The sequence below is a fragment of the Empedobacter sp. UBA2044 genome, from assembly GCF_002333005.1.
Lineage (GTDB): Bacteria > Bacteroidota > Bacteroidia > Flavobacteriales > Weeksellaceae > Empedobacter > Empedobacter falsenii_B.
Window position 1 is genome coordinate 1 of sequence record NZ_DDBA01000034.1, and the last position, 82,569, is coordinate 82,569.

Annotated in this window: 73 protein-coding genes, 1 pseudogene and 2 riboswitches; of the genes and pseudogenes, 44 read left to right on the top strand and 30 right to left on the bottom strand. The window is 30.5% G+C overall.

Annotated elements, in window-relative coordinates:
* Positions 1–106, bottom strand: a 106-nt coding sequence (locus B4E59_RS14655) for a DUF1294 domain-containing protein (RefSeq protein ID WP_414646271.1), incomplete at its 3' end; no start/stop codon positions are given.
* A gap of 268 nt (positions 107–374) precedes the next feature.
* On the opposite strand from B4E59_RS14655, the gene B4E59_RS05650 reads away from it, so the two are divergent.
* From B4E59_RS05650 to B4E59_RS05680, 7 genes are all read left to right on the top strand, one after another.
* Positions 375–1,094 (top strand): 3-ketoacyl-ACP reductase, encoded by a 720-nt coding sequence (locus tag B4E59_RS05650; RefSeq protein WP_221856283.1) that lies wholly within the window; start codon positions 375–377, stop codon positions 1,092–1,094.
* A gap of 120 nt (positions 1,095–1,214) precedes the next feature.
* Positions 1,215–1,847, top strand: coding sequence for a hypothetical protein (locus tag B4E59_RS05655; protein ID WP_219034337.1), 633 nt, complete (start codon positions 1,215–1,217; stop codon positions 1,845–1,847).
* A 9-nt stretch (positions 1,848–1,856) separates the two neighbouring features.
* Entirely contained in the window at positions 1,857–2,156 is a 300-nt protein-coding gene (locus B4E59_RS05660) for a winged helix-turn-helix domain-containing protein (RefSeq protein ID WP_038331250.1), read from the top strand.
* A gap of 65 nt (positions 2,157–2,221) precedes the next feature.
* On the top strand, positions 2,222–3,625 hold the full coding sequence (gene creD, locus B4E59_RS05665) for a cell envelope integrity protein CreD (protein ID WP_286495193.1): 1,404 nt from the start codon (positions 2,222–2,224) through the stop codon (positions 3,623–3,625).
* On the top strand, positions 3,607–4,206 hold the full coding sequence (locus B4E59_RS05670; RefSeq protein ID WP_219034339.1) for a hypothetical protein: 600 nt from the start codon (positions 3,607–3,609) through the stop codon (positions 4,204–4,206). The genes creD and B4E59_RS05670 overlap by 19 nt, the downstream gene beginning before the upstream one ends.
* 325 nt (positions 4,207–4,531) lie before the next feature.
* Complete coding sequence (gene brnQ / locus B4E59_RS05675) at positions 4,532–5,821, top strand: branched-chain amino acid transport system II carrier protein (RefSeq protein ID WP_291051914.1); 1,290 nt, start codon at positions 4,532–4,534, stop codon at positions 5,819–5,821.
* 274 nt (positions 5,822–6,095) lie between these two features.
* The gene (locus B4E59_RS05680; protein WP_038331257.1) at positions 6,096–6,434 is read left to right on the top strand and encodes a cysteine-rich CWC family protein; all 339 of its coding nucleotides are present in this window, start codon (positions 6,096–6,098) and stop codon (positions 6,432–6,434) included.
* 292 nt (positions 6,435–6,726) lie between these two features.
* On the opposite strand, the gene B4E59_RS05685 is transcribed toward B4E59_RS05680, so the two are convergent.
* Positions 6,727–7,497, bottom strand: a complete 771-nt coding sequence (locus B4E59_RS05685; RefSeq protein WP_286495190.1) for a hypothetical protein — start codon at positions 7,495–7,497, stop codon at positions 6,727–6,729.
* A gap of 180 nt (positions 7,498–7,677) precedes the next feature.
* Between B4E59_RS05685 and B4E59_RS05690 the strand changes: the two genes are divergently transcribed.
* Complete coding sequence (locus B4E59_RS05690; RefSeq protein WP_291051917.1) at positions 7,678–8,799, top strand: redoxin family protein; 1,122 nt, start codon at positions 7,678–7,680, stop codon at positions 8,797–8,799.
* A gap of 1 nt (position 8,800) precedes the next feature.
* Here the strand turns inward: B4E59_RS05690 and ybaK are convergent, their stop codons facing one another.
* Positions 8,801–9,292 carry a Cys-tRNA(Pro) deacylase gene (ybaK, locus tag B4E59_RS05695; RefSeq protein ID WP_125349287.1) on the bottom strand — a complete coding sequence of 164 codons (492 nt, stop codon included), beginning with the start codon at positions 9,290–9,292 and terminating at the stop codon, positions 8,801–8,803.
* 301 nt (positions 9,293–9,593) lie between these two features.
* Between ybaK and tyrS the strand changes: the two genes are divergently transcribed.
* Entirely contained in the window at positions 9,594–10,796 is a 1,203-nt protein-coding gene (gene tyrS, locus B4E59_RS05700) for a tyrosine--tRNA ligase (protein WP_125349288.1), read from the top strand.
* Positions 10,797–10,850: 54 nt separating this feature from the next.
* Here tyrS and B4E59_RS05705 read toward each other — a convergent pair whose 3' ends face one another.
* Positions 10,851–12,563, bottom strand: a complete 1,713-nt coding sequence (locus B4E59_RS05705) for a transcriptional regulator (protein ID WP_286495188.1) — start codon at positions 12,561–12,563, stop codon at positions 10,851–10,853.
* A 363-nt stretch (positions 12,564–12,926) separates the two neighbouring features.
* On the opposite strand from B4E59_RS05705, the gene B4E59_RS05710 reads away from it, so the two are divergent.
* From B4E59_RS05710 to rpoN, 11 genes are all read left to right on the top strand, one after another.
* Complete coding sequence (locus tag B4E59_RS05710) at positions 12,927–13,916, top strand: LLM class flavin-dependent oxidoreductase (RefSeq protein ID WP_115001001.1); 990 nt, start codon at positions 12,927–12,929, stop codon at positions 13,914–13,916.
* Positions 13,917–14,414, top strand: a complete 498-nt coding sequence (locus tag B4E59_RS05715) for a hypothetical protein (RefSeq protein ID WP_115001000.1) — start codon at positions 13,917–13,919, stop codon at positions 14,412–14,414.
* Positions 14,415–14,453: 39 nt separating this feature from the next.
* Positions 14,454–15,425, top strand: coding sequence for a polyprenyl synthetase family protein (locus tag B4E59_RS05720; protein WP_115000998.1), 972 nt, complete (start codon positions 14,454–14,456; stop codon positions 15,423–15,425).
* A 3-nt stretch (positions 15,426–15,428) separates the two neighbouring features.
* A complete protein-coding gene (locus B4E59_RS05725; protein ID WP_221855401.1) occupies positions 15,429–16,418 on the top strand; it encodes a GSCFA domain-containing protein in 990 nt (329 codons plus the stop codon).
* Complete coding sequence (locus tag B4E59_RS05730) at positions 16,408–17,175, top strand: TatD family hydrolase (protein ID WP_221855403.1); 768 nt, start codon at positions 16,408–16,410, stop codon at positions 17,173–17,175. The genes B4E59_RS05725 and B4E59_RS05730 overlap by 11 nt, the downstream gene beginning before the upstream one ends.
* A 50-nt stretch (positions 17,176–17,225) precedes the next feature.
* The gene (pyrH, locus tag B4E59_RS05735) at positions 17,226–17,936 is read left to right on the top strand and encodes a UMP kinase (protein WP_115000992.1); all 711 of its coding nucleotides are present in this window, start codon (positions 17,226–17,228) and stop codon (positions 17,934–17,936) included.
* Between the two features lie 8 nt (positions 17,937–17,944).
* Entirely contained in the window at positions 17,945–18,499 is a 555-nt protein-coding gene (gene frr, locus B4E59_RS05740; protein ID WP_115000990.1) for a ribosome recycling factor, read from the top strand.
* 76 nt (positions 18,500–18,575) lie between these two features.
* Positions 18,576–20,987: a DUF5686 family protein gene (locus B4E59_RS05745; protein ID WP_219034348.1), complete on the top strand. Its 2,412-nt coding sequence runs from the start codon at positions 18,576–18,578 to the stop codon at positions 20,985–20,987.
* A gap of 58 nt (positions 20,988–21,045) precedes the next feature.
* Positions 21,046–21,483: a hypothetical protein gene (locus tag B4E59_RS05750; protein ID WP_280051165.1), complete on the top strand. Its 438-nt coding sequence runs from the start codon at positions 21,046–21,048 to the stop codon at positions 21,481–21,483.
* A gap of 163 nt (positions 21,484–21,646) precedes the next feature.
* Complete coding sequence (gene asnS / locus B4E59_RS05755) at positions 21,647–23,095, top strand: asparagine--tRNA ligase (RefSeq protein WP_125349294.1); 1,449 nt, start codon at positions 21,647–21,649, stop codon at positions 23,093–23,095.
* Positions 23,096–23,176: 81 nt separating this feature from the next.
* Entirely contained in the window at positions 23,177–24,649 is a 1,473-nt protein-coding gene (rpoN, locus tag B4E59_RS05760; RefSeq protein WP_291051921.1) for an RNA polymerase factor sigma-54, read from the top strand.
* 37 nt (positions 24,650–24,686) lie between these two features.
* Here rpoN and B4E59_RS05765 read toward each other — a convergent pair whose 3' ends face one another.
* On the bottom strand, positions 24,687–25,241 hold the full coding sequence (locus tag B4E59_RS05765) for a DUF4303 domain-containing protein (protein WP_291051924.1): 555 nt from the start codon (positions 25,239–25,241) through the stop codon (positions 24,687–24,689).
* Between the two features lie 165 nt (positions 25,242–25,406).
* Here B4E59_RS05765 and B4E59_RS05770 point away from each other — a divergent pair, with 165 nt between their 5' ends.
* On the top strand, positions 25,407–27,791 hold the full coding sequence (locus B4E59_RS05770) for an outer membrane beta-barrel family protein (protein WP_291051927.1): 2,385 nt from the start codon (positions 25,407–25,409) through the stop codon (positions 27,789–27,791).
* Between the two features lie 70 nt (positions 27,792–27,861).
* Here B4E59_RS05770 and B4E59_RS05775 read toward each other — a convergent pair whose 3' ends face one another.
* The 6 genes from B4E59_RS05775 to B4E59_RS05800 all read right to left on the bottom strand — a co-directional run bounded on the left by B4E59_RS05775 (position 27,862) and on the right by B4E59_RS05800 (position 32,719).
* Positions 27,862–29,145 (bottom strand): MFS transporter, encoded by a 1,284-nt coding sequence (locus tag B4E59_RS05775; RefSeq protein ID WP_280061172.1) that lies wholly within the window; start codon positions 29,143–29,145, stop codon positions 27,862–27,864.
* A gap of 81 nt (positions 29,146–29,226) precedes the next feature.
* The gene (locus tag B4E59_RS05780) at positions 29,227–30,264 is read right to left on the bottom strand and encodes a sulfite exporter TauE/SafE family protein (protein WP_286495183.1); all 1,038 of its coding nucleotides are present in this window, start codon (positions 30,262–30,264) and stop codon (positions 29,227–29,229) included.
* Positions 30,265–30,343: 79 nt separating this feature from the next.
* On the bottom strand, positions 30,344–30,829 hold the full coding sequence (locus tag B4E59_RS05785) for a GNAT family N-acetyltransferase (RefSeq protein WP_286495182.1): 486 nt from the start codon (positions 30,827–30,829) through the stop codon (positions 30,344–30,346).
* A gap of 9 nt (positions 30,830–30,838) precedes the next feature.
* The gene (locus tag B4E59_RS05790; protein WP_115000956.1) at positions 30,839–31,552 is read right to left on the bottom strand and encodes an AAA family ATPase; all 714 of its coding nucleotides are present in this window, start codon (positions 31,550–31,552) and stop codon (positions 30,839–30,841) included.
* A gap of 93 nt (positions 31,553–31,645) precedes the next feature.
* Positions 31,646–32,080 carry a carboxymuconolactone decarboxylase family protein gene (locus tag B4E59_RS05795; RefSeq protein WP_286495181.1) on the bottom strand — a complete coding sequence of 145 codons (435 nt, stop codon included), beginning with the start codon at positions 32,078–32,080 and terminating at the stop codon, positions 31,646–31,648.
* Between the two features lie 54 nt (positions 32,081–32,134).
* On the bottom strand, positions 32,135–32,719 hold the full coding sequence (locus B4E59_RS05800) for a Crp/Fnr family transcriptional regulator (protein ID WP_286495180.1): 585 nt from the start codon (positions 32,717–32,719) through the stop codon (positions 32,135–32,137).
* 197 nt (positions 32,720–32,916) lie between these two features.
* On the opposite strand from B4E59_RS05800, the gene B4E59_RS05805 reads away from it, so the two are divergent.
* Complete coding sequence (locus B4E59_RS05805) at positions 32,917–33,792, top strand: DUF808 family protein (protein ID WP_115000953.1); 876 nt, start codon at positions 32,917–32,919, stop codon at positions 33,790–33,792.
* Positions 33,793–33,855: 63 nt separating this feature from the next.
* Positions 33,856–34,476 carry an L-threonylcarbamoyladenylate synthase gene (locus tag B4E59_RS05810; protein ID WP_219034359.1) on the top strand — a complete coding sequence of 207 codons (621 nt, stop codon included), beginning with the start codon at positions 33,856–33,858 and terminating at the stop codon, positions 34,474–34,476.
* A gap of 76 nt (positions 34,477–34,552) precedes the next feature.
* Here the strand turns inward: B4E59_RS05810 and B4E59_RS05815 are convergent, their stop codons facing one another.
* From B4E59_RS05815 to B4E59_RS05840, 6 genes are all read right to left on the bottom strand, one after another.
* The gene (locus tag B4E59_RS05815) at positions 34,553–34,804 is read right to left on the bottom strand and encodes a DUF6952 family protein (protein WP_038336694.1); all 252 of its coding nucleotides are present in this window, start codon (positions 34,802–34,804) and stop codon (positions 34,553–34,555) included.
* Positions 34,785–35,102 (bottom strand): thioredoxin family protein, encoded by a 318-nt coding sequence (locus B4E59_RS05820; protein ID WP_286495177.1) that lies wholly within the window; start codon positions 35,100–35,102, stop codon positions 34,785–34,787. The genes B4E59_RS05815 and B4E59_RS05820 overlap by 20 nt, the downstream gene beginning before the upstream one ends.
* 159 nt (positions 35,103–35,261) lie before the next feature.
* Positions 35,262–35,888 carry a peroxiredoxin gene (locus tag B4E59_RS05825; RefSeq protein WP_038336698.1) on the bottom strand — a complete coding sequence of 209 codons (627 nt, stop codon included), beginning with the start codon at positions 35,886–35,888 and terminating at the stop codon, positions 35,262–35,264.
* A 417-nt stretch (positions 35,889–36,305) separates the two neighbouring features.
* Entirely contained in the window at positions 36,306–36,581 is a 276-nt protein-coding gene (locus B4E59_RS05830; RefSeq protein WP_219034361.1) for a hypothetical protein, read from the bottom strand.
* Positions 36,582–37,142: 561 nt separating this feature from the next.
* Positions 37,143–39,290 (bottom strand): endonuclease MutS2, encoded by a 2,148-nt coding sequence (locus B4E59_RS05835; RefSeq protein WP_286495176.1) that lies wholly within the window; start codon positions 39,288–39,290, stop codon positions 37,143–37,145.
* Between the two features lie 68 nt (positions 39,291–39,358).
* Complete coding sequence (locus tag B4E59_RS05840) at positions 39,359–39,742, bottom strand: DUF5004 domain-containing protein (protein ID WP_115000084.1); 384 nt, start codon at positions 39,740–39,742, stop codon at positions 39,359–39,361.
* Positions 39,743–39,787: 45 nt separating this feature from the next.
* On the opposite strand from B4E59_RS05840, the gene B4E59_RS05845 reads away from it, so the two are divergent.
* The gene (locus B4E59_RS05845; protein ID WP_219034364.1) at positions 39,788–40,465 is read left to right on the top strand and encodes a uracil-DNA glycosylase; all 678 of its coding nucleotides are present in this window, start codon (positions 39,788–39,790) and stop codon (positions 40,463–40,465) included.
* A 1-nt stretch (position 40,466) separates the two neighbouring features.
* Here the strand turns inward: B4E59_RS05845 and B4E59_RS05850 are convergent, their stop codons facing one another.
* Positions 40,467–41,369 carry a hypothetical protein gene (locus tag B4E59_RS05850; RefSeq protein ID WP_280049674.1) on the bottom strand — a complete coding sequence of 301 codons (903 nt, stop codon included), beginning with the start codon at positions 41,367–41,369 and terminating at the stop codon, positions 40,467–40,469.
* A 184-nt stretch (positions 41,370–41,553) separates the two neighbouring features.
* Here B4E59_RS05850 and B4E59_RS05855 point away from each other — a divergent pair, with 184 nt between their 5' ends.
* The 3 genes from B4E59_RS05855 to B4E59_RS05865 all read left to right on the top strand — a co-directional run bounded on the left by B4E59_RS05855 (position 41,554) and on the right by B4E59_RS05865 (position 47,561).
* Positions 41,554–45,015 (top strand): methylmalonyl-CoA mutase family protein, encoded by a 3,462-nt coding sequence (locus B4E59_RS05855; RefSeq protein ID WP_291051936.1) that lies wholly within the window; start codon positions 41,554–41,556, stop codon positions 45,013–45,015.
* Positions 45,016–45,091: 76 nt separating this feature from the next.
* Entirely contained in the window at positions 45,092–46,507 is a 1,416-nt protein-coding gene (locus B4E59_RS05860) for a DUF4932 domain-containing protein (RefSeq protein ID WP_291049241.1), read from the top strand.
* A 37-nt stretch (positions 46,508–46,544) separates the two neighbouring features.
* Entirely contained in the window at positions 46,545–47,561 is a 1,017-nt protein-coding gene (locus tag B4E59_RS05865; protein WP_125350329.1) for a PTS sugar transporter subunit IIC, read from the top strand.
* 57 nt (positions 47,562–47,618) lie between these two features.
* On the opposite strand, the pseudogene B4E59_RS05870 reads toward B4E59_RS05865, so the two are convergent.
* Positions 47,619–48,881: pseudogene (locus B4E59_RS05870) on the bottom strand (DUF3472 domain-containing protein).
* A gap of 21 nt (positions 48,882–48,902) precedes the next feature.
* Positions 48,903–51,326 (bottom strand): type IX secretion system periplasmic lipoprotein PorW/SprE, encoded by a 2,424-nt coding sequence (gene porW / locus B4E59_RS05875; protein WP_524535942.1) that lies wholly within the window; start codon positions 51,324–51,326, stop codon positions 48,903–48,905.
* Positions 51,327–51,582: 256 nt separating this feature from the next.
* Between porW and B4E59_RS05880 the strand changes: the two genes are divergently transcribed.
* From B4E59_RS05880 to B4E59_RS05905, 6 genes are all read left to right on the top strand, one after another.
* A complete protein-coding gene (locus B4E59_RS05880; RefSeq protein ID WP_125350326.1) occupies positions 51,583–53,085 on the top strand; it encodes a GH3 family acyl-acid amido synthetase in 1,503 nt (500 codons plus the stop codon).
* Positions 53,082–53,657, top strand: coding sequence for an acyl-CoA thioesterase (locus B4E59_RS05885; protein ID WP_376741545.1), 576 nt, complete (start codon positions 53,082–53,084; stop codon positions 53,655–53,657). Before B4E59_RS05880 ends, B4E59_RS05885 begins: the two co-directional genes overlap by 4 nt.
* 237 nt (positions 53,658–53,894) lie before the next feature.
* Positions 53,895–54,101: a hypothetical protein gene (locus B4E59_RS05890; RefSeq protein ID WP_125350324.1), complete on the top strand. Its 207-nt coding sequence runs from the start codon at positions 53,895–53,897 to the stop codon at positions 54,099–54,101.
* Between the two features lie 58 nt (positions 54,102–54,159).
* Positions 54,160–54,711 (top strand): hypothetical protein, encoded by a 552-nt coding sequence (locus B4E59_RS05895; protein WP_219035068.1) that lies wholly within the window; start codon positions 54,160–54,162, stop codon positions 54,709–54,711.
* A gap of 56 nt (positions 54,712–54,767) precedes the next feature.
* Complete coding sequence (locus B4E59_RS05900) at positions 54,768–55,595, top strand: 5'-nucleotidase, lipoprotein e(P4) family (protein WP_125350322.1); 828 nt, start codon at positions 54,768–54,770, stop codon at positions 55,593–55,595.
* A 297-nt stretch (positions 55,596–55,892) separates the two neighbouring features.
* Positions 55,893–57,332, top strand: coding sequence for an MFS transporter (locus B4E59_RS05905; RefSeq protein WP_125350321.1), 1,440 nt, complete (start codon positions 55,893–55,895; stop codon positions 57,330–57,332).
* A gap of 297 nt (positions 57,333–57,629) precedes the next feature.
* Here the strand turns inward: B4E59_RS05905 and B4E59_RS05910 are convergent, their stop codons facing one another.
* On the bottom strand, positions 57,630–58,904 hold the full coding sequence (locus B4E59_RS05910) for a hemolysin family protein (RefSeq protein WP_125350320.1): 1,275 nt from the start codon (positions 58,902–58,904) through the stop codon (positions 57,630–57,632).
* Between the two features lie 69 nt (positions 58,905–58,973).
* On the opposite strand from B4E59_RS05910, the gene B4E59_RS05915 reads away from it, so the two are divergent.
* On the top strand, positions 58,974–59,720 hold the full coding sequence (locus B4E59_RS05915) for a M15 family metallopeptidase (RefSeq protein ID WP_280037621.1): 747 nt from the start codon (positions 58,974–58,976) through the stop codon (positions 59,718–59,720).
* Between the two features lie 103 nt (positions 59,721–59,823).
* Positions 59,824–60,360, top strand: coding sequence for a hypothetical protein (locus tag B4E59_RS05920; protein ID WP_219035070.1), 537 nt, complete (start codon positions 59,824–59,826; stop codon positions 60,358–60,360).
* Here B4E59_RS05920 and B4E59_RS05925 read toward each other — a convergent pair whose 3' ends face one another.
* From B4E59_RS05925 to B4E59_RS05940, 4 genes are all read right to left on the bottom strand, one after another.
* Positions 60,361–60,975 carry an alpha-ketoglutarate-dependent dioxygenase AlkB family protein gene (locus B4E59_RS05925; protein WP_219035071.1) on the bottom strand — a complete coding sequence of 205 codons (615 nt, stop codon included), beginning with the start codon at positions 60,973–60,975 and terminating at the stop codon, positions 60,361–60,363.
* A 456-nt stretch (positions 60,976–61,431) separates the two neighbouring features.
* Entirely contained in the window at positions 61,432–62,388 is a 957-nt protein-coding gene (gene metF / locus B4E59_RS05930; protein ID WP_125350316.1) for a methylenetetrahydrofolate reductase [NAD(P)H], read from the bottom strand.
* 274 nt (positions 62,389–62,662) lie between these two features.
* Positions 62,663–65,326: a methionine synthase gene (gene metH, locus B4E59_RS05935; RefSeq protein ID WP_286496172.1), complete on the bottom strand. Its 2,664-nt coding sequence runs from the start codon at positions 65,324–65,326 to the stop codon at positions 62,663–62,665.
* Positions 65,314–66,312: a homocysteine S-methyltransferase family protein gene (locus tag B4E59_RS05940; protein ID WP_219035074.1), complete on the bottom strand. Its 999-nt coding sequence runs from the start codon at positions 66,310–66,312 to the stop codon at positions 65,314–65,316. The genes metH and B4E59_RS05940 overlap by 13 nt, the downstream gene beginning before the upstream one ends.
* Before the next feature lie 43 nt (positions 66,313–66,355).
* A riboswitch (SAM riboswitch) is annotated at positions 66,356–66,454 on the bottom strand.
* A gap of 445 nt (positions 66,455–66,899) precedes the next feature.
* A riboswitch (SAM riboswitch) is annotated at positions 66,900–66,998 on the top strand.
* Between the two features lie 124 nt (positions 66,999–67,122).
* On the opposite strand from B4E59_RS05940, the gene B4E59_RS05945 reads away from it, so the two are divergent.
* A complete protein-coding gene (locus B4E59_RS05945; RefSeq protein ID WP_221856801.1) occupies positions 67,123–68,304 on the top strand; it encodes a homoserine dehydrogenase in 1,182 nt (393 codons plus the stop codon).
* A 56-nt stretch (positions 68,305–68,360) separates the two neighbouring features.
* Here the strand turns inward: B4E59_RS05945 and B4E59_RS05950 are convergent, their stop codons facing one another.
* Together B4E59_RS05950 and B4E59_RS05955 are read right to left on the bottom strand one after the other, a co-directional pair.
* On the bottom strand, positions 68,361–68,807 hold the full coding sequence (locus B4E59_RS05950; protein WP_125350313.1) for a thioredoxin fold domain-containing protein: 447 nt from the start codon (positions 68,805–68,807) through the stop codon (positions 68,361–68,363).
* Complete coding sequence (locus B4E59_RS05955; protein WP_219035242.1) at positions 68,807–70,861, bottom strand: TonB-dependent receptor plug domain-containing protein; 2,055 nt, start codon at positions 70,859–70,861, stop codon at positions 68,807–68,809. Before B4E59_RS05955 ends, B4E59_RS05950 begins: the two co-directional genes overlap by 1 nt.
* 106 nt (positions 70,862–70,967) lie before the next feature.
* Here B4E59_RS05955 and B4E59_RS05960 point away from each other — a divergent pair, with 106 nt between their 5' ends.
* On the top strand, positions 70,968–71,624 hold the full coding sequence (locus B4E59_RS05960; protein ID WP_286496173.1) for a metal-dependent transcriptional regulator: 657 nt from the start codon (positions 70,968–70,970) through the stop codon (positions 71,622–71,624).
* A 74-nt stretch (positions 71,625–71,698) separates the two neighbouring features.
* Here B4E59_RS05960 and B4E59_RS05965 read toward each other — a convergent pair whose 3' ends face one another.
* A complete protein-coding gene (locus B4E59_RS05965; protein WP_038334454.1) occupies positions 71,699–72,064 on the bottom strand; it encodes a DUF1573 domain-containing protein in 366 nt (121 codons plus the stop codon).
* Positions 72,065–72,183: 119 nt separating this feature from the next.
* Here B4E59_RS05965 and B4E59_RS05970 point away from each other — a divergent pair, with 119 nt between their 5' ends.
* The 4 genes from B4E59_RS05970 to B4E59_RS05985 all read left to right on the top strand — a co-directional run bounded on the left by B4E59_RS05970 (position 72,184) and on the right by B4E59_RS05985 (position 77,078).
* Positions 72,184–72,819: a hypothetical protein gene (locus B4E59_RS05970; RefSeq protein WP_286496174.1), complete on the top strand. Its 636-nt coding sequence runs from the start codon at positions 72,184–72,186 to the stop codon at positions 72,817–72,819.
* A gap of 78 nt (positions 72,820–72,897) precedes the next feature.
* Positions 72,898–75,519 (top strand): valine--tRNA ligase, encoded by a 2,622-nt coding sequence (locus B4E59_RS05975; protein WP_291051942.1) that lies wholly within the window; start codon positions 72,898–72,900, stop codon positions 75,517–75,519.
* A 105-nt stretch (positions 75,520–75,624) separates the two neighbouring features.
* Positions 75,625–76,356 (top strand): alpha/beta hydrolase, encoded by a 732-nt coding sequence (locus B4E59_RS05980; RefSeq protein ID WP_286496176.1) that lies wholly within the window; start codon positions 75,625–75,627, stop codon positions 76,354–76,356.
* Between the two features lie 83 nt (positions 76,357–76,439).
* Positions 76,440–77,078 carry a LysE family transporter gene (locus B4E59_RS05985; RefSeq protein WP_291051944.1) on the top strand — a complete coding sequence of 213 codons (639 nt, stop codon included), beginning with the start codon at positions 76,440–76,442 and terminating at the stop codon, positions 77,076–77,078.
* 4 nt (positions 77,079–77,082) lie between these two features.
* On the opposite strand, the gene B4E59_RS05990 is transcribed toward B4E59_RS05985, so the two are convergent.
* Positions 77,083–77,517, bottom strand: coding sequence for a tellurite resistance TerB family protein (locus tag B4E59_RS05990; protein WP_286496178.1), 435 nt, complete (start codon positions 77,515–77,517; stop codon positions 77,083–77,085).
* A 370-nt stretch (positions 77,518–77,887) separates the two neighbouring features.
* Here B4E59_RS05990 and B4E59_RS05995 point away from each other — a divergent pair, with 370 nt between their 5' ends.
* The 3 genes from B4E59_RS05995 (at position 77,888) to B4E59_RS06005 (ending at position 81,774) form a co-directional block, all read left to right on the top strand.
* Positions 77,888–78,295 (top strand): RrF2 family transcriptional regulator, encoded by a 408-nt coding sequence (locus B4E59_RS05995; RefSeq protein WP_219035236.1) that lies wholly within the window; start codon positions 77,888–77,890, stop codon positions 78,293–78,295.
* 111 nt (positions 78,296–78,406) lie between these two features.
* Positions 78,407–79,714: a tRNA lysidine(34) synthetase TilS gene (tilS, locus tag B4E59_RS06000; protein WP_291051948.1), complete on the top strand. Its 1,308-nt coding sequence runs from the start codon at positions 78,407–78,409 to the stop codon at positions 79,712–79,714.
* Positions 79,708–81,774, top strand: a complete 2,067-nt coding sequence (locus B4E59_RS06005) for a protein-disulfide reductase DsbD family protein (protein ID WP_291051952.1) — start codon at positions 79,708–79,710, stop codon at positions 81,772–81,774. The genes tilS and B4E59_RS06005 overlap by 7 nt, the downstream gene beginning before the upstream one ends.
* 71 nt (positions 81,775–81,845) lie before the next feature.
* Here B4E59_RS06005 and B4E59_RS06010 read toward each other — a convergent pair whose 3' ends face one another.
* Positions 81,846–82,493: a T9SS type A sorting domain-containing protein gene (locus tag B4E59_RS06010; RefSeq protein ID WP_219035233.1), complete on the bottom strand. Its 648-nt coding sequence runs from the start codon at positions 82,491–82,493 to the stop codon at positions 81,846–81,848.
* Positions 82,494–82,569 lie beyond the last annotated feature (76 nt).

The following is an 82,569-nucleotide window of genomic DNA, read 5'->3' on the forward strand; positions in this document are numbered from 1 at the left end:
TTTCAGGACGGGACACTATTTTAAAAATAAAAGACTTTTTTCTTATTTTATGACGATAAATCTGCATTGACATAAGAGAACCAATTGTTCCACCAATCAAAGTCACAAAACAAAGTGCTAATTCAGATACACGTCTTTTACCAATAATTGAGTTTTTTTATCTATTTTAAATAAAAAAAAAGAGAGGACGTTGATAAGGAGTAGAGTAAAAAATAAATATTTATCCATTCAGTGTGTGATTAAGTAGTAAAAATACTTATAATTAGGTAGATAAAAAATATTTTTCCTAGAAATCTATGTTGTTTATCTTTGTACTTCAAAATCATAAAAAATCTTCAAAAAATAAATTGTAAAATTCTAATTATAAAATAATTATGCAAGATTTAAAAGGGAAAAATGCTTTAGTCACAGGAGGTAGTAGAGGTTTAGGAAAAGCTGTTGCTTTGGCATTGGCTAAAGAAGGTGTTAATGTAGCTGTGACAGGACGAAATACAAAGACATTAGAAGAAACTGTAGAAGAGATCAAAAGTTTTGGAGTAAAAGCGGATTATTCGATTTTTAATGTAGCTGAAAAAGTTGAAGTGAAAATGCAACTTGAACGATTAATTGAGAGTTTTGGAGCGTTTGATATTTTGATTAATAATGCCGGTATTGCGGCTTTCGGAAGTTTTTTGGAAATGCCAGAAAATGATTGGGAAGAGATTGTGCGTACCAATTTATTTGGACCATATTATGTTTCTAAAGCTGTAATTCCTTCGATGGTAGAGTTAGGAAGTGGTGATATTATCAATGTATCTTCAACTGCAGGATTAAAAGGAAACGCAGTAACTTCTGCTTATTCAGCTTCAAAAGCGGGATTGATAGGTTTATCAGAATCATTAATGTTCGAATTAAGAAAGAAAAACATTCGTGTTACGACTTTAACTCCAAGTACAATTGCATCTGAGATGTCAAAAGATGTGTTGAAAATCACAGACGGAAATCCAGAAAAAGTGCTTCAGCCTGAAGATTTTGCTCAATTAATTGTCGATTTATTAAAATTAGATAAACGCGCAATGTTGGCATCAGCTTCTTTGTGGTCTACAAATCCTTAAAAATTGATTAATTAATCATATTTATAAAATCCAATTTCATTTAGAAATTGGATTTTTTTTGAAAAAATATTTTGCAGAATCATTTTTTATATTAACTTTGAATTGCAAAGTACTTTTAATATGAGCACAAATAATCCTGTAGAAAGTTTAAACGAAATCAAATCAATGATGCAACGCACATCAAAATTCACAAGTATTAGTGGATGGAGTGGTGTTTGGGTTGGAGTAGTGGGAATGATTTCTGCTTTTATCGCTTATGTTTTGATTCTACAAGATGCACTTCAAGTAAATTATAGAGGAACATTGACACCTATTTTAATGAATAATTTAGAAATTAAATTATTCATTTTAGGAATTGTAACTTTAATGGTTGCATGTATTGGAGGTTTCTTTTTTATGACCAGAAAATCGACAAAAGATGACGTTAAATTTATAAATCCAGTTACAAAACGAATATTGCGTAAATTTCTTTTTGTTTTAATCGTTGGAGGAATAGTAAGTTTGATTTTTATCAATAATTTTAGTTTTGCTTATGTAGCTCCAGCAACGCTTTTGTTTTACGGCTTAGCTTTGTATACGGTAGAACGTGACACAATTGTAGAAATAAAATATTTGGCAATGTGCGAAATATTTTTAGGGTTATTGGCTTTCTATTTTATTTTCAATGGTTTATTGTTTTGGTTTATCGGTTTCGGGCTTTTACATCTAATTTTTGGGATTTGGATGGTACGAAAATATGATTACAAAGCTTAAATTTGCAACATGGATTTTAATCTTAATAAATTAAACAAAGTCTTTGATAATCGTATTCGTGTGGGAATTATGAGTGCTTTGGTCATGAATGAAGAAATTTCTTTTAAGGATTTGAAAGACTTTTTAGATTTGACTGATGGTAACTTGGCTTCGCACTTAAAAAACCTAGAAGAAAACGATTATATTACTGTACACAAAGGATTTATAGGTCGAAAAACGAATACAACTTATTCGATAACAGCACTTGGAAAACAAGCTTTTCAGGAGCATTTGAACTATCTTGAAAAATTAATAAAGAATATAAAATAATTTTTTTTGCATTTAAACTTTGAAAAACAAAGTACTTTTTAAAATAAATAATAAAATTCAAACTTATGGAAAACAATGATTTAAAAAATGAATATCAACCTGAAAATCAATCAGTTTATTCACAAAACAAAACAATGATAAAAGGATTTTTGGTATGTCTTTTAGTTTTAGGACTTTTAATTCCGATTCCGTTCATATTAAATTTAATTGAAGAACGACAAGGAAACAAGGAAAAAGTAATTACCGAAATTTCAGATAAATGGAGTGGGAAACAGACGATTTATGGTCCTTTTATCGAGGTTACTTACATGGAAAATGTAAATGATGGACAAGGAAAAGTTGTGAAGCAACAAGTGAAAAAGTATATTTCTGCTAATGATTTAAATATAAATGGAACGATTGATACGCAGTTAAAAAGTCGTAGTATTTATGAAGCAGTAGTTTACAATTCGAAACTGAATATCAATTCGAAATTTAAGAATTATAGCGATATGCTTAATGAAGTGGAAGTAAGTGCAGAAAATGTAGTTTCGACTAAAATTGTTTTTGGAATCTCTGATTCTAAAGGATATGAGAACAAAGTAATTGTACAATCTAACAACAAAAATTATCCATTGAATATGGATAATATAACTTCTACAATTACTATTCAACCAGAAGTTAGAGTAGAAAATGGAGAATATTTGGAACAAGTGAGTACCACTAAAAAAGTGATGCCTGTGCAAATGATGTCTCAAAAAATAGATCCTTCTACATTCGATTTTAATCAAGTTTCAATCAATTTGGTGATGAAAGGTTCTCAAATGTTGAATATCATTCCATCTGCGATTAATACAAAAGTTGATTTGGCTACAAATTGGAAAGATTTGAAATATGATGGAAATTTTTTACCTAATTCTGATCCCGAAACGAAGAATGGAAAAACAAATGTAAAATGGTCTATTTATCAACAAAATCCTTTGCAAGGACAGATTTGGCAAGACGCTTCTAACTTTTCTGATTATAGTTTTGGCGTTAATTTCTTGCAGATGAACGATCATTATGACAAAACATATCGTTCGACAAAATATGCGATTCTGTTCATTGGATTAACATTTGTAGCATTTTTCTTTATCGAAAGCCGAAATAATTTCAACATTCACTTGGTACAATATGCGTTAGTTGGATTTGCAATCTGTGTCAATTTTGTGTTATTGTTATCGTTGTCAGAATATTTAGGATTTGATATTGCTTACTTTATTTCATCTGGTGCAACTATTTTATTGATTACATTTTTTGTCAATTCTTTCCTAAAATCATTTGGTTTCACATTCAAAATTACATTAATGTTAATTTTATTATACACATTTATTTACAGTGTTTTACAACTCAAAGAACACGCGTTATTAGTAGGAAGTATAGGATTATTTATCATTGTTGCAATCCTAATGTACTATTCAAAAAACATCGAATGGAACAAAACAAAATAACATTTGCACACTTATTTTTTGGGATTTTTGTCATCGGTCTTGTACTGATGGCAATTTCCTTTACGGATATTGTGATTAAAAATAATGATACAATTTTCAGCTTTTCTATTCTTATTTTAGAGCTTGTGATTTGCTTATTTGCAATGTCATTTTATTTGAAAATTGATAAGATTTCGGAGTTGTTTTTAGGAAAAATTTTCTCTAATTCTGGACAAATATTTGTTTGGACCAACATTACATGGCTTTGTATTCCAGTAGCTTTTGTTTTGGATGTAACAATTATTCGAGGATTTCATGATTTAAGTTTTTATTTGCCGCTTTTAGGTTATTTATTGTTTCTTTTAATTATAGTCGATTTTTTTGCAGCAATATTCTACACTAATTTTGATGATGAAGAAACGATAGGTTTTAATTATCTTAATTATTTTTCGATTTTTTTAGCGGTAGTTTTAATACTATTTTTTAGTTTGATTATAATACTTTTCGCTGTTTTTGAGTATCCTTCAATATCAATCTGTTTTATGATGTTTAATATTTACCTCATAAATATTATTACAAAAATTTTAAAATTAAAAGCTTAAAAATTTTTGTTATGAATGTTTACTTTGAAACTATGAAGATAGATATTCAATATTTTCAGCCAAAAGGAGAAGGTTATACACCAACGAATCGAATTATCACTTTAGATAAAATTTCAAATCAATTAAGATTTGATGATATCGATGATTAAAACATTCATAATATATAAAGTTTAAAATCTGATAAATATAAAAATTATTATTCAAATCTGTCAAATTTATAAATTAGCTGTGTGATTATCGAATAATTCTACTAAGTTTAAGGCTTGAAAATGCAATTGTAGTAATTTGCGAACCGTTTTTTAAAACAGATAGAATTATTAAATATATGAAAAGTAAAAAGTTAACCAATGTATTAACACTTGGATTTGCGTTGTTTGCGATGTTTTTTGGTGCAGGAAACCTTCTTTTACCTCCTTTGATAGGATTAGAAGTGGGTTCAAATTATTTCGTCGCGATGATAGCATTTGGGTTAACTGGTATTTTATTGCCATTTACTGGTATTTTATCTGTTGTTTTTTCGGGTGATAATTTTAATGATTTAGGGCATCGTGTGAACAAACATTTGGCGGCTATTTTAGGTACAATTATTATGATTTGTATCGGACCGTTAATTGCGATTCCTCGTACTGCCGCAACAACATTCGAAGTGGGATTAAAACCATTTTTTCCAACATTGGATCCGATGTGGGGATCGTTACTATTTTTTGCAGTAACACTTATTTTAGCGATTCGTCCCTCAAAAGTGGTAGACGTTATTGGAAATTATTTAACACCAGTATTATTGATTTTATTGACCTTATTAATAGTCATTGGAATTATATACCCAACCGCTGATTTCTTACCTTCAGACTTAACGATGATGCAATCTTTTTCGAAAGGTTTTATAGAAGGTTATCAAACATTAGACGTTTTGGCTTCTGTTATTTTTGCTGGAATTATTATTTCAGCAGCACGAGATAAAGGGTATACTGATACAAAAAGTAAATCTCAAATTGTAATTATATCAGGTTTATTGTCTACAACTTGTTTGTTATTTGTATATGGTGGATTGATTTATTTAGGTGCTACTTCTGGAATTACAAATCCAGAAATTTCTCGTGCAGAATTATTAATAGAAATCTCTCGAAATACATTAGGACAGTATGGGTTAATTGCAATTGCGTTATGTATGGCGTTTGCTTGTCTTACCACTTCAATCGCATTAACATCTGCGGTAGGTACATTTTTTGGACGTTTAACAAATGGAAAAGTAAGTTACACTGCTTTAGTGATTTTATGTACAGTAATATCGTTTGGTTTATCAATAAAAGGTGTAGACGAAATTATTAATTTTGCATATCCACCTTTGGCTTTCGTATATCCAATTACAATCACGTTAGTTATTTATATAGTGTTGTTTGGAAAAACAATTAAAAGCAAAACTCCTTATATTTTTGCATTAATAGCGTCTACAATCATCGCAATTTTAGGATTATTGAAATTATTAGGAAAGTTAGATGAATCGACTATAGAAAATCTGAATAAAATTCCATTTTTCGAATACGATTTAGGTTGGATTGCACCTTCGATTATCGGTTTTGTAATTGGTTTATTAGGTGATAGATTAAGAAAATAAAAAATCCTCGGAAAATTATTCCGAGGATTTTAACCAATCAAAACTACTATAAAAACACTAATTGAATAATGATAATGTCTATCTTTTATTCTTTTACAAATTTCTTAAAGTTTTGACTTTAAATCTATTATTCTTAAATGATTTCTTTTATGTCTAGATAGAATTAATTTATAACTATTTATTTATGATGGTTATAGAGAATTTCAATCACATGATTTAAGATAAGTTTATGAATTTTTCGTATTTTGAAAAATCAAAAAAATAATCCAAAAAAATGATCGAAAATTGTTCGCGTTGTAACGAAACAATGGAGTGTAAGGTAGATGATATTTCGAATTGTGCTTGTACTACAATTGTTATAAAAGATGAAATAAAAGAGTTTTTGAAGAAAACGCATTACAAATGTTTGTGTAATTCTTGTATAGAAAAACTGAATTATTTTGTAGAATTAGATCAAGAATATCCACATCCAACAATGCCTTCGGAGTTTGTTCCTCATATACATTATTATATCGAAAATGGGTATTGGGTTTTTACAGAATTTTTCCATTATCAGAAAGGAAAATGTTGCCAAAATGGTTGCAGACATTGTGCTTATGGTTATAAGAAATAAAAAATGGTTCAACTTACATTGAACCACTAACCAACCTAAAAATACTATAAAAAAACTCTATTTGATTAAGGATATTCTTCTTCAGAAAATCAACTTCATTATCCTTAACAACTATGAATAAATTATTTATGGTACAAAGGTAGGTAGATTTCTTAATTTGATAAATAAATTTATATTTATTTTTTTTATACTCAAATAGATAGAATTTATATTAATGTTAAGAAAATATTAAATTTACCTATTTATGAATATTTGCTAAAAAATCAATACTACATTTCCGAATGTTGTAATTCTAAGAAAAATATTGCATTATTTTTTTTGAAATTTTTTCAGCAGTTGTTTTATCTTCAGTTTCTTCCAAAGTTGTTACATAATCCTCTAAGAAACTTTTGATTTCTTGTTGATTAGAACCTTCAAAATTAGCTAAATAATCTTCGAAATCGATATTTCCTAAAACACGATCAAAGTAAGTTTTGGCTTCATCATATTTTTTCATGCTCACTAACAAAGGCGCAATGCTATGACTAATATAAAACTCGTTTACAGCAGCTTGTTCAGCATTTTCTTCTTTTTTGAAATGTGCAGAATTTAAGTAACTATTATAAGCTTCCACAGCTTTTTCATTTTCACCTAAAACCTCATAACAACGTGCTTTGAAGAATTTAATTTCGTAAAATTCGTCTTCATTCAGTTTATTGAAAAATGTAATACTTTCTTTGGGATTTGAATAAAATTTTCGGTATCCAATAATAAAATCTTCTACAAATTCTGTATCTGTTTGTTCAATAGCGAAATTCAATAAGTTTTGAGATTGTTCTTCTGTTAATTGTCCAATAAAAGCTTCCCAATAATTCACCAAAGTATTGAAATCATACGCCAAATCTTCCACAAAAATTTGTGCAGCAATTCGTAGAAATTTATCACCCAATTGATCGATTATTTCATGGTCTTCATCAGAAAAATCAGTTGAATTATACAATAGATTTTCGATAATTTCTGACGCCTTATCTTCTGAATAATCATTATTTAATTGTTTCAAAGCATTGCTAACATTGAATTCCATTTGTGTAAATTTTAAATTAAAAATCAACACAAAGGTAACTGATTTACTGCAAAAAAAACTTGATAATTTCAAAAGTTAATCGTCAATTCTAATGAGAATTTAATGAATAGTTTTTTTGAGAAAGTAGAATTTTAGTTATCTTGTGGTAGTTTTTATTAGTTTATTTAAAATAAACGTTTTATGTTACGAATCTATTCGATAGTACTAATTATATGTGGTTTTTGTTTTACAAAAGCTCAAAATTTGAATGTTGGCGCTCAGTTTCCGATTAATAAAATTGAAAATATCAATCAATCTTCAAACTTTAAAATTATTGTATTTACGCCAAGTTTATACAAAACGAATCCGTATGCGAGCATGATGACAACTTCGCTGAATTATTATTTTGTGAAGAATTTGGCATTTTCGTCTCAAAATCCACCAAAAATTGATGTGATTTATATTGTAAATGAAGATAATAAATGGAGTAAAGAACCGCAGCAAACGTTTGCTTTTAATGAAACGACTAATCAAAATAAGTTGGATGGAACGAAGGTAATTTATGATGAAGTTGGAAAAATTTACAATGCAATAGGGTTGAAACCTTTTAAGCAAAATTCAATTTCGAGTATAATTCCAACGTCAAATTCTAACAATGTTTTAGTAGAAAGTTCGATTCTTTTTCTAGTGGATCAAAACAATAAAATTTTGATGCGAGATAATGATTATCGTGCGCAAGGCGAACATCTGAAACCTTTGGAAAGATTGATTAAAAGAACGTCTAAAATCGATAACATAGAAGTAAATATCACAGAAAATAAAACCTTGAAGGTTGGTGATAAAGCACCAGATTTTATTTTGAATGGACCGAATTATAAGACTAATTCGACAGATAAATTTTTGAATGATAAATCGACTTTTAAAGTTTTAACGTTTTATCCTGCGGCGTTTAGTGGACAAATTTTGCCTGATTTTACGTCAATTGATACGAAAGCAGCAATGACTTGTGCTGCTCAAATTCAATTAATCGATCATAATCCATTGTTACAAAATGTAAAAAATTACGCAGTTTCTAGTTCTACAGATCCGTTGTTAGAATTATGGAAATCAGCTTTGCGAACAAATAATATTACGTATTTGAATGATGAGAATTATGCAATTTCGTTGATGTATAATTCTTATAATCGTTTAGGTTACAATAATAGAGCAACTTATGTGATTGATAAAAATGGAATTATTGTGTATGCAAATCCAGATTTGACGTTTGAAGATGAAGCAAAATTTCCAACTATTTTAGAAAAAATCATTCTGAATAGTAAATAAATTATGAATCAAATTGTGTAATATCTTCAAATTTAGCCTCAATCAAATTTCTTAAATCTTCGGGGTTTAGAATAATTTGTAAACCTCTTTTTCCTGCACTAATACAAATCTGATCTTGCAAAACAGCCAGTTCTTCTATGTAAGTAGGAAATTGCTTTTTCATTCCGATAGGTGAGCAACCACCACGAATATAACCTGTAACATTCAGCAAATCTTTCAAAGGAAGCATTTCGCAGTTTTTATTACCAGAAATTTTCGCAAATTTTTTCATATCAAGATGTGTGTTTGCAGGAATTACGGCAACTAAAAATGGTTCTATATTTCCTTTCAAAACCAAAGTTTTATAAATTCCTTCCGGATTTACGTTCAATGAATTTGCAACATGCAAAGCATCAATATGTTCTTCATCAACTTCATATTCGCGCAATTCGTACGAAATATTGTGTGTGTCTAAAATTCGTACTACATTTGTTTTAGCAGTTTTATTGCTCATTCTATAATAATTTACACAAAGTTATTACGAAAAACTTTTATAAAGGTTTTTCTATAGAATTATTGTCTAAGATAATTTTTTGAACGAAAATTTCTATTCTCAAAACTATTCTTACCTTTGCATTATAAATGAAGTTTTTGCAACACATATTACGTTTACCGTTTTTTAGCACTTATTATCGTACAATATTTGCTCGGGTAGACTATGTGTATACTTCGTATTAATTTTGTACGTCAAAAATTTAATCATAATCTACAAGCCCGAGCAGTTTTGCTCGGGCTTTTTTTATTTAAAAAAAATCATGGAAAATTTAAAAAGTTTAAAGGAAAATGTAGCTATTTTTTTACCAGAAAATGGATTGGAAGAAAAATTAAAATTAGCTGAAAAAGAAAATCGACCATTACGAATCAAATTAGGTTTTGATCCTACCGCACCAGATTTACATCTTGGTCACGCCGTTGTATTGAAGAAATTGAAAGAATTTCAAGATTTGGGACATCAAATAGTTATTTTGGTTGGGAGTTTTACAGCTCAGATTGGAGATCCAACAGGAAAAAATAAAAGTCGTCAACCGCTGAATGCAGAACAAGTTCAGAACAATGCGGAAACCTACATTAATCAATTGTCAAAAATTATTGATGTGAATAAGGCTGAAATTGTGTTTAATTCAGACTGGTTAGATCATTTACCTTTTTCGGATATTATTCAGTTGTTGTCAAAAGTTACGGTTGCACAACTGATGCATCGAAATGATTTTAATAAACGCTTCACCGAAAATACGCCGATTGCAATGCATGAGTTGGTTTACCCGATTTTACAAGCATACGATTCTGTTCAGATAAGTGCTGATATCGAAATGGGAGGAACGGATCAATTATTTAATTGTACAATGGGACGACAATTGCAAGAAACCAATGGAGAAGCTGCTCAGATTGTAATGTGTATGCCACTTTTGAGAGGAACCGATGGAAAGGAAAAGATGAGTAAATCGTTGAATAATATTATTGGTTTGACGGATGAACCAAATGAAATGTTTGGGAAAACAATGTCTATTCCAGATGATTTATTAGAAGAATATATTGCGTTAGCAACGGATTTTTCTATTGAAGAAAAAATGAATTTGAATGAGCGATTAAAAACAGATAATCCAATGTTAATTAAGAAATTAGTTGCAAAAAATATTATTATTCAATACCATTCTGTAAATGAAGCTGAACAAGCAGAAGAATTTTTTAACAATCAATTTCAGAAAAGAAATGATGAAAATAGAGTTTTCGAAGTTGTTAAAATTAGTTCTTTAAACTTTGAGAATGATAATATTACATTGTTAGATGTTTGTCATCAATTAAAGAAGGATTTATCGAGAAATGCAATCAGACGTTTGATAGAAAGCGGTGCAGTACAAATTAATGGAGAGAAAAAAATGGATGCTTTTGATGATTTTGAATTAAAAACCGAAACTAAAATTAAAATAGGAAAACGAGATTTCTTCGAGTTGAAGTAATAGTGAAAAGATGATTTACTATTTAGTAAATCATCTTTTTTATCTCCTATTTTCTTAATCTTGAAAAATTTGATCAAAATTTTTATATTTCTTTTTTAAGCGTTGTTTCGCTTTTTTGACTGAATCAGCCGAAATTCCTAAGATTTGCGAAATTTCTAAATTGTTCAAGCCTAATTTTAACAAATAAATAGTTCTCAAATTAGATTCGGTTAAAGATGGAAAATTTTGAGAAAGATATTTTACAAAATCGTTTTGTTCATGAGCAAAAATATTTTTGAAATTTCCCCAACTTTCGTCTGTCATTAAATGCGAATCTAAGAGATTAACTAATTCATTATATTGTTTTTCTTTGTTTATGGTACTTGAATTGGAAATAGAATTGATTTCATTTTTTAATGTAACTATTTGTTTATTCTTTTCAGACAAATAAGTTTTATAAGATTCTAAAGTTTGAGCAGTTTTATTTAATTTATTTTCAGATTTAAGTTTTTCATTTTGAATAGATAATATTTTATTATCGTATGTAGAATTTTGTATTTTTATTTTTCGACGATAAGAAATTATTACAAATAAAATGATAATGATTAATAGAAAAGAAATAAGAAATAATGCATTTTTTAGGATGGTTGTTTTCTCTTGTTCTGCTTTTTCTGCTTCAAATTTAAAGTTGAAATTATCTTGTTGAATTTTCCAATTAATTTCATTAATCACATTTTGGCCATCAGTTTTTTGCAACTCTAACTCCAATTCATCTAGTTTTCTTCGGCTAATTAACTCCTCATTGATATTATTGTTTTTTACAGCAATTTCTAATAAGATTTTATAAATGTCATATTCAAAACTGTTCAAATAAATTTTCTGAGAAGCATATTCTTTTGCTTCATTCAAAATTATTTTAGCATCATCAATTCGATTTAATTGCAAGTACAATTTTCCCAATTGAATATTAGCGTACATTAAATTTCGAGCGTTTTTTAATTTTTTAGAAATTTCAATATCTTTTTTCAAATTATCAATCGCTAAATCGTACTGTTTGTTGAGAATATTTATAGAGGCAATATCACCTAAAGCTTTTGCATATCGAATTTCGTCCTTATTTTGAATTGCATATTCTTTTGTTAATTCGAAGTAATTATTTGCTTTATTAATATTATTTTTATTCATAAAAACATGACCAATCGCATTCAGAATTGTTCCATATTCGTGGTCTTTTTTGTTGGTATATTTTAAAGCTAACAAAAGATATTTTTCACTTTTATCAAATTCTTTTACATTCATAAAGTAGAATGCATTCTTTTTGTAAACATCACTTTTAGAAAAAATATCCTCATCTTTTGTTAAGTCGAGAAGTTTTGATGCTTCCATAAAATATGGATAAGCATTTTGATATTGGCTAAAATTATAATAGTAATACCCATATTGTGTATTCACCCAAATTTGTAATTCTGGTGAGTTAACATTTTTTGAAACTTTTAATGCAGACTCAAATAACGAATTACTTTTTTTGTTTAATTTATCGTTGGTTTGTGCATAGAGATTAGCTAAATAAACTTGATAAATTGATTTTAGACTTTTTGATAAAAAAGAAGTTGATGAGATATCTAATTTCTTGAAATTATTTTGCAATTGAATAGTATCTGTCACATTTTTATTCTGTTCGATGATTTTTTCAATAAGAATACGTTCATCATTTTTACTAATAGAACTAAATGATGATAAAAATAAAAAAGGAAAGAGTAGGAGCGTAAAAAAAATAGAAACTTTCAATATATTATTTTTTCAAATATAGACCGAAAAAATTGTAAATCTTAACAAAAAATTGAATTATTTTTATGTTTTACTTCATTTTCAAAGTATTGATATTTAGATGAATATGAAATGTCCCCCCAGTTGTCCCCCCTCTAAATTGAGTATTTATTTTTTTTATTATCTATTTTTGAATTAAGTATCTCGAAAGATTACTAATCTATCATCAAACTATTAATTAAAAATTTTAGACTCTTCAACTACTTAAACCTATTTATAAATCCAATTACAAAATTATCTCCTCCATAATGTATGTTATGGGGGAATTTTTTTTGAATTTTTTTCTTTGTAATTTAGTTTAATATTTTAATTAGAAAAGAACGGATGAGAAAAATAAACTACTCAGTGTTGGATTTGGCTTATGTAAGAGAAGGAGATACATTAAATCAAACGTTCAAAAACACGTTAGATAACGCAAAATTTGTAGACGAAATAGGGTATAGCCGTTATTGGTTATCTGAACATCATAATATGCAGAATGTAGCGAGCGCGGCAACTTCTTTATTAATAGGCTATGTAGCAAATGGAACTTCAAGAATTAAAGTTGGTTCGGGAGGAATAATGCTACCTAATCATACTGCTTTATCAGTTGCAGAACAATTTGGGACTTTGGATGCGCTTTATCCAAATCGTATCGATTTAGGTTTAGGTCGTGCGCCAGGAACTGATCAATTAACAGCTTCTATTTTGCGTAGAGGAGATAATTTTATGAATTACGATTTCGAAGCTGAAATCAAAAATCTACAAAACTATTTTAGTTTAGATAATAAAGAAAGTAAAGTGCGTGCGATTCCTGGAGAAGGAGCAAATGTGCCGATTTATATTTTGGGATCAAGTACAGATTCGGCTTTTTTGGCGGCTAAATTAGGTTTACCTTATGCATTTGCGGGGCATTTTGCGCCACAACAATTTTATAATGCGGTAGAGATTTATCGTTCTCAATTTCAACCTTCAGAATTTTTGCAAGAACCTTATACGATTGCTTGTGTCAATGTAATTGCGGCGAATACAGACGAAGAAGCGCATTATTTATCGATGTCGATGTACCAAGGATTTTTGAATATTATTACCGATAAACGCCAACCAATTGTTCCACCCGAAAAAACACAATTAGAATTGGCTTCGCCTGAGCAAAAATATATGCTAAAAGGAATGACAGCTTTGTCTTTTATTGGAAGTAAAGGTGCTTTGGCGCAGAGTTTAGATGAATTTATTTTTGAATCTAAAATTGATGAAATTATGGTTTCTACGAATGTTTTTGATCAAAAAGCAAAACGAAAATCGTATCAAATTGTAAGTGAATTATTTCGTTAAATGAAATCAAAGAAATCAATCTCAAAGTTCAAGTATTATTCAATGTTTGTTGATCAATTCAAAGATCAATTGACGATTGTTTTGATGCTAAATCTTGTTTTATTTTTTATTGCAAACCATTGGAGTTATCTTGTTCCTGAAGAATTTTTGTTTGTAAGTCACAAAGATATTTTTGGCTTATTTAGAGAACAATTTGTGCTGAATGAATTTTTTGAGGTATTGGCTTATACTTTTTTGGGCGCTTTATTTATCCATTTCGGAACATATAAAATGAATAAAATCTGGATTTTTAGGCTTAATGCGTTGCTTTTAGTAATTGTTTCCACTTATTTTTGGACAATTCCTTTGCTGCAAAGTGCTGAGATTGTTTTACAAAAAGGTCATCCTTATTTTATTGCGGCGATTATTGGTCAAATTCTTTTGTATTTGATTGTCGGAAACGAATTTTTAGGTTCAATCAAAAATAAAAGAAAACAACCCAAAATCAATCATTCTTAGTTATATTTGCCAAAACTTAATTTTTACAAAAATCAAACTATGTACTCATTTGATAAATTTCACGAATTAATTGCCGAAACAATCGATAAAAATCCATTTTCTAAAAATCCAGAAGAATTATACGAACCGATGGATTATATTTTGAATATTGGTGGTAAAAGAATTCGTCCAATTTTGACTTTATTGGGAACTGATTTGTTTGATGGTGAAGTTGAAAAAGCGTTGAAACCTTCGTTAGCGATTGAGTTTTTTCATAATTTTTCGTTGATGCACGACGATATTATGGACAATGCTTCATTAAGAAGAAGTAAACCAACAGTTCACGAAAAATTTGGATTAAATACAGCGATTCTTTCTGGTGATGCGATGTTGGTAAAAGCATATCAATATTTAGAAGATTTAGAACCAGAATTATTTAAACGTTCGACAAGATTATTTTCTAAAACTGCTTTAGAAGTTTGTGAAGGACAGCAATTGGATGTGAATTATGAAACAAAATTGAATGTTTCATACGAAGATTACATCAAAATGATTTCTCTAAAAACGAGTGTTTTACTTGGTTGTGCTTTGAAATTAGGCGCAATGATTGGAAATGCTTCGGAGGAGGATTCAGATAAATTGTACCAATATGGTTTGAATTTAGGAATCGCGTATCAATTGAAAGATGATTATTTGGATGTTTTTGGTAGCCTTGAACATTTAGGTAAAAAACACGCTGGAGATATTTTCGAGAATAAGAAAACGATTCTTTACATTTCTGCTTTAGAAGCGGCAAACGAAGAAGAAAAAGAGGAATTATTATATTGGTATAGTTCAAATACAGATAATATCGATAAGGTATATGCGGTAGAAAAATTATTCAGAAAACTGAATGTTAACCGTAAACTTTCAACGTTAATTAGAGAATATACGAATAAAGCGCACAGCTATTTGGATCAAATTGATGTTCCAGAAGAACGTAAATCTTATTTGAGAGAATTAAGCGAAGTTTTAATTGATCGACAAGGATAAAAAATGCAATTTCGAACGTCTTTTCAAATTCAATCTTCTGATTTTAAACTCAATCATCAACACAAAATATTGACGATAGGTTCTTGTTTTTCAGATGAAATTGGAAAGCGTTTGACCGATTTAAAGTTTGATGGATTAATTAATCCATTTGGAGTGATTTTTAATTCACATTCCATTCAAAATTTAATAGAAAGAAGCATTCATAAAAAATATTTTACAATAACTGATGTACATCAAAACGGAGAAGAATTTTTCTGTTTCGATGTACATTCGTCGTTTAATGCGTTGACGAAAGAAGCTGTTTTAGAGGAATTAAATTCAACAATCAATCAGGTTCATGATTACATTCATTCTTGTGATGTGTTGATGATTACATTGGGAACATCGTGGATTTATGAATGGAAAACTTCAAATCAAGTTGTCGCGAATTGTCATAAAGTTGAGGCAAAACAATTTGAAAAAAGATTATTAACAACAGAAGATAATCTAAAATCGTTGGAATTGATTGTTTCAGATTTGAAGAAAATTAATCCAACTATTCGCATCATTACAACAGTTAGTCCTGTTCGTCATACAAAAGATGGAATGATCGAAAATAATGTAAGTAAAGCTAGACTGTTGGATGCTTTATATCAATTAAGTCTTCAAAATAATCAAGTTGAATATTTCCCGTCATATGAATTAGTTTTAGATGATTTGAGAGATTATCGTTTTTTCAAAGAAGATTTGATTCATCCATCGAAACAAGCCGTTGATTATATTTGGGAAAAGTTTTCAGAAACTTATTTCGAGCAATCAACGCAAACAATTATTCAAAAAATAAATAAAGTTATTTCAGCAATTAATCATCGCCCTTTTAATGAAGGATCAGACAATTATCAACAATTTTTAGTAAAAACGATTACATTGATGAATGAATTAGAAAAAGGAAATCAACTTGATTTTTCAGTTGAAAATGAACTTTTGAAATCAAAAATAAAACATGTTAATTGATACACATACACATCTATATTCGGAGCAATTTGAGAATGATATAGATGAAGTAATTGCGCGAGCAAAGCAAAATGGAGTAGAGCGATTTTATTTGCCAGCAATTGATAAAAGTTACACGGATAGAATGTTGGCGTTAGAAGCTGCTCACCAAGATTCGATGTTTGCGATGATGGGTTTGCATCCGTGTTCGGTTCATCCAGATACAATAGAAGACGAATTGGCTCATGTGCGCGAATGGATTGATAAACGACCATTTAAAGCAATTGGCGAAATCGGAATTGATTTGTATTGGGAAAAAGAATTTTTACAAACGCAACAAGATGCATTTAAAATGCAAATTGAATGGGCAAAAGAAAAGAATTTACCAATTATCATTCATTGTCGAGATGCTTTCAATGAAGTTTTTGAAGTGTTAGAAGAAGTGAAAGATGAAAAATTATTCGGAATTTTTCATTGTTTTTCAGGAACAAAAGAAGATGCACAACGCGCAATAGATTTCAATTTGAAATTAGGAATTGGTGGAGTTGTAACCTTTAAAAATGGTAAAATAGATCAATTTTTAGGTGATTTTGATATCAAACATATCGTTCTCGAAACAGATTCACCTTATTTAGCGCCAGTTCCGTTTCGTGGAAAACGAAATGAAAGTAGTTATTTGACACATGTTTGCGATAAGTTGGTTGATATTTACCATCAAACACCAGCTGAAATTGCAGCAATTACAACAAAAAATGCGTTTGACATTTTCGAACGTTAGGATAAATCAGAATAGAAAAATTATATTTGCAAAAGAAAACCTTTGACAAGATGAAATACAAAAGAATATTACTTAAATTGAGTGGTGAAGCATTAATGGGAGATTTACAATATGGTATTGATCCAAATATGCTGAAACAATATGCGCAACAAATTAGAGAAGTTGCTGAACTTGGTTGCGAAGTGGCAATCGTAATCGGAGGTGGTAATATTTTTAGAGGTGTACAAGGTGTTGCTTCTGGTATGGATCGTGTACAAGGAGATTATATGGGAATGTTGGCAACTGTGATTAACAGTATGGCATTGCAAGGAGCTTTGGAAGATGCTGGTGTTAATACACGTTTACAAACGGCTATTCGTATGGAGCAAATCGCAGAACCATTTATCAAAAGAAGAGCTACGCGTCATCTAGAAAAAGGTCGTGTCGTAATTTTTGGTGCAGGAACAGGAAATCCATATTTTACAACAGATACAGCAGCCGTTTTGAGAGCAATTGAAACGCAAGCTGATGTTATTTTGAAAGGAACTCGTGTTGATGGAATTTATACTGCAGATCCAGAAAAAGATCCAACAGCAGAGAAATTCGAAACAATTTCTTATCAAGAAGTTTACGATAAAAACTTAAAAGTAATGGATATGACAGCTTTTACTTTGAGTGAAGAAAATAATTTACCTATTATTGTATTTGATATGAATACAGATGGTAACTTGAAAAAATTAATTTTAGGAGATAACGTAGGTACTCTAGTAACAAATAAATAAATCCCGAAATGGAAGAATTAGATATTATTTTAGAAACGGCTAAGGAGCAAATGCAGGGAACTGTAAGTCACTTAGAGGTTGCATTCGACAAATTAAGAGCAGGTAAAGCTACTCCTGCAATGTTAAGTTCAGTTCGTGTTGATTACTACGGAAGTTTATCTCCGTTAACTCAAATTGCAAATGTAAATACACCAGATGCAATGACATTGAGCATTCAACCATACGAGAGAAATTTAATTCATGAAATTGAAAAAGCAATCATCAATGCTAATTTAGGTTTTGCACCTTCTAACAATGGAGATACAATTATTATCAGTATTCCTCCAGTAACAGAAGAACGTCGTAAAGAGTTGGTGAAAATGGCCAAATCGGATATGGAAACTGCTAAAATTTCTCTTCGTAATGCACGTCAAGATGCGAACAAAGCGTTAAAAGCTGTAAAAGAAGCTTCTGAAGACATGGTGAAAGATTACGAAACACGTGTTCAAGGATTAACAGACAAGTTTTCTAAGAAATTAGAAGAAGCTTTAACGAAAAAAGAAGCTGAAATCATGAAAGTTTAATCTTTCTTGAAAAAAAAATATTTTAAGGCAGCGTTTCGCTGCTTTTTTTATTTATTTGCATAATCAATTTCAAAAGATGAAGAACTATATATTCCTGCTAAATTTCTGTATTTCAATTGCCACATTTGCTCAAATTAAAGTGAGAGTATTCGATGCTCAAGACGAATTTCGTTTAACTGGTGCTAATGTTTACAGCGATACCAAACAATTTCTTGGTCAAACAGACGAATTAGGAGAATTGGATATCAATGATTCTGTTCATTTTATTGATATAATCAAAAACGGATATTTCTCAGAAAGTATTCAGACTGATGGTAAAAAGTTGGTGGAAATTATGATGAAACCTTCTTTCATTAGTTTGGATGAGGTTAGTTTTACGACAAATGATTCTGTTGGTCGTAATTTGATTATCAAAGCAATTCGCAATCAATCCAAAAATACAATCAGAAACGGAGGAAATATTTTCCTAAAATCATACACTAAATTTTGGAGTACAGTAAATAACGATTCGATTCCGTTTATCATTCAACCTCAAAATCACAAAGATTCTGTCAATAATCAATGGAAAAAATTGTTAGACAACAGTCATTTATTTTTGGGAGAACGTGCAATGGATCATAAAGTTTCGAAGCGTTTTGGACTAAAAAATATCGTGCAATCTTCTCGTATTTCTGGAATGCGTTCGCCTTTGTACGAATATTTGGCGATGCAACCAATTGCGTTCAATTTTGATCAAGATAAAATCAATTTTTTCTTCAAAGGAATTATTAATCCAGTAAGTCGAGAAGGTCTTTCGCATTACCGTTATGGTTTCAAAGAGGATATTTTTATTGATGGGCGAAAAACGGCTGTTATTAGCTTTTTCCCTTCAATCAAAACGGATAAAAGACAAATTAAAGGAACACTTTGGATTGATGATAGAACGTATGCTTTAATCAAAATTGAAGCAGAAAATACGATTTCAAATTATGTTGCAGAATTAGAAGCAGATTGGAAATTGAATAATGGTTCTTGGATTCCAAATCAACAAAAATATCGCATGGAAGCTGGTAATTTTAAGATTACAGAGAAATTATCCGATGATGATTTTATTGATAAAAAAGAAAAAATTTGGATTAATCTTGAAACAACTTTCAAGGATATTCAAAATCCAGCACATTTCAAACGCAACGAATTTTTAGGTTACGAAGACGAAATTTCTTTTCAAAATATGAACGAAAAGAAATGGGACAATGTGATGGAAGATTACCGCGATTCGTCATTATCAAACAAAGAGCGAAATACTTATACGACAATTGATAGTATTGGCGATAAATATAAGTTAGAACGTCAAATGAAATTGATGAGAATCATCAATTCTGGTGGGAAATTATCATTAGGAAAAGTTGATTTAGATTTAACAAAAATCTTAGCGTTTAATGATTACGAAGGTTTTAGACTTGGTGCCGCGTTTAATACAAATGAAAATTGGAGCGATAAATATTCGTTGAATGCGTATTCAGCTTATGGTTTCAAAGATGAAACATTCAAGTTTGGATTTGGTGGAGATTATTATGTAAATAAGCCTTATTCGGGTCGAATTTTTGCAAAATACTCGCAAGATGTTTCGGCTTCTGGGAAAACGCCAATTTTATTACAATCGAATTATACACGTCTAATTTCTGGAGCTTTTAGTAATATTTATAATCACGAATATTTTTCGTATAAACATTATTCTTTTGGATATGAGCAAGATATTTTCAAGAATGTAACCTTCAATATTTCGGCAAATTATGAAAAACAACAAGCAGAATTTGATTATTCTTTCCTGAATAATATAGGTTGGTACGATTTGTATAATACGCAATTAGCGATCCGTTTTGCACCAAAAGACAAGTTTATCCGCACGCCTTACGGAAAAGTGACGGTGAATAGCGGGAAATCTGTTTTCTATGCAATGTTGACGAAATATTGGGATATTTTCAATTCTGATTATGATCCACTTCGTTTCAATATTTCTTATTTTGATGTGTTCGATACGCGAGTTGGTAAAACAAATTTCAATGTAAATGCGGGTTGGGTTGAAGGAAAAATGCCGTTGATGAACTTGTTCGAAGGACAAGGAAACGCAAAACGTAATGATTTTGCAAACTTTGGAGTAGGAGGTTTAACAAATTTCGAAACAATGCGTCCTGGAGAATTTTATTCGGATCGATTTGTATCCTTTCAATTGAAACATATTTTTGCTGGCGTTAAAGTCGGAAACAAAATTATTTTCCCACAATTCGTTTACCGTGGAGTTTTAGGTGATATGAAAGATAAAACAGATCATCAAAATTTAGATTTCAAAACATTGAATCATTATTACCACGAAACAGGAGTTGAAGTAAATAATTTAATTTTCAAAACATTTGGATTGGGAGCATTTTACCGTTTAGGTGCTTATTCAGAAGAAAAATTCCAAGATAATTTCTATTTAAAATTAACTGTAAATTTGAATTTTTTGTAGGTATTTAGATTTTGTCATTCTGGACTCGTTTCAGAATCGTATATATTGATTTAAATTTATGAATAAAGAGTTTGAACTTAAAAAATATAGAGATTTAGTACTTGCGACTATAGATTATTATATTGTTCATCTTGCTTTTAATAATGAAATGAAAGATGAATATATTCGTCTAAAAACTCAAACAGAGGAGTATTATTCAAAAAGAAAATTAACTATTTTAAAAAACTGGTTTAAAGATTTAACGTCTGATTTTATCGAAGATAGAGATTTTGGTTTTAATGAATATTTGATAAAGACAACCAATTATGACATTGATATTTTTGAATCATATTTTAAAAGAATCGAAAAGATAATTGAGAAAGATCAAATTAAAACTGATAGTCAATTTTACGAATTAAAAAATTATGTAGATTATTTAATTCAAAATAATAATTCTGATAAAGTTCTTATTCAAAGAATAAATGAACTTCTTTTGCGTTTTGAATCTAAGAACTAGAATAATTTCACTTCAAAAAATAAACTAAAATCAAAAATCCTTTACATTTTCATTGAAATTGTAAAGGATTTTTAGGTTGGTTGAAAAATATTCGCAAAAATTATGCCTATAATTTTTATAACTTTAAATAATAACTAAATTTGTAAGGATAAATTAAAAAATTATGCAATCGTACGGAATTAAAGCCTTATTAGAAAAAGGCAAGGATTTGTTGCTACAGGAAGTAGTTGTAAATGGATGGGTAAGATCGTTCAGAAGTAATCGTTTCATCGCGTTGAATGACGGTTCTACAATTAATAATATTCAAGTAGTAGTAGATTTCGAAAATTTTGACGAATCAATTATAAAACAAATTTCTACAGCAGCTTCTTTACAAGTAAAAGGAGAAGTGGTAGAAAGTGAAGGAGCTGGTCAAGAGATTGAAATTGTTGCGAAAGAAATCAAAATTTTAGGAACTGCGCCATCTGATGATTTAAAAGGAACAATTTTACAACCAAAACAACACAGTTTAGAGATTTTGCGTGAGCAAGCACATTTACGTTTCAGAACAAATGTTTTTGCTGCAACTATGCGTGTTCGTAACGCGTTAATGTTCGGGATTCACAAGTATTTCAACGAAAATGGATTCGTTTACATCAACACGCCAATTATTACAGGATCTGATGCTGAAGGAGCAGGAGAGATGTTTCATATCACAAACTTGGATATGGAAAACTTACCTAAAAATGAAGAAGGTAAAGTAGATTATACACAAGATTTCTTTGGTAAATCGACTAACTTAACGGTTTCTGGACAGTTAGAAGGAGAAACAGCAGCAATGGGATTAGGGAAAATTTATACATTTGGACCTACTTTCCGTGCAGAAAACTCGAATACTTCTCGTCACTTAGCTGAATTCTGGATGATTGAGCCAGAAGTTGCGTTTTTCCGTTTAGATCAAAATATGGATTTGGCAGAAGATTTTATGAAATCTGTTATCACTTATGCAATGGAAACGTGTAAAGATGATTTGAAATTCTTAGCTGAACGTTTTGACAAAGAACAAAAACAAAAACCAGAAGCAGAGCGTTCTGAATTAGGTTTAATTGAGCGTTTAGAATATGTTTTAAATAACAAATTCATTCGTTTAACTTATACAGAAGCAATAGATATCTTAAAAGATTCTAAACCAAATAAAAAAGGTAAATTCAAATATCCAATCGAAGGTTGGGGAGCAGATTTACAATCAGAACACGAACGTTATTTAGTTGAGAAACATTTCAAAACGCCAGTTATTTTATTTGATTATCCTGCAGAAATCAAAGCATTTTACATGCGTATGAATGATGATGGAAAAACAGTTCGCGCAATGGACGTTTTATTCCCTGGAATCGGAGAAATTATCGGAGGTTCTGAACGTGAAGAGCGTTTAGAAGTTTTAGACGAAAAAATGGAAAAATTCGGAATTGATAAAGAAGAATTATGGTGGTACCGTGACACAAGACGTTTCGGTTCTGTGCCACATTCAGGTTTCGGTTTAGGTTTAGAGCGTTTGGTATTATTCGTTACAGGAATGGGTAACATTCGTGACGTAATTCCTTTCCCTAGAACACCGAATAACGCTGAATTTTAATCAAAATATTTTTACGGATTTATGCTTAAAAATTGTAACTTTAAGCTAAATCCGTTTTTTATATAAGCCAAAACCCAAAATATGTTAAAGCAGGAATTAAATTTAAAATTACAACAAAAACTATCGCCACAACAAATCCAATTAATGAAGTTGGTTCAACTTCCTACGGTTGCTTTTGAACAACGCGTAAAGGAAGAGTTGGAAGAAAACCCTGCTTTGGATGATCAATCTTCTGAATATGATGAAGATTACGGAGGAGAACAGGAAGAATGGGACAATCAGAGTGATGATTTTGGCGACGAGCAAGTGATTGACACAAGTGACATCAATATTGATGATTATTTGAGCGATGATGACATCCCAAATTATAAAACGTATACGAATAATTATAGTGATGATGACGAAGATAAATCTGTTCCTTACGCGCAAGGAGAGAGCTTTATCGAGTTTTTGACATCACAATTATATACGAATCGATTAACTTCGGAACAATTTCAAATTGCTGAATTTATCTTAGGAAATATTGACGATGATGGTTATATGCGTCGTGATATTAAATCGTTGGTTGACGATTTAGCATTCTCGCAAAATATTTACACTTCGCCAGAAGAGGTCGAAAATTTGTTGATTAATTATATTCAACGAATGGATCCAGTTGGTGTAGGTGCGCGTGATTTGCAAGAATGTTTATTGATTCAATTAGAAAATAAAAATCAAACTGAAGCAGTAGAACTAGCAGAAAAATTAATTTCAGAATCGTTTGATGCATTTACGAAAAAGCATTATTCTAAATTGATGGCAAAATATGATGCGGATGATGACGAGTTGCGTGATGCAATTTCGGAGATTGAACGTTTGAATCCAAAACCAGGAAAATCATTTTCGAGTAGTAGTAAAATTGTAGAGCAAATAACGCCAGATTTTACGATTCATATCAACGATGGCGATTTAGAATTATCGTTAAATGGACGTAATGTACCAGAATTGAAAATTTCGAGTGCGTTTGCAGAAATGTTAGATACATACAAAAAAACCGAAAATAAATCGAATCAACAGAAAGAAGCTGTGATGTTTGTCAAACAAAAGTTAGATTCTGCGAGGTGGTTTATTGATGCGGTTCAGCAACGCCGTAATACGCTTTTGTACACGATGGAAGCGATTATGAAATTTCAAAAAGAATATTTCTTAACAGGAGACGAAACGAAAATCAAACCGATGATTTTGAAAGATATTTCAGACAGAATTGGAATGGACATTTCGACAGTTTCTCGTGTTGCGAATTCTAAATATGTTACAACGCCTTACGGAACATTTTTGATAAAAGATTTGTTCTCAGAATCGTTAACAAATGATGAAGGTGAAGAAGTTTCGACGCGCGAAATTAAACGAATTTTACAAGATGTAATTGCAGATGAAGACAAACGTAAACCTTTGACAGACGAAAAATTAACCGAAATTTTAAAAGAAAAAGGTTATCCAATTGCTCGTCGTACAATTGCAAAATATCGCGAACAACTAAATATTCCGGTTGCGAGATTGAGAAAAGAAATCTAAGATTTTAAGAAATATTATCAAATAAAAAAAGAGCTTTTTATAAAGCTCTTTTTTTGTTTTTACCCCAAGTTGTCATCCATTCAAAATAATCTTCTTTATACGAATTATCATTCAATCGAGTAATAATTTTTTGTTGTTTTTCTTTGTTCAAATCATCATCAATTACAGAAAAGTTTAAGAAAATATCTTTACCAATTAATTTAGAAAAGAAATTTTCATTCTTTAATTCTTCTAAAACTTCGATACATTTTTCATTAATTTTATTCTGAAATTGATAAAACCAATCTTCGTCATCGTCGTGTTCATCAACGATTTCTTTGCACATTTGATTGATTTCTTGAAAAGAATTTTCAGCTCCTAAATAATAATATTTCCATTCAGAAGGCTCGTATTTGTAGTAACAAAAATCGTCTTCATCCGAAACTTTTTCCAAATGTTCTACAGAATTTGCCGAAGGATGAATAGCTATTTTCGAGTCGTTATTGCACAAGGCAAAAGCGTAAAGGTCTTGGGAAGGATTTTCGTTATAAATTTTCAAAAAGGCTTGTTTGGTTGATTGCACTAATTTGTTTTTTAATTCATTAAAATCCATTCATTTATATTTTTTTAATCAGTTAAAATTATTTTTTGAAATGTAGTAAAATTCTTTAAATATTAAATCATTGTTAATTTATTTTTTAAAGACAAATTCAATTATTATTCATTTTCTATGTAACTTTTCTACAATTCACACGTCATTATAGTAAACAAACCTAATATGTCTAAATTATATATACCAATTTTATTATTTGCCTCGACCTCGATTTTTGCGCAACAACAATATAAAGGAAGCTTGCAATATGCGAATCAAACGTCTGTTAGTTTGGCTGATGTGATTATTCTGAAAGATGATCAAATTATTGATGAAATTTCAACTGATGATAAAGGAAATTTTGTGGTCGAATTACCCGAAGGAAATTATACGTTTCGAATAGAAGAAGCTGGAGTTTTACTTTATACTCAAACGATTTTATGTGGACAAAATCAAGATTTAGGCGTAATAATTCTTCCAAAAACTGAAAACATTACATTAAATGAAACAGTTGTAAAAAGTCAGAAAAAATTAATTGAAAAGAAAGTTGATCGACTTGTTTTTAATGCAGATTTAGCTGAAGGAGCTAAAGGTGGAGATGCATTAGATTTGCTAAAATTGGCACCTCGTGTGAAGGTTGATAATGATGTAGTTTCGATAATTGGTAAAAGTAATTTGCGTGTGATGGTGGACGATCGTTTGTTAGAAATGTCTGGTGATCAATTGATAAATTATTTAAAAACGCTTCGTGCAGATGATACCGAGAAAATTGAAGTAATTACAAATCCACCCGCAAAATATCAAGCAATAGGAAATAGTGGAATTCTCAATATTGTACTGAAATCAGGCAAAAAAGACTCGTGGAATGGAAGTTTGTCGTCATCATTGCAACATTATAACAAACCATATTGGAACAATAGTGCATCGTTTAATTACCGAAAAAATAAATGGACTTTAGTTTCGAATATTTTTGGTGGTTTTGGTGAATATGATGGAATTGGACAATCTGATATTTATTTTAGAAAGACTAATGAAGTTTGGACTGAAAGAGAAAAAAATAGTGGAAAAAATAGAAATATTGGCGGAAAATTAGGATTGGATTATAAAGTTTCAGATAAATTGACGACTGGTTTTACGGTTGATTTATATGCTGGAAATCGAAAAGGAACTGGTGGCACGAAAACAACGATAAATAGTTTGGATAAAAATGAATTGTTGAGTTATATTCTGAATGATCGAAATGGAAGCAAAGGAAACACGAAATACAATACGCTGAATTATCATGTGATTTATAAAATGGATACGATCGGAAAAAAACTGACATTTGATTTTGATTGGGTAAATTTTAATAATAACAATACAAGTGTAACTTCAAACCGATTTTTTAATTCAGAAGATGTTGAAAATAAAACAGAATATCAAGGAAATAAAAGTTTGTCCGACCAAAAAGCAAATAATTATAGTTTGAATATTGATATGGAACATCCCGTTAATACTTGGAAACTAAATTATGGTGGACGTTATAGTTGGACGAAAAATAATAGCGATAATTTATTTTACAACACATCTTCTGGGTCGCCTGTTTATGATGAAAAGTTGAGTAATGGTTTTTATTATGACGAAAATATTTTGGCTTTTTATGCGAGTATTGAAAAAGATATTTCAGAAAAATGGTCTGCAAAAGTTGGTTTGAGATACGAAAATACAGATGCAAAAGGTTTTTCTCCGCAAGAAAATCAACATGATACCTATAAATATGATGGATTATTTCCAACCGCTTATTTGATGTATAAACCTGCTGAAAATCATTCGTTAAGTATTAATGTTGGGCGTCGTATTGATCGACCTTTTATGGGACAATTGAATCCGTTTCGTACCATTTATTCTCCTTATTCTTTTGCCGAAGGAAATCCGAAATTAAAACCTTCTTATTCGTATAATTATGAGTTGGAATATGCATACAAAGATTTGGCAGTTACAACATTATATTACAGAAATTCTACGGATGAAATCAATCAAATTGTGGTTGTAAATCCAACAGAAAATACACAAAATTGGATTCCATATAATTATGCTGATTCGGAGAGTTTTGGAATTAGTGAAAATCTAAATTTCAAGCTTGTAAAATGGTGGAAAGTCAATGGAACGATTGATTTGTATTACAAGAAAACAAAAGGAATTATTCCTGAATACAATTATGTATTGGATGGATTTAATGGAGAATTTCGTTTGACAAATAATTTAGAATTGAATAAATCGAAAACATTATTGTTTAATCATACCACAAATTATACAACAAAAACAATTGATGCCATGTCAAGAAGTCGCGCTAATTGGAGTACAGCTTTTGGTTTGAGAGCGTTATTTTTGGATAAAAAATTCGAGGTTTCGTTTAATGTGAACAATGTATTTAAAGATAGAGCTTGGCAAGATCAAAGTTTTAGTAACGATACAAAATTTGTTTATACAGGACAATCCGCTCGCTATTATCGTGTTGGAATTCGATACAATTTCGGAAAATCATTCACAATAGAACAATCAAAAAGTAGTTCGGAAAAAGGAAGATTGTAAATTGTTAAAAATAAACCCCAATATTGATTTAAAATATTGGGGTTTATTTTTTTATTTGATATAAATGACTTTACTTCTTTTCCATTTTATAGAACAATAAAATAACGAAACTAATCGCAAACGAAACGCCCATTGCAAGTGCCGAAGCTTTCATTCCGCCAGAATATTCAATCAATAATCCATAAATAACTAAACCTAAAAATAAGGCAAATTTTTCGAAAACATCGTAAAAGCTAAAATAGGTTGTAGTATCTTCTGTTTCTGGTAATAATTTGGCGTATGTAGAACGTGATAAAGCTTGCAAACCTCCCATTACAAGACCAACCATTGCAGCCATTACGTAAAATTGAGTTTTTACATTAGGATCATTTTTATTAATCAAATAACCAATAATACATGTAATAATCCAGATAAAAATCCCGATTAATAAGGTTTTCTTATTTCCTATTTTTCCTGATAGAAAAGAGAATAACCATGCACCTAAAACAGCTTCAATTTGAATTAATAAAATGGTCATAATCAATTCTGAAGATTCCATTCCTATTTCTGAACTTCCAAACATTGCCGCCATCAAAAAGATAGTTTGCATTGCTAAACTGTAAAAGAAAAATCCAGCCAAAAAAACACGAATATTTTTGTATTGATTAAGATCTTTGAAGGTATGTTTTAAATTTCTAAAACTCGATTTGATGATATCTTTTGGAATTTCGCGATCATATTTGTGGTTTGGTAATTTACTTAATGCAATTTGTCCAAATCCTAACCACCAAATTCCTGTTAATAAGAAACTTATTCGAGTAAACATTGCTTGTTGTTCTTCTGGGGCGAATTGTATCATTGCCAAACAAATCGTCAATAAAATGACAGAACCAATATAACCAAACATATAACCTTGCGCCGAAACTTTGTCCATTTTTTCGTCTGAGACAATTTCTGGTAAATAGGCGTTGTAAAAAACTAAACTTCCCCAAAAACCTATGCTTGCAGTGATATTGAGTAATAAAGCTAACCAAACTAAATCGCTTGATGTAAAGAAAAACATTCCGATGCATGAGAAAGATCCTAAATAGCAAAAAAAGCGAAGAAATTTTATTTTATTTCCGATTAAATCTGCAATTGAAGATAAAACAGGAGACAAAACAATCACAAAAAAGAAAGCAATTGCCAATGAAAAATTGAATGCGGACTCTGGTAATAATCCTAAAAATTTAATTGGGTGATCGTTCGCATCATAGGTCATTAAAGTGTAATAAACCGGAAAAATAGCAGAGGCAATAACTAAAGAATGAACAGAATTTGCCCAGTCGTAAGAAATCCAAGCTCGTATTAGTTTGGGATTATCTTTTGTATTCATAAATTTTTTATAGTAATGTTGGTTAAACTTAAGAATAATTTATCAAAAATAATGTTTCGTAAAAATTAATTGTTCAATCTTCTATTCTTTCAGTTCAAATTTGGTCAGTTTATTGTCTTTGTAACAATAAAACTCATAACTATCTTCTCCAATTCTGAATACTTTTTCGAGATGGATTTTATCGTAATTAGGTAAAATTTCATTGTATTTCTTTAATAAATTTTTAGGTAATTCATTCGGTTGAATTGGACGTTCAATCTCAAATTCACCATCTAACGAATATTCCATCACAAAATCGCTGTTTCGCCATTTTAAAGTGGTTTCATTTTCGTCACCTTTACTTGTTGTTGTAAGTTGAACTTTATCTTCTTGAATGATTTTTTGGGAACTTGTATAAAAAAGTGTAATTCCAGAAATAACCATCGCTGCATAGCCAACTTTTCTGAAAATAAAATCGCTAAAATAAGGTAAAATATATTTGACCGTATAAGAAGAAATAATTGAGGCAATTGCAATCGTCAATCCAAGTAATAATGCGTTCTTTGAGTATAAAGCAAGAACAATATAAATGATTAATTTTATGATATGAAGTATAATTTCGTTGGCAGCTCGCGTTGCAATAATTTCTTCTTTTGTTAATCCATATTTTAAATAAAATCTATTGAATAATAAACCTATTGCTCCTGTTATTCCAGAAACGAATCCAGCTAAAAAACCAACAATGGCCAAAATATATTTTGGTGAAGGTTTTTCTTCATTGTCTTGTTGTTTTTTGTTTAGAAATAATTGTGGAACATTTGAAATCAATAATACAGCTACAATAATTTGTAAATAAATTGGGTTGATAAATTTGATTAAATAAGCGCCCATTAAAACTGCTGGAATCGAAAATGGCACGAACCAAAAGAAGATTTTCCAATGTACAGATTTTCTGAAAGCCGCTATTCGAGAGGCAGAACTTGTAAATGTTCCGATTGTTAACGAAAAAGGGACTAACGAAGTTGGAATAATAAGATTGAGGATTGGAATTAAGATTAAACTTGCGCCACCGCCACAAATTGCACTTATCCAAAATGCTAAAATAGCTCCAATAAATAGGAGAAAAATAGTAAAAATCATGACCAGAAATTTTATTCTGTTACAAAATTAGGACGATGATTTTAGAAATTAATGCTTAAAGACTTATCTTAAGTAAAACTTAAGAATAAGTAAATCTTAATTGAAAAAGATGATTTTTCGGATAAATTGTTTGCGAAATCTGTTGAAAATTATTTTTTAATAAGGCTTTAGACGAGGCGATATTTTCTTTTTTCACCCAAGCTTCAATCAGCATATATTTTCTCGATTTCAACTCTTTCGAAATCAGATTGATGATTCGTGTTGCGTAACCTCTGTTCCAAAATTGTTCATCAATCGAATAGCCAATAATCGCTTTGTCGTGAACAGGTTGAAACATCACAGTACCAATCAAGGTTTCAGAAGATTTTTCGATAACAGCAAAACGAAATTCATATCCAGAATTCTTTTTTTCTTTATCTCTTTCCAGCATTTTGTACGAATCTTCGATTGTTTTCATTGGAGCGGTTTCGCGGTATTTCATGGCTTTTGCATTCGAATAAATTTCGAAAAGTCGTGCTACATCAGTGTCCAAAAGTTCTCTGAAATAAATTAATTCGTCTTCCATATTTTGGTTTTAAGAATTTGCTTGACGTTCTAATTTTTCAATCAGTAATGCTTTTGCGTTTGTAAGTGCATAATCTTTAGCTTCTGCAAATGAAACGTTATATTTTCGTTTGAGTGATTGAATATCTTTTGGTAAATCGTTTAAAAGTTTATCATAATAAACATCTAACATTTCAGAAGTTGGCATTTTGAAATCAATTTTTAATTGAAATCTTCTCAACAATGCAACATCAATAATATGTGGATGATTTGTTGCGGCTATCAACAACGAATTTTGTGGCAAATAATCAATTAATTGAATTACTGTGTTCACTAAACGACGCATTTCGCCAACATCTTTGTCATCATTTCCACGCGCTTTTCCGATTTGGTCAAACTCATCCAAAAATAGAATTGCTTTTTCACGAGCAGCTTTATCAAAAAGCATTCGAATATTTTGCGAAGTTTCACCAATTCTTGATGAAACAATATTACTTAAATTCAAAATCAATATTGGTTTTCCGATTTCATTTGCAATTGCTTTTGCAGTTGTTGTTTTTCCACAACCTGAAAATCCATGCAACAAAATTTTATTATTGACAGGTAAATTATATTTACTCAATTCCTCTATATATCTATGTTCTTTGATAAGTTGTTTTACTTGAGCAAGATTTTGATCATCTAAAAAAACATCATTCAAAGAAATTTCTTCCTTATCGTCAACAATTAAATCGTAAATATTCATATCAATTTTACTTCAAGACTCAAAAATAAACTATTTTAATCCGAAAGCCGATTTTTAGCACAAAAAAAGCTTCAGATTTCTGAAGCTAAAATTTTAAACCGTCATATGAGAACTGATTGCAATTCTATTCCAAGCATTAATCGTGGTAATTGCAATAATGATAATCGCAATATAATTTTCAGAAAAAAGTGTTAATGCTTTTTGATAAGTTTCTTCTGATAAACCATGTTGACTAATATTTGTAATTTCTTCTGTCATCTCCAATATCACACGCTCTTCTTCTGTAAAAAGTGTCGTTTCTCGCCACGCATTCAACAAAAAAATACGTTGATTTGTTTCGCCTAATTTCATCGCGTCTTTGGTGTGCATATTAATACAAAAAGCACAACCATTGATTTGTGAAGCTTTGATTTTAATAAGTTCTAAATGTAATTTATCTAATTCAGAATTTGCTAAATAATTCTCTAGACCATACATTGCTTCGTAAGCTTTTGGTTCTAATTTTTGAATGTTTAATCGTGATTTCATTTCTTAATTTTTTACAAAGTTCGTTGATTATTTATTCAATAAAATTAAACTGGTTTAAGAAAACTCTTTCTTTCGGATTTCGCTTAAATATTCGGGTGTGAAACCTAAATAAGAAGCTAATAAATATTGCGGAACACGTTGTAAAAACTCAGGAAAATTTTTCTTGAAGTGAAGATAAAACTCCTCTTTCGAAAACTCTTTCAAATATTTGGAACGCATTTGAGCAGCAGCATTTGCTTTTTGATAAATTTGTTTGAAATACGAATTGAAAATAGGATGTTTTTCGCATAAAATTTCTTCGTTCGTTTTACTCATTTTCATAATAATTGCATTTTCTACAGCTTGAATATAAAACTCAGAACTTTGTTGATTAATGTAAGAAAACAAATCTGTCAACCACCAATTTTCGATAGCAAAATCAATGGTTTGTTCTACACCTTTTTCATTGATGAAAAATAATCGAATACATCCAGAAATAATAAAATAATTGTACGTACAAACTGTTCCAGCTTTATGAATCATTTCTTTTTTCTTCACCGAAAATTTCTCAAAATATTGGACTGAATCGTGAAATTCTTCTTCAGAAATTGAAGTGAAAATTTGAATATGTTTCTTTAACTGACCGAAAGAATTTTCCATTTTATAAGCTTAATATATTTCTCTTTAAAATTAATGATTAGTTTCCGAAAGGACTTAATTTAGTTTAAAATTAATCAGGTTTATAGTCAGAATTTGGAGTGCAATTTACTTGAAATGAATCGTCGAAAGAACATAAAAATAATCTATAAAGATTTGACATTTTTTTTTACTTTTACGAACCAAAAAATAACAATAATATGGCTTCAGGAATATTTGCAATTTTAGATGATATTGCAGCATTGATGGATGATGTAGCGGTTACAAGTAAAGTAGCAGCGAGTAAAACAGCAGGGATTTTAGGAGATGATTTGGCTGTAAATGCTGAGAAAGCAACGGGATTTTTATCTTCGCGCGAAATACCAGTTTTATGGGCAATAACAAAAGGCTCTTTTATCAATAAATTGATCATTGTTCCAATTGTTTTGACACTAAATCATTATATGCCAGAAGTGATAAAATATGTTTTGATTTTGGGAGGTTTTTATTTAGCTTTTGAAGGTGTAGAGAAAATAATCGAGTTTATTTTTCACCGTCCAAAAAAAGGTTCAGAAGTTATTCATGAAGATAAAGTAGAAGATAAGAAGCAAGTTTCGGAAAAATCAAAAGTGAAATCTGCGATTATTACGGACTTTATCCTTTCGATAGAAATTGTGATTATTGCATTGAGTACAGTTTTGGAACAACCAATGTTGACACAAGTTTTTACAGTTTCGTTTATTGCAATTTTAGCAACCATTGGTGTTTACGGGATTGTAACCTTAATTGTTCGTATGGATGATGCAGGTTTTAAACTGATAAAAGCATCACACGACAAAGGAGCTGTTTCTAAATTAGGACATTTTTTGGTTGATGCATTACCATATGTGATCAAAATTTTAGGATTTGTAGGGACTGTTGCGCTTTTATTGGTTTCAGGCGGGATATTTGTTCATAACATCGATTATATTCATCATCATTTACCTACAGCAATTCCAATGATGATTAGCGAAGCTTTGATTGCTTTGATTGCAGGATTATTGGTTGTGGTACTTGTCACAATAGTTAAGAAAATAATAGGTTTAGCTAAAGGTTAGGAGATAGAATAGATTTCGAAAAGAATTGTTAACTATTTCGTATCTTTGAATAAAGATTTACAAATGGCAGATTATATCAGAATTCATCCAGAAAATCCACAAGAAAAAGCGATTGATCAAGTGGTTAAGATTTTACAAAATGGAGGTTTAATTATTTATCCTTCCGATACTGTGTATGGATTAGGATGTGATATTACGAATATTAAAGCAATGGAGAAACTTGCTCGATTGAAAGGTGTTAAACTTGAAAAATCTCATTTTTCTATTGTTTGTAATGATTTAAGCCATTTGTCACAATATACTTTACCAATTGATAACAGTACGTTCAAAATTTTGAAACGCGCTTTACCAGGTCCTTTTACATTTGTCATGAATGCATCGCGCAATTTACCTGTTGCTTACAAAGGTAAAAAAACGGTTGGTATTCGTGTTCCAGATCATGCTGTTCCGCAAATGATTGTCGAAAAATTAGGAAATCCTATTGCTTCAACTTCTATTTATGATGAAGATGAAATTGTAGAATATACAACAGATCCTGAATTGATTTTTGAAAAATGGGAGAAGCTTGTAGATGCTGTCATTGATAGTGGTTATGGAGATAATATTGCGTCTACTGTTGTTGATATGACGGATGGAGTAGAGGTTTTACGTGAAGGTAAGGGTGATATTGAAGATTATTTATAGGATTCAACATTAATTATATAAAACCAAAAAAGGATTTCAATTGAAATCCTTTTTCTATACTAACTAATTGATAAAATTATTTATCAATCGAACCCATTACGCGTTGCATAAAAGTATTGGCAGCAGTACGCTCGTCCAATCCTTCTTCTTCCATCATTTGCTTCATTTCCATAGCTCCACAAATGTTAGAAATCATTTCTCCAATTACTTCTTGTTCTGGCTCCTTTACAGCTGGAGAATCAGCATAAACTTCCAAAACTTCTAAAGCTGTTTCCATTGCTTCAATAGAAACGTTTTTTGCTAAATTCTTAAATACCGGCAACTTCATTGATCAATTCTTTTACAGCATCAATTTTAGACGCAGTTACTTGTCCTACATTTTCTCCTCCTTTGAAAACCGCGAAAGTTGGTAAATTTGGAACTTCAGCTAATTTTCTTGATTCTACTAATTTTTCAGCATCAACATATAAAAACTCAGCTTGACCTTCATATTCAGCCGCTAATTTTTTGAATTTTGGTTTTACTAAACGGCAGTTTCCACACCATCCAGCACCATATTGTACAATTACTATATTGTTATCAGCAACTACTTGTGCTAAGTTATCTTGTTCTAATTCTGCAAACATTTTATTAATTTTTATAAGTTAAAAATTGGGTATAAAAAAGGCTGTCTAAGTGTTGAGCTTAGTGATTTTTATTGAAAATGAATTCGTTAAAATCTCCTGTCAAATTTTTTAGACAGCCTCTTCGTGAATTTTGAAAATCAAAAGATTTTCAAGTTATTTTTAGTGAGAAGCTAAGTAAGAAGCTACACCATCTTTAGTAGCGTTCATAGCATCTTTTCCTTCTTCCCAGTTTGCTGGACAAACTTCACCATATTTCTCAACGTGTAAAATTGCATCTAATAAACGTACATACTCATCGATGTTACGTCCTAATGGTAAATCGTTGATTGTTTCGTGACGAACAACACCATTTTTGTCGATGATGAAAGTACCACGGTAAGCAACTGGAGCTCCTTCAAATTTTAAAGAATCATTTTCTTCATTGTAAACATACTCACCAGCTAAAACTCCGTAATCCATAGCGATAGTTTTTGCTAAGTCAGCAACGATTGGGTAAGTAACACCTTCGATACCTCCGTTATCTTTTGCAGTGTTTAACCACGCTAAGTGAGTTTCTTCTGAATCACAAGAAGCAGCGATTACAACAGCATCTCTTTTTTCGAATTCAGCTAATTTAGCTTGGAATGCGTGTAATTCTGTTGGACAAACAAATGTAAAATCTTTTGGGTAGAAGAATAAAACGATGTTTTTCTCTCCGATTGGCATTGAAAAGTTTTCTACGATTTCGTCTCCATCAATTACTGCTGGCGCTGTGAATAAAGGCGCTTTTTTTCCTACTAATGACATAATTTTAATTTTTTATATTTTGTTTTTTACTTCTCGATGTGATAAAACTTGTAATAGTTTTTATCTCTTTTACTGATACAAATTTAGACTGATATTTTAAACTGTCCATATATTTTCAATTTCAAATATAGATTATACTATAAATTATATTTATGATATATGATTAATAATAATTATTGAGTTAATATTCTATTGAAATTCAATACAACAGCCTTTTTATCTTATTTATACGCTAATTTACGAAGATTATTTACCCTAAAGAATGATATTCATTATGTTGATGATTATTTAAAATGAATTAAATTTTATTTAAAAACGACTGTGATAATTATGATTTAATGATAAGTTCACAAGGCATAGAGAAAGATTAAGATATTAAAACGAAAAAGGTTAGTGAATTCACTAACCTTTTTCGTTTTATATTTTTTTAATTTTTCTTTCGATATAGGTATTAAAATTTTTTCCATCCATTGAAATTTCAAAAGCTGTGTTAACTTCATTATTTTCGAGTAGCGAGTAAATCAATCTAAATATGGGTTGATTGGGTTTTGTTTCACTCAGAAATGTAATCTTTTTTTCGGGATAAGTAATCGAATAATTGATAACATGACCTTCGTTATCAAAATAAATAGCTTTCGATAAATTTTTATTTTCATCTAAATAAACAACCAGTAAATCATCATATACTGTCATTTTTTTAGAATCTCGTGAAGGATATTCAGAATGACTTTTTCGGACAATAATATTGTTATTTAATTGATGACCAAAAGAAAAAGTTCCTTTTCCTTCGCCAGGTTTTCCAATACCAATTCCTCCCCAATTTCCAATTAACCAACCCCAGTTATTATTCGTTTGTGCGAATGCACAATTAGTAATATTTAGAAATAAAGTTTGGGTAATTAATCTTTTATAAATAATTTATATATCGTGTGTTATTTGTATTGCATAAAACAAACTTCGATTATTTCATCTTCATAATTACAGTTGCTAATTTCAACCGGAATATTATTAACACCAGATTTAACAGTTTATATAGCTGAATTTTTTGTGTAAATTTTTGAAGAATTCTTAAACTTAAATTAAAAAATACCTTTTTCATTCATCATTCCTCGATTGTTGATAGTAACTATATATTTACAATCACTCAATGTGTTATTTCAATTTGTTACATCTATTATAAAAGAACAAGAATAGTGTTTAATGTCATCATCTTGCCACAAACAAGATTGAAAACTTTTTAATTAAACGAAAAAACTAAATTTTATATACCTCATTAACATTGATTTGAGTTGTAAATAAACCGTAATTTACAAAAACAATTTCTTTTTTTATCTTATCAATTGTTCCAACACTAGACGAACCATGAATTTTGACACGATCACCAACTTTCAACGCATCAATTTTTTTCTGAGTAGCTGCTTTTTCTTTCTTTTCGATGACTTCTTTTTGTTGAGAAATTGTTTCTGAATTTTCTTTTAACTCGCGTTTAACTTCTTTCTCTACAATCTTTTCAATTTTCTTTAATCGTTGAACTTCTTTCGTTTTTTTCGAGTTTTCCATTTCAATTAATTTCAAGAAATTCGAAATCATTTGCTTTTTATTTTTCGTTTTCAAGTAAGAATCCGCCATGTCTGAAATACGTTCTCCAAGTTTCAAACGTTTTTGCTCGCGATCATATAATTGCTGAAAATCATATAGTTTTTGCTGAATTTTTTCATTCGTTTGCTCTAATTTTTCGTTGTGCTCAAGATTTGTTTCGCGCAACTCTTCAACATGATCTTTTGTTTTCTGAATTTCAAATTTTTCTTGTTGAAGTTTTAAAATAGTTTTATCCAAACTCACTTTTTCACGTTCAACTTTTTTCTTCGCACGATTAATCAAACGAAACGGAATTTTATTTTTCTCAGCAACCTCAAATGTAAATGAACTTCCGGCTTGTCCAATTTCCAAACGATAAAGTGGTTCCAATGTTTTTTTATCAAACAACATACAAGCATTTATCGCTTCTGGCAAACTTTCTGCGCTCAATTTGATATTTGTATAATGCGTCGTAAAAACACCGAAAGAATTACGTTCATAAAATTCTTCAAAGAAAACTTCGGCCAAAGCTCCACCCAATTCTGGATCAGAACCTGTCCCAAATTCATCAACTAACAATAATGTTTTATCGTCTGCATTCTTCAAGAAATAGGACATTTGTTTTAGACGATAACTGTATGTTGATAAATGATTTTCAATGGATTGATTATCTCCAATATCTGTGAAAATTTGATTAAAAAATCCAAATTGACTTTGATCTTTTACAGGAACTAAAACACCACTCTGAATCATAATTTGAAGTAAACCAATTGTTTTTAACGTAATTGATTTTCCTCCAGCATTTGGACCAGAAATAATGATAATTCGACAATCTTCGTTAATTTCTAAACTCTGCGGAATCGTTTTTTGAGCTTTTCTTTTATTGTTTAAAAATAAAACAGGATGATAAGCATCGACTAATTTGATAATTCGATTCTCAGAAAGTTGAGGTAAAATTCCATTAATCAAAAAAGCATAATTTGCTTTCGCTTGTGTAAAATCGATGTATTCTAAAAACGTTTGATATTCTTCAAGATTTGGTTTGTATTCTGCAATTTGAGCAGTTAAATCTAATAAAATCTGAATAACCAAATGTTTTTCTTCTTCTTTTAATTCTTCCCATTCACGACGAGGATTTTGTACACTTTCTGGCTCAATAAACGTAATCGATCCAGTTTTAGAAGTACCTAAAAATTGCCCTTTCACACGTTTTCTCAAAGCAGATTTAACGGCCAAAACGCGACGATTTCCAACAACAGATTCACGAATGTCATCCAAATAATCCGAATGATAAGACATCGATTTATTGAATAATTCGGTAATTCGTCCATTCAAATGACGCAAACGATCGCGTACAATTTTCAGTTCAGGACTTGCGTCGTCCTTGATTTCTCCAAATTTATTGAATACTTGATCGATTAATTTTATGATATTTTTTTCGTAAGTAATCGTTGAAGCTTTCTCAAACAAAACAGGTGCATATTCGTTGAAAGCTGTCAAATATTTCAAGATTTCTTTCACTTGAAGCGTATTTGCCTTGATTTTGAAGAATTCTTCTGCAGGCAAATAATAATTCTCAATTTCTAATCGGTTTAGATTTTCATCTAAAATATAATATTCTGAAAACGGAAAACGATTTCCCGTCTCGAAACTTGTTAAATATTCGTTTGTCGTTTGTAGATCTTGTACCAAAAGTTGGTGATCCTGATAAGGTTTTAAGTTAAAAATAAGTGCCTCAACCTTTTCTGTATAAGCAAATTCTGCGATTTCTTTTTGAACCGCATTAAATTCTAAATCTTTTAAAGTTTGTTCTGATATTTGCATTAACGCAAAATTACGGATAAAATTTCGACAAATTCAAAATCATGAAATACTTTGAAATCCGTGATTTTTTATGACCGATCAAAGTGAATGACATTAATTTTGACCTTATTAATATATGTCATTTGATCTGTGTTAGTATTTGCTTTGCTACTTCTGAAAACTGATTTTTTAGTTTCATTTGGTTTTAAATCAATAGTTAAAGTTTCGGAATTGATTGTCGGATTTGGATTTTTAAATTCAAAAGTTAATTTAACTTTTACTGAAAAATCCTTGTTTTTATTCTTCACTTCAGTGCTTATGTTGTATGTTCGGTCTGCATTATATATCATATCTGTATTCAAAACTTTTATATTATTTTCAATTTTCCGGCCTAAATCATAAGGATCATCATCAGCAAAATCTATACAAGAATTTAGTATAAAAAAGGGAATTAGGTAAAGAAACTTTTTCATAGAGGTTAAAATTGGTTAATTTTGTTTCTGTATAAATATATGAAAATGGATGTGAAATTAGATGCTTCTTGGAAAGAAGTTTTAAAGAATGAATTTGAAAAAGATTACTTTAAAATATTGACAGATTTTGTACGAAATGAGTATGAAACAAAAACAATATATCCTCCCGCATCCAAAATATTTTCTGCATTAGATTATACGCCTTTTGATGATGTTAAAGTGGTTTTGATTGGTCAAGATCCTTATCATGGGATTGGACAAGCAAATGGTTTGTCTTTTTCGGTTGTCGATGGAATTAAATTACCTCCAAGTTTGCAAAATATTTATAAAGAGTTGAATGATGATTTAGGAATAAGAATTTCTACTTCTGGAAATTTGGAAACATGGGCTAAACAAGGTGTATTATTATTAAATGCAACATTGACGGTTGAAGCTTCTAAGGCAGGTTCGCACCAGAAAAAAGGTTGGGAAATATTTACAGATGCTGTAATACAGAAGCTTTCTGATCAAAAAGAAAATTTAGTTTTTATACTTTGGGGAGCTTATGCTCAAAAAAAAGGAGCAAAAATTGACCGAAATAAGCATGTTGTTATAGAATCTGCTCATCCTTCTCCATTAGGAGCTTACAGAGGTTTTTGGGGAAGTAAACCTTTTTCGAAAACTAATAATTTTTTGAAAAGTAAGAATCTACAACCTATAAATTGGGAAATCAAAAGTAAATAATTTACATCGCCATAATTTTTTGTAAATAAGAATTAAAAGCTGTTGGGGTGTTTACGTTTATATACGGAACTTTTTCGGTTATTTTTTCTTTTAGAATAGTATAAGTAGCTACAAAAATGGTAACATTTGGAAGATTTTTCGTGATTGATTCGAGATAAATTTCAAGAGAAGTGGAATCATAATTTTTAGAGATATAAATAAAAATATGTGTTATTTGAGTATTTTCAATACATTCTAAAATAGAATTTAAACTCTGATTTTCCCCTAAATAAATTCCTTTTTCGTTATTAATTTTTAAAAGAAGATGAGTATAAATTAATTCTAAATCTTCATTTTCTTTTTCAGGTAAAAATAAAAGCCATTTACGAGAATTTTGATCTGAATATGGAATTGATTTAATCAAATAAAAAAGATGTTTTCTAATTAGGTTTTTAGAAAACGAAATAACCGATTCTTGAATAGTATACTTTTCCATAATGATAGACATTTTGCTTAAAAAAGGAAAAACAATATCTATACAACATTTTTCGATTCCAATTTTATTGAAACAAAGTGTAAGAATAGCGTCAAAGAAACGTGTATCATATGAAAAACAAGAACAGATTAATAACACAATAATTGGTTCATAACTTTTGTTTTTCTGGATATAATTTTGAATTTCAAATTCGGATAAAAGTTGTATTTCTGAAAGTGATTTTACACTTAAATTTTCTACTGTATATTTTTTGTTTGATTCAATTAAAAAAGAAATAATAATAACTTTTTTTAAGTGATCGTGGTTAAATAATGAATTTTTATCAATCTTATCCTCGTTAAACAATTTGAACTTTTTATCCCATAAAACAATCATTTGTTCATCTAGTCTTGACAGATCTGATAGATCTTTTAGAGAATAAGTATTCATAAGTAGAATTCTAAAATAGTTCTCTTTAAAGTTAATAATATATTGTAAATAAATCAATATAAATTATAGTGATTTATTAATAAAACATTAATATTTTATTGAATATGATAATTTTATCTGCACGAAAAACATTGAAATTTATGTTATCTTAGCAAGAGTCATAAAAAATCAAAATCACAAATAAATGTCACAAATTACTCAAGAAGAAAAGAAAGAAAAGTTTGTACATCCAATACAAGAAGTATACACTCCTAAAAACAAAGTACGTATTGTAACTGCTGCTGCTTTGTTTGATGGGCATGATGCGTCGATTAATATTATGCGTCGCATTATTCAAGCAACGGGTTGCGAGGTAATCCATTTAGGTCACGATAAATCGGTTGAAGATGTTGTAAATACTGCGATACAAGAAGATGCAAATGCAATTGCAATGACATCTTATCAAGGAGGTCACAACGAATATTTCAAATATATGTACGATTTGCTTCAAGAAAAAGGAGCGGGTCATATCCGCATCGTTGGAGGTGGAGGTGGAGTAATTTTACCGTCAGAAATTAAAGAGTTGATGGATTACGGAATTACACGTTTATACTCTCCTGATGATGGTCGCGAATTAGGTTTGCAAGGAATGATTAATGATATGGTGGAGAAAGCAGATTTTCCGACAGGGCCATTAGAATTGCCAGAAGGAAAAGATGTTTATCAATCATTAGAAGATAAAGATATCACGACGATTGCGCGACTAATTTCGTTGGCAGAAAATCGTGAAGAAGATTTTTTGAAGGCATTTGATTTCGATAAAGTAGCTGATAAATCTGCACCGGTTTTAGGAATTACGGGAACAGGAGGAGCAGGAAAATCGTCTATGGTAGATGAATTAGTGCGTCGTTTTTTGATTGATTTTCCAGAAAAATCAATTGCTTTGGTTTCTGTCGATCCATCAAAAAAGAAAACGGGTGGTGCTTTGTTAGGAGATCGTATTCGAATGAATTCTATCAACAATCCTCGTGTTTATATGCGTTCGCTGGCTACTCGTCAATCAAATTTAGCGTTATCGAAATATGTGGAGGAAGCGATTCAGGTGTTGAAAGCTGCGAAATATGATTTGATTATTTTAGAAACTTCTGGAATTGGTCAGTCAGATACCGAAATTTTAGATCATTCTGATGCTTCATTGTATATCATGACGCCAGAATTTGGTGCTGCAACGCAATTAGAGAAGATTGATATGTTAGATTTTGCTGACATTGTGGCGATTAATAAATTCGATAAACGTGGTGCGTTAGATGCCTTACGCGATGTAAAAAAACAATACCAACGTAATCATAATCTTTGGGATATAAATCCTGATGAAATGCCTGTTTTTGGAACAATTGCTTCACAATTTAACGATCCAGGAACCAATCAATTATACCAATCAATCATTGATAAAGTGGTTGAAAAAACAAATGCAGATTTGAAATCTTCTTTTCAAATTACAAAAGAAATGTCAGAGAAAATCTTTGTTATTCCACCATCAAGAACGCGTTATTTATCAGAGATTGCTGAAAATAATCGTGGATATGATGTTCGTGCAAATGCACAGAGAGATGTAGCTCAAAAACTATATGGTTTCTTTAAAACAATTGAAACACTTTCTGGAAAAAAGCCAACAATTTCTCAACACGGAATTGATATTTCTGGAACTGAAAATGCAGATTTAGTTAAAATTCTTTTAGCTGAATTTGATAAATTAAAAATGAATTTAGATCCTTTCAACTGGGAAGTAATCACGACTTGGGACGAAAAGGTAAACAAATATAAAAATCCAGTTTATACATTTAAAGTGCGTGATAAAGAAATTAAAATTCAGACACATTCTGAGTCTTTATCCCATTTACAAATCCCTAAAATTGAATTGCCAAAGTACGAAGCTTGGGGCGATATTTTACGTTGGGTTTTACAAGAAAACGTACCGGGTGAGTTTCCTTTTACTTCGGGATTATATCCATTTAAACGTGAAGGTGAGGATCCAACGCGTATGTTTGCGGGTGAAGGTGGACCAGAGCGTACCAATCGTCGTTTCCATTATGTATCGAAAGGAATGCCAGCAAAGCGTTTGTCTACAGCGTTTGATTCGGTAACTTTGTATGGAAATGATCCAGGTCATCGTCCTGATATTTACGGAAAAATTGGTAATGCTGGAGTTTCGATTTGTTGTTTAGATGATGCGAAGAAATTATATTCTGGTTTCGATTTATCACATCCAGCTACTTCGGTTTCTATGACGATTAACGGTCCTGCGCCTATGTTGTTAGGTTTCTTTATGAATGCCGCAATTGATCAAAATTGTGAAAAATACATCAAAGAAAATGGTTTAGAAACTGAAATTGAAGCAAAAATCAAAGCTATTTACGAAGACAAAGGTTTGGAAAGACCTCGTTATAATGGCGATTTACCAGAAGGAAATGATGGTTTGGGGTTAATGCTTTTGGGTGTAACTGGTGATCAGGTTTTACCTGCAGAAGTTTATGCTGAAATTAAGAAAAATACGTTAGCTCAGGTTCGTGGAACTGTTCAGGCAGATATTTTAAAAGAAGACCAAGCACAAAATACGTGTATTTTCTCAACAGAATTTGCGTTGCGTTTAATGGGCGATGTGCAAGAATATTTCATCAATCAAAATGTACGTAATTTTTATTCGGTTTCTATTTCGGGTTACCATATTGCTGAAGCAGGAGCGAATCCTATTACGCAGTTAGCGTTTACGTTAGCTAACGGATTTACGTATGTTGAGTATTATTTATCTCGCGGAATGGATATCAATGCGTTTGGGCCAAACTTATCGTTTTTCTTCTCCAATGGTATCGATCCAGAATATTCAGTAATTGGTCGTGTGGCGCGTAAAATTTGGGCAAAAGCCTTGAAAAATAAATACGGAGCTAACGAACGTGCACAAATGTTGAAATACCATATTCAAACTTCGGGTCGATCGTTACACGCGCAAGAAATTGATTTCAACGATATTCGTACGACGTTGCAAGCTTTATATGCGATTTACGACAACTGTAACTCGTTACATACCAATGCGTACGATGAAGCAATTACAACGCCAACAGAAGAATCGGTTCGCCGTGCAATGGCTATTCAGTTGATTATCAATAAAGAATTAGGTTTAGCGAAGAACGAAAATCCAATTCAAGGTTCATTTATAATTGAAGAATTAACGGATTTAGTAGAAGAAGCAGTTTTACAAGAATTTGATCGTATTACAGAACGTGGTGGCGTTTTAGGAGCGATGGAAACGATGTATCAACGTTCTAAAATTCAGGAAGAATCATTGTATTACGAAACATTGAAACACAACGGAACGTTCCCAATTATTGGTGTAAATACGTTCTTAAGTTCAAAAGGTTCGCCAACAGTGGTTCCTGCGGAGGTTATTCGTGCAACAGAAGAGGAAAAACAATTTCAAATTAAAACTAAAGAAAACTTGAATAAAATTAATGAACAACAAGCTGAAAGTGCATTAGAAACTGCACAACAAGCGGCTATTAACAATCAAAATATTTTTGAAGTGTTGATGGAAGCAACCAAAGTTTGTTCATTAGGACAAATCACTTCTGCCTTATTCGAAGTAGGCGGACAGTACCGTAGAAATATGTAATTTTTTTATTAATAATACTTTAACAGCCTCATCTTTTGATGGGGTTGTTTTCTTTTAAAAATACTTATAAACTAATATGAAAAAAAATGTAATTGTAGCTTTATTCACCTTGTTAGCAATGCCAAGTTTTGCACAAAAAGTTTTACATACCAATGAAAAAATGCTTGAAATAAAAGTAAATGGTAAAATATCAAGCAAATCTTGGGCTATTAATTCTAAAATTAAGCCAGATGTTTTTATGGCAGAAGTTTCAAATGAAAAGAGTGAAGTGATTTATTCTGATGGAAAGAATAATCTTTCTTTTGATTTAAAAAAAGGTGAAACGATTGATTTTTTAATCATTCAGAATAAGAAAGATACCGCTTATCAACGTATTATTGGAATTGCACCTAACGTAAATTTTACAAAAGATTATATCAATAAATATAAAGGAAAAACTGAAGTTGCGATTCCGGAAGTGAGTGAATTGGTCAATATTTTAATGGCTTTGCATCCCGATGCTGAGAAAGAAATTAATATGTTTGACACCAAAACAGAATATTATAAACAAGTAAAAGAGTACTTTAAGCCTTATTTGAATCATCCTGCGATAGATACGATTAAAAAATATATTACAGATTTACAGTATATTGAGGATTACAAAGGAAATATGTTTTCTAATACAAGTTATCGCTATTATTATGCCTTGAAAATGAATGCTTGTGCATATAATTTTGATAAAAACGGAGAGATTAAAAATAATGGAAACATAGGTCAAATGGCAAAAGGCTGGTATACGTTTGATCCGATGAAAGATGCAAAAGTGTTCCAAGATTTTGCAAAAGTGAGTAATTTTAGAGTATTCTATAAGAACAACCAACCGTATTATACAGAACTTTTGCAAAGGTATAATCAATTAAATCCAATTCAGAAAATGCAAAATTGGTTGGATAAAAAGTTCGGATTTGGTTATGGTTCATACGCAGTATATTTTTCGCCGTTAATTTATGGAGCGCATTCTACATCGCGTTTTGAGGATAACGGATTTACACAAACTATTATGTTCATTGCTCGTGCAGATTTTGATTCAAAATTGACTCCTACGCAAAATGAATTGTTAGAATCACGTGTTGTATTTACTGAAATCGATCATAATTATGTAAATCCTGTTTCTGATAAATATGTGAAACAAATCAATGAAGCATTGTCAAATCGTAAAAAGTGGGCGAAACCTACAATAACTGATATGTATGAATCACCTTACAAGGTTTTTAACGAATACATGACTTTTGCTGTTTATATATTATATGTTCATGATAATTATAGCAAAACAGATTTGGATAAATATTTGCCAGAATTGAATGGAATGATGAGTAATATGAGAGGTTTTGCGAAATTTACAGATTTTAATCAAGTAATGCTTGCAAAGTACAAAGAAAATCCATCAATTAATATGACTGATTTATATGAATATATGCTTGATTGGTGTAAAAAAGAGAATGAAATAGATTAGTTTTTTATACAAATAATAGATTTTTTTAATTTCAAACATGAAAAATTTCCTACTCAAAAAAGATATACAAATTTCTGCAAAACGATATTTTATCGATGCAATGGGCGCAATGGCTTATGGTTTATTTGCGACTTTATTGGTTGGTACAATTTTGAAAACTATTGGTGAAGAGTTAGATATTTCTTTTTTAACTGATATTGTTTGGCCAGTTGCGAATCAAGCGACAGGACCTGCGATAGCATTGGCTATTGCTTATAGTTTACGAGCACCTCAATTGGTGTTATTTTCGTCAGCAGTTATAGGAATTGCAGCATATCAATTAGGTGGACCTTTAGGTGTTTTTATAGCGACAATTGTAGCGGTTGAAGTGGGAAAAATGGTAGCAGGCGAAACACGTATAGATATTGTAATTACACCGATTATTACTGTTTTGGTTGGAGTAATCTTAGCACAAATCATTGGTCCTTCTGTTCAACAAATGATGAAATGGATTGGTGAAATAATTATATTTTCAACCGATTCTAATCCTTTGATAATGGGAGTTGTAATTGCTGTAATTGTCGGTATGGTTTTGACTTTACCAATTTCATCAGCTGCTTTGTGTCTAATGTTAGAATTAGACGGTTCAGCAGCTGGAGCTGCAACAATAGGTTGTTGTGCACAAATGATTGGATTTGCTACAATCAGTTTTAAGGATAATGGTTTGAAAGGTGTTTTAGCACAAGGATTAGGGACAAGTATGTTACAGGTTCCGAACATTTATAAAAATTGGAAAATTTGGATTCCACCAACTTTAGCTTCAGCGATTATAGGTCCAATTGCAATTATTTATTTCAATATGGAAAATACAGCTCTAGAATCGGGGATGGGTTCTTGTGGTTTGGTTGGACAAATAGGAACTTTCAATGCTATGAAATCTAAATATGATACTTCATATATTTTAACTTCAATATTAATTTTGCAAATCATTGCTCCAGCAATTATTTCATATTTAATTTACATTTTCATGAAAAAGAAAAACTGGATAAAAGATGGTGATATGAAGTTGAGGTAAATAAAAAATCGGTTGGATAATTCCAACCGATTTTTTATTTAGTTTATACAATATTGATTATTGTAATTTCGAAAAATCAATTTGTGGTGCAGTTTGTTTGTTATCAAACTTGAAAGCTGTTCCAGGTTGTTCAATTTCATTAAAAAAGCCTCCCATCTTCAAGAAATATCCAGTAGATGTTGTTCCTCCAGTTGCATCAATACGTTGATTTGCTTTATAAGTTGCATCAACAGTTAATTTTGCTCCATTTACTTTTTTCCATTCTCCATCATAAACCCATTGATTGTTGAAGTTTACTTTTCTAGTTAAGTAACCTTGTGTTGGCATAAAATTTTATAGGAAAGAGTGAAATCTTTTTAGGTATGTATTTGTTTTAGGGCGTTTAAAGCTTGCGATGATTTGCCAATTATTCGTTTCTGGCATAAAAAACCAAGCTGTATAAGTTGTCGAATTATCACCATTTGGAACACCTTTCAATAAGAATTTATACGTTGTATCGGCTTTCCAATTGTATTTCATATAACTTTGTCCACCAGAACCTTCGTTACCGAATTCTCCTGTTTTCACATTGTCTCCTTTCTTTAACAAAACGATTTTTTCATCATCAGGAATACTTTTTGGGTCATCAGTTACGAAAGGACTCCAAACTGAAAACAAAATACGTCTTTCCGTTTGTGAATTAGCTTGAATTCCGAAATATCCTTCTCCAAAACCGTTTGCCATATAATAAGAACCAATTATATCAGCGTCTTTTGGTACAACGATTTCATTGTAGTAATATGAAACATTTTTCTCTGTAGGGATTTCGTAAGCCAAATGGCAAGAAGGTCCACGTCTCGCCCAATAATAGTACTGCGGATCGTTGCTATAAATAATTCCGTTGTCTACTGCAGTTCCACTAACTATCAAATCTGTAATAGGGATTTCGCCTTTCAATCCGCTTAAATCAACAGAAACATAACCCGGTTTTGAAATAGCGAATGTACCTACAGAAATAGTTTTATCAGTAGATTTCCAATTGTATTTTTTTGTTTTTTTATTGAAACCAACATTTAATTGAGCGTCATTTTTAGCTTCACCCTTTAATTGAATATTAACATTTCCAGTTCCTAAAACTTTGAAATACGTTTTTGTTACATTTTTAGTTTGTGGAGAAATTAAAGCATTCACTTTTGTAACTGTAGAAGATGATCCTTCTTTATGACCGACTTCAAAAGCATTTCCAACCAAAGGAATGTCATAAGTTTTTGTTTGTTGTGCGATTACATTTCCTCCAACCAAAACGGAAAGAGAGAATAAGATGTAATGAATTGTTTTCATGGTGTTAATTTAATTTATATTTTAATAATTCGTATCCCCTCCTTCAAGACTAACTGTATTTGATTCTTTTACAGTTTTTTTAAGAACATTTTTATCATCATTGTTATTCTTCGGTTGATTTATTTCTTTTTCAATGATTTGTGTAGGTGATCTATCTACAGCATTAATTTGTGGTTGGTTTTCTTCAATCTTTTGATTTTCAGTAGTTTTTCGGTTGGTGTTACGCAATTTATCCAACAAACGTTTTGCTTGCTTAGCTTCTTCAGTTCCGTCATAAGCGGTAACTACAATTTCTAAAGCTTGCTCAAAATCGCTATCTTTTCCAGTTTGTTTGATTGCATAAGCATTTAATAAAGCAAATTTAGCAACGATAATTTCTGTCGGAAATTTCACAATTGCTTCTTGTACTTTTTTCTTTACGTCATCATATTTTTTATCTTGATACAATGCATAAGCAACTTTATAGGCTTCTAAAGCTTCTTTTGTTTCAGCTGTAATGTATTCAACTTCTGGATTAAGAATATAACCTGCATAAATTGTATTTGGATATTTTGTTAAAATGATATTCTTGTATTCATCTTCTAATTTTTGATCACGATTTTTATAAATACGATACAATTGATAAGTTGCTTTTAATAACACATCATCAGATTTTGGAGGAGAAGCAACCAACGCTTTCAACTCTTTTCCAGCTAACTCAGCGTTATTGAAAATATCAAAATATCCAGTCCCTAAAGACAATTGCGTTGTATCTCTTACAACTTTCAACTCGTTCAGAGCTTTTTGAGAAGTCGGAATTTGATCTAAATAATAATCAAGTTCAAAACGTCTTGGATCACCAGCAGCAATTTGCCCTGTCAATTCATTCTGTTTGTCCTCAATTACAGTACTTATCGCATTCGAATTTCTCCAATTATCTTTCAACGAAATTCCTCCCCAAATACGTTGGAATTCTTGCTGTCCAGTCGATTTTAAATTTTGATTATAGAAATAGAATTTTCCTTTATCAGCATTATTGAAACTCGTCGTAAAACTTGCTGTTTTATTCTCTAACTGAAAAGTTTCCATTTCTTTTTGCTCTTCTATAGCTTGCTTTTCTTCTTTTTTCTTTAATTTTTCAATATAATCTGTGAAGAATTTTGATTGATCTTCTTTTGGAAGTGCAGCAAGTTTTAGAATTGAATCATTTTTCTGAACTAAATAATGTTTTTCCATCAATTTTTTCAAAACATCATTTCGTTTCTGAATACGCGTTTGATCTTCTGGCAAATTATAACTTGTTTGTGCCGAATCATAATAAGCCGATGCGTAAACATAATCGTTTTGCTTGAACTTTATATCACCATAATTTTCGAAAGCGCGCCCACGAATATAAGGATCAGACATTGGTTCCTTCAAACTCAATTTTGCATATTCTACAGCATCATCCATTTTGTCAGCTCGAAAAGCCATTTCAGAAATTCCGTAATATAACTCGTTTTTCTTCGATGCATAAATTCCTTTATTCGAGATGTCCAACAAGTTTTGCTTGTAATTTCCGTAATTATTAATTTTTGGATCAAAATTAGCTGCAATCGCCAACTGCGATTTGATTTCCATATCAAATCCAGGCTTCATTTTATAAACTTGCGTGAAAGCTTCACCAGCTTCTTGTTGTTTTCCTAATTTAGAAAAAACTTGTCCTAACGTATAAAATATTCGAACTCGTTCATCTTTATTTGTAGAAAAATATTCGGCTTTTTGCAATGGATCAAGTGCTTCTTCGTACTTTTTTTGATCAATTAAAAATTGAGCATAGGTACGCGCAATCATTGTTTTTAATTCTTTACTTTTATACGGATCGTTTTCGTAAAGTTTTTGTAAAGTTTCGATTCCATCAAAGTAATTTCCACCTTTTATTTCGGCAACAGTTTTGTAAACATGCGCTTCTTGCGCGTATTTAGAATCTTTGAAATTTTTGACAACATAGTTTAAAGCATCAAGCGCTTCAAAGTATTTTTTTTGATAAAATAATGATTTTCCAATCAATAAATAAGCGCGACCCATCAAAGGATTATTTTCTTTTCCTTTAATTAAAATCGAATGTTTTTCGATTGCTTTCGAAGCTTTTGCCTCTACAGCAGCAAATCCAACAGGTTTTTCTACTTTATCTTGATTATTTCGATTTCCACTTCCAATACCAAAATTGGGCGTATTAAATTCACCTAAATTAGCAGAGTCCGAAACAGAAAAATATTCTATTCCAACAGGTAAAATCTTCGAGTAATTTTCTACATAATTTGTTTGTAGTTCTGTGTTCTTTTTTTCTAACTCATCCTCAGCATTGAATACTCCATTAAACCACGATGTCATCTTGTGATATTGTCGGTTTTTGAAACTATTTTTTTGCGTAGAACAGCCGATTAAAAAACTTGCGGCGAAGATACTCAGTACAATCTTTTTCATGATAGCGAATAAAAACAAATCTACAATAAAACGTTCGATTAGAAAAAATCTTGTATCCTTCGAAAAAATAAGATAATTTTATGTGGAATAGAAATAATAGAGAAGCGACTTTTTACGGGATGATTATAAAATGATAGCTAACGTTTTAGCTTTAATGTAATTAGTGATTTGACTAAGAAAAATCATTGCAATTGTTGTTAAATTATTTAGAATATTCGTTTAAATTCGACCAATAATAATGTTTTAAAGGAACAGCATGAAAGCTTTTTTAGCGAAAATTTTTGCAAAATACATTGTCAACAAAGAACAAAAGTGGATAAATAATCCGCTAGAAACACAAGACAAAATTCTAAATGAATTGATTATTGCTGCAAAAAATACAAAGTTTGGAGTTGATCATCATTTTGAATCAATCAAAAATTATGAAGATTTCAAATCGCAAATTCCAATCAATGATTATGAAGGTTTGAAACATTATTTTGATGAAGTAATTGAAGGGAAACCTGATATTCTGTGGCCTGGAAAACCTCTTTATTTAGCTAAAACTTCAGGAACTACTTCTGGAGCCAAATATATTCCGCTTACAAAAGAATCTGTTCCATCTCATATAAATTCTGCTCGAAATGCTTTATTGTTTTATATTAATGAAACAAAGAATTCTAATTTTGTTGACGGAAAAATGATTTTCTTACAAGGAAGTCCAATTCTTGAAGAGAAAAATGGATTGAAAGTAGGTCGACTTTCTGGAATTAGCGCACATTTTGTTCCAAATTATTTGCAAAAAAATCGTTTACCATCTTATGAAACAAATGTGATTGAAGATTGGGAAACAAAAGTAGATAGGGTAGTGGATGAAACGGTGAAAGCTGATATGACGCTGATTTCTGGGATTCCGCCTTGGTTGATTATGTATTTTGAACGATTGATTAAAGTTTCTGAAAAAGAAAACGTTCAGTCGATTTTTAAGAATTTACAACTAATGGTAACAGGAGGTGTAAATTATGAACCTTATCGCGATAAAGTGAATCAACTAATTGGTCGAAAAATAGATTGTATTCAGACATATCCAGCTTCAGAAGGGTTTATTGCGTATCAAGATTCTCAAAAAAATGATGATTTATTACTTTTATTGAATAATGGAATTTTTTATGAATTTGTTCCAGTTGAAGAGTTTTTTGATGAAAATCCAACCCGAATTTCATTGAAAGATGTTGAAGTAGGAAAAGATTATGTTCTAATTCTCAATACAAACGCAGGTTTGTGGGGATATAATATTGGTGACACAGTTCGTTTTACTTCGATAAAACCTTATAGAATTGTTGTTTCTGGTCGAATTAAACATTATACATCTGCTTTTGGTGAGCATGTAATTGGTCACGAAGTGGAACAGGCGTTGCAAAAAACTTTAGAAAAATATCCAGCGAGTGTAAATGAGTTTACAGTTGCGCCTCAAGTTAATCCAGCAGAAGGTTTGCCATATCACGAATGGTTAATAGAATTTGATCAAAAACCACAAGATATAACTATTTTTAATCAAGAATTAGATACACAAATGCGTCGCCAAAATACGTATTACGATGATTTGATTACGGGAAATATCTTGCGTCCGCTTGTCGTTTCTGAAGTTAAAACAGAAGGTTTTCAGCATTATATGAAATCGATAGGGAAATTAGGTGGACAAAATAAAGTTCCTCGTTTGTCTAATAATCGCGAAATTGCAGATGAATTTTACAGTCTAAACTTAATTACTACAAATTGAACACACACACAACAATAGATAAAATGATTTACAAAACGGTAAAAAGTTCATTGGTAACTTTTTCGCAATTAATGCTTCCGTCACATTCCAATTTTAGTGGAAAAATACACGGTGGATTCATTCTTTCTCTACTCGATCAAATTGCATTCGCATGTGCTTCCAAATATTCTGGAAAATACTGTGTTACGGCGTCTGTGGATAGAGTAGATTTCTTAACGCCAGTAGAAGTAGGAGAATTATTAACGCTAAAAGCATCGGTAAACTATGTCGGAAGAACGTCAATCGTCGTAGGAATTCGAGTAGAAAGTCAAAATATCCAAACAAGTGAAATTAAACATTGTAATTCGTCTTATTTTACGATGATATGCAAAGAAGAAAATGGTGAAAAAGCAGAAGCTCCAAAATTAATTTTGAAGAATCTGAACGAAGTTCGACGCTTTTATAAAGCTTTGCATCGAATTGAAGAACATACAAAAGCAAAAGAACAAATAAAAGATCCGATTGATTATAAATCGCAAGATTTAATTGATCATTTATTGGACAATCATTTCGTGAAAATAGAACTAGATTAAAGTTTTTACATCATTAATAAATAACTCAATTCTGAAAATGAATTGAGTTATTTTGTTTATAGGGTTTTGATAAATAGTTTATATTTTATCTCCTAATTGTTATGCTCCAAAAAATTGATTATTGAATTTGAGTGGCATTACTAAATTGCAAATTATTTAATTTTAAGAAAATTAGGCATTGTATTTGTTTTATCGATTCTTAATATCAAAACCAAACTTTTTATTTAATTCATTATTATGAAAACTCTCTTCAAATTTTTATTACTATTCATTGCAAGTACAACTATTTCATTTGCTCAATCTTCTGGTTTAAATAGTCAATTAATACAAACAAATTTTACTGAAAATAGCTCTAAATCTTCAAATCCTATTAGTTTTGCTGTAGCAGGAAGTGTATTTGTTTTAGCTTTTTGTGCTTTTCGTTTCAGAAAAAAAATTGTCTAAAACGAAACAAATCATTTTTTCGAAATCAGAAAAACGATTTAATTTCTAAATTTGTAAAATGAAATATTTATTCATTTTACTTGTATTGTTAGTGCTGTTTGTTATTTACAAAAAATTAAAAACAGTTCCAATTGAAAAACCACTTCCGAAAGAAGAAGAACCAAAAATATCGTTTTTAAAAATTGAAAAAAATGATGATTTGATTGATGATTCTAATCAACAAATTTCAGAATTTCAAGTAAAAATAGATTCGGTAACAAAGAAAAAAAATACATTAGAATTCTTAATTTCTATTCAAAATAATACCGAAAAAACAGTTCGTATAAATATCGTTGAAGCTGATTTTTATTCAAATTTTTCTCAAAAAAAAATCAAAGCTGATGTTACATTTTATGGAGAATTGGCAATGGGGACAAATGATATTTTATTGAAAAATACCATTTTACCTGATTCTCACGTTATCCGAAATATTTATTTTTTCGAAACAGATTTAATTCATTTTAATCAAAACGATTATCTGGAAATTGATATAGAAATTAATGGAGAACATCATCAGTTCAAAAACTATTTTCATCAAACAACTTTCGAATCGATTAAATACATTCAGTAATCTGATTTTTTGATTTGAATTGTAAGGCTTAATTTTGCATTTCAGAATTTAGAGATATGAAACATATACAATTGATGCTTGGAAGCTTGATGCTTTTTGGATTAACAGCTTGTCAAACACCAAAAATAGTTACTGAACAACAACCAGTTCAGCAAAAAAGTTTACAAGTTGATGGTAAAATTTATGCTGCATTTTTTCAACAACGTGCTGCTGAATATCAAGCCTTAAGCCAGCAAGCTTATAATGTTGCTAAAATGAGATTGGATGAAGCAATTGCGACAAAAGGCGCAAAACCTTTAGCGATTGTAACGGATATTGACGAAACTTTTTTGGATAATTCGTACTATGCAGTAGAAATGGCGCGTCAAGGAAAAACGTGGTCGCAAGAAACTTGGGCAAATTGGACGTCGAAAGGAATTGCAACTCCTTTGGCTGGTTCTCAAGAGTTTTTTCAGTATGCAGCGAGTAAAGGTGTTCAGATTTTTTACGTTACAAATCGATACGAAGTAGAGCGTCCTGGAACTTTGGCAAATTTAGAAAAATACAATTATCCAATTCAAAGTGCTCAGAATTTGATTTTGAGAAGTAAAGAAAGTAGCAAAGAAGCACGTCGTCAAAATATTTCGAAAGATTATGACATTGTTTTATTGTTAGGAGATAGTTTAACAGATTTTTCTTCTTTATTTGATAATCATAAATCTGAAAAAGAAAGAGCGGCAGCTGTAGAAACTTTAAAATCTGAATTTGGAAAACGATTTATTGTATTGCCGAATGTTGGATATGGAGATTGGGAATCTGCAATATTTGATTACAAATATGACTTGACGCAAGAGCAAAGAGATTCGATTATATACGAAGCTGCGAGAGAAACTCCTGTGAAATAAAGAATAAATACACAATGAAAACTGTCTTAATCGGACAGTTTTTTTTTGATTTATAAAAAAGTGAGAAATTAAATTTTAAATACATTTAACATGTTTTTGTTAAAAATAATCTATTAATTATTATTTGATCTGTAAAAAAATAATATTTATTTATTGAATATATAGTTTTTTTCTTTGTGCTGTATAATATTTAAGCATTCACCTATTTGTAAATTAAACTATAAATAACCTATATTTATAAGCTGGTTGTTTAGGCAATCATCAACCAATATTTAAAAAAAAATTATATCAAAACACATGAGTCAATCACAAAAAACTAATTGGGGTCAATTTATCCCACTGGTTACAGTATTCTTCTTTTGGGGATTCGTAGCGGCAAGTAATGAAATTTTAATTCCAGTTTTTAAAAAATCATTTGATTTATCCCAAGCCGAAAGTCAATTAGTCGCAGTAGCTTATTATATCGCTTATACGGTTGGAGCTTTAATTTATATGGGCGTTTCATTATTAGCTAAACAAGATTTAATCAATAAATTTGGGTATAAGAATTCATTATCTTTTGGACTTCTTTTATCAGCTATTGGAACGCTTTTTTTTATTCCAGCAGCCAATACAGGATCATTTCCTTTAATGTTAACAGGTTTGTTTACTGTAGGTCTAGGTTTTTCGTTGCAACAAACTGTTGCTAATCCGCTTGCAATTGCTTTAGGAGATGCAAGTACTGGATCTCAACGTTTAACATTAGCTGGAGGTATTAATAACTTAGGAACTACAATTGGACCTTTAATTGTTGCTTATGCAATTTTTGGTGCAGGAGGAGAAGGAGAAACAACTTTGAGTATAGAAGCAGTTAAAATTCCATATTTGTGTTTGGGTGTTGCTTTTTTAGCTGTTGCTATTTTCTTGAAATTTTCGTCTTTACCAAATCATCCAGAACAAGAAGAGGATAGTGCGATTGCAACTTCAAAAAATGATAAATCATCAGCCTTAAAATATCCTCAATTATTATTAGGAATGCTTGCGATCTTCTTATATGTAGGTGTAGAAGTTTCTACTGTAAGTAATTTACCAGCATATATGCACAATGAATTAGGGTTCGATATACAAGGAGTAACACCATATGTTTCGTTATATTGGGCAAGTATGATGATTGGTCGTTGGGGTGGTGCAGCAGAAGCATTTGGTTTAGATAAGACAAAAACATTGGCTCTTAAATTTATAGCACCTTATTTAGCTTTTGGGATTTTCTTATTAGTTAATTACATTGCAGGGCATGATTTGAAACCATTTTATCTATATAGTGTAATTATTTTAATAATGATTTTAGCTTCTTTATGGACAAATGGAAACCCTGCTAAAATGTTATTAACTTTCTCAATTATTGGAATTGTAGCATTATTAATCGGAATGAATACAACTGGTTTAGTCTCTATTTATTCTATTACAAGTGTTGGTTTGTTCTGTAGTACATTATGGCCTTGTATTTTTGCATTAGCAATTAATGGTTTAGGAAAAAACACTTCGCAAGGAAGTAACTTCTTAATTATGATGATTATGGGAGGAGGATTAGTAAGTATATTCCAAGGGTATATTGCAGATTTATCAACTGTTCATTCTAGTTATATTGTTTGTATTTTATGTTTTGTGTATCTTGTATTTTATGCAATTGCAACGCCTAAAATTCTTAAAAAACAAGGAATAAATCTTGGTGAAGTTAAATCTGAAGGAGGACATTAGGAAGATTTAATATTTAGTAATTTAATAAAAGGCTGTTTTATAATTTATTATAAAACAGCCTTTTCAGTTATTGAATTAATATAATAGGTGAAGGGACAAGAGAAACAACAAATTACAACATTTTGACAAGGTTCTAGAAAATATTCTAATTAGAATAATTCAAATACCACTACCCAGACAGCATCGCTATAAATCTATTTACTGGTCTAGGGATTAGTGCTAATGGAGAAAATTATATTACTGCTCAAAAAATAAATTAGTGAGTTAATAAAAAACTCAACCATTTGGTTGAGTTTTTTATTTCTTACGATATGCCAATATTTTATCAATACGATTACCGTCTTTGTCTACAATTTCTAGTGTCAAATCTTCTACTTCTACCTTATCACCAACATTTGGAATGGTTTCGTATTTATCTAAGAAAATTCCAGCAACGGTAACATATCTATTTTCGATGTCTTCGTCGATATCAATCTCAAAAAACTTCTCGAATTCATAGATCGAAAATTGCCCATCGATCAACCATGTACCATCTTCACGTTCTACGATTTCGTAATCTTCGTCTTGGTTCTCTGGTGTATCACCAACCAATTCGTCCAAAATATCGTTTATTGTTACAATTCCAGCCGTCGTACCATATTCGTCTAAAATAATGGCAAAATGTGCTTGTGAATTCTGTAACATTTCCAACAAAGGATAACTAAACGAATTTTCATTGACAAAAATAGGTTTGTGTATAAATTTTTTCAGGCTAAAATCTTCCTTACTTACACCAAACATATCTTTTAGTTTCAAGATACCAACGATTTCGTCCAGATTATTGTTCTTCGTAACAGGGTAGGCTGAATATTTATTTTTCTTAACTTTTGCACGTGCTTTCTCATAATCATCCGAAATATCTAATGAAGCAATTTCCGAACGATGCGTTGCTAACGTGTTCACACGACGATCTCCAAGCTCGAAAACACGTTCTAAGATTTCGTGTTCTTTTTCCTGAATTTCACCACCTTCTGTACTTTCTTTGATGATATTTTTAATTTCTTCTTCCGAAACAACTTCGCTGCTATCGTCTTTAATACCAAACAATTTTAAGAAAAAATTATTGGTAACTGTTAACAACCAAACGAATGGAGAAGTGATGATAGATAACCATTTCATCGGTTTCGAAACAATAGTAGAAACCATTTCAGGAAATTTCATTCCCAAACGTTTTGGTAATAATTCGCCAAATACAATCGAAAAATAAGTGATGATTACTACCATAATAATTGGAGAAAGTGTTTTGGCGTAAGGTGCAATGAAAGAAATAGATGTTAAAAATTCTGTTAAATTTGCAGTTAGTTTATCACCCGAGAAAACCCCTAATAAGATACCAATAAGGGTAATTCCGATTTGTACGGTTGATAAAAATTTGTTCGGATTCTCAGCAAGTTCTAAAGCCGTTTTAGCACCAGAACTTCCTTTCTTCATTTGATTTTCTAATTTGAATTTTCTTGACGAAACAAGTGCCATTTCTGACATGGAAAAAATTCCGTTCAATAAAATCAATACGATTATTATAACAATCTCCACTTTTATTCTTTAATTTTGATAAAAATAAACCAAAATCTAATACTTACCATAATGTCTCAATTTAATATTATGAAATTTTCTTATTTAATTTTACTTGCTTTTATGCTAAATGCTGGTTGTGCTTTCGGTAACAGCGATCAAACTCCAGAAGAAACAGATACTATTTTACCTACTTTTACAACGGCTGAATTGATTGGTAAAGGCAACCCTACGATGGTTGGAAATGGGTATAAATTGTTGCCAGAAGTTGCAAAACAATTTGAATTAATGAAAGCTGATGCACAAAAAGCAGGTTTTAAAATACAAGTGATTTCGAGCTATAGAAATTATACGTATCAAAACGGAATTTGGGAGCGCAAGTATAAAGCAAATCAAGCGAAGAAAATTGCAGCGAAAGAAAACATCGAAAAGATTATTGAATATTCTACCATTCCAGGAACTTCTCGTCACCATTGGGGAACTGATTTGGATATTATAGACGGAACGCGCGGAATACCAGCAGATCCGTTGAATGAGAAACATTTTAACGAAGGAGGATCAATGCATAAATTTAAACTTTGGTTAGATGAAAATGCATCTAAATATGGTTTTTATTTGGTGTACACGGATAATTCAGCGAGAAAAGGATTCAAATATGAACCGTGGCATTTTACGTATAAAGCGATTTCTGAACCGATGTTACAAGCTTATAAAAAGCTTGATATTAAAAAGGTTTTACAAGAAAATAAATTGTTAGGAAGCGAAAATTTTACAGATGATTTTATCGAAAAATATCGAAAAGAAAATATTTTGGATATAAATCCTGTTATTAAATAGTTAAAGCTCCTTTTTGGAGCTTTTTTTGTGGTATCTTTAAATAAAATTTAAGAGATTATACTTTCTGATGAGATTAACATTTTTCATATCGTTATTTTTGAGCATGAGTTTACTAACTTTTGCCAAACAATCGATTGTGAAAGATTTGGATGGCGATGGAAAGTTTGACAAGGTTTCAATTAATTTTGAAACGAATAAAATAGAGTTTTTACTTTCTGATACTGAATATAAAAAGCAGAGTAGTTTAGCTTTTAATGAATTGGATCGTAATACGAAGATTGAGGAAACAAAGAAAGGTTTCAAGATTATCAATAAAATAGGAGATGTTTTGTTTACATCTTATTTTCGATACAATCGTCAGACAAAAAAGATTGAATTATCTGCCATAAAACGTTCAATAGTTTCGGATGATTATTCGAAAGAAAATGGCGAATCAACTTTTATTACAGCTACAAAAGAGTTTATTGCGAAATGGAATAGTTTGGATAAATCATCAAATAAAGTGATTGCTTTACCAACGCTAAAAACTAAAATTGATTTGGATGTTATTTCTTTGAATGATTTTAATGATGCATTTCTGAATAAATTTAATCAACAAAGTTTGACTTTTTATAAAGCTGAAATCTCCAAGCAAAAATAATTATTGCTCCAAATCTATTGTTCTGAATGTTAGATTAATTCGTGGCGAATTTACTTTTTTAGTAGGAGGTAAGCGATGCAGCCAATAATCTTGTGTTTCATTTTTCATAACTAATAAACTACCACTTGCAAGATTTAAAGCAATTACTTCTTTAGTTTCTTTATGTTTAAAACCAAATTTACGTTCAGCGCCGAAACTTAGCGAGGCAATTGCGCCATGACGTTTCAATTGTTTTTCACCATCACTATGCCAAGCCATCCCTTCGGAACCATCGTGATATAAATTTACCAAACAAGAATTATAAGTTTCGCCAGTTTTTTCCTCAGCTAATTTTTTTAATTCAAGTAAAGTATCAGTCCAAGGCAAAGCTGTTTTCATGATTTTGGAATAGGTATAAGCAAATGGAAAATCTCCATACCAAGCAATTTTTCGTTTAGTTTCTATCAATTTTCCAAATATTATTGCTTGATCGTTTTTCCATTCAATTTCATTTAATAATATAGAATAATAATGATGCGCTTTTTCATCGGTCATAATTTGTCCAAAATAATTTACAGTTCCATCTTTTGGAAGTAGATTTTGTTGTCCGTCAAATAAATCGTTAAAAAGATCCATTTATAGTTTTATATGATCAAAAATAAGGAATTTAGATTTAATTCAGTTAATGTAATGTGCAGATAAATAAAGTTTTACTAACGTTTGTTATTTAAAATTTAATATTGAATAAGTCAAAAAAAAATTGGATTATATAATTTTTTATTTATTTTTATTTAACCAAAATTTAACACAATATGAATAAATTGATTTTTAAGAACACAATTAAGTTCTTCCTTGTAAGTAGTATTTTACTTCTTGTTTCTGTCTTTTTAAAAATGTTAAATGTAGATCATGCGGATTTTATCTTGAACATCAGTTTCTCGGTTACAATTATTTCGCTTATCGCTGTAATGATGAGTTATAAGACTATAAGGGGGAAAAACAATTTTTCTATGGATTAATTTTTACGTATTAATTTAATTAATAATTTTGGTTGTTTATTTGTGAAAAGATAAACAACCAACTATTGTTATTTTAATAAACTGCCTCAGCGATTCTTTTTGTATTTATAGAATTACTCATTGTATAAAAATGTAATCCAGGAACACCAAAATCGATCAACTCTTTACATTGTTGAATACACCATTCAATTCCGATTTCCTTGATTCGTTCCTTATCTTTCGACTTCAAAACTTCCATTGCCAAAGCTTCTGGTAAGTCCAAATAGAAATTTTGTGGAATCGACGTTAGTTGATTGAAAGTTGTCAAAGGTTTTATACCCGGAATAATCGGAATATTAATATCCATTTCGCGACATTTTTTAACGAAATCAAAATATTTCTGATTATCAAAAAACATTTGCGTCACGATATAATCAGCTCCCAATTCCACTTTCTTTTTCAAATAATACAAATCCATTGCAAGATTTGGTGATTCGAAATGCTTCTCAGGATAACCCGCTACACCAATACAAAAATCCATTGCATGCGATTCTTGTAGTTCGTCGTCTAGATAATTTCCTGTATTCAAAGCAGTAATTTGCTCAATCAATTCCGAAGCATTTGCATGTCCACCAACTTCAGGAACAAAAGATTTTTCCGATTTTATAGGATCTCCACGTAAAACCAAAAGATTGTCAATTCCCAAGAAATTCAAATCGATTAACGCATCTTCTGTATCTTCTTTTGTAAATCCACCACAAATCAAATGCGGAATTGCGTCTATCTTATAATGATTCTGTATTGCAGCACAAATTGCAACTGTACCAGGACGTTTTCGTACCTGATAACGTTTCAATAACCCATTTTCTTTCTGTTTGTAAATATACTCTTGACGATGATAAGTTACATCGATAAAAGCTGGATTTAACTCAACTAACGGGTCTAAAGTTTTGAACGTCGCATTGACATCTTGTCCTTTCAAAGGCGGTAAAATCTCTACAGAAAATAATGGTTTTCCGTTTGCGCGTTCTATATGTTCGGTAACTTTCATTCTTTATTTTATCGTTTAGCGAAGTTCGAATCTCGAATTTCGATTATATATTTTCTTTTATATGGGCGTTTCCTTCGGGCGGGCTTTTCGTTACAATCTTTTTTGTTAATTTCGACTTCGTCCAATCAACAAAAAAGGATTTTCACTACAATCCCTAACGCATTTTTTTATTTTGTTCTACGTTCGTTGTCATTCCGAGCTTGTCGAGGAATCTGAGATTCTTTATTTCGAAATGCTCATTTTGAATGATAAATTTTATTTTTACTTAACGCTTTTACGCCAAATTAGGACTCAACCAACGTTCAGCTTTATCAAGTTCTATATTTTTACGTTTCGCAAAATCTTCAACCTGATCCAATTTTATTTTACCAACTCCGAAATATTTTGCTTCTGGATTTCCAAAATAATAACCCGAAACAGATGAAACTGGATACATCGCCAACGAACTTGTTAACTCAATCCCTGCATTTTTCTCTACATCCAAAATTTTGAAAATTGTTTCTTTTTCTAAATGGTCAGGACATGCAGGATAACCAGGAGCAGGGCGAATTCCTTTATATTTTTCTGAAATTAATTCGTCATTTGATAAAGTTTCATCTTTCGCATAACCCCAAACTTCTGTACGAACATATTTGTGCAAATATTCTGCATAAGCTTCAGCTAGACGATCGGCAATTGCTTTCACCATAATCGAATTGTAATCATCTAAATTTGTTTCGTAAGCATTAGCAACTTCTTCAATTTCATGACCAGCTGTGACAGCAAATGCACCGATATAATCTTGAATTGCTGAATCTTTCGGCGCAATAAAATCAGCAATCGAAATATTTGGTTGTTTTTTCGATTTTTTCGCTTGTTGACGAAGTGTATAAAACTCCTCTATTTTATTATTATTTTCATCAAACAATTCAATCGTATCATCGTTTACTGTATTCGCTTTAAAAAGTCCAAAAACAGCTTTCGGTTTAGCTAAATTTTCAGCTTCAATTTTATTTAACATTGACAAAGCATCTACATATAATTCTTTGGCATTTGTTCCGACAATTTCATCATCTAAAATCGCAGGAAATTTACCATGTAAATCCCATGTTTTGAAAAATGGCGTCCAATCGATAAAATCTCTTAATTCAGAAACTGTTGTTTGATGTGTAAAAACACCTAATTTATTTGGTTTAAAAGGTTTATTTTCTTCAAAATCAACTTTTAGTTTATTTTTTCGAGCATCTTCAATCGATAAGTATTCCTTTGATACAGCACGATTTAAGAAACCTTCTCTAATTTTTATGTAATCAGTAGTAGTTTCTGTTAGCAATTCCTCCTGTTGATTTCCAATCAATTTTTGACAAATCGTAACCGAACGAGAAGCATCTAAAACATGAATTGCTTTGTCATATTCTGGTGCAATTTTTACAGCTGTATGTGCCTTAGAAGTTGTTGCGCCACCAATCATCAGTGGAATATCAAGATTAAGACGTTTCATTTCTCTGGCAACATGCACCATTTCATCTAAGGATGGAGTAATCAATCCAGAAAGACCAATCACATCGACATTATTTTTTTGCGCTTCGTCTAAAATTGTTTCAGAAGAAACCATTACGCCTAAATCGATAATCTCGAAACCATTACAGCTTAAAACGACTGAAACAATATTTTTTCCGATATCGTGAACATCACCTTTTACAGTTGCCATTAAGATTTTAGAAGGCTCTTTGTCTGTTTTATTTCTAAGTTTTTCTTCCTCTAAAAATGGCGTTAAATAAGCAACAGATTTTTTCATTACGCGAGCCGATTTAACTACTTGAGGCAAGAACATTTTTCCGCTTCCGAAAAGATCTCCAACAACGTTCATTCCGTCCATCAAAGGACCTTCAATAACACGTAATGGCGAACCAATTTTTTTCAAAGCTTCTGCAGTATCTTCGTCAATAAATTCTGTAATTCCTTTTACTAAAGAAATTTCAATACGCTTTTCTAAAGGTAATTCGCGCCAAGCATCATCTTTCTTTTTCTCTTTTGTAACACCTTTTAGATGTTCGGCAAAATCAATCAAACGCTCTGTTGCATCGTCACGTCGATCCAATAAAACATCTTCAACGTGTTCTAATAAATCTTTTGGAATATCATCGTAAATCTCAATCATTTCTGGATTGACGATTCCCATGTCCATTCCGTGTTTAATGGCGTGATATAAAAACGCCGTGTGCATCGCTTCACGAACCGCATTGTTTCCACGGAAGGAAAATGAAACATTCGAAACTCCACCCGAAACTAACGCATGCGGAAGATTTTCTTTGATCCATTTTGTTGCATCAAAAAAATCGATGGCATTACGGCGATGTTCTTCCATTCCTGTTGCAACTGGGAAAATATTCACATCAAAAATGATATCTCTTGGATTGAAATTTACTTGATTTACCAAAATATCATACGAACGTTTTACGATTTCGATTCGACGTTCATAATTATCCGCTTGACCTTTCTCATCAAACGCCATAACCACTGTTGCAGCACCGTAACGTTTAATTTTCTTCGCATGTTCGATAAATAATTCTTCTCCCTCTTTTAAAGAAATTGAGTTGACAATCGCTTTACCTTGAACATTTTTTAGACCAGCTTCAATAATTTCCCATTTCGAAGAATCAATCATAATTGGAACTTTCGAAATATCAGGTTCAGAAGCAATCAAACGCAAATATTTTACCATAGAAGCTACACCATCAAGCATACCTTCATCCATATTGATATCGATAATTTGCGCGCCACCATCCACTTGGTCACGTGCAACCTGAAGTGCTTCTTCAAATTTTTCTTCTTTGATTAATCGCAAGAATTTTTTAGAACCAGTTACATTTGTACGTTCGCCAACGTTTACAAAGTTTGAATTTTCTCGTACAATTAAAGGTTCTAATCCAGAAAGTTGAATTTTTACGCCTGACATTGTTCACTAATTTTTCGAGGTTCGTATTCTTTTGCTAAATCTGCCATCAATTTGATATGATCTGGTGTAGTTCCACAACATCCACCCAAAATATTAACCAATTTTTTATCTAAGAAAGGTTTGATAAAATCTCGCATCATTTCAGGAGTTTCATCGTATCCACCGAAAGCGTTTGGTAAACCAGCATTTGGGTATGCGCTGACATAAAATGGTGCTTTTTCGGCTAATACTTCTAAATATGGAATCAAATCTGTTGCACCTAAAGCACAATTTAACCCAACTGAAATTAAATCAATATGTTCTAATGAAATCAAGAAAGCTTCTGTTGTTTGTCCAGAAAGTGTACGTCCAGATTTATCTGTTATTGTACCAGAAGCCATTAGAGGAACGTTGATTCCTGTTTTTTCTATCGCATCTTGAATTCCATAAAATGCTGCTTTTGCATTTAAAGTATCAAAAATAGTTTCGACAAGTAAAATATCTGCACCAGCTTCTAACATTGTTTTTGCTTGACGATAATATACATTTGCCAATAAATCAAAATCCACATCGCGATAACTAGGGTCATTTACTTGTGGCGAAATAGAGGCTGTCTTGTTGGTTGGACCTAAAGATCCAACTACAAAACGAGGTTTATCTGGGGTAGAAAACTCTTCACAAGCTTCTTTTGCTAAGCGAACGGCTTCGTAATTTAATTCATCAACCAAATCAACCATATCATAATCAACCATAGAAATAATATTGGCATTGAACGTATTTGTTTCGATTAAATCTGCACCAGCAGCCAAATATTCTCGGTGAATATCTTTTATGATTTGAGGTTGGGTTAAAACCAATAAATCGTTATTTCCTTTTAAAGAAGTATGAAAATCCTTGAATCGTTCTCCACGATAATCTTCTTCTTGTAAATTGTGCTTTTGGATCATCGTTCCCATTGCACCATCTAAAATAACAATACGCTCTTTTAGTATATCGTCTAATTTCATTCTAAATATTTTAAAAGCCTTATGGGAAGAAGTGTGAGGTAAGTCCTTATCTTTCTCTATTTGAGTAGGATTTAGCACCCAACTATACTTTGGGTTGCTAAGATTTCAACGGGCCTATTCCCTCCATCTTTCTTTATAAAGCTATGTGCAAAATTATTTAAAGTATTGAGAATAAAAAAATCAAGATTGAAAAAAACGAGTTCGAAACTTGGTTCATAGAAATAATTTTTGTTTGAAATAGTTCAAAATCTCTAATAGGTCATTTTTGAAATTTATTTTAGAAAATATTTCTTTAAAATTACTATTTTAAAGAAATAATATTTTAATTAGTTATTGAAAATTGTAGTTTTTAGAATATTTTTAATAAAAATAGGGTTTTATTAAAAATTATTAAGATTTGTTTTTTCTTTTAATTGTATTTTTTAGAAAATTATTTTTGTCTATAAATATTTATAGAATAAAATTCATTATTTGTGTATTTTTATCTATAATTACGGAAAATATTAAATTAAAGAAATGAAATTAATTTGGATATATAGAATTCTTTCGCCTAAATTTGTCCTCAGAAATAGTTCATTAAAATTTACATTTTATCAAGAAAAGTGGAGGGAAATGGCCCAAAGAAACTTTAGCAACCTGATTAATGAATCAAGGTGCTAAATCCATCCTTATAGGAAAGATGAATAAAAACTACTGTAAACCAATCTTCAATAATATTCTTTATTCAAAATGGTTCAATTGTTTTTATGCGATTGAACCATTTTTTTTCTTCACTTTTCTTTGGTAAATAATTAAAAACAAAACAAATAAATGAAAAAAATAAATATCGGATTGTTCGGATTTGGAGTTGTAGGAGAAGGAATTTACAAGGTATTGGAAGAAAAACCACAATTGAATGCTGCAATTAAAAAAATTGTAATTAAAGATAATTCTAAATCTAGAAATGCTCCGTCTGAATTATTTTCGACTAATGCGGATGATATTTTAAATGACGATGAAATAAATGTTGTTGTTGAGTTAATTTCGGATGCTGATGCGGCACATGATATCATTATAAAAGCGTTCAATAAAGGTAAACATGTGGTAAGTGCAAATAAAAAATTGATTGCAGATCATCACAAAGAATTATTGGATTTGCAAGCACAAAACAATGTTTCTTTTCTTTATGAAGCCTCTGTTTGCGGGTCAGTTCCGATTATTAGAAATCTAGAAGAATATTTTGATAACGATTTATTGAATTATGTATCTGGAATTGTAAATGGGACAACAAATTACATTTTGACGAAAATGGCGAATGAAAATGAGTCGTATCAAGATGCCTTAAAAGCAGCGCAAGAAAGTGGTTTTGCAGAAGCTGATCCAACGGCTGATGTAGAAGGTTTTGATGCGTCGAGTAAATTAGCAATTATTACGTTGCATGCTTTCGGTAAAAAGATTGATGTTGATCAAGTTATTCGAAAAGGAATTACTTCATTGAAAGTTGAAGATTTTAAATACGCAAAAGAAAAAAATTATACAATAAAGTTGATTGCTAATTCTAAAATTAATCATCAAACGGGTGAAATTACATCAACAGTTTTGCCAACTTTTGTTGAATTAAATAAAACAATTGCGCTTGTGAATAACGAATATAATGGAGTTTTGATTGGAAGTTCGCTTTCAGATGAGCAATTTTTATATGGAAAAGGAGCAGGGCGTTTCCCAACTTCTTCGGCTGTTTTGAGTGATATTTCTGCGTTGAAATATGATTATCAATATTCGATTCGAAAATATGAAAACAAAGAAGAAGGAGTTTTTAATCAAACAGGAAAGAAGCGAATTTATATCGGTTTTGAGAATCAAGCAGATGATGTTTCAAATATTTTTGATGAAATAGAAGAACGTTATCAGAGTAAAAATTACAATCATATTGTTGGTGTGATTGATATAGAAAAGCTCAAACAAAAAGAGACTATTGAAAATCCAAAACTTTCGATAATTGCGTTTGAGTAAATTTTTGTGATTAAAAAGCCTCAATATTAATTGAGGCTTTTTTGTAAATCTAAAAATTAAGGTTTTTGTAAATACTTTTCCAATAAAAGTTTTAGGGGTTTATTTTTAATTAATCCAGTATAAGTCATTTCAATTTTATAATCTTTTGAGATTAAAACCCAATATGGATAACTAATTTGTTCATTTTTATCAATGAATTCTTCTAAAAATAGGTGAGTTTTTTTATTCGATTTAGGTTCATATTTTTTGTTTAAAAAGATAATAGATTCATTTGTTTCTGCTTCAAATTCAATAAAATAAATGTCATTATTTAGAATTTGAAGTAATTCTTTATCCTTTTTTAATTGTTTCTTTTGAATCATACAGTAACTACACCAATTTGTCGAAAAATAAAGTAGAATTGGTTTAGGATTTTCATTAGAAATTGAATTAAATTTTTCTAATGAAATCTGTGCTTGGAGATTCAATGATGATAAAATGAATATGAAGTACCAGATTTTCATTAACGTAAATTGTATCGAACACCTATAAAACCTCTTGTTCCCTGCATAGGTGTATAGCTGTAATCATTTGGTTCAAAAATAACATCGTTTCTTCCTTTAGGAGGAGTAACGCCATTTCCAGGTTCTCCGAATGGGTCCCACCAACGAGCAATAACATCGCCTTTTGGTAAAACATTAAAAATATTTTTGATTCCACCATAGATTTCAATATTATTCTTAAATGATTTACTTAATTGAATATTTGCAATAACAGTTGGTTTTGAATATTCTGGTCGATAATCATTTTCTACTTGAGGTAATTTCATTTTGTCATTATAATTGGCGGTTAAATCAACAGTAAAACCTTTTTTGAATGTATAACTTGCTAAGAAATTTCCAGACCATTTTGGTGCATGATATTGAACTTCTTTTTCTCCATCTTCTTTTTTGTATACATCCATATAGGTTGCGCCAAGCATTATTTTTAGAGGAAAGTCAAATGTTGCATCTATGTTTAAAGAAACTCCTTGAGATATTGCGTGTCCATCTAAATTGTCATAGATAATCTTTGTTTCGTCAGTATCTGTATCAGCAATAATTTTGTTTGTGAAATAAGAATAGAATGTTGTAAAATCAAAGTTTAAAGCGGTGAAAGAAGTTGGTAGTTTGAATACATAATTAATATTTCCATTATATGATTTTTCAGGTTTTAATTCATTTTCAAAAACTACTTGTCTAGCTCCAGTTAATGCACGATGATCTTCTGTGAAGACATTCACAACACGAAATCCCGTACCAAAACTTGCTCTTAAAGTATGATGAGATGAAGGTGAAAATTTGTATGCAATTCTTGGAGAATGTATTCCTTTATGTGTTTTATCATAATCAAATCGATAACCAAGTAATAATTTGTTTTCAGAATTTAATGTCCATTCGTCTTGTACAAAAATACCAGGAATCTGTGTATTCATTGGGTTATTCTTGATTAGATTATTATCCTCATCATATTCTCCAGTACCTCTTGTGTTATCATCATAATAAGTATATTTAAATGAAGATCCTAAAAGTAAGCTATGTTGTCCAATTATCTTATCCCAATAAGCTTGAGCAAAAATAACTTGTTGTTTTCCTTGATAAGATTCTGGACCATAAAATGAATTCTGTTGATGAAAATTATAAGAAAATTGAGTCATTATTTTTTCTTTTATAGGTAATTGATACATTCCTATCGCTTCAAAACGATTTGTCATAATACTTTCGGCATAAACTTCGTCACTTCCTCTGTGTAGTTTTCTTTTCCAATTCATTTGACCTCCCCATCTATCTTCGTATAAATAACGTAAAGCAACTGATGCTGTTCTATTTTTTTGACGTTCAAAATCAAATTTATTGAATAACGTGATGCGATCTTGTAACGTTACATCCGTAAAACCGTCGTTATTTTTATCTTTCTTATTACCATATTTAAAGTAATTAAAACCAAATAAACTATTTACCTTTTCTCCTAAATTGTATTTGTATCCACCATCAAGATTGGTTTCCAACCAAGAAGTTGTAAAAGCATCCAAAGATAATTTTGGAGCAGATTTAGGAGATTTCGTAATTACATTAATTATACCACCCATGGCTTCTGTTCCATAAAGGGAAGATGCTGGTCCTTTTACAACTTCTATTCGTTCTACCAAAGAGTTCGGAATTCCGCTCAAACCATAAACAGTAGATAAAGAAGAAACAATTGGCATTCCGTCAATTAAAATCATGGTATATGGACCTTCCATTCCGTTAATATGAATATCACCTGTGTTACAAACATTACAGTTTAGTTGTGGTTGAACACCATTTATTAATTGTACAGCGTCAAATAATGAAGGTGTTGGATTTTTTTGAAAAAACTTTGGTGTATAGATTTCAATTGGAACTGGACTATCAGATTTTCTTACAGCTTTCATTGTTCCTGTAATTACAATCTCATCTAAATTTTCTGAAGAATCTTCCATATAAATAGAATCTTTTTGTTCCTGAGCATTTGATAGAATGGAGGTTAAGGTGATGAATAAATAAAATGTTGTTTTCATGTTAAGTAAAATTTATAATCAAATTAAAAAGTTAGACAAATCTAACAAAAATATTATTAAAAATGAATTTTTAAATTTTACTTAATTTTCAACTATATTTGTTTCCATGAATTCATTGGTCGAAGAAAATTACCTAAAAGCATTATTTCATCTTTCTGAAAATGGGAAAGGAGAAGTGAATGTGAAGGATTTGAGTAAGCATTTGGAAATAAAAATGCCTACTGTAAACAGTATGATGAAAAAATTAGCTGAAAAAGAATTGGTGATTTATGAATCGTATAAACCACTTCGGTTATCTGATAAAGGAATTCTGAAAGCTTCTTTGATTGTAAGAAAACACCGATTAACAGAGATGTTTTTGGTAGATAAAATGGGATTTGGTTGGGAACAAGTTCATGAAATTGCTGAGCAAATAGAACATATTCAAAGTCCAATTTTTTTCGATAAAATGGACGAATTATTGAATTTTCCTAAATTAGATCCGCATGGTTCTCCAATTCCAGATAAAAATGGAAAAATAGAAATTATCAATTACAAAAAATTGGCCGAATTTAAAGAAGGTGATAAAGTAGAAATATGCGCTGTTATTGGTTCTTCTGATGAATTTTTGAAGTATTTGAATTCAAAAAATATTCATTTGAATGATGAAATTGAAATCATTTCTGTTGAAGATTTTGATGGAACAATGAAGGTTAAGTTCCTAAAATCAAATGAAATTGAAATATTTAGTAATCATGTGACTTCAAGATTATTAGGTAGATAATGGTTTTTAATTTATAAAAAGAAAAAAGCAAGTTATTTAACTTAAAAAAGCAAGTTATTTAACTTGCTTTACAATTATTCCGCTTTTCCTTTTATTCTGAAAATTTTTCGAGAAGAAACTGGATCGTTAGATGTGATTGTTACAGATTTATTGAAATCTCCAGTCACAGAACCACTTGAATATTTAACGGTAATATCCGCAGATTTTCCTGGTTCGATAGGTGTTGTAGGATATTCAGGAACTGTACATCCACAAGAACCAACAACGCTTTTAAGAATTAAAGGTTTATCACCTGAGTTGGTTACTTTCATCTTAGCTGTTACTTCGGTATTCAACTTTATATTTCCAAATTGAATTTCTTCTTTTTCTAAACTAAGTGTTTGAGCAAATAAACTTGTAACGCCTAAAGCAAAAGCACCTAAAAACATTAATTTTTTCATGACGATAATTAATTTGTAACCAAAGTTAAAATAAATAATACAAAAAGTCTACCTTTTTTTGTATTTTAGTACTAAAATAATTAATATATATTAATATGAAAAGAATAATTGTTACAATAATGCTTCTAGTTTACAATTTTACTAATGCACAAATGTCTTCTACAGCTACTGTTAATGAATATAATCTACAAACTATTGTTGCAGAAGTAAAACAACAGAAATATACAGAAGGAGTTACTAATAAAGATGAATATTTTAATGTTAATTTTCTTCCTGCAAGTATAGATGGTTTCAAAGAAAAGGAGAATTTTAGATATAATGCATTACTAGACGATTTAGAGTTTTTAAGAGATGGATATTTATATAAAATGAATAAATTATCAAACCAGACTATTAGATTCGATGATGGTAAAATTCTTAAGTATGTAAGTTATATTGATGGGGGTACATTAACATCAAGATATTTACAAGTATTATCACCTTTAGATCGAAAAATTGTACTTTATAGAAAATTATCTAATGATGGAGTAGATGGTCTTGGTGCTGGTGGTTTAAATGCTTCTAATAAGAGAAATTATTTTAAACAAGAGAAATTATTGATTGGTTATAGTGATAAAATGTATAATGTTCCAAATTCAACTAAAAAATTTAAAGATTTTACAGATAAAGACGTAAATCAAATTGTAAGTACAAATAAACTTAGCATAAAAAAAGAACAAGATTTAATTAAACTTATTGATTTATTGAATAAATAAACAAATTATATAATATCTTAGAAATGTTGGGCAGATTGTGTAAATTTGCCCAAATTTATTTTAAGTCATATATAAATAATGGAAATCGCATCTAAATATACGCCAACGGAAGTTGAAGGAAAATGGTATGAATACTGGATGGAGAAGAAGTATTTTAAATCTACTCCAGATGAAAGAAAAGCTTACACAATCGTCATTCCACCACCAAATGTAACAGGTGTCTTGCACATGGGACATATGTTAAATAATACGATTCAGGACGTTTTAATTCGTCGTGCGCGTATGCGTGGATTTAACGCTTGTTGGGTACCAGGTACAGACCATGCTTCAATTGCTACTGAAGCGAAAGTTGTTGCGAAGTTAAAAGAGGAAGGTGTTTCTAAATTTGATATCGGTCGTGAAGAATTTTTAAATCACGCTTGGGATTGGACGCATAAACATGGTGGAATTATTTTAGACCAATTAAAAAAGTTAGGAGCTTCTTGCGATTGGGATCGTACGAAATTTACGATGGATCCAGATTTATCTGAATCTGTTCAACGTGTTTTTGTTGATTTATATAACAAAGGATTAATTTACCGTGGATACCGTATGGTAAATTGGGATCCGGAAGCAAAGACAAATATTTCTGACGAAGAAGTTATTCATGTTGATAAAAATGGAAAATTATATCATTTAAAATATCAAGTTGACGGAACTGATCAATATATTGTTGTGGCGACAACTCGTCCTGAAACAATTTTTGGTGACTCTGCAGTTTGTATCAATCCAAATGACGAGCGATATGAATGGTTGAAAGGAAAACAAGTTATTGTTCCAATCGTTGGTCGTAAAGTAAATATTATCGAAGACGAATATGTTGACATCGAATTTGGTACAGGATGTCTTAAAGTTACGCCTGCACACGATGTGAACGATTACGAATTAGGTAAAAAACATAATTTAGATTTTATTGATATTTTTACGGATGATGCGAAATTAAATGATTTAGGATTAAATTATGCTGGATTAGATCGTTTCAAAGCGCGTAATGAAATCGAGAAAGAATTAGAAGAAAAAGGTTTACTTGAAAAAGTAGAAAATTATAATAATAAAGTTGGTACATCTGAAAGAACAGGAGCGGTGATTGAGCCTAAAATTTCAAATCAATGGTTCTTGAAAATGACAGATTTAGCTAAACCAGCTTTAGAAAATGTAATGAATGATACGATTAAATTTCATCCTGCGAAATTTAAAAATACATATCGTAATTGGATGGAAAATGTAACAGATTGGAACATTTCTCGTCAATTATGGTGGGGACACCAAATTCCTGCATTTTTCTATGGTGATGGAAACGAAGATTTCGTTGTTGCTCTAACAAAAGAAGAAGCTTTACCATTAGCACAGGAAAAAACAGGAAATGTTACATTAACAATCGAAGATTTACGTCAAGACGAAGATGCGTTAGATACTTGGTTTTCTTCTTGGTTATGGCCAATTTCTGTTTTCAACGGAATCAATGAGCCAGAAAATGAAGAAATCAATTATTATTATCCAACACAAGATTTAGTAACTGGTCCAGATATTATTTTCTTTTGGGTTGCGCGTATGATTGTGGCTGGATATGAGTATCGTAACGAATTACCTTTCGAAAATGTATATTTCACAGGAATTGTTCGTGATAAACAAGGGCGTAAAATGTCAAAATCGTTAGGGAATTCACCAGATCCAATCGAATTGATGAACGAATATGGTGCAGATGCTACGCGTATGGGAATGTTGCTAACAGCGCCTGCTGGGAACGATTTACCTTTCGATGTTGATTTGTGTCTACAAGGACGTAATTTTGCGAATAAAATTTGGAATGCTTTCCGTCTAATAAAAGGTTGGGAAGTGAAAGAAGATTTAGAACAAACTTCTGCTCAAACAAAAGCGGTTGAATGGTTCGAAAATAAATTCCAACAAGCATTAGCAGATATCGAACATAATTACGATCAATATCGTTTATCTGATTCATTGATGGCAATTTATAAATTGATTTGGGATGATTTCTGTTCTTGGTACTTAGAAGCAATTAAACCTACTTTTGGTGAGCCAATTGATGCAAAAACTTATGCAGCAACAATTTCTTATTTAGAAAATGTATTGAAAGTTTTACATCCATTTATGCCTTTCTTAACAGAAGAAATTTGGCATTTAATTGCTGAAAGAACAGAAAACGAAGCCTTAATTATTTCTAAATATCCTGAAGTAACATCTTTCAATGAAGAGATTATCAAGAATTTTGAAAATACAAAAGAAGCAACAACTGCTATTCGTGGATTACGTTCAGAAAAAGGAATGTCACCAAAAGAAGCATTAGAAGTTTTTGCTGATGCTCAAGCTGCGAATGAAATTTATGTAGATGTGTTCTCTAAATTAGGAAATGTTTCTAATTTCAATACAGGTGATAAACCAGAAAAAGGTTTTGCTTTCCGTGTTGGTACGTTAGAATTTATGGTTCCGATGTCTGATAATATCGATATTGAAGCTGAGCGTGAGAAATTACAAAAAGAGTTGGATTACAACCAAGGTTTCTTAAACTCGGTTCGTAAAAAATTATCAAACGAAAAATTTGTTGCTGGTGCGCCAGAACAAGTGATTAATGCAGAACGTAAAAAAGAGGCTGATGCATTATCTAAAATTGCTCAAATTGAAGAGCAGTTACAAGCTTTGTAATTTTAATTTAATTTTTAAAATATATGAAAAACCACTCCAAATTTTGGAGTGGTTTTTTTATTGATTTTTTTCGATTAACTTTAATAAAGCCTCAAAAAAGTATAAATGTCAAGCGAATTAAATTACAAAAAGAAAAAGTTGTATTCTGATTTTTTAAACCAAGAAAGAAATATTTTTGTTTGGATACCAGAGCGTTTTATAAATGAAAGTTTGCCTGTTTTGTATTTATTAGATGGCGGAATTAATGAAAAATTTAAGCAAATATCAAAACTAATTGATGAGTTAATTATATCAAATCATATTCAACCATTGATGATTGTAGGAATTGAAAATATTAATCGAAATTTAGATTTTACAAGAAATACATACATTGCAAAAGATAAAAAATGGGTTCCAGAATATGGAAATGCAGAATATTTTGAGAAATTTATTGTATTAGAATTACTTCCTTATATTTCGAAAAATTACTATACAAATAATTCGAAAACTATTGTTGGTGAGTCTTTAGGCGGATTATTGGTAATGGATATATTGTTTTATTTTTCGCATTATTTTGATTCTTATATCGCAATTGATCCTTCGCTTTGGTGGAATAACCACGAATTGTTTGACTCTTATTGTAAAAAATTTGATTTTAATCTATTAGAAAATAAAAAGATTTGGATTTCAAGTTCTAAAACTATTTCAATTTCAAAGTTTACAGATCAATTTGTAGAAAAATTACGCGAAAAAGATAACTTGAAATCAAATTGGAATTATTTACATGATCCTTCGCAAAATCATTTCACAATTTTCAATTCTTCAATAAAATCAGCGTTAATATGGATGTTTAAGTAATATTTTTTTAAATGATTCATATTACTTCAATAGGTTTCTCCAACAAGTTTGTCTAAATTTGCAAACCTTTTTAAAAAGAATTAATGCAGTATTTAGAACTACTTTTAATCGGAGTTTTCACAGCTTTTATTGGATCATCCATTCCTGGATTGTTGAATATGACGGTGGTAAAAATTGGGAAACAAGAAGGAACTAAAAGTGCATATAGTTTTATGTCTGGAACAGTGATTACGATTGCAATTCAGGTTTATTTGGCAATTTTTCTGGCAAAATTTATTGATTTTAATGAAGAAGTTACTAAAATTTTTAGGGAAGTTGGATTAGCTGTTTTTGTAATTATTACGATTTATTTTCTCTTTTTTGCAAAGAAACAAGATCAAAAAAATAAGAATAAAAAGCTAAAACAACAAGGTAATGTAAAACAGAAAAATAAATTCATCTATGGGTTATTGTTATCTGCCATAAATGTTTTTCCAATACCTTTTTATGTATTTTTAAGCGCAACGTTGATTTCGTATAATGTTAATGTTTTTGGACAACCAAATAGCTCAGTTTTTGCTTTAGGAGTCGTTATTGGTTCGATGATTATTTTTGGTCTGTATCTGAAATTTTTTAATTCAAAATCAGAAGAAGATTCGTTTATTTTAAAGAATATCAACTATGTAATAGGAGGAGTGACGAGTGTGATTTCTTTGTTAACGATTTATCAACTTTTTCAATAAAAATTTAATTCAAATTTTGCTTTGGATGCGAGTATTTAAGCAAATATTCCATCACTTCATCGCATTCTTTTCCTTCTAAAATATAACTCAAAATATCTTCGATTAATTCATCAATAATTTGAGGATTAAATTCAAATTTTTTAGCTAAATCAATACAAATTGCTTTTTCATTTTGATGAATATTCAAATCAACAACCATTAACAAAACAGCGTCGTACAACAAAGAAAGTCGATCAGTAAAGGTTTTTGGCAACGTAAAATCAAACTTCGTGTTCTCGTTCAAAATATAACTTATATCTTTGGCAGAAAGCTCATGAAATTTGGCAATATCAGAGATAATTTGAATCTCTTTTTCATTCAAATTACCATCACTTTTACCAATAATAAATAAATTTTTGATGTGATTTAATTTGTCAATCAAAGTAAGATTATTTTTCATTTGTTGCTTTTTGGGATTAAAAATACTTAAAATAGTGTTAAATTAACGTTCAAAATTTTTCATGTGCCAGATTTTAAAACGAAAATAGATGAGATTTATGATAAGCAATGTAAGAATAAAGCAAATATTCGTCATCTTACTGTTTATTAGCGAAAAATATATTTAGAAAGAGTTTTTCACATATGAAACCGATTTTAAAAGTCAATTGGTTTTTATCACCTTCAAAATTTCTCAATTATCCCTATAATTCTACAACTCAAAAGGTAATTGATTTTTTGATGAAATATTTTTAAATCTCGGTTCAACGATTTAATTTTATATTTGTTTTATACAACAATCAACGTTATTTTTGTAGTTAAATCTTATAGAATTGTTATCAAAAAAGACAAAATACGGACTAAAAGCAATGGCTCATTTGGCCAGACAAGAAAGTAACAAACCAGTTTTAATCGGACAAATTTCTGAAACAGAAGTTATTCCGAAAAAATTCTTGGAGGCTATTTTATTGGATTTAAAAAAGTTAGGCTTTGTCAATTCGAAACAAGGAAAAGGTGGTGGATATTATTTGGCACGTGATGCGAAAGATATTAGTTTAGCATCTTTGATTCGTGTTTTAGAAGGACCAATCGCGCTTTTACCTTGTGTAAGTAAAAATTACTACGAAAAATGTGATGATTGCCCTAACGAAGGCATTTGTACATTGAATAAGGTGATGGTTGAATTGAGAGATTCGACTTTAGAAATTCTTGAAAATAAATCTTTAGAAAGTTTAAAATAAATCTTTAGCCTGAGTTTTTCAGGCTTTTTTATTGTAAAATTTTATAAGAATGAAGAAAAAAAGTATAACTCTTTTTCGAGAATTCTTCCTAATTTCGAACATTTGTATTTCATGAAAAATAGATATATACAACAAGAGTTTAAAGAACTTTTAGAACAACGTTCTTTTTCTACGCATCGTTATTTATTGGCGATTAGTGGAGGGATTGATAGTATGGTTTTGTTAGATTTATTCCGTCAAACAGCTGCAAATTTTCAGGTGGCACATTGTAATTTTCAGTTGCGTGAAGAAGACGCAAATGGCGATGAATTGTTTGTGAGAGAATATTGTGGAAAATATAATATACCGTTTCATTCGACTCGTTTTGATGTTGCGGCTTATCAGAAAGTAGGAAATTATTCGGTAGAAATGGCTTGCCGAAATTTGCGTTATGAGTGGTTTGAGCAAGTTCAACAACAAAATTGTTTGGATGTTTTGGTGACAGCTCATCATTTGGATGATAATATTGAAACTTTTTTGATTAATCTTTCTCGTGGAACAGGTTTGAAAGGTTTGGTTGGAATGCAAATTGATAATGGAAAAATCTTTCGTCCACTTTTAAATTTTACAAAAAATGATTTGTTGGAATATGCAAAATCAAATGAAATAAATTGGCGAGAAGATTATACGAATGCGACGGATGATTATACTAGAAATAAGATTCGTCATCACATTACACCAATTCTAAAAGAGCTTCATCCGCAATTTGATGAGAATTTTTTGTCAAGTTTAAATCATATCAATGATAATTATCAAATTGTACAAAATAAAGTTGGAGAAGTTAGAAGTGATTTATTCTCAGGAGATAATCCGATTGAAATTGAAATTTCAGCATTAAAAAAACTTCAACCATTAGAAACATTTTTACATTATTTGTTCGAAAAATATGGATTTTCGTCGAGCAAAGAAATTTTAAAATTTTTGGATGCAGAAACGGGAAGTGAAATAAAATCAGCAACTTATCGATTAATTAAAAATCGAGAAAATTTGTTGTTGCAAAAAATAGAAGAAGAAAATGAAGATGAATTAACGATTTTTGATGAGTTAATTGAAATCAATTCGTTAAATTTGAAGTTCGTGAAATCGATAAATCCACACGAAAACGCTACTGAAATAGTAGACTTTACATCAATTTTGTTTCCGCTTAAACTTAGAAAAGTGAAAGAGGGAGATTTCTTTTATCCAATTGGAATGAAAGGTCAAAAAAAATTGTTGAGTAAGTTTATGAAAGATTTGAAACTTTCTAAGTTAGAAAAAGAGAAGGTTTGGTTGCTTTGTGACCAAAAAGATCAAATTATTTGGGTGGTAAATCATCGTTTGGATGAACGTTTCAAAACGACAGAAACAAGTAAAAACTTTTTAAACATTACAGTATGTTAAAGAAACTTTGGATACTTTTTTTGTTTCCAATTTTAGTCAACGCACAGTTATTTAGTCCTGCAAAATGGTCGAGTTCGGTGAAGGAGGTTGGACAGAATGAGTTTGAAATCGAGGTAACAGGAAAAATTGATAGAGGTTGGCACCTTTATTCAATGAAACATCCTGATGGAGGAATTGGAATTCCAGCAAGTGCATCATTTAAACCAGCTGCAAATGCAAAATTGATTGGAGGTACGCGCGAAGTTGGAAAACGTATAGATAAATACAGCCAAATTTTTGAACAAGATGAAAAATATTACGAAAATCAAGTAAAATTTGTTCAAAAAGTGAAAGTTTCGGGTGATAAACCTGTAAATGTATCGTACACAATAGAATTTCAAATGTGTGATGCCGAACGTTGTTTGCCACCAGATGAAACAAGCGGAACGATAAAATTAACGCCTTCCGCAAAAGTTGAAGAGACGAAAGAAGAGGCAAAGCCAGCAGATGCTACAGAAGCAAAAGATACTGTTGCAGTAAATGAAATTACGCAGGATTCTGTTCAAGAAGATTCTACAGCAGTTGTTGCAGCAACACAAGATACAATCAAAAAAGTTGATGATTCTTTATTAGCAGATAACGAAAAGAAAGATAATGGTTTATTGAAAATCTTTTCTTTAGGATTTTTAGGAGGATTAGCAGCGCTATTAATGCCTTGTATTTTCCCAATGATTCCTTTGACAGTAAGTATGTTTACAAAACAAAGTAAATCGAAAGGAGAAGGAGTTGGAAAAGCCTTTATTTATGGATTATCAATCATTGTTATTTATGTTGCATTAGGTTTATTGGCGACAGTTATTTTTGGACCATCAGTCCTAAATGAAATGTCAACAAATCCGTGGGTGAATTTAGCATTCTTTGCAATTTTCATTGTATTTGCTATTTCATTTTTTGGAGCTTTCGAATTGACATTACCAAGTAAATGGGTAAATGCAGCTGATAAAGGTGCTGATAAAGGCGGATTAATTGGAATCTTCTTTATGGCATTCACATTAGCATTAGTGTCTTTCTCTTGTACAGGACCAATTATTGGTTCGTTATTAGTTCAAGCGACGCAAGGAGGAAACTATTATTCATTAATCGTAGGAATGTTTGGCTTCTCTTTAGCATTAGCGATTCCATTTACATTGTTTGCGATGTTCCCTGGTTGGTTAAATTCAATGCCAAAATCTGGTGGATGGTTAAATACAATCAAAGTTTCTTTAGGATTTATTGAATTAGCTTTTGCCTTGAAGTTCTTATCAAACGCAGATTTAGTTTGGCAAATGAATTGGTTACCAAGAGAAATTTTCTTAGCATTTTGGATTGCAATTTTTATCTTCTTAGGATTATATCTTTTAGGTAAATTTAGATTAGAATTAGACTCACCTGTGCAAACAATTGGTGTTCCGAGAATGTTATTTGCATTGGTTTCGATATCATTTGCGATTTACATGATTCCAGGTTTATGGGGTGGACCATTAAAACTATTAAGTGGTTTAACACCTCCAATGACCTATTCTGAAGCGCCACGAGGTTTCCACGAAGGTGTAGGAGGTGGACAAGCAACAGCTAAATTTGATGATCCAAATATGGTTGCTGGACCTCATGGAATTCCTGCATTCAAAGATTTTGATCAAGCAGCAGCTTACGCAACGAAAGTTGGAAAACCAATGTTGTTAGATTTCACAGGGCATGCGTGTGCAAATTGCCGTAAAGTTGAAGAACGTGTTTGGAGCGATGAGCGTGTGAAGAAAATTTTGGCTGAAGATGTTGTTTTAGTTTCGTTATATGTTGACGAAGCAAAAGAATTACCAGAAGATCAAAAAGTATTTTCGAAAGCGTTAGATCGTAATTTGAAAACAGTTGGTAACAAATGGACTTCTTTCGAGATTGAACATTTCAATGCAAATGCTCAACCTTATTATATTTTGGTTGATAAAGATTTGAATCGTTTTTCTAAACCTTTAGAAGCTGAACTTGATGTAGAAGTTTACCTAAAATGGTTACAAGATGGAATCGCGAAGTATAAAGCGAAATAATTATCTTTTATATAGTAGTAAAAACTCCCGCATTTGCGGGAGTTTTTTGTTTATGAATTATACGTGTTAAACTATTCTTTAATAATCTTTTTCGTGTAATTTGAAGTTTCATTTTTCAATGTAACAATATAGATACCTTTTGGTAATGATTTGAATTTTGAATTGATAGTTTTATTCAATTCATCTATATTTCCAATCGAATTTGTGATGACTTTTCCATTGATGTCAATTACACTTAAATTGTATTGTCCTTTTGAATTGTTAAGTGTAATCTTAATGTTTGAGTCATTTTTGATTGGATTTGGAACAATATTAAAATCCGTAGATTTGATACTTTCGTTAGTAGATAAATTAGTTGGATAAACTAGTATTTTAGCGCCATCGAAACCAACAGCATATACTTTTTTAGCATTGACTGGGAAATCTACAAATGTATTTTTAAACGTAACATCTCCTGTACCTAAAACAGAAACAGAAATTAATTCGTCTTCTTCATTGTAAGTTTCGTAAGCAACAGCATTTGCCCATTTTGCAGTTTCAACAGTTAAAAACGTTCCGTTCGTATTTGTTACAATACTAGCACCTTCACCTGTTTTCCCAGAAAGTTTTAATTTGTCTTTGTAAATATTTACATTAAATGAGTTTAAGTAATGCATTACTGGAGAAACTGGTTTTGGATAATTTTTGGATTTGATATACGATTTTGCTTCATCAATCATTTCTTGCGTGACAATGATAGTAACTTTTCCGTAGTCATCAATTTCTTTAGTAACAGTGTAATCTTCCCCTTGTTAA

Bases quoted from the DNA above. Each gene is read 5' to 3' on its own strand.
- B4E59_RS05650 (WP_221856283.1), top strand. From the start codon at position 375: ATGCAAGATTTAAAAGGGAAAAATGCTTTAGTCACAGGAGGTAGTAGA.
- B4E59_RS05655 (WP_219034337.1), top strand. From the start codon at position 1,215: ATGAGCACAAATAATCCTGTAGAAAGTTTAAACGAAATCAAATCAATG.
- B4E59_RS05660 (WP_038331250.1), top strand. From the start codon at position 1,857: ATGGATTTTAATCTTAATAAATTAAACAAAGTCTTTGATAATCGTATT.
- creD (WP_286495193.1), top strand. From the start codon at position 2,222: ATGGAAAACAATGATTTAAAAAATGAATATCAACCTGAAAATCAATCA.
- B4E59_RS05670 (WP_219034339.1), top strand. From the start codon at position 3,607: ATGGAACAAAACAAAATAACATTTGCACACTTATTTTTTGGGATTTTT.
- brnQ (WP_291051914.1), top strand. From the start codon at position 4,532: ATGAAAAGTAAAAAGTTAACCAATGTATTAACACTTGGATTTGCGTTG.
- B4E59_RS05680 (WP_038331257.1), top strand. From the start codon at position 6,096: ATGATCGAAAATTGTTCGCGTTGTAACGAAACAATGGAGTGTAAGGTA.
- B4E59_RS05685 (WP_286495190.1), bottom strand. From the start codon at position 7,497: ATGGAATTCAATGTTAGCAATGCTTTGAAACAATTAAATAATGATTAT.
- B4E59_RS05690 (WP_291051917.1), top strand. From the start codon at position 7,678: ATGTTACGAATCTATTCGATAGTACTAATTATATGTGGTTTTTGTTTT.
- ybaK (WP_125349287.1), bottom strand. From the start codon at position 9,292: ATGAGCAATAAAACTGCTAAAACAAATGTAGTACGAATTTTAGACACA.
- tyrS (WP_125349288.1), top strand. From the start codon at position 9,594: ATGGAAAATTTAAAAAGTTTAAAGGAAAATGTAGCTATTTTTTTACCA.
- B4E59_RS05710 (WP_115001001.1), top strand. From the start codon at position 12,927: ATGAGAAAAATAAACTACTCAGTGTTGGATTTGGCTTATGTAAGAGAA.
- B4E59_RS05715 (WP_115001000.1), top strand. From the start codon at position 13,917: ATGAAATCAAAGAAATCAATCTCAAAGTTCAAGTATTATTCAATGTTT.
- B4E59_RS05720 (WP_115000998.1), top strand. From the start codon at position 14,454: ATGTACTCATTTGATAAATTTCACGAATTAATTGCCGAAACAATCGAT.
- B4E59_RS05725 (WP_221855401.1), top strand. From the start codon at position 15,429: ATGCAATTTCGAACGTCTTTTCAAATTCAATCTTCTGATTTTAAACTC.
- B4E59_RS05730 (WP_221855403.1), top strand. From the start codon at position 16,408: ATGTTAATTGATACACATACACATCTATATTCGGAGCAATTTGAGAAT.
- pyrH (WP_115000992.1), top strand. From the start codon at position 17,226: ATGAAATACAAAAGAATATTACTTAAATTGAGTGGTGAAGCATTAATG.
- frr (WP_115000990.1), top strand. From the start codon at position 17,945: ATGGAAGAATTAGATATTATTTTAGAAACGGCTAAGGAGCAAATGCAG.
- B4E59_RS05745 (WP_219034348.1), top strand. From the start codon at position 18,576: ATGAAGAACTATATATTCCTGCTAAATTTCTGTATTTCAATTGCCACA.
- B4E59_RS05750 (WP_280051165.1), top strand. From the start codon at position 21,046: ATGAATAAAGAGTTTGAACTTAAAAAATATAGAGATTTAGTACTTGCG.
- asnS (WP_125349294.1), top strand. From the start codon at position 21,647: ATGCAATCGTACGGAATTAAAGCCTTATTAGAAAAAGGCAAGGATTTG.
- rpoN (WP_291051921.1), top strand. From the start codon at position 23,177: ATGTTAAAGCAGGAATTAAATTTAAAATTACAACAAAAACTATCGCCA.
- B4E59_RS05765 (WP_291051924.1), bottom strand. From the start codon at position 25,241: ATGGATTTTAATGAATTAAAAAACAAATTAGTGCAATCAACCAAACAA.
- B4E59_RS05770 (WP_291051927.1), top strand. From the start codon at position 25,407: ATGTCTAAATTATATATACCAATTTTATTATTTGCCTCGACCTCGATT.
- B4E59_RS05775 (WP_280061172.1), bottom strand. From the start codon at position 29,145: ATGAATACAAAAGATAATCCCAAACTAATACGAGCTTGGATTTCTTAC.
- B4E59_RS05780 (WP_286495183.1), bottom strand. From the start codon at position 30,264: ATGATTTTTACTATTTTTCTCCTATTTATTGGAGCTATTTTAGCATTT.
- B4E59_RS05785 (WP_286495182.1), bottom strand. From the start codon at position 30,829: ATGGAAGACGAATTAATTTATTTCAGAGAACTTTTGGACACTGATGTA.
- B4E59_RS05790 (WP_115000956.1), bottom strand. From the start codon at position 31,552: ATGAATATTTACGATTTAATTGTTGACGATAAGGAAGAAATTTCTTTG.
- B4E59_RS05795 (WP_286495181.1), bottom strand. From the start codon at position 32,080: ATGAAATCACGATTAAACATTCAAAAATTAGAACCAAAAGCTTACGAA.
- B4E59_RS05800 (WP_286495180.1), bottom strand. From the start codon at position 32,719: ATGGAAAATTCTTTCGGTCAGTTAAAGAAACATATTCAAATTTTCACT.
- B4E59_RS05805 (WP_115000953.1), top strand. From the start codon at position 32,917: ATGGCTTCAGGAATATTTGCAATTTTAGATGATATTGCAGCATTGATG.
- B4E59_RS05810 (WP_219034359.1), top strand. From the start codon at position 33,856: ATGGCAGATTATATCAGAATTCATCCAGAAAATCCACAAGAAAAAGCG.
- B4E59_RS05815 (WP_038336694.1), bottom strand. From the start codon at position 34,804: ATGAAGTTGCCGGTATTTAAGAATTTAGCAAAAAACGTTTCTATTGAA.
- B4E59_RS05820 (WP_286495177.1), bottom strand. From the start codon at position 35,102: ATGTTTGCAGAATTAGAACAAGATAACTTAGCACAAGTAGTTGCTGAT.
- B4E59_RS05825 (WP_038336698.1), bottom strand. From the start codon at position 35,888: ATGTCATTAGTAGGAAAAAAAGCGCCTTTATTCACAGCGCCAGCAGTA.
- B4E59_RS05830 (WP_219034361.1), bottom strand. From the start codon at position 36,581: ATGACAGTATATGATGATTTACTGGTTGTTTATTTAGATGAAAATAAA.
- B4E59_RS05835 (WP_286495176.1), bottom strand. From the start codon at position 39,290: ATGCAAATATCAGAACAAACTTTAAAAGATTTAGAATTTAATGCGGTT.
- B4E59_RS05840 (WP_115000084.1), bottom strand. From the start codon at position 39,742: ATGAAAAAGTTTCTTTACCTAATTCCCTTTTTTATACTAAATTCTTGT.
- B4E59_RS05845 (WP_219034364.1), top strand. From the start codon at position 39,788: ATGGATGTGAAATTAGATGCTTCTTGGAAAGAAGTTTTAAAGAATGAA.
- B4E59_RS05850 (WP_280049674.1), bottom strand. From the start codon at position 41,369: ATGAATACTTATTCTCTAAAAGATCTATCAGATCTGTCAAGACTAGAT.
- B4E59_RS05855 (WP_291051936.1), top strand. From the start codon at position 41,554: ATGTCACAAATTACTCAAGAAGAAAAGAAAGAAAAGTTTGTACATCCA.
- B4E59_RS05860 (WP_291049241.1), top strand. From the start codon at position 45,092: ATGAAAAAAAATGTAATTGTAGCTTTATTCACCTTGTTAGCAATGCCA.
- B4E59_RS05865 (WP_125350329.1), top strand. From the start codon at position 46,545: ATGAAAAATTTCCTACTCAAAAAAGATATACAAATTTCTGCAAAACGA.
- porW (WP_524535942.1), bottom strand. From the start codon at position 51,326: ATGAAAAAGATTGTACTGAGTATCTTCGCCGCAAGTTTTTTAATCGGC.
- B4E59_RS05880 (WP_125350326.1), top strand. From the start codon at position 51,583: ATGAAAGCTTTTTTAGCGAAAATTTTTGCAAAATACATTGTCAACAAA.
- B4E59_RS05890 (WP_125350324.1), top strand. From the start codon at position 53,895: ATGAAAACTCTCTTCAAATTTTTATTACTATTCATTGCAAGTACAACT.
- B4E59_RS05895 (WP_219035068.1), top strand. From the start codon at position 54,160: ATGAAATATTTATTCATTTTACTTGTATTGTTAGTGCTGTTTGTTATT.
- B4E59_RS05900 (WP_125350322.1), top strand. From the start codon at position 54,768: ATGAAACATATACAATTGATGCTTGGAAGCTTGATGCTTTTTGGATTA.
- B4E59_RS05905 (WP_125350321.1), top strand. From the start codon at position 55,893: ATGAGTCAATCACAAAAAACTAATTGGGGTCAATTTATCCCACTGGTT.
- B4E59_RS05915 (WP_280037621.1), top strand. From the start codon at position 58,974: ATGAAATTTTCTTATTTAATTTTACTTGCTTTTATGCTAAATGCTGGT.
- B4E59_RS05920 (WP_219035070.1), top strand. From the start codon at position 59,824: ATGAGTTTACTAACTTTTGCCAAACAATCGATTGTGAAAGATTTGGAT.
- B4E59_RS05925 (WP_219035071.1), bottom strand. From the start codon at position 60,975: ATGGATCTTTTTAACGATTTATTTGACGGACAACAAAATCTACTTCCA.
- metF (WP_125350316.1), bottom strand. From the start codon at position 62,388: ATGAAAGTTACCGAACATATAGAACGCGCAAACGGAAAACCATTATTT.
- metH (WP_286496172.1), bottom strand. From the start codon at position 65,326: ATGTCAGGCGTAAAAATTCAACTTTCTGGATTAGAACCTTTAATTGTA.
- B4E59_RS05940 (WP_219035074.1), bottom strand. From the start codon at position 66,312: ATGAAATTAGACGATATACTAAAAGAGCGTATTGTTATTTTAGATGGT.
- B4E59_RS05945 (WP_221856801.1), top strand. From the start codon at position 67,123: ATGAAAAAAATAAATATCGGATTGTTCGGATTTGGAGTTGTAGGAGAA.
- B4E59_RS05950 (WP_125350313.1), bottom strand. From the start codon at position 68,807: ATGAAAATCTGGTACTTCATATTCATTTTATCATCATTGAATCTCCAA.
- B4E59_RS05955 (WP_219035242.1), bottom strand. From the start codon at position 70,861: ATGAAAACAACATTTTATTTATTCATCACCTTAACCTCCATTCTATCA.
- B4E59_RS05960 (WP_286496173.1), top strand. From the start codon at position 70,968: ATGAATTCATTGGTCGAAGAAAATTACCTAAAAGCATTATTTCATCTT.
- B4E59_RS05965 (WP_038334454.1), bottom strand. From the start codon at position 72,064: ATGAAAAAATTAATGTTTTTAGGTGCTTTTGCTTTAGGCGTTACAAGT.
- B4E59_RS05970 (WP_286496174.1), top strand. From the start codon at position 72,184: ATGCTTCTAGTTTACAATTTTACTAATGCACAAATGTCTTCTACAGCT.
- B4E59_RS05975 (WP_291051942.1), top strand. From the start codon at position 72,898: ATGGAAATCGCATCTAAATATACGCCAACGGAAGTTGAAGGAAAATGG.
- B4E59_RS05980 (WP_286496176.1), top strand. From the start codon at position 75,625: ATGTCAAGCGAATTAAATTACAAAAAGAAAAAGTTGTATTCTGATTTT.
- B4E59_RS05985 (WP_291051944.1), top strand. From the start codon at position 76,440: ATGCAGTATTTAGAACTACTTTTAATCGGAGTTTTCACAGCTTTTATT.
- B4E59_RS05990 (WP_286496178.1), bottom strand. From the start codon at position 77,517: ATGAAAAATAATCTTACTTTGATTGACAAATTAAATCACATCAAAAAT.
- tilS (WP_291051948.1), top strand. From the start codon at position 78,407: ATGAAAAATAGATATATACAACAAGAGTTTAAAGAACTTTTAGAACAA.
- B4E59_RS06005 (WP_291051952.1), top strand. From the start codon at position 79,708: ATGTTAAAGAAACTTTGGATACTTTTTTTGTTTCCAATTTTAGTCAAC.
- B4E59_RS06010 (WP_219035233.1), bottom strand. From the start codon at position 82,493: ATGATTGATGAAGCAAAATCGTATATCAAATCCAAAAATTATCCAAAA.